The following is a 114,964-nucleotide window of genomic DNA, read 5'->3' as shown; positions in this document are numbered from 1 at the left end:
TCACCATGTCGGTGATCCGGGAGTCCGTGCCGTAGCCGGCGCCGAACTCGCGCAGCAGGTAGAGCGCCATCTCGACGGTGAGGTGCTCGCGGGCGTGCTGGTGGTGGGTGAAGAGGACCTCGGGCTCGTTCTCGTCGGTGGCGACGTTGTCGCTGACCTTGATGGCGACGATGTCCCGGCCCTGGTACGTCTTTCCGATGACCTGCTTGCGCATGATGTTCGGGTAGGCGGCCAGGCGCTGGTCGATCTCCGTGTTCATCTCCGCGTAGTTGTGGTACTTCGCGTCGGCGGAGGGGAAGTCGGCCGGGCCGGACGTCTTGTCGGCATCGGTGCTGCGGTTCGGCGGGCCCGGGAGGGCGACCGGCCGGTAGCCGAGGGCCTTGAGCCGGGCGAGCTGTTCGGTGTTGGCGCTGACGACGACCGAGCGGGCGTCGACCTCGTCGATCGAGACGCCGGTGGCGGTCAGCGCGGTGCGGGCGGCCGGGGTGGACGGTCCGGCGATCTCGTACTGCCGGATCACCTCCTCGGCTCCGGAGGCGATGCGGGCGGAGGCCGGCGCCGGGTCGGCCCCGGCGGGCGTGGTGAGCGCGGAGAGGGGCGCCGCGAGGGCGAGCGCCACGAGGGCCGCGAGGGTTGCGGACCTTCTGCCGCGTGTGGGACGTCGCATGCTGGCTCCTGGATGGGGAGTGTGGGGGAGTGCGACCAAGTCGTGCGGGTGTCCGGGCACATGGTCCGGCTATGTCATGGACCGGTCAAGATGGGGAGTTCGGCCATACTGTCCCGCGTGGGGACCCTCATCGGCAGATACGTCATCGAGCACAAACTAGGCGAAGGCGGCATGGGCACCGTCTATCTCGCCCGTTCGCGCGGCGGGCGCGCCGTCGCCGTCAAGGTCGCACGGCCGGAACTCGCCGCCGACCCGTCCTTCCGCGCCCGCTTCCGCGCCGAGGTCGCCGCGGCCCGGCAGGTCGGCGGCTTCCACACCGCGCAGGTCGTCGATGCCGACCCCGAGGCGGAGGCCCCCTGGCTCGCCACCGCCTACATCTCCGGGCCCACCCTCTCCGGACTCGTCACCGCCCAGGGCCCCATGGACGAGAAGCGGCTCCGATCGCTCGGGGCCGCGCTCGCCGAGGCCCTGGAGGCGATCCACGCCTGCGGGCTCGTCCACCGCGACCTCAAGCCCGGCAACATCGTCATGGCCTCCGACGGGCCCCGCGTCCTCGACTTCGGGATCGCCCGCGCCCTGGAGTCGACCCGCCTCACCGCCACCGGCAGCGCCTTCGGCACCCCCGGTTACCTCGCCCCCGAACAGGCCCTCGGCGAGGAGGTGACCGGCGCCGCCGACGTGTTCGCCCTCGGCGCCGTCCTCGTCGCCGCGGCCGGCGGGCGCCCCTTCGGGGAGGGGACGCCGATGGGGCTCATGTACCGGTCGGTGCACGAGGCCCCCGACCTCCGCTCCGTACCGGAGGCACTGCGCCCGCTCGTCGCCCGCTGCCTCGCCAAGGACCCGGCCGAACGGCCCACACCGGACGCCATCATGGACGAGCTGATGGAGGGGGCGGGGGCGGCGGAGACGCCGGGGACGCCGGAGGTGTCGGAGGTGTCGGAGGTGTCGGAGGCGTCCGTGGTGCCGGACCCCCGGGTGCCCACGGAGCCCTCTGTCGGCGTGCAGGACGCGATCCCCGCGCCGGTGGAGGTCCAGGACGCCGTCCCCGCCCCCGCCGACGCGGTACCGGACCCCGCGCCCGCCCCCGCCGGATGGCAACCCGCCCCCGTGCCGTATCCCCCCACCCTCTACGTACCGCCGCCGCCCCTCATGGCCCCCGCCCCCGCGCCGGAGTTCACCGCCGCCGACCGGAACTCCGGGGTCTCCGTCGACGGGAGCGGGGTGTCCCTGCACTTCTTCGGCGAGGAGGCCGACTTCCTCTGGAGCGAGATCGGGGCCGTACGGTACGACCGCATCCGCCGCGACCGGGTGCTGCGCGTCGCCGTCACCCTCTACGACGGCTCGGTGTACGACTGCGAGGTCGACGGCCGCCGCGCCTCCCGGGTCGACGAGTGGATCCGACTCCTCGACCCGGTGTTGCGCCATTACCTGCCCGCGTGAGCGGACGACGCAGCGCCGCCGGGGGAGCGGCGGCGCTGCGCTGTCACCCGGGAACCGGGTCCGCTACGGCAGACCGTGCACCTTCGGGCCCACCGCGTTCGACCAGGCGTTGCCGGCCGTCGCGTCCCAGTTGGTCGACCAGGTCATGGCGCCGCGCAGCGACGGCCAGGTCTGGGCCGGCTTGAAGGTGCCGCAGCCGGTGCCCTTGGCCAGGCAGTCGAGCGCGTTGTTCACGATCTGCGGGTCGACGTAGCCGCTGCCCGCGCCGCGCGCGGAGGCGGGGACGCCCAGGCCGACCTGGGAGGCGTCGAGGCCGCCCTGGAGCTGGATGCAGGCGAGCGCGGTGAGGAAGTCCACCGAGCCCTGGCTGTAGACCTTGCCGTCGCAGCCGAGCATCGAACCGCTGTTGTAGTACTGGGTGTTGACGACCGTGAGGATGTCCTTCACGGCGAGCGCGGTCTTGAAGTACTCGGAGCTCGTGTTCTGCATGTCGATGGTCTGCGGGGCCATCGTCAGGACCATCGAGGAGCCCGCCTTGGCGGAGAGCTGGCGCAGCGCCTTGGTGAGGTACGTGGCGTTGACGCCGTGCTCCAGGTCGATGTCGACGCCGTTGAAGCCGTACTCCTGCATCAGGGCGTACGCGCTGTCGGCGAAGGCGGTCGCGGTGGCGTCACTGTTGATGGTGACGTTGCCCTTCTCGCCGCCGACGGAGAGGATCACGGACTTGCCGGCCGCCTTCTTGGCCGCGATGTCGGCCTTGAAGTCGGCGGCCGAGGCGTAGCCGACGGCCGGGTCGAGGTTGAAGGTGATCTGGCCGGGCGTGGTGGTGGAGTCCGCGAAGGAGACGGCGATGATGTCGTACGCCGCCTGGACGTCCCGCAGCTTCTGCTTGGTGGCGCCGTTGTCGAAGTTCTGCCAGTAGCCGGTGACGGCGTGCTTGGGCACGGCCGGGCCGGGGCCCGGGTCGGTGGGCTTGGCGGTGCGGGCCGTCACGGCGGTGGACTTCGCGGACTCGCCCGCGGAGTTCGTCGCGGAGACCTGGAACTGGTACGCGGTGTCGGCGGTGAGTCCGGTGATCGTGGTCGACGTGCCGCTGACCGTCTGCGGGTTGGCGCCGTCCCGGTACACCTTGTAGCCCGTGGCGCCGGAGACCGCGCCCCAGCTCAGGGCGACGGAGCTGGTGGTGACCGTGCCGGCGGCGAGACCGGCCGGGGTGGCCGGGGCGGTCGGGTCGGGGTCCTGGCCGCCGCCCCCGTCGGGCCCGAAGACGCTCACGTCGTCGACGGAGTAGGGGGAGGTGCCGTACCAGCCGTGGGTGTAGATCTGCACGGACGTGGTGGAGGCGCCGGTGGTGAAGGTGGTGGTGAGCTGCTTCCAGGAGGCGCTGTCGGGCGCCCAGGTGCTGACGTCGGTGGTGCCGGTGCCGGTCACGCCGAGGTAGGCGTAGCCGCCCTGGACCCAGGCGCTCAGGGTGTACGTCGAGCCGGGCTTCACGGCCACGGTCTGCACGCACTTGGCGTTGTCGAGGCCGGCCGGGGTGGCTCGGAGGGCGCCGGTGCCGGTGCGGACGGGCGAGGAGACGGCGGCGCCGCTCCCGGCGGAACAGGACCAGTTGGTCAGGCCGTTCTCGAACCCGGCGTTCTTGGCGACGTTGACGTCGGCCGCCTGCGCGGTGCCGGCTCCGCCGACGAGGACGAGCCCGGAGCCGACGGCGAGCGCGAGGGCTCCGCCGAGCGTGCGGCGTCCGTGCGGACGGGTGGTGGTGCGGTCCACGTGCATCCTCCGGTGGGGGAGTTGGGGAGGTGGAGGTGCCGTACGTCGTCGTACGGAGGGAGGTGCGGGTACGGGGGTACCGGCGGTGGCCACCGCTGTCGGAACAAGTTGGTCCAGACCAATCGCAATGTCAATACCTCGCGCGGCGAACGGCGTTCGCCCGCCGGCAGGGCCCCGAGGTCAGGGCCCGGTCCCAAGGGCGAGGTCAGGGCGCAAATTAGTGGGGGCAGCTTGGCGGATTGTGTGTTCACCACCCCGGGGGACGTGGATAAGGTGCAGAGACGGCGGCACCCTGCGGTGACGCCGCGAACGCGGTAAGTGATCCGCGGCCCCCGGGGCACCGGAGGCCGGAGGGGACGGGGGGTCCGACGTGCCGACAGCGATCGCCGTCACCAGCGCCGACCTGGTGCTGCCCGCGGCCGACCCCGGGACCCCGCAGGCCGCCGTGCTCCCGCCCCCCGAGGGCCGCTCGCTCGACGCCTCCCTCGCCGACGTGCAGCAGCTCCTCGCCCGGTACGGACACGTGGTCGTCGTCTGCCCCACCGCCGCGCCGGCCGCCGTAGAACACCGTCTGCACGCCGTCCGCGCCCTCCTGGAGAGCGACCGGATCGCCCTGGTCAGGACCGACCTGCCACCGCTCGGCGCGGCCGTCCTGGTCCGCCAGCTCCGGCAGCTCGCCGGCTGCGACTTCAGCCCCGGAGTCCTGGCCTCCGCCGCCCGGCTGCTCGCCCACTACATCTACGCCGGAGCCGTCCTCGGCTCCGTCTCCCGGCTCGACCGCGTCCCCGTGAGCCTCGGCTCGCACCTCAAGGGCTGGCTCCCCGGCGCCCACTTCGCCGTCCTCGCCGGACCGACGCCGCAGATCGTGCGGGTGGGGACCTCGGAAGAACCGCTCGCCGGACCCGAGTTCGCCACCGAGCTCCTCCTCGCCCGCGGCCAGCTCCAGACCGACTGGCCGGCCACCACCCTCGTACCCCGGTGGCGGATCCCCGGCCCCGTGCACGAGGTGCCGCTGCCCGCGTCCTCGCCGGGCTGGTGGGGCACCGGCAAGCTCGTCGAGTTCGCCGCGTACCTGCCCGACCTGCCCGTCCTCTACCAGCTCGTCTCCTCCGTGCGCCGCGAGACCTGCCACTGGTGCGGGATGGAACTCATCGGCGACCGCTGCGGCTTCTGCGCGGCGCCGCTGGCACCGCCGCCGGACCCCGGCGGGTACGCCCTCGGGCCGGGGGCCCAGGCGCAGGCCCAGGCACAGGCCCGCGCCCTCGGACCCGGCGCCCGTACCGCCCGCGCCGCCCTGCCATGAGCCGTCCCGCGCGTCAGGCCCCACCCCGACCCACGCCCCCGATCGAGGAAGTACGGCCATGAACTCCCGCCAGCGCCGCGGCGTGATCCTGCTGCTGCTCTCCGTCCTGTGCGCCCTCGGCGCGTTCGCCGGTGTCCTCGCCGTCATCAGCGACGTGAACTCCAAGGTCGGCCCGGAGACCACGGCGTACCGGGTCAAGGCCGACGTGGCTCCCTACAAGGCCCTGAAGGCGGACGACTTCGAGAAGATCTCCATGCCCAAACGCTGGCTCTCCTCGACCGCCGTCACCGACCTCCGCCAGATCGAGGGGAAGATCGCCGTCGCCGGGCTCAGGGAAGGCTCCCTCCTCCAGACCGACATGATCGTCCAGCGTCCCGAACTCCAGCCGGGGCAGCAGGAGATCGCGATCATGATCGATGCCGCCACCGGTGTCGCCGGCAAGATCAACCCGGGCTCCACCGTCAACATCTATGCGACCTTCGCCGGAGAGAAGAAGGGCGACCCCGACCAGTCCCGGCTGATCGTCGCCGGAGCCCGCGTCCTCGACGTCGGCAAGCTCACCCGGGCCTCCGACAGCTCCGACCGCGGCGACCGGGCCACCTCCACCGTCCCCATCACCTTCGCGCTCTCCGCCCTCGACACCCAGCGCGTCGCATACGCCGATTCCTTCGCCGAGCGCGTACGCCTCGCCCTCGTCGCCCCGTCCACGGCCGGCTCCCCGGCCGACCCGGGCGGCGACCGCACCTACACGCTCGACAAGGACAAGTGAGGCCGGTATGACCACCAGGATCCTGCCGGCCGTCGGCGACCCCGACGCGGCCCGGTCCGTCAGTACGCTGCTCAGCCAGCTCCCCGACGCCGAACCGTCCCAGCCGGTCGTCGACTCCACCCAGCTCGTCGACACCCTCGCGCGCCTCGCCGCCGCCTCCCTCGACGAACTCCCCGAGGTCGTCCTCGTCCACGAGCGCATCGGGCCCGTGCCCGCGCTCGAACTCGTCCGCGAGGTCGCCCTCCGCTTCCCCGCCGTCGGAGTCGTCCTCATCACCGCCGACGCCAGCCCCGTCCTCTTCTCCGCCGCCATGGACTCCGGCGCCCGAGGCCTCGTCACGCTCCCCCTCGGTTACGAGGAACTCGCCAGCCGCGTCCAGGCCGCAGCCCAGTGGTCCGCCGGCGTCCGCCGCCACCTCGGCGCGGGGGCCGACCAGTTCACCGGCCCGGGCGGCACCGTCGTCACCGTCAGCGGCGCCAAGGGCGGCGTCGGCACCACGGTCACCGCCGTCCACCTCGCCCTCGCCGCCCGCGCCTCCGGACGCAGCGTCGCGCTCGTCGACATGGACCTCCAGAGCGGCGACATCGCCTCGTACCTGGACGTGCAGTTCCGCCGTTCCGTCGCCGACCTCGCGTCGATCGCCGACATCTCGCCGCGCGTCCTCCAGGACGCCGTGTACGTCCACGAGACCGGGCTCTCGCTGCTCCTCGCCCCGGCGGAGGGCGAGCGCGGCGAGGAGGTCACCGACCGCGCCGCCCGCCAGGTCGTCAGCGCCCTGCGCGGCCGGCACGAGGTCGTCGTCCTCGACTGCGGCTCCCGGCTCGACAGCGCCAACGCCGCCGCGATCGAGATGGCCGACACCGCGCTGCTCGTCACCACCCCGGACGTGGTCGCCGTCCGGGCCGCCAAGCGGACCGTACGGATGTGGGAACGGCTCCAGGTCCGCAAGGCCGAGGAGACCGTCACCCTCGTCAACCGCCACCACCGCTCCACCGAGATCCAGCCACCCCTCGTCCAGAAGATCACCGGCACCCGCATCGCGGGCGTCGCCGTCCCGGCCAACTTCAAGGAACTCTCGGCCGTCGTCGACGCGGGCCGCCTCCACGAACTCGACGCCAAGTCGACGGTCAAGCAGGCGCTGTGGGGCCTGGCGGGGGAACTGGGCCTGGTGCAGGCGTCGGGACAGCCCGGCAGGGAACTCGCCCGCGCGGGCGACCGGGGCTCCCTGGGCCTGCGGCGCCGCACCGGAGGCCGCTGACCGATGCGGACGCACCGGGACGAGGACAGGGGGCAGGTGGCGGTGGAGTTCGTGGGCATGGTCCCGCTGATCCTGCTGACCCTTGCCCTGCTGTGGCAGGTCGTCCTGGTGGGCTACACGTACACGCTGGCGGGGAACGCGGCGGACGAGGCGGCGCGGGCCGGTGCCGTCGGCGACGACTGCGGAGAGGCCGCGAGGCGGCACCTGGACGGGGCTTGGCTGGACGGGGCCGAGGCGGACTGCCCGTCGGGCGGCGGGATGGTGACCGCGGTGGTCACGCTTCACGTGCCGGTCCTGTTTCCCGGTGTGGGAGGCATCTTCCCGATCAAGGCCAAGGCGGCCGCCGTGGACGAAAGGAGCCCCACGCCATGAGCGGCGACCAGCGGAGGAGCCGGCGGGACCGGGGGCAGGCCGCCATCGAGTACCTCGGGTTCCTGCCGATCCTGCTCATCGTCGGGCTCGCGGGTCTGCAACTCGGCGTCGCCGCGTACGCGGCGCAGCAGGCGGGGACGGCGGCGCGGGCGGCGGCGCGGGCGGCGAGCAGCGACGCGGAGGACGCGCCCGACCCCACGGCGGCCGGCTATGCGGCCGCCGGCTGGGCCACCGCCGTCGACGTCGAACCCCGGGGCGGAGAAGTCGTCGCCACCGTCACCGTACGCGTCCCCCAGGTCGTTCCGTTCTGGAGCTTCGACCCCGTCAAGAAGACCGCCACCATGCCGCTGCCCGACGAGGAGGACCTGCCATGAGCCTGCGTGCGCGGATCAACGCCCCCGAAGAGAAGGCCGCGGGCGGGGGCCGGGAGGACGGGCACCTCGTCGCCGCCTTCCGGGCCAAGCTCCTGGAGGAGATCGACCTCACCGAGATGTCCGCGCTCGCGGCGGCCGAGCGGCGCGCCCGCCTGGAGCGCGTCCTCGGGCACATCATCAGCCGCGAGGGCCCGGTCCTCTCGACCGCCGAGCGGGCCCAGCTGATCCGCCGGGTCGTGGACGAGGCCCTCGGGCTCGGCGTACTCGAACCGCTCCTCGAAGACGCGTCGATCACGGAGATCATGGTCAACGGTCCCGACCAGATCTTCATCGAGCGCGGCGGCCGCGTCGAGCTGCTCCCGCTCCGCTTCGCCTCGCACGAGCAGCTGATGCAGACCATCGAGCGGATCGTCTCGACGGTCAACCGGCGGGTCGACGAGTCGAACCCGATGGTCGACGCCCGGCTCCCCTCCGGCGAGCGCGTCAACGTGATCATCCCGCCGCTGTCCCTCACGGGGGCCACGCTCACCATCCGCCGCTTCCCCCGCGCGTACACGCTGCACGAGATGATCGGCCTCGGCTCGCTCGACGAGCAGATGCTGCTCCTGCTCTCGGGGCTGGTTCAGGCCAAGTTCAACCTGATCGTCTCCGGGGCCACCGGCACCGGGAAGACGACCCTCCTCAACGCGCTCTCCGGACTCGTCCCCGACGGCGAGCGGATCATCACCATCGAGGACTCGGCCGAGCTCCAGCTCCAGCAGTCCCACGTGATCCGCCTGGAGGCCCGGCCGCCGAACATCGAGGGCCGCGGGGCCATCTCCATCCGCGACCTCGTCCGCAACTCCCTGCGCATGCGCCCCGACCGGATCATCGTGGGAGAGGTACGCGGCGGCGAGACGCTCGACATGCTCCAGGCGATGTCCACCGGCCACGACGGCTCGCTCGCGACCGTCCACGCGAACTCGGCCGAGGACGCCCTGATGCGTCTCCAGACCCTCGCCTCCATGTCGGAGGTGAAGGTGCCGTTCGAGGCGCTGCGGGACCAGATCAACAGCGCGGTCGACGTCCTGGTCCAGCTGACCCGGCACCCGGACGGCACCCGCCGCATCACCGAGATCTCCGTCCTCGCCTCGCACGGCCGGGAACGCTTCCTGCTGGCCACGGTCTGCCGCTTCGAGGCGCAGCCGGTCGCGCCCGACGGGCGGGTGTACGGGAGGTTCACGTACCACCCGCTGCCCAGGCGCGTCGCCGAACGGCTGTACCTGGCGGGGCAGCCGATTCCGCAGGCCTTCGGGGTGGCGGCGACGGACGCGTACCTGACGACCAGGGAGGCGGAGTGAAGACGACGTGGGGAGCGACGATGACGACGGACCCGTGGACGACGGACACGGACCCGACCTGGCGACCCGGGGAGCAGGGATGACCACGACCGACCCCACCTGGCGGCCGGGGGACCAGCGCTTTGAGGCGCGGCCATGCTGACCGACCCCTTCTGGCTGACGGTGGGCGTGGCGCTGATCGCCTGCGTGCTGGGCGTCGTCGGCGTCCAGACGTACGCGAGCGGGGCGCGCCGCCATGCCGCGCTCGTCGCCCGGCTCGACGAGAGCGGCGGGCCCGAGACCGCGACCGGCCGGCGCAGGCGCCGTTTCCGGGGTGTCGACCGGCGGGTACGGAAGACGGCGCTCGGCCGGAAGCTGGAACTGCGGATCGCGGCGACGGGCCTCGACGTCACGCCCGGAGAGTTCACGGTGGCGCTCGCGGCGACCGTGGCGGTCCTGTGGGTGGTGGGGCAGGCGGCGCTGTCGCCGTTCTTCGGCCCGATCTGCGGGATCCTCGGGATCTGGGTGGCGCTCGGCTACCTCAACTGGCAGCGCCAGAAGCGCATCGAGCGCTTCATCAACCAACTCCCGGAACTGTCCCGCATCCTGGCGAACGCGACCCAGGCGGGCCTCGCCCTCCGCATGGCGTTGAGCCTCGCGGCGGACGAACTGGAGGCGCCGGCGGGCGACGAACTGGAGAAGGTGGCCCAGCAGCTGGCCGTCGGCACTTCCCTGGACGACGCCCTGGGGGAGCTGGCGGAACGCCTCCCGTCCCGGGAACTGGTCGTCCTGGTCACCACCCTCGTCCTGGCCAACCGGGCGGGCGGCACCGTCGTGTCGTCCCTCCGGAACCTCACGGAGACGCTGGAGGAGCGCAAGGAGACGAGGCGCGAGGTCCGCACCCAACTGTCGCAGGTGAGCATGACGGCGTACTCGGTCCCGGTGATCGGCATCGGCTCGCTCCTCCTCATCGACAACATGCAGCCGGGAGCGCTGGACCGCATGACCGCCTCCGGCATGGGGCAGGCCGCCGTGATCGCCGCATTCGCCCTGTACGTGGTCGGCTTCGCCGCGATCCGCCGCTTCTCGAAGATCGACGTATAGGGGCCGGTGCGTGATGGACCTCCTCCTGGCTCTCCTGGCGGCGCTGGCCGTGGCGGGCATGGCCTACGGCCTACGCCTCTACCGAGCGGACGCCCGGCTGCCCGACGACCTCAAGCTGGCCCTGGAGGTCGGTGCGACGCGTACGGGAGCGGTCGACTCGGCCGTGGACCGCCTGGGCATGCGCTGGTCGCCGGCCGTGCTCCGGCTGATGGGCCCGAAGCGCGTCAACGCCGTGCGCCGGCGCATCGACCTGGCGGGCAACCCCGGTGGCCTGACGATCGACCGGTACGGGGCGAGGCGGGCGGTGTACGGCTTCCTGGGCGGTGTCGGCGCCCTGGTGATGCTGAGCAAGGGCTCGTACCTGACCGCCCTCCTCCTCCTGGCCTTCGGCGCGCTCTGGACGGAGGTCGGGATCTGGTCGGCGGTCCGCATCCGCAAGGACCAGATCGAACGCACCCTGCCGGACTTCCTGGACGTCCTGGCGGTGGTGGTCTCGGCGGGCCTGGGCTTCCGCCAGGCGCTGGAACGGGTGGCGGAGAAGTACGAGGGCCCGTGGTCGGACGAACTCCGCATCACCCTGCGGCAGATGGACATGGGCGTCAGCCGCCGCCAGGCCTTCGACGAACTGCGCCGGCGCAACGACTCGGAGCAGGTGGCGCAGTTCGTGACGGCGCTGCAGCAGGGGGAGGAGCTGGGGGCGCCGATCGTGGACACCCTGATCCAGATCGCGAACGACATGCGGCGCACGGACGCGCAGAACGCCCGCCGGAAGGCCGCGAAGGCCGTTCCGAAGGCCACGATGGTGATCACGACCCTGATGGTCCCGGCCACCATGATCCTCCTGGGCGCGGGCCTGTTCCTGGGCACGGGAACGGACTTCGGCTCGGTGACGGGCAAGTGAGCGCGGTGACATATTCGCGGCAAAGGGCTTCGGCGAGGCAACCCGATGTGCCAGAGTGCGGACTGAGTGTGAGGGGGGTGGGCTGATGGACCTGCGCCATGAGTCCCGCCCGATGACGGGGCCCTACCCGCCGACCCGCCCGTCGGCGCACGGTCCCCGAAAGCAGGCGTCCGAATGCGGAGGGGACCACGATGAACGACGCAATGCTGAGGCTTTTCACCAGGGTGAAGGTAGGAGCGACCAGCCGACTGCTGCGGGGGGACCGCGGCCAGACGGCGGTGGAGTACCTGGGGATCATTGTGGTGGTGGTGGCGATCGTGGTCGCGATCACCGGCACGGACATCGGCACGTCAATCATGAATGCGATTCGCCAGAAGATCTCCGATCTTACCGGCGACTAGGACGCACCGGGCTTCGCCACGATGAGGGGCAGGCGTTTCCTGTCTATATCGCGGTCATTGCAGGGCTTCTTTTTCTGGCGTTCGCCTACTTTTTGGTGGGGCAGGCTGCCTTGACGAGGAACAGCGCCCAGACCGCGGCAGATGCGGCGGCCCTCGCGGCGGCCCAGAATGCCCGCGATCAACTGCGCGATGGCTGGGGTGAAGTGATCCTCGACCCTGGGCAATGGGACAGATTCCTTAGGGGTGTTGAGTACTCCGAAAAAACAGCATGTCATCAGGCAGAGGAGTTCGCCGCTCGAAACGAGGCGGCGCTCGATGGCAGCGAATGTGTGCCTCTCGACACAGGGGAACGTGGCTTCAAGGTGACGGTACGGACGACGGGATCGGAGCCGCATCACGCAACGGCGTCGGCTGAAGCTGTACTCGAACCGCGCTGTACCTTCGATGCGCCAGAACCTCCTCCAGACCCGCCAGAGGGCACCCCAGGCCCGACGCCAACGAGCCCTGGTGATGGGGATGGAGACCCTGATGGCGAGGACCCCGTGACCGGTCTCGTCTGCGATGGCGAGCCGTGGGTGATCGATCCTGAAAGTCCACGCCTCCCTGATGCCGCTGATCTCTTCAGAGTCCGACTCTCGGACTGACTCGCGACGAGCAAAGGAAGCACGCTTCATGAACGCGCGCTACGCAAGGAAGACCCGCCTGGGGACGGTCGCTGTCGCGATCACGTCCGTGGCACTCTTCGCGGCCGGGTGCGGCGCCGAGGAGAAGCCCAGCGAGAACAAGCCCGCCGCTACGAGTGCCTCGCCTGTGCAGGGATCATCAGCCACCCAGGGTTCCCAAGGGGCCGAGGAGCCTAGGGAGACACTGGCGCTCCTCAAGGGGCAAAAGGGGGTGGAACTCGCCATCAATTCCGCCGAGCGCGATGCGGGCGGCTTCCTCACGATCAAGGGGCAGCTGAAGAACTCCTCTGGGTCATCCGTCCTCCTGCCTGTGGAGATGAGAGGGGATGAGACGGAAGTCATCAAGCACGGCTTGACGTTGGGTGGCGCCACTCTCGTCGACTCTGTCGGAAAGAAGCGCTACTACGTCCTGCGTGACACGGACGGGCGGCCTCTGACCACTACCGGGCTCGACAGCATCGGGCCCGGGAAGTCGACCGACGTCTTCCTCCAGTTCCCCGCACCCCCCGCCTCCACCACCGAAGTCAGCTTCCAGCTCCCCACCTTCGAACCCGCCACCCTCAAGCTCTCCTGAGGCGACGCCATGACGACGACGACAAACCGCCGCCTCGCCGCGATCGTGCTCACCTGCGTGGCCCTCGCCCCGCTCGCCGGGCCGCCCGCCTACGCCGACGACGCCCCCGGCCCCGCCGGTACCTCCTCGCCCGCGCCCGTCATCGATCCGAACTCCCCCGGTCTGATGCTCCCCGACGGCGCCACCCTCGCCCCCGCCAAGGTCCTCGACATCAAGCAGATCGTCGAGGAGGAGGGCGGGCAGGAGCGTCGGCAGGACACCAACGTGGACGTGACGTTCGCGCTGCAGGCCGAGGTGCTGTTCCCCAAGAACAGCGCCAAGCTCTCGCCCGACGCCACCGCCCGTATCGCCGCCATCGCCGCCGAGATCAAGAAGATGGGCTCCGGACGGGTCCGGGTCTTCGGGTTCACCGACAACCTGGGGACGTACGAGCACGGGCTGAAGCTCTCCAAGGAACGCGCCGTCGCCGTGCAGCAGGTCCTCGCCCGCGCCCTCGACCCCGGTACGGCCTTCGACATCCGCGGTTACAGCGAGGACTACCCGATCGCCGACAACCGCACCGAGGAGGGCCGGAAGAAGAACCGGCGTGTCGAGATCTCCTTCCCCCGGACCTCGGGCGGGTGAGGGAGGGATCGGGGCGCACGCGCGGCTGCGGGGTCTTGTGAGACATCGCCGCGGGACGATGCCGGGCTGTGGATCCGAGAGGCCGAGCAATCCACGATCGGACCTCTTCGGTCGTTCGGCAGGTCCCTTCGGCAGGACTTCGACCCGGTCCTACAGCTCAGGCGTCGTCGAAGCGGCTGAAAGTCGAACCCCTCGTGGAAGCGGTCCCAGGCGCGGCGCTCCTCAGCTTCTGACAGCGAGACGTCACGTCCAGGGTGAGAGCCCGGTGCCGGTGCCGGTACGGCGGGAAAAGACCAGGCAGCCGGATTCCGGGCTGCGGCATGATGTCGGCATGGAAGATCAGGCTTTCGCATGGGTCACCCTCTTCTGCTACGAGAACGTTGCCGGTTGTCCGCGGCCGGGTCGGCTGACCGCGGTCTGACTGCGGGACCGGGGCATCGACTGGCACCCGTTCGCCGACGACGAGGTCCGGGTCGACCTGATGTGCGGTCCGCGCTCGGACGGGCGCTGGCACGGCACGATCGCCGTCCGCTTCCGCGCTGACGCTCTTCAGCGGCTCGGTCTGCACCCTGACCAGCCGACGTCGGCGCCGGCGGACCCGCTGCCACCGAAGTGGTGGGGACCGTGGGCCCGGTGAGCTCCGGTTGCCCCGCAAGAGGGTTCGGGTCCGCGCCGGAGCTCCGTTCCCCGTCCCGCGCCCCCGGGACAGGGGTTTCACAGGCTCAGCGCCGCCCGGATCGTCGCCGTCATCCGGTCCGGGTGGCGGAACACCTCCCTCGCCGTGAAGCGCAGCACGCGGCGGATCTCCGGGCAGGACTGGAGCGCGTTGAAGCGGGCGACGTCCCGTTCGTGGGCTCGGCGGGTGCCGTGGAAGGCGTGGCCCTCGATCTCCACCGCCAGGCCCGCCGCCCGGAAGAGGAAGTCCGGGCGCAGGGGCCGGCCCGCGGCGGTGAGGAGGGTGGGCTGGGACTCGGGGAGCCAGCCCGCGTCCCGCATCCGCAGCCTCGCCACCGTCTCCGCCGGTGAGCCCGACGCCGGTTCCGTCAGGCGCAGCCAGGTCCTCGCGCGGGCCGCTCCCCGGCGGGGCGCGGCGAGTTCGGCGGCGAGGTCCTCGTACCGGACGAGCGCCTCGCGCCGTACCCCCTCGACCGCCCGCCGGGCGAGCGCCGAGTCCGCGGCGACCACCGCCTCCTCGCGGGTGCCCGACGCCCGTATCAGGTCGCCGACCGTCCGCGCCGGGGTCGTCGTCCGCAGCCCCCGCCGGTTCGACCAGTCCCGGGGCGTGAGGAACGTCGTGCCGTGGACGCGTATGTCCTCGCCGCGCGCCGAGCGGGTCGGGGGCGGAGCCGTGAACTCCAGGGGGTCGCCCGCGTCCGCTCCCAGCCGTTCGATGCGGTGCAGCCGCGCCGCCGTCCCGTGGCTGCACACCAGTTCCGGGCGCAGGAACTGGAGGGCCGTCGCCCTCAGCCGCCAGTCCACCTCCCTCCCCGGGGCCGCCCAGGCGCCCCGGCAGATCCGCTGCCAGCCGTCACGGCGCAGCCGTCCGGCCAGCCGGCCCGGCGGCCGGCCCGCCGCGACCGCCCAGGCCGTCAGGAGGACCCCGCCCCTGGCGAGGATCGCCAACTCGTACATACGCCCAACGATCCACGGAAGAGGGACACTTCGCACCCCCTGTGGAAAACCAGGCGAAAGACGTCGCCAGGAAAGCGTAAATCCGGCGGGATCCGGTGGGACAACCCCGTTCAGCAGGAGCATTCTGGACAGATGACGGCGACCGTGAGCGTGCAGTTGGTCAGTGACCTCGTCACCCGGATTCCCGAGTTCCGGGGCGTGTACGAGACCCATGTCTTCCATCAGGGCGGTGTCCAGCCGCACGTGTTCTTCTGGGACGTCGTCCAGGACACCGTCCGCTCCTTCCTCGGAGAGGCCCCCGGCGCCGCCGACTGGCGGCGGACGCTCGACTTCCTGGAGGAGCAGAGCGCGCGTGGCGTGCTCGGGATCGACGAGGTCATCGTGACGTCGTTCCTCGGCGACCTGCCCTCGCCGCACGAGCCCGGGCACGCCATCGTCGAGCAGCTCGGTCCCGTCATGGCCGCGAAGTTCGTCCGTATAAGGCCCCTCGGGTGAGCCCCGTACAAGACCCTCGGCCGATCCGGACGGACGCCCCCGGATAATCGGGTGCATGCCCCTGACCAGGCCCGACCGCTCCACCCTCGCCGCCCTCGGCGGCTATGCCGCCACTCGTGTCGTCGGTCTCGTCGTCCTCGCCGTCGCCGCCGCCGCGACCGGCGAGGACGGCCTGCACCGGCTCAAGGGGCGCTGGGACTCCGTCTGGTACGTGCGGATCGCCGAGCACGGGTACGGGTACCAGGTCACCCTGCCGAACGGCGACGTCCACTCCGACCTCGCCTTCTTCCCGCTCCTCCCCGCCCTGGAGCGCGGCCTGTCCGCCGTCCTGCCGGTCGACGCGGCCACCGCCGGACTCCTCGTCTCCTGGACGGCCGGGCTCGCCGCCGCCTGGGGCATCTTCAGGTGCGGTGACCACGTCGCCGGGAGGAGGGCCGGCGTCCTCCTCGCCGTGCTCTGGGGCGTGTACCCGACCGCGTTCGTCCAGTCCATGGCGTACACGGAGACCCTGTTCACCGCCTTCGCCGCCTGGTCGCTGTACGCCGTGCTGCGCGGGCGCTGGATCCTCGCCGGTGTCCTGTGCTCGGCCGCGGGCCTCACCCGGCCGACGGCCGCCGCGCTGATCGCCGCCCTCGGCATCACGGCCCTCGTGACCCTCGTACGGGACAGAAGGCTGCCCTGGTCCACCCTCGCGGGAGTGCTCATCGCGCCGCTGGGCTGGCTCGCGTACGTCGCCTACGTCGGCGTCCGCCAGGGCAGCCCGACCGCCTACTTCGACGTCCAGGCCGCCTGGGGCAACTCCATCGACTTCGGTGTCGCCCTCGCCGCGTTCATCGCGGGCCTGCCGTGGCCCGCCGCCCTCGGCCTGTGCGCGGCGCTCGCGCTGCTCGGCTGGCTGGTCGCGCTGTGCGTGCGGCAGCGGCAGCCGCTGCCGCTGCTCGTCTACACGATCGGCGTCGTGTTCGTCTCCCTCGTCGGCGCCGCCTACTTCGGCTCCCGGCCGCGCCTGATGATGCCCGCCTTCGGGCTCCTCCTCCCGCCCGCCGTGGCCCTCGCGCGCGTGCGGACGCGCATCGCCGTGCCCGTCCTCGCCGGGCTCGCGCTCGCCTCCGGTGCCTACGGGGCGTTCACACTGCTCGGTTCGGGTCCTCCGTGACCTGTTCCCCTGACACGCGCACGCGTACCCCCGGTTCCAGTCCCCACCCCGCCATCGCGCCCGCCTCCGCCTCCAGGACGTGCCGGCCGCGCGGCCGGATCATCCCGAGCCGCCCCGGCACCATCGTCACCACCGACCGGACCGTGAACGAGCCGTCCAGATAGGCCACGTCGATCGGGAAGCGCATGCCGAAGGTGTGCACGCTGTTCGTCCGGACGATGAGCAGCGCCCCCGCGATCCCGTCCCGGCCGAGCAGTCCCCGCCGCCGCGCCCGGTACGAGGCCGCCACCTCCAGCGGGATCTCCCCGGCGGCCACCGCCAACGTCCCCGTCCCGTCCACCCATTTCCCCATGCGGCAGACCGTAGCGGCCCCGGCGCCTAGGGTCTCGTCCGTGTACGTCACGCTGATCACCGTCGCCGCCCTGTGGGGGGCCGCCGTCGGGCTGCTCGTGCCCCGGGCCGCGTACCGGCTCTCCGTGGAGCCGGAGGAGCCGTGGCGGGACCGCTGCCCCGCCGGACACGTCCTGGCCGGGCCCGGGCGCGGCTGGCTCGGCGGCCCCGGACGGCAGGCCTGCGCGACCACCCCGAGCCCGTACGTCGCACCCCTGCTCACCGCCCTCGCCTGCGCCGCGCTCGCCGCCGCCACCGGCGGGCCCCGGCCCGAGCTGGCGGTCTGGCTGCTCGGCGCGCCCTTCGCCGTCCTCCTCGCCTGCGTGGACGCGCGCGTGCACCGGCTTCCGGACGGGCTCACCCTGCCGCTCGCCGCCGCCGTCCCGCTGCTCCTCGGCGGCGCCGAACTCCTCCCGTACGAGGCCGGTTCCTGGATCCACGCGGTACTCGGCGGGCTCGCCCTCGGCGGGGCCTATCTGGTGCTGTTCTGGATCAACCCCAGCGGGCTCGGCTTCGGCGACGTGAAACTGGCGGTCCCGCTGGGCGCCGCCCTCGGCTGGTACGGCTGGGGCGTGCTCTTCGCCGGGGCCTTCGCGGGCTTCCTCCTCGGCGCGGTGTACGGCCTCGGGCTGATGCTGCTGCGCCGCGCCGGCCGCTCCTCGGCGATCCCCTTCGGCCCCTTCATGCTCGGGGGCGCCCTGCTCGGCCTCCTCTTCGGCGCGTTCACCGCCGTGCCGTGAGGACCCGCCTCGGCGCGTTCACCGCCGTGCCCGGAAGGACCGCCCCTAGCATCGCCGCACATGCGGACAATTGCGAATGAAACCCCCGTAACGGGCGCGGCTCCCGCACCGGCCCCGACTCCCTGGTACCGCCGCCCCCGGCCCATCCCCTGGATCTGGGCCGCCGCCCTCTTCCTCCTCTACGCCACCGTCGCCGTGCGCCGGCACCAGCTCCTGCGCACCACCGGCTACGACCTCGGCATCTTCGAGCAGGCCGTCCGCGCCTACGCCGAACTCAGGGCACCCGTCGCCCCCTTGCGCGGCGAGGGGTTCAACCTCCTCGGCGACCACTTCCACCCCCTGCTCGCCGCCCTCGCCCCCCTCTACCGGCTCTGGCCCTCCCCGCTCTGCCTGCTGCTCGCCCAGTCCGCGCTGCTCGCCCTCGCCGTCGTCCCCCTCGCCCGTCGCGCCGAGGCCGTCCTCGGGCCCGCGGCCGCGCACACCGTCGCCGTCGGGTACGGGCTGAGCTGGGGCGTCGCCTCCGCCGCCGCCTTCGACTTCCACGAGGTCGCGCTCGCCGTCCCGCTGCTCTCGTTCTCCCTCGAAGCGCTCGCCACGCGGAGGTGGCGGCAGGCCGTCGCCTGGGCGGCGCCCCTGCTGCTGGTCAAGGAGGACCTGGGGTTCACGCTCGCCGCCGTCGGCGCGTACACCGCCCTCAAGGGGCCCCGCCGCCTCGGGCTCGTCACCGCCGCCGTCGGCGTCCTCGGTTCGGTCCTGGAGGTCGAGGTCCTGCTGCCGGCCTTCAACCCCGGCGGCGGCTACGCCCACGGCGGCAACCTCGCCGACGCGCAGGGCTCCCTGCTCTCCACTCTCGCGCACGCCCCGCTCGACGTGCTCCGCCCCGAGGTCAAGGCGGTCACCCTGATCCTGGTCTTCGCGCCGTCCGCGCTGCTCGCGCTCCGCTCACCGCTCGCGCTGATCGCCGTCCCCACGCTCGGCTGGCGGCTGCTCTCCGAGAACGGCTTCCACTGGGGCACGGCCTTCCACTACAGCGCGATCCTGATGCCGGTCGTCTTCGCCGGCCTCGTCGACGTGCTCGGGGGCAAGTCCCGGCGCGAGCTGCGGGCCGTCCTCGCGACCGTCCTCGCCGTGACCGTCGTCCTGCTGCCGTCGTTCCCGCTGGCCCAGCTCGCCCAGCGGGCCACCTGGCGCACCACCCCGCACATCGAGGCGGCCCGCGCGCTGCTCGCCCGCATCCCCGACGGGGCCACCGTCGCCGCCTCCAACCGGCTCGCGCCGCAGCTCACCGCGCGCTGCACGGTCGTCCTCTTCCCGACGTTCCCGGTGGGCGGCGAGCTCTACCGGTACGACGTCCCGCACATCCCGGCGCCGACGGCCGCGTGGATCGTCCACGACGAGCGGGCGCCCGAAGCCTGGCCGTACCCCTCGGGCCACTGGCCCTACTCGCTGGAGCGGCAGAAGGCGGAGCTGGAGGCCGCGACCCGGACGTACGGCTACGAGGTCGTCGCCCGGCGGGACGGGATCACGCTCCTGCACCGCCGAACCGGCCGCTGACCTGCCGAAAGCCGCCCGCCGAACCGGCGGCCGACCTGCCGGAAAGCCACCAGCCCGAGCCTGGCCGACCTGCCGGAGATCCACCAGCCGGAGCCTGTCCGACCTGCCGGAGATCCACCAGCCGGAGCCCGTCCGACCTGCCGGACCTCCGCCCGTCCGCGCCCGTCCGACCCACCGCGAAGCCGCCCGCCCCGTGGCCCCACCGCGTCCCCTCGCGTCAACGCCGTGAGGTCCCTCTTCGGAGGGACGGAACCCCGCCGCCACGCCGGGGCGCAAACCCGCCACGGGGCCTCGGAGCCCTTGTGCCGCTTGGGTTCCGGGGAATTGGAGGCCGTTCGTTCGGCGCGCGTGGCGCGCAAGACGACTATCGAAGGGTTATGGTGGAAACCCCCCCTCGGGCCGGTCCGTATCCCCCCCACGGACCGGCCCGTTTTCTTGCCCGGGGGCCGACGGGACCGTCGGCCCGGACCGGCCCGCCGGGGCCTCAGCCCCGGCCCGCCCAGATGTTCGTGCCGGCGGTGTCCACGGCGAACGAGTCGATCTCCTTGAGCTCCTCGTCCGTCAGCGGCGCGCCCGCGAGCGCGGCCACGTTCTCCTCCAGCTGGGCGACGCTGGACGCGCCGATCAGCGCCGAGGTCATCCGCTCGTCCCGCAGCACCCACGACAGCGCCAGCTGGGCGAGGGTCTGCCCGCGCCGCTGGGCGATGTCGGCGAGGCCGCGCAGCCGCCGCAGCACCTCGTCGGAGAGCAGGTTCGGGTCGAGGGACTTGCCCTGGGTGGCCCGCGAGCCCGCCGGGATGCCCTTCAGGTACTTGTTGGTGAGCAGGCCCTGCGCGAGCGGGACGAAGGAGATGCAGCCCATGCCGGCCGCCTCCAGGGTGTCGAGGAGGGCGTCCTCCTCGGTCCACCGGTTGATCATGGAGTACGAGGGCTGGTGGATGAGCGGCCGGACGCCCATGTCCTGGAGGATCCGCGCGGCCTCGGCGGTCTGCTCGCTGTTGTACGAGGAGACGCCGACGTACAGCGCCTTGCCCTGCTGGACGGCGGAGGCGAGGGCCCCCATCGTCTCCTCCAGCGGGGTGTGCGGGTCGAAGCGGTGCGAGTAGAAGATGTCGACGTAGTCGAGGCCCATCCGCTTCAGGGAGGCGTCGAGCGAGGACATCAGGTACTTGCGGGAGCCCCACTCGCCGTAGGGGCCGGGGTGCATCTCGTAGCCGGCCTTGGTCGAGATGATCAGCTCGTCGCGGTAGGGCGCGAAGTCCTGGGCGAAGATCTTGCCGAAGTTCAGCTCGGCGGAGCCGGGCGGCGGCCCGTAGTTGTTCGCCAGGTCGAAGTGGGTGACGCCGAGGTCGAAGGCGCGGCGCAGGATCGCGCGCTGCGTGCCGAGGGCCTTGTCGTCGCCGAAGTTGTGCCAGAGGCCGAGGGAGATCGCCGGGAGCTTGAGGCCGGAGCGGCCCGTGCGGCGGTACTCCATGGCGTCGTAGCGGTCCGCGGAGGCGCGGTAGAGGGGGGAATCAGTCACGTATCTCTGCTTATCACGGACTTGTGACAGTCCCGGCCTGTGAGCTCGCTGCCCGTCCGCAGTAATGTGGCGGCCTCGGGGGGCCGACACTGCATGGAGGGGTAAAGAACAGTGAACCTGCGCGACCTGGTGTACGGGCTCTACGCACGCCGGGTGGAAGGCCGCCTCGACCACACCCAGGTGCCCAAGCACATCGGGGTCATCCTCGACGGGAACCGTCGCTGGGCCAAGGCGTCCGGCGGGACCCCCGAGCAGGGACACAAGGCCGGCGCGGACAAGATCCAGGAGCTGCTCGGCTGGTGTTCCGAGACGGACGTCGAGGTCGTCACGCTCTGGATGCTCTCCACGGACAACCTGAACCGCCCCGAGGAGCAGCTCGTCCCGCTGCTCGGCATCATCGAGAACGCCGTGCGCGCGCTGGCCGCCGACGGCCGCTGGCGGGTGCACCACGTCGGCACGATGGACCTGCTGCCCTCCCGTACGCAGTCGGTGCTGAAGGAGGCCGAGGAGGCCACCCGCACCAACACCGGGATACTCGTGAACGTCGCCGTGGGCTACGGCGGCCGGCAGGAGATCGCGGACGCCGTCCGCTCGCTGCTCCTGGAGCACGCGGAGCGGGGGACGAGCTTCGAGGAGCTCGCCGAGATCGTCGACGTCGAGCACATCTCGGAGCACCTCTACACGCGCGGTCAGCCCGACCCGGACCTGGTGATCCGCACCAGCGGCGAGCAGCGGCTGTCCGGATTCATGCTGTGGCAGAGCGCCCACTCCGAGTACTACTTCTGCGAGGTCCACTGGCCGGCCTTCCGGAAGGTCGACTTCCTGCGCGCGCTGCGCGACTACGCGGCCCGGCACCGGCGCTACGGAACCTGAGCGCCGTCACGGAACCCGGGCGCCACGGGACCCGGGCACCACGGAACCCGGGCGCCACGGGACCTGACCTCGCAGTCGGCCATCCCCGGTCGGAACCGATCATCTCGTGTTCATGAACACGTCGTCATATGCCATGGCATGGCAGTGGGTGTTCGAGGGCATATCCCCAGTGAAGTGAGCGGCACGGAGACCGCCACCCGGGAGGCCCCTTGCACCAGGACGACCGTGCGGGACACGTACGGGAGAAGCGGAGGGCCGTGGTTCGGCCCGCGCATCGCGGCCTGAGCCCGGTCCCATTCCGCAGCGACACCGGTTCCGTCGCACCCCGACCTCACAGGGGTCTTCAGAGGGGGTCTGTCCTTCCGTGGTGACCAGCACGAAGCGCCGCCTTTCCGACCGGCGCACCTATGTTCTCGACACCAGCGTCCTGCTGGCCGACCCCAACGCCGTCTCGCGCTTCGAGGAGCACGAGGTGGTGCTCCCGATCGTCGTGGTGACGGAGCTGGAGGCCAAGCGGCACCATCCCGAACTCGGCTACTTCGCCCGGCAGGCGCTGCGCCTGCTCGACGACTTCCGGGTCCGGTACGGACGCCTCGACGCCCCCCTCCCCGTCGGGGAGCTGGGCGGCACCCTGCGTGTCGAACTCAACCATTCCGACCCCGGCGTCCTGCCCGCCGGCTACAGGTTGGGGGACAACGACTCACGGATCCTCGCGGTCGCGCGCAACCTCCAGGCGGAGGGGTACGACGTCACGGTCGTCTCCAAGGACCTGCCGCTGCGCATCAAGGCCTCGTCGGTCGGGCTCCTCGCCGAGGAGTACCGCGCCGAGCTCGCCATCACGGACGCCAACGGCTGGACCGGGATGTCCGAGCTCGCCCTCTCCGGCGAGCAGGTGGACCTGCTCTTCGAGCAGCACACGCTGTACGTGCCGGAGGCCGCCGAGCTCCCGGTCCACACGGGACTGGTGCTCCAGTCCGAGCGCGGCAAGGCGCTCGGCCGGGTCACCGCCGAGGGCAACGTGCGGCTCGTCCGCGGCGACCGGGAGGCCTTCGGGCTGCACGGCCGCAGCGCCGAGCAGCGGATCGCGCTCGACCTGCTCCTCGACCCGGACGTCGGCATCATCTCCATGGGCGGCCGGGCCGGCACCGGCAAGTCCGCGCTCGCGCTCTGCGCGGGCCTGGAGGCGGTCCTGGAGCGCCGTCAGCACCAGAAGGTGATGGTCTTCCGCCCGCTGTACGCGGTCGGCGGCCAGGAGCTCGGATACCTGCCGGGCAGCGAGTCCGAGAAGATGAGCCCGTGGGCCCAGGCGGTCTTCGACACGCTGTCCTCGGTCGCGAGCCGCGAGGTCATCGAGGAGGTGCTCGGCCGCGGGATGCTGGAGGTCCTGCCGCTCACCCACATCCGGGGCCGCTCCCTCCACGACGCGTTCGTCATCGTGGACGAGGCCCAGTCCCTGGAGCGGAACGTCCTGTTGACCGTTCTGTCCCGCATCGGGGCGAATTCGCGGGTCGTGCTGACCCATGACGTCGCCCAGCGCGACAACCTCCGGGTCGGCCGGTACGACGGAGTCGTCGCCGTGGTCGAGAAGCTGAAGGGGCATCCGCTCTTCGCCCACGTCACCCTCACCCGCTCCGAGCGCTCCCAGATCGCCGCGCTCGTGACGGAGATGCTGGAGGACGTGTCGATCTGACCGGTTCGTACCCTTCTGTAGGGGTACGGGAGTTGGCGCCGCCCGGCAAAGCGCAGGAGCTTAGCCGGGCGGCGCCCTGCTGTCGCCGGTATCCGCCAAATCCCTTGCGTCCACCCAGGTGTGAGCTTTCACACGCAACACGGAATTGCCTTGCGGCGTCGCCGTCCGGCAGAGTCTTGCTTCCGTCAGGCCCCGCATACGGCACACGTGCACCCTCAAGGGTGCGCACCGCACCACACAACTCCACAGCCGTCGCCGTATGCCGCCCACAGCACCACGGGCCCGTGTCTTCTGTGACCCCGTACGTCGGAGACCAGTGCCAGGGGCAAGATTTCGCCCGCGTGGTCACCTGTGCGGGCGTGCTGGAAGGAAACCGTGTGAGCCGGATCTCGGTCCGGGGATTCGCGGTGGCTTCGGCCACTGCGGTCACCACTGTCGGCGCCATCGCCGGTGTTGCCACGGGCAACACCGCCCAGGCCTCGGACGACAACTTCGAAGCCACCGCGGCCGACACCACGCTGCTCGCGGACATCCCCGCGGGGGAGCAGGCCCAGGTACAGGTCTCCTCCCTCTCGGAGCAGGCCGACGCCCAGGCCGCCGCGGCCGACGCCTCCCTGAAGAAGTCCGCGGAGGAAGCGGCCCGCATCCGCGCCGCCAAGGACGCCGAGGCGAAGAAGGAGGCCGCCGACAAGGCCGCCGCCGAGGCCAAGGCCGAGAAGGAGCGCAAGGAGGCCGAGGAGCGCGCCAACCGTTCCTCCATCCGCAGCGCCAGCTCCTTCGCCGCGCAGGGCTCCTACAGCATCGCCGAGGTCAAGGCGATGGCCCGGCAGATGATGCCGTCCGACCAGTTCTCGTGCTTCAGCAACATCGTGGAACACGAGTCCGGCTGGAACTACCGCGCGACCAACGCCTCTTCGGGCGCCTACGGTCTCGTGCAGGCCCTCCCCGGCTACAAGATGGCCTCCGCCGGCGCCGACTGGCAGACCAACCCCGCCACCCAGATCAAGTGGGGCCTCAACTACATGGACGGCCGCTACGGCAGCCCGTGTGGCGCCTGGTCCTTCTGGCAGGCCAACCGCTGGTACTAGTACCGCGCTCAACCTCCGAGAGCCCCTCGCCGTCCTACGGTGGGGGGCTTCTTGCGTGTAGGTTCCCGAAGAGGAACGGGCGGGGTGGGACCTGCGGGGGAAGGAGAAAGAGATGTCCAGAGTGCCAGGGTTGCTGGGTCGGCTCGGCGAGAGCCTGAGCCGCATGGGTGAACGCCTCGACGAGCGCCGGGCCGAGGCGGAACGGGACGATCCGCTCGACCCCCCGTACGCGACCCCGCACGAGGTCCCGCACGAGGCTCCGGCTGCCCCCGCACCGCCGGACGTCACCCCCGAGAGCGCCGCGCCCCTCCCGGAGGCCGAGACCGCCACGACCGCCGAGCCCGGCCGCTCCGTCCCCGCGCCCCCCTCCTACGCACCGGCCGTCGCCGCCCGCCCCGACCCCGCCGCCGCCATCCCCTGGGGCCTGCGCGTGGCCGCCGAGGCGGGCGTACGGCTGCTCGTCCTCGCCGGCACCGTCTGGGTGCTGATGAAGGTGATCAGCTCCGTCCAGCTGGTCGTCCTCGCCTTCGTCGCCGCGCTCCTCATCACCGCCCTGCTCCAGCCCACCGTCGCCATGCTGCGCCGCAAGGGTCTGCCCCGCGGCCTCGCCACCGCCGTCACCGCCGTCTCCGGCTTCGTCGTCATGGGCCTGGTCGGCTGGTTCGTGGTCTGGCAGGTCATGGACAACGTCGACAACCTCTCCGACCGCGTCAAGGACGGCATCGAGGAGCTCAAGCACTGGCTGCTCGACAGCCCCTTCCACGTCACCGAGCAGCAGATCAACGAGATCGCCAAGAACCTCAGCGAGGCCATCGGCGCCAACGCCGAGCAGATCACCTCCGTCGGGCTCCAGGGCGTCACCGTCATCGTGGAGGCCATGACCGGCATCCTGCTCGCCATGTTCTGCACCCTCTTCCTGCTCTACGACGGGAAGAAGGTCTGGGAGTGGACGCTCAAGCTGGTGCCCGCCCAGGCCCGGCCCGGCGTCGCCGGCGCGGGGCCGCGCGCCTGGCGCACCCTCACCGCCTACGTGCGCGGCACGGTCCTCGTCGCCCTCATCGACGCCGTCTTCATCGGCCTCGGACTCTGGTTCCTCGACGTGCCGATGGCCGTCCCGCTCGCCGTCTTCATCTTCCTCTTCGCCTTCATCCCGCTCGTCGGCGCCGTCATCTCCGGCGCCCTCGCCTGCGTGGTCGCCCTCGTCACCAACGGCGTGTTCACCGCCCTCATGGTGCTCGTCGTCGTCCTCGCCGTGCAGCAGATCGAAGGCCACATCCTCCAGCCCTTCATCCTCGGCCGGGCCGTCCGCGTCCATCCGCTCGCCGTCGTCCTCGCCGTCGCCGCCGGCGGCCTCACCGCCGGCATCGGCGGCGCCGTCGTCGCCGTGCCCCTGGTCGCCGTCCTCAACACGGTCGTCGGCTACCTGCGCGCGTACACCACCGAACAGGCCCTCCGCAGCACCCCCGAACCGCGCGGCGCGACGGCCTTCGCCGTGGCGCCGGTCCCCGCGCCGGGCGCGATCGAGGCGGAGGCCAAGTGATATCCGAGCCGGAGCTCGAGGGCGGCGAGGAGTTCGACGCCCCGGAGGTGCTCACCGAGGCACCGCCGCCGCGCCGGCCCCGGCCCCGCAGCCCCTGGCTGTGGGCGCTCGGCGGCGCGGTGCTCGCCTCGGCGGTGTGGGGCGGGGGACTGTACGCGTACGGGCAGAGGAAGGAACCGGGCGTCGACCTCGGCGGCTACCCGCAGGAGGTGAAGCTCTGCGAGGTGGCGAAGCTGAAGGCGCTCGGCGGGATCCTCGGGAAGCGGAGCCAGGACGGCGTCGGGCCCGAGCTGGACGATCCGGCGGTGTACGAGTCGTCCTGCGAGACCACCTTCGGCCCGCCGGAGTCGGGGTACAGCGCCTCCCTCACGTACACCCTGCACAAGGCGACGGACCCGGGGCCGGAGTTCGCGGCACGGTCGAAGTACTACGACCTCACCACGCCGATAGGCGGCCTCGGGGAGGCGGCCTTCTTCGACGGCCGCGGGGGCGAGGGCGGGGAGATGCGGGTCCTCGACGGCCAGGTCGAGATCGCGCTGAACGTCTACCGGCAGTACAGCACGGACGCGGACGGGAACCCGCTCGGCGATTCCAAGCCGCTCGACCTCACGGGGATCGACGTCCCGATGACCCAGGACGTGCTGGCCGTCATGGCGGCGCTCAAGAAGTGACGGAACGACGGAAGGGCCCCGGGGCGCGAAGCCCCGGGGCCCTTCTCGTACGGACGTGTCCTACTCGGCGAGGACCGCTTCCGCGTCGAGCGTGACGCCGACCGCCTGGATCACCGCGGCGATCTTGACGGCCTCCTGGATCGTGGCGCGGTCGACACCGGCCTGGCGCAGGACCTGCTCGTGCGAGTCCAGGCACTGGCCGCAGCCGTTGATCGCGGAGACGGCCAGCGACCACAGCTCGAAGTCGACCTTCTCGACGCCCGGGTTGCCGATGACGTTCATCCGCAGGCCGGCGCGCATCGTCCCGTACTCGGGGTCCGACAGCAGGTGCCGGGTCCGGTAGAAGACGTTGTTCATCGCCATGATCGCGGCGGCGGACTTGGCGGCCTGGTACGCCTCGGGCTTCAGGTTCGCCTGGGCCTCGGGCTCCAGCTCCTTGAGCACCTTCGGCGAGCGCGAGGCGATCGCGCAGGCGAGGACGGTGCCCCACAGCTGCTGCTGCGGGAGGTCGCTGTTGCCGATGACCGAACCGAGGTTCAGCTTCAGGTCCTTGGCGAAGTCCGGTATGGCGGACTTCAGTTCGTCGAGAGCCATGTCAGGTCCGCCCTTACTCGCCGGCGAGGAGGGCGGCGGCGTCGAGGGTGCCCTCGCCCTTGTTCCAGTTGCACGGGCAGAGCTCGTCGGTCTGCAGGGCGTCGAGGACCCGCAGGACCTCCTTGGGGTTACGGCCGACGGAGCCGGCGGTCACCATCGTGAACTGGATCTCGTTGTTCGGGTCGACGATGAAGACGGCGCGCTGGGCGAAGCCGTCCTCGCCCTCGACGCCGCAGTCGCGCATGAGCTCGTGCTTCGAGTCGGCCAGCATCGGGAAGGGCAGGTCACGCAGGTCGGCGTGGTCCTTGCGCCAGGCGTGGTGCACGAACTCCGAGTCACCGGAGACACCGAGGATCTGGGCGTCACGGTCGGCGAACTCGTCGTTCAGCTTGCCGAACGCGGCGATCTCGGTCGGGCAGACGAAGGTGAAGTCCTTCGGCCAGAAGAACACCACGCGCCACTTGCCCTCGTAGGCCTTGTGGTCGATCTGCTCGAACTCCTTGCCGCTCTCCAGCGACACGCAGGCGGTCAGGTCGTAGGTGGGGAACTTGTCACCGACAGTGAGCACGCGCTCTCCTTGCAGACAGGAAGGGTCCCTTTTGGGGTCTTCCGTGGGGGTTGGACGTCTCACATACTGGCACGGGGTGCATTGATCAGTGAAATAGCTAGACTCGGTCATGTTGATCGAAGGTGGTTATCAGTGGTTTCCGTCCGGCGCACGAAGCAGCCCAGCATCTCCCAGCTCAGGGCCTTCGTGGCCGTCGCCGAGCATCTGCACTTCCGTGATGCGGCGGCCGCCATCGGCATGAGTCAGCCCGCGCTCTCGGGCGCTGTTTCGGCTCTCGAAGAGGCACTCGGTGTCCAGCTTCTCGAGCGTACGACGCGGAAGGTGCTGCTCTCGCCCGCGGGGGAGCGGCTCGCCGTGCGGGCGCGGACCGTCCTCGACGCGGTGGCGGAGCTGATGGAGGAGGCGGAGGCCGCCCAGGCGCCGTTCACGGGGGTGCTGCGGCTCGGGGTGATCCCGACCGTGGCGCCGTACCTGCTGCCCACCGTCCTGCGGCTCGTCCATCGCCGCTATCCCGAGCTCGACCTCCAGGTCCACGAGGAGCAGACCTCCTCGCTCCTGGAGGGGCTCGCCGCCGGGCGGCTCGACCTGCTGCTGCTCGCCGTGCCGCTCGGGGTGCCCGGAGTCACCGAACTTCCCCTCTTCGACGAGGACTTCGTGCTCGTCACCCCGGAGGGGCACCCGCTCGCCGGGCGGGACGACATCCCGCGCGAGGCCCTCAAGGAGCTCCGGCTGCTGCTCCTCGACGAGGGGCACTGCCTGCGCGACCAGGCCCTCGACATCTGCCGGGAGGCCGGTCGCACCGACGGCGCCGAGGTCACCACCACCGCCGCCGGGCTCGCCACGCTGGTGCAGCTCGTCGCCGGCGGCCTCGGGGTGACCCTGCTGCCCCGCACCGCCGTGACCGTCGAGACCGCCCGTAACACCGCCCTGTGGACCGGGGGGTTCGCCGAACCCGCGCCCTCGCGGCGGATCGCCCTCGCGATGCGGACGGGCGCGGCCCGGCACGCCGAGTTCGAGGAGCTGGCGGAGGCGCTGAGGGAGGCGATGGGAGGGCTTCCGGTGCGGGTGGTGGGAGCGGGCGCCTGACGCGTACGAGGGAAACGGGTGAAGGGCGGGGGTCCTGACACCCCCCGGTGCCAGGCGCCCCCGCCCCTTCTCGTACGCGCGAACGACGGGTTACTCCGTCCTCAGTCCGTCCGCCCGCATCAGCCGCCACAGCACCGGCATGCTCAGCAGCGTCACGGTCGCGATCAGACCGAGGCCGATCCCGACGACGGGCAGGAAGCCCCACCAGTCCTGGACCTGCTGGCCGCCCATCTTCAGCAGGACGACGCCCAGGCCGAGGCCGCCCGCCACGGCGAGGACGAGGCCGAGGACGATCGGCACCGCCGTCTGCCACAGCACCGACCAGCTCAGGGTCGAGCGCCGGGTGCCGAAGGCGACGAGCGAGGAGAGCAGCCGCTTGCGGTCCCTGAGCTGTTCCAGGGTCGCGACCAGGAGCGAGGCCGCCACCAGGAGCATCGTCAGGGTGGAGCCGACCAGGATGCCGGTGCGGACGCTGGAGAAGGCCGCGTCGCGCTCGGTGTCCTTGAGGGTGCGCACCCAGGCCGTCGGGTCGATGGCGTCCGCCGTGTTCCGTACGAGGTCGGCGGCGTCGGGCACGGCCGGGTCGAGGCGGACCATGACCTGGGCGCGGGGATCGTCGAGGACGGCTCCGGCGAGCGCCTTCGGGGTGGCGAGGACGCCGTACTCGTACATGCCCGTCGGATCCGGGCGGGAGTCGACGGTCCTGGCGTCGGCGGGGACGCGCCACTGTGCCGGGGCGCCCTTCGCGCCCTTCGGGGAGCTCGGGTGCGGGTGCGGGTCGCTCAGGGCCACCATGGCGCCGGGCCGGACGGCCTTGGTGACGAAGGCGTCGTCCGGGTTGCCCTGCTTGCCGTGCGCGAGGAACACGAAGACGTCGCCGTCGGTGCAGGAGGGCAGCGTGGCGAACTCCCCGAGGGAGGCGCAGTCGCCGACCCGCAGCGCGACCATCGGCGAGAACTCCTCGCCCTGCTTGAGGGGACCGGGCCGCCACACGTGCGACTCGACGACGCCGATCACGCCGCTGACGCCCTCGGTCCGCCGGACGCGGTCGATCTTCCCGCGGGCGTCGTCCGCGTTCCCGGCGTCGAAGCCGAGCGCGATCTGGGCGCGGGAGGTGTCCTCGCCGCTGTACTGGGTGAACTGGGTCTCCATCGCCTGGAAGAGCATCTGGAGGGCGATCGCGCCGGTCGCCGCGACGACGATGCCGCTGACCGCGCGGGCGGCCGTGCCGCTGCTCAACTGGAGCCTGCGGACGGCGAGCTGCCAGGCCACGGGGCCGCCGCGCAGTCGCTTGACGCCCGCTTCGACGAGCCACGGCAGGAGCGTGGTGAGGCCGACGAGGACGAGCGTCGTGCCGGCGGCGACGCTCAGGCTGTCGATGCTGGTCTGGCTTATCTGTACGTCGCCGATGAGCGGGACGAGGAAGGCGGTGCCGGCCGCGAGGAGCAGCAGTCGCCACCACAGCCGGCGGCGGCGCGGGGTGGAGGTCCTTACGACGCCGAGGGGCTCGATCACCACCCCGCGCAGGGCGAAGAGGGTGACCACGACCGAGGCGACCGGGACGACGGCGAGGACGAGCACGGCGAGGCCGGTCATCGGTACGACGTCGGCGGGGTAGGCGTTGACGTCCCAGATGGTGAAGGTGCCCGCGAACTGCCGGGCCGCCGCGAAGAGTCCGAGGCCCACGAGGAGGCCGAGGAGCGCGCTCGCGAGGGACTCGCCGGCGGCGATCCGCCGGGTCATGGCGGTGTCCGCGCCGATGAGGCGGAGCGCGGCGAGGCGCCGGTCGCGCTGCTCGCCGCCGAAGCGGACGGCGGTCGCGACGAAGACCAGTACGGGCAGGAGCAGGACGACGCAGGCGACGACGACGAGGAGGATCAGGAACGCGTTCATCGGTTCCTCGGGCACGGACCAGCCGTAGCGGGTGCCGCGTCCGTCGAGGTTGTCGGCGTTCAGGAAGTCGACGTGGGCGACGTACCGGAGTTCGGCGGGGCCGATGAGTCCGGCGGGGCCGATCGTGCCGACGACCTCGTAGGGGAGCCGCTTCTTGAGCAGGGCGCCCTCGGGGGAGTCGAGCAGTTCGCCGAGCGCGGGGGAGACCAGCATCCCGCCGGTCTCGGGGAACGAGGACGCGCCCGGCGGGACCGGGGGTGCGTCGCCCTCGGGCTGCAGCAGCAGACCGCTGATGGCCTGGTCCCGGTAGACCGTGGGTCGGCCGAGGTGGAGAAAGGAGTCGGGGCGGGGCGAGGTGACCTGCTCGCTGCCGTCGACGGCGCGGACCGCCTCGCGCACCTCCCGCTGGAAGAGCATGTTCGGGAAGGAGGCGGCGAGCAGCAGCAGGGCCACGCCGAAGCCGACGCCGGTGGCGGTGAGCAGGGTGCGGAGCAGGCCGGAGCGGCCGCCGGTGACCGCGAACCGGGCGCCGAGCGTCAGGTCGCGGGCCCAGGTGCCGAGGCTCATGCGGCCCACTCCGTGTCCCGTACCGAACCGTCCCGGACGACGACCTCGCGGTCGGAGTACGCGGCGACCCGGGCCTCGTGGGTGACGAGGACGACGGCGGCGCCGGTGTCCCGGGAGGCGTCGGTGAGGAGCCGCATGACCCGCTCGCCGTTGAGGGAGTCGAGGGCGCCGGTCGGCTCGTCGGCGAAGATCACGCGCGGGGCGGTGACGAGGGCGCGGGCGACGGCGACGCGCTGGCCCTGGCCGCCGGATATCTCGCCGGGGCGCTTGCCCGCGAGGTCGTCGACCTCCAGGCGGGCGAGCCACTCGACGGCCCTGGCCTCGGCGGCCTTGCGCTTCTCGCCGTTGAGGCGGAGGGGGAGGGCGACGTTCTCGACGCAGGTCAGCTCGGGGACGAGCTGGCCGAACTGGAAGACGAAGCCGAAGTCGGTGCGGCGCAGGGCGCTGCGCGCGCCGTCGGAGAGCGCGGTGAGTTCGCGTCCGTCGTAGGTGATGGTGCCGGCGTCGGGGCGCACGATTCCGGCCAGGCAGTGGAGGAGCGTCGACTTGCCGGAGCCGGAGGGGCCCATGACGGCGACGACCTCGCCGGCCCGGAGGGCGAAGTCGGCGCCGGCGAGCGCCGGGGTCGGGCCGTAGGCCTTGTCCAGGCCGGTCGCGCTCAGGAGCGGGGCGGAGGTCATCGGCGAATCTCCTCGGCGAGCGCGTCGAGGCGGGCGGCGGTCAGTTCCAGCCAGCGCAGGTCCGCCTCCAGGTGGAAGAGGGCGTGGTCGCAGATGAGCTGGTCGGCGAGGTCGCCGTCGCGCTTGCGCCGGGTGAGCTCGCGCATCAGGCGCAGGTGCTCGGCGCGCTGGGTGTCGAGGATCTCGGCGGCGCCGCGGCCGGTGAGCAGGGCCAGGACGACCTTGGTGTAGAGCGTGGACTGGAGGTACGGCTCGGGCTTCTCGGGGGTGGCGAGCCACTGGGCGACATCGGTGATGCCGGCCTCGGTGATCGCGTACCGCTTCCGCTCCGGGCCGCCGCCGGCCTCGATGCCGTCGACGACCACGAGGCCGTTCTTCAGGAGCCGGGACATGGTCGAGTAGACCTGGCCGTAGTGGAGCGGCCGGTCCTGGCCGAACTTCTCGTCGAAGGCGCGCTTGAGGTCGTAGCCGTGGCGCGGTCCGGACTCCAGGAGCCCGAGGAGGGTGTGACCGATGGACATGGAAGCAACTATACATGGCGTGTATACGTGTGATGTATAGCTGGCGATGCGACCGGGTGTGACTAAGTGGAATCAGCCCCTCACGCAACCATCCGGCCCGTGTGAGCGTCGGTTCCTCTGGACGTGGGTGCTGATTCTCACGTCCGGAAAAGACGTGATCGGTTGTCCTTTGTCCGCCTCGTCGGTGTTAGCTGACTTGCTGAGCTGATCCGGCGTGGACGGGCTCAGCGCCGAGGGCGCCGGACACAAGACGAGCGGAGCGACTGGACACATGGGCCGACCGGACAAGGGAAAGGCGAAGAAGCGCGGCATACGGCGCCTCTTCACCTGGAAGAAGATCCTGGGCACCTTCATCGTGTTCTGCATGCTCGGCATGGGTGCCCTCTACGTCGTCTACCTGCTGGTCCCGGTGCCGTCGGCCAACGCCGAGGCGACGATGCAGAGCAACATCTACAAGTACTCCGACGGCAAGATCCTCGCCCGCACCGGCAAGATCAACCGTGAGATCGTCGGCCTCGACAAGATCCCGCTGCCGGTCCAGCGCGCCTTCGTCGCCGCCGAGAACAAGACCTTCTACAAGGACAACGGCGTCGACATCAAGGGCACCACCCGCGCCGCCTGGAACACGATCACCGGCAAGGGCAAGCAGGGCGGCTCGACGATCACCCAGCAGTACGTCAAGAACTACTTCCTGAGCCAGGACCAGACGGCGACCCGCAAGCTCAAGGAAATGGTCATCGCCCTCAAGGTCGACCAGAAGATGAGCAAGAGCGACATCCTCGCCGGCTACATGAACACGAGCTACTACGGCCGCTCCGCCTACGGCATCCAGGCCGCCGCCCGCTCGTACTACGGCGTCGACGCCACCAAGCTCACCACCGCCCAGGGCGCCTACCTCGCCTCGCTGCTCCAGGCGCCCAACCAGTACGACTGGACCTCCGCGAGCACCACCGGCCGCAAGCTCGTCGAGGACCGCTGGAACTACGTCCTCGACAACATGGTCGGCGAGGGCTGGCTCAGCCCCTCCGAGCGCGCCGGCATGAAGTTCCCCGTCCCGCAGAAGCCCAAGCCCGCCCCCGGCATGGAGGGCCAGACCGGCTACATCGTCGAGGCCGCCAACCAGGAGCTGATGCGCCAGGGCGTCAGCGAGGAGGACATCAAGGCCGGCGGCTGGACGATCACCCTCAACGTCGACGAGAAGAAGCAGAAGGACCTCGTCAAGGCGGTCGACAAGCAGCTGGAGGCCAAGCTCGACCGCAAGGGCGACAAGAAGCAGGCCACCGTCCAGGCCGGCGCCACCTCCGTCGACCCGAAGACCGGCGCGGTCGTCGCGCTGTACGGCGGCGTCGGTGCCACCGAGCACTGGATGTCGAACGCCACCCGCCGCGACTACCAGCCCGCCTCCACCTTCAAGCCGATCGTCCTCGCCTCCGCCGTCGACAACCACGCGACCACCCAGGACGGGCGCCGGATCGGCCTCGGCACCGTCTACGACGGCACCAGCAAGCGGCCGGTCGTCGGCAGCCCCATCGACTTCGCGCCGGAGAACGAGGACGACGAGAGCTACGGCCCCGTCACCGTCCAGAAGGCCACCAACAGCTCGATCAACTCGGTCTACGCCCAGATGATCGTCGACGTCAGCCCGGCCAAGGCCAAGAAGACCGCCCTCGCGATCGGCATGAAGGACGGCGCGGGCTTCCCCGAGACCCCCGCCATCTCGCTCGGCACCATGGGCGCCTCGACCATGGACATGGCCGGCGCCTACGCGACGCTCGACAACCACGGCAAGAAGGTCACCCCGACCCTGGTGAAGACCGCCGAGCACAAGGACCGCACGGTCAAGGGCGCCCAGCCGATCGGCGGCCAGGTCATCAGCCGCGAGGCCGCCGACACCGCCACCCAGGCCATGACGGGCGTCGTGCGGAGCGGCTCCGGCTTCCGCGCCGCCGGCGACTACGAGGCCGCCGGCAAGACCGGCACCTCGGAGAACAACCGCTCCGCCTGGTTCGTCGGCTACACGCCCGAGCTCGTCACCGCCGTCGGCCTCTTCGGCGAGGACGAGAAGGGCAACCAGGTCACCCTCACCGACACCATCAACCCCGGCCGCGCCAACGGTGGCCGCACGCCCGCCCAGATCTGGGGCGACTACACCGAGCGCGCGCTGAACGGCGGCTCGGACGCCAGCTTCGACCTGGAGACCGAAGGCGGCTCCTCGGACGGCACGGCGCCGGACCCGACGGCGACCACCGAGGCCCCGACGGAGGAGCCCAGCGACGAGCCGACGGAGACCCGGGAGCCGACGGCCCCGCCGACCACGACGGCCACCACGCCGCCGCCGACGGCGACGACCGACCCCGCCACCACGCCGCCGCCCACCCAGGAGCCGACGGCGACCCAGGAGCCGACGGCCCCGCCGACGTCGATCCAGCCGCCGGACGCCGGCGGCGACCCCGGGCTCAACGGCACCACCCGTCCGCCCCGCTGACGACACGACCGAAGGCCGGACCCCGAGAGGGGGTCCGGCCTTCGGTCGTACGGGAGCAGGCTCGTACGGACGGGCTCAGGTACGGGTGGACAGCTCGAACCAGACCACCTTGCCGCCCGAGAGGCGCGTCGCCCCCCACCGCCGGGCCAGCCGGTTCACCAGGAAGAGTCCGCGCCCGCCCTCGTCCGTGTCCCGCGCCCGTCGCTGCCGGGGCAGCTGCGGGGAGTCGTCGCCGACCTCGCAGCGCAGCACGTCCGTCCGGAGCAGCCGCAGGGTCACCGGACGCTCCGCGTACCGCACGGCGTTCGTCACGACCTCGCTGATCAGCAGCTCGACCGAGTCCGTCAGCTCCTCCAGGTCCCAGCGGGCCAGCGCCCGCCGGGCGAGCCGCCGGGCCCGCCCCGGTGCCGCGTCCTCCGGCTCCAGGAACCAGTACGCCACGTCGCTCGGCGCGATCCCGTCGAACCGGGCCGCGAGCAGCGCGATGTCGTCGTCCCGGTCGCCGGGGCCCAGCATGTCGAGGACGTCGTCGCAGAGCGCCTCCAGGGGCGGCGAGTGGTCCGGGCCCGTCAGCTGCGCGGTCGCCGCCAGGCGCTCCCGCAGCTGCTCGATGCCCGTCCACACGTCCCGCAGCCGCGACTCGACGAGACCGTCCGTGTAGAGCAGCAGCGTGGCGCCGGCCGGGGCGTCCAGCTCGACCGCCTCGAAGTCCACCCCGCCGACCCCGATGGGGGCGCCGGGCGGCACCCGCAGGACCTCGGCGCGGCCGCCCAGGTGGAGCAGTATCGGCGGCGGATGGCCGGCGTTGGCGACGGTGATCCGGTGCGAGACCGGGTCGTACACCGCGTACATGCAGGTCGCCATGCGGTTCTCGCCGAGGCGCTGCGCCTGCTCGTCCAGGTGGTGCAGGACCTCCTGCGGGGGCAGGTCGAGCCCGGCCAGGGTCTGCGCGGTCGTGCGCAGCTGGCCCATGATCGCCGCCGAGGTCATGGAGTGGCCCATGACGTCGCCGACGACCAGGGCGACCCTGCTGCCGGGCAGCGGGATCGCGTCGTACCAGTCGCCGCCGACGCGGGCCGTCTCGGCCGCCGGGAGGTAGCGCGAGGCCAGCTTGACGCCGGTCGGCTGCGGCAGCGAGTCCGGCAGCATCGTCCGCTGGAGCTCGTCCGCGATGTACGCCTCGCGGCCGTACAGCACGGCCTTGTCGATGCCGAGAGCGGTGTGCGTGGCCAGCTGGGCCGCGACGAGCAGGTCGTTCGGCTCGAAGCCGGCCCGCTCGGGGCGGCGCAGGAACACGGCGGCGCCGATCACCCGGCGCCGGCCGCGCAGCGGCGCGAGGACCGCCCGCAGCCCGCCGGGCAGCGGGTGCTCGGGGCCCAGCAGCTCGGCCAGCGCCGTCTTCGCGGCCGCGGAGTCGCCGAAGACCGGCCGCACCCCGCGCAGCACCTCGGCCAGCGCCCCGCCGGACCGCACCTCGCAGAGTTCGGCCGCGGGGGTCGGATCCGGATCGGGTACGAGGACGAGCTCCTCGCCCTCCAGATCGCTTAACCGCAGCCGGTCGGTGCGGCGCAGCCGCAGCACGAACGGCGCCACCGGGCGCTCGTCGCCCACCGGGAGCGGGTCGCGGAGGTAGACCAGGATCTCGTCGGAGAAGGTCGGCACGGTGGCCCGGCACAGGCCGAGGACGATCTCGTCCAGGTCGATGCCGCGCGCGATGCGCCGGGTCGCGGCGCCGACGAACCGCAGCCGGTCGCCCTCGCGCCGGGCGGATCCGTCCCCGCCGCGGGCCTCGCCGCCCGGACGCTGCGGGGAGACGGCGACCGCGACGGCACCGGGGTGACCCGTGCCGGCGGAGGATCCGGGCGCGTCGGGGTGGCCCGCACCGCCGGGCGCGCCGGGGTGACCCGTGACGTCCGCGGTGCTCGGGTGGTCCGTGCCGCCCGCCGTGTCGGGGTGGCCCGTGCCGCCGGGGGCGCCCGTGCCCGCGGGGGCCGGTCCCGTGGGCTGCGCGGGAACGTCGGGGCCCGGGGTCGCGGGGGCCGCCGGGCCGCCCGGCACGTCGGAGGGCAGGCCGGCCGCCGCCTCCTGGCGAGGGCGCGCGCGTTCCTGCGACCGGGCAGCCAGGGGCTGCCGGCCTTCGTGGGAGGTGGGATGCTCCGTCACGCGTGGGATTCCGTCCGTCCGGGCCGGTGGTGCGATGCACTCGCTCTTCTCGCCGATGCCGCGCCTTCGCGGGGGATAAACCCCTCGTACGCAGCGGATCTGGACGTTCCGCGAGCTGCGGCAACGGCAGGGGGCGCAACACCCGGGCACACGTCCGGCACTGCTCTCCCCCTCTGGATGACTTCTGGTCAGGTCCTGTGCTGTGCTGAGTCGTTGACGTGCTGGTCGGTCGGTCTGACGTGGTGTCCGGTCGGTCTCTGCCGTGCGGAGGACGATCCTACGTTTGAACCCCTGGGGCGCATCAAGGGTCTCACGGCGCCGTGTGCGCCGGAGTGCGATCCCAGTCCGCCGGAAGTTCCGGAACCGGCCATCCCGGATCGGGCCGCCAGTCCTCCCAGCGGTCCGCGAACGGCGTCCCCCACGCCTTGATCCGCTCCACCGCGCGCTCCCCGGCCGCCCGCACCCCGGCGGCCTGCGCCGCGCTCATCAGGCCGGACCGCTGGGCCTGCGCGAACTCGTCCTCGTCCCGCCAGAGCCAGCTGCGGTCGGGGTAGACGGAGATGTCGAGGAAGTGGTCCTCGGAGTCGAGGCCGCCGGACCAGCGGGTCCGCGGCTCCTCCAGGTTCACGTACCAGCTGCGGAAGCGCCAGCCGCGCTCCCAGAACAGCCACACCGACCACGGCTCGCCGGGCCGCGCCAGCTTGAGGACGCCGCTGCCGGCCCAGCGCGCGCGCTCGGTGGTGCGCGGGGCGGTGTAGCGGGTGGCGAGCGGCTCGTCGTGGACGGACGTGCCGTCGGCGAGGACGGGCCGGACGCACTCGGTGCCGGGTGCCATCCAGACCGCGAGCAGCTCGGGCGTGTCCTGCACGACCGTCACCGGCCGGCAGATGTGCACCGCGCCGGTGCCGTTGCCGCGGTAGCGCCAGAGGATGTGGTCCCCCGGCGCCCAGTGCTGTGAGCCGCCCGATCCTGTCATGCGCAGATCTTAGGGGCGCGCTCCCACGACCGCTGCGGCACAGATCACGGAGACGTCGGCTACCGGTCATGGAGGAATCGGCTACCGGCCGGTCGCCACCGGCCGGTCACCGGCGGGTGCGCTCGTCCTACGGGCGCGTCATCCGCAGCACGTCCAGCGCCTCGTCCAGCTGCTCGACGGTGAGGTCGCCCCGCTCGACGTAGCCGGACTCCAGGACCACCTCGCGGATGGTCTTCCGCTCGGCGAGGGACTTCTTGGCGACCTTGGCGGCCTCCTCGTAGCCGATGTACTTGTTCAGCGGGGTGACCACGGACGGCGAGGACTCGGCGTACTCACGGGCGCGCTCCGCGTTCGCGGTGATCCCGTCGACCGTGCGGTCGGCGAGCAGCCGGGAGGCGTTGGCCAGAAGCCGTACGGACTCCAGCAGGTTCTTCGCCATCACCGGCAGCATCACGTTGAGCTCGAAGTTCCCGGCCGCGCCCGCCACCGCCACCGTGGTGTCGTTTCCGGTCACCTGCGCGGCGACCATGAGGACCGCCTCGGGGATCACCGGGTTCACCTTGCCGGGCATGATCGAGGAGCCGGGCTGGAGGTCGGGGAGGTTGATCTCGGCGAGGCCGGTGCGGGGGCCGCTGGCCATCCAGCGCAGATCGTTGGCGATCTTGGTGAGGGAGATCGCGATGGTCCTGAGCTGGCCGGACGTCTCCACCAGGCCGTCGCGGGCGCCCTGGGCCTCGAAGTGGTCGCGGGCCTCCGTCAGCGGCAGCCCGGTCGCGCGGGCGACCGCGGCGATGACGGCCGCGGAGAAGCCGGCCGGGGTGTTGATGCCGGTGCCCACCGCCGTGCCGCCGAGGGGGAGCTCCGCGAGCCGGGGGAGGGCGGCGCGCAGCCGCTCGGCGCCGTACCGGACCTGGGCCGCGTAACCGCCGAACTCCTGGCCCAGGGTGACCGGGGTGGCGTCCATCAGATGCGTACGGCCGGACTTCACCACCGACGCGAATTCGGCTGATTTTCGCTCAAGAGAGGAGGCCAGGTGGTCGAGGGCGGGGATCAGGTCGCGGGTGACGGCGGCGGTGGCCGCGATGTGGATGGAGGAGGGGAAGACGTCGTTCGAGGACTGCGAGGCGTTGACGTGGTCGTTGGGGTGGACCTCGCGGCCCTCGGGGAGCCGCTCGGTGGCGAGGGTGGCGATCACCTCGTTGGTGTTCATGTTGGACGAGGTGCCCGAGCCGGTCTGGAAGACGTCCACCGGGAAGTGCTCGTCCCAGCGCCCCTCGGCGACCTCCCCGGCCGCCGAGACGATCGCCTCGGCGCGGTCCTTGTCGATCACCCCGAGCTCGGCGTTGACCTCGGCGGCGGCCGCCTTGATCCGGGCCAGGGCCTCGATGTGGGCGCGCTCCAGGCGCTGTCCGGAGATCGGGAAGTTCTCCACGGCGCGCTGGGTCTGGGCCCGCCACTTGGCGTGCGCGGGGACCCGTACCTCGCCCATGGAGTCGTGTTCGATCCGGTAGCCGTCGACGTCGTTCATGTTCCTCAGCCTCTCTGAACTCTCCGAAAAAGATGAGCACTTGTCTTGTTCGATGTATTCCCAAGGCGCGTACCGGCCAGTAAAAACCGTGGGTAACCCCACTTCCAGGAGGCGCAGTGAAGCGCACCAGGTCCAGACTCCGCTGGCCCGTCGCGGCCGTCGCCGCCGCCGCGGCGGCCCTCGGCAGCATGACCGCAGCCGCCCCCGCCGGCGCGGTCGACACGAGCACCGCGGCCGGAATCACCTCCGTACCGCTCTCTCCCGAGCTGGAGGCGATCCGGGCCGCCGAGGCGACCAAGATCTACGGCAGCCCCGAGGAGCGCCCGCTCGCCCAGCGCAAGACCGGCCTGATCTCGCTCGGTGACAGCGAGATCTCCGGCGAGGGCGTCGGCACGTACGAGTCGCCGACCAACGGGCCGACCAACTGGTGCCACCGCTCCCCGGACGCCGCCATCCACCGCACCGGGATCCCCGCGGACCTCACGTTCAACGTGGCCTGCTCCGGCGCGTACACCGGCAACATCCGGATCGGCGGCTCCAAGCAGTACGCCGACGAGCTCGTCCAGAGCGACAACCTCGCCGTCAAGGCCCGCAACACCCGGATCAAGATGGTCCTGCTCGTCGCCGGCGCCAACGACGACCTGCAGTTCGGACCGGTCATGACCGACTGCGTCCAGCGCTTCGTCCTCAGCCAGGGCACCTGCGAGCCCAAGTACGCCCCCGGCTGGCAGGCCCGCGTCGACGCGCTCGTCCCCAAGGTCGAGCAGACCGTCCGCGACCTGAAGACCGTCATGCGCGACGCCGGATACGCCGACGGCGACTACAAGCTCGTCGTCATGGGCTACCCCAGCCCGATCGGCCCCGACTTCTACGACAACCCGAACTTCCCGGGCAAGCTCGTCTGCGGCGGCATGGGCTACGACTCCGACACCAAGTGGGGCCGCAACAGCGCCGTCCCCGCCTTCGAGCGCGGCATGCGCACGGTCGCCGCCGACACCGGCGCCGTCTTCCTCGACAACTCGCGGCTCTTCAACGGCCACGAGGTCTGCATGGAGGACACCTGGGCCCGGGGCCTCTACATCGACCTCTCCAAGCCCGGCGGCCTCGACGAGAACTCCGTACGCCAGTCGTTCCACCCCAACAGGAGCGGCCACGGCGCCTTCGCGTCCTGCCTGACCCAGATCTACAACTCGGGTCTGCGCGAGGCGAGCTGCGCCGACGTCAACTCCTCCGGTACCCCGACGCTCTTCCCGGTCGCCTGGGACGACGCGTACAAGCCGCTGAAGAACCAGGCGACCGGCAACTGCCTGGACGTCAACGCGGCCGAGTCCGCCAACGGCACCGGCGTCCTCGGCTGGGACTGCCACGGCGGCCGCAACCAGGGCTGGTGGTACGACTCCGCCCGGCAGACCCTGCACACCCAGCTCACCCAGGACCGCTGCCTGGACGTGCCCGGCGCCGCCTACCAGGCCGGCAAGGCGCTCATCATCTGGAACTGCAGCGGCGCCGCCAACCAGAAGTTCGTCCGGGACGGCGCGACCGTCCGCCCCGCCGCCGCGACCGGCCTCTGCCTCACCCAGAGCGCGGCGAAGGAGCCGATCCGGCTCCAGAACTGCGACGGCTCCGCGAACCAGAAGTTCGTGTAAGGGCCTCCCTGTACGCCGTGGCCCCTCGTCCGGTGCGGGACGGGGGGCCACGGTCACGTCTCACCCTGCTCTCGTCGTGCTCTTCGCCAGCTCGTACGCGGGGAGCATCGCCCGGTGCTCGTCGGTGTCGAGCCCGCCGAGATGGACGATGACCGTCCCCCCGGGGGTGGCGACGGCGAAGGCCCGCTCCTCCTTGTCGCGCACGGAGTACGTCACCTCGGTCGCGGGCAGCGCGCCCGCCCTCGTCTCCCGGAAGGCGACGGCCGAACTCCCCTTCTCCGCCCGTACGAAGCCTTCGAGCGCCGCCCGGGCCGGGCCCTTCGGGGCCGTCCACACCCGCAGGTAGCCGATGTTCCCCGTCGGCTTGGCGTCGACCTCGCAGCGCACGACGGCCGGGCCCTGCCGGGTGAGCGCGGCGAACTCGGGGTTCTCGGGGTCCTTGACCGCCTTCGGTTCCCAGCCCTCCGCGAGCGCGAAGGACACGGGCAGCGCGCAGGCCGACCCGGAGCCGCCGAGCGTGGCCGCGGCCTCGGCGGCGGGGGCCGGGGCGGTGGTCTTCCGCGGGGCGGCGCCGGCCGCCCGGTCGTCGGGCTCCGGGGCGGTGCCGCAGGCGGTCAGCAGCAGCCCGGCCGCCACCAGGGCGGGGACGGCCGTACGCATCGCTCGTGCTCTCTCTGGCATGGCGCCATGATCCCCGACAGGGCGGCCCCGGACTGCTCCGAACGGGCGAGACGGCGGTGATCGCCGCACAATGTGAAGCGTGCCGAGGGGGACCCCATCCCACGGGAGGCAGGACATGACCCGCAGCTTCAGGAGGATCGGCGCGCTCTGCGCCAGCACGGTCGCGGCCGTCTCCTTCGCCGCCGCCGCTGCCCCGGCCCACGCCGCCGCCGGCGACGGGTTCGAGTTCACGCTCTACGCCAAGCAGGTCCCGGCCGCGGGCGCCAGCGCGAGCATGCCGGCGCCCAAGGTCGGGGACGTCCTGACCTTCGCGGACGACCTCTACAAGACCAAGGGCGGCGACAAGGTCGGCCGCGACGGCGTGACCTGCTCCGTCGTGCGCGTCTCCGGGGACCAGGCCGACATGAACTGCGTCGGCACCATCGTCCTGAACGGCGGGCCGGGCGGACAGCTCACCGCCCAGGCCCTCGCCACCGTCGACATCACGAACGAGGCGCCGGCCGCCCTCGACATCGCCGTCACCGGCGGCACGGGTGACTTCAAGCAGGCGCGTGGATACATCCGTTCGACCCCTGACGGGGACTACGACCGGATGGAGTTCCACATCACCACGCGGTGAGCCCGTTACGACAGCTTGCCGCCGTAGTCCGGGAGCTTGAAGGCGCGTTCGGCGTGGCCGCCGACGAGATCGGTCGTGTTGTTGCCGATGTTCGCGATGATCGTGTAGCCCTTGGCCTCGATCTCGGCGCGCTTCTCGGTCTTGTACGCGCTGACCTCGCCGAACAGGTCGGGGAGCGAGCGCACGTAGAGGCCGTCGACCGGGTACCCGGCCTTCTTCAGGTTCCAGTCCGTCAGGGAGTAGATGATCCCCGGCCGGGCGGTGACGAAGAAGACGGCCACCCCGCGCGCGTGGGCGTCGTTGACGAGCGAGCGCACGTCCGCGATCGCCGGGGTCGGCAGCTCCCAGAACGGGTGGAAGTCCGTCTCCAGGGAGCTGTTGTCGATGTCGAGGACGATGGCCTGCTTCTCGCGGCCGGCGTTCTCGGCGCGCGCCTCGATGTACGGGCGGGCCTCGGCGACCACGGCGGCCACGTCGTGGCGCCAGGTCGTGTAGTCGACGTGCGCGAGGGCCGCGGCCGAGGTGAGGTGGGTGTCCGGGTCGGCGGCGGAGGCGGCGGGCGCCGCGCCGACGACGAGGAGGGCCGTCAGGCCGAGGGCGGTGGCGGCCGTGGCGGTGGCCTTGGCGGAGGGCACGGAGGGCATGGGGGGGCTCCCGAGGGGGTCGAACCGGCTCAGTGATTGACATGCTCGCGACCCATACTGGCCAGTAGGTGACGAGAGGGCTACCGGTCGGTAGCCACTTTCTGAGCGAAGATCGACGACGCCCCCCGGCCCGGGAGGGCCGAGGGGCGTCGCGAGGGCCCTGCGGATCAGCCGAGGCCGGGACCGCGCACCGGGATGTGCGTGAACGTCGGCTCGGGCGCCGGGTTCTGGAAGAAGTCGTTGCCCTTGTCGTCGACGACGATGAACGCCGGGAAGTCCTCGACCTCGATCTTCCAGACCGCCTCCATGCCGAGCTCCTCGTACTCGACGACCTCGACCTTCTTGATGCAGTCCTGCGCGAGACGCGCCGCCGGGCCGCCGATCGAGCCGAGGTAGAAGCCGCCGTGCGAGCCGCACGCGTCCGTGACCTGCTTGCTCCGGTTGCCCTTGGCCAGCATGACCTTCGAGCCGCCCGCCGCCTGGAACTGCTCCACGTACGAGTCCATGCGGCCGGCCGTCGTCGGGCCGAAGGAGCCGGAGGCGTAGCCCTCGGGGGTCTTCGCGGGACCCGCGTAGTACACCGGGTGGTCCTTCAGGTACTGCGGCATCTCCTCGCCCGCGTCCAGACGCTCCTTGATCTTGGCGTGCGCGATGTCGCGCGCCACGACCAGCGGGCCGTTGAGGGAGAGGCGGGTCTTGACCGGGTACTTGGTCAGCTCGGCGAGGATGTCGTCCATCGGCTGGTTGAGGTCGATCTTCACGACGTCCTCGTCCGTGGCCAGGTGCTCCTCGGTCGTCTCCGGCAGGAAGCGCGCCGGGTCGGTCTCCAGCTGCTCCAGGAAGACGCCCTCGGCGGTGATCTTCGCGACGGCCTGGCGGTCGGCCGAGCAGGACACGGCGATCGCGACGGGCAGCGAGGCGCCGTGGCGGGGGAGGCGGACGACGCGGACGTCGTGGCAGAAGTACTTGCCGCCGAACTGTGCGCCGATTCCGATCTTCTGCGTCAGCTCGAAGACCTTCTCCTCCAGCTCCTTGTCGCGGAAGCCGTGGCCGGTCTCGGCCGAGCCCTCGGTGGGCAGCTCGTCCAGGTAGTGCGCGGAGGCGTACTTCGCGGTCTTGAGCGCGAACTCGGCGCTGGTGCCGCCGACGACGATCGCCAGGTGGTACGGCGGGCAGGCCGCCGTGCCGAGCGAACGGATCTTCTCCTCCAGGAACTTCATCATGGAGGCCTCGTTCAGGACGGCCTTGGTCTCCTGGTAGAGGAAGGACTTGTTGGCCGAGCCGCCGCCCTTGGCCATGAAGAGGAACTTGTACGCGCCGCCGTCGGTCGCGTACAGCTCGATCTGCGCGGGCAGGTTCGAGCCGGTGTTCTTCTCCTCCCACATGGTCACCGGGGCCATCTGCGAGTAGCGCAGGTTCAGCTTGGTGTACGCGTCGTAGATGCCCTTGGACAGGGCCTCCTCGTCGCGGCCGGAGGTCAGGACGTTCTGGCCGCGCTTGCCCATGACGATCGCGGTGCCGGTGTCCTGGCACATCGGCAGCACGCCGGCGGCGGCGATGTTCGCGTTCTTGAGGAGGTCGAGCGCGACGAACTTGTCGTTGCTCGACGCCTCCGGGTCGTCGATGATCCGGCGCAGCTGGGCCAGGTGGGCCGGGCGCAGGAAGTGCTGGATGTCGTGGATGGCCTCGGCGGCGAGCTTGCGCAGCGCTTCGGGCTCGACCTTGAGGAACGTACGCCCGTCGGCCTCGAAGGTGGAGACACCTTCGGAGGTCACCAGGCGGTAGGGCGTGGTGTCCTCTCTCAGGGGGAGCAGATCGGAGTACGCAAACTCAGGCATGACGGCGGCCATTCCTCACTCGGCAGACAGCAGCGCCGCCTCCGTTGGCGGCGCACCGTCCAGCGTAAGACGCGGGCGCGGCCCGGATCCTGTGAGGTAAGGCTCACTAGGGGCGCGGACCACGCCGGAACGGCGCGATCGGGCGCCTCGCCGGGCGTCCCCCGGGGACATCTCGGGGGCATCCCCCGGCGCGTCCGGCGCGGCTTCCCCTGGGGTATCCCCTAGGGGACGGGACCGGGGTGTTCCCTCTGGTCGCGATCTATCGCGTGTCGCTACGCTGACTCCGTGGACCTCGAAAAGCAGCCCGAACCCGAGAAGCAGCCGCAGCCGCAGCGCCCGGTCGACCCCGCCGCCACCTCCCCCGCCGAGCCGGCCCTCGCCGACCCGCGGGGCTCGCTGCGGGCCTCCGACGCGGACCGGGACCGGATCGCGGACATCCTCAGGGACGCCCTGGCCGAAGGGCGGCTCGACCCCGAGGAGCACTCGGACCGGATCGACGCGGTCTACCGGGCCAAGACCGTGGGCGAGCTGGAGCCGATCGTCCGCGACCTGCCCGGCGCCCGCACCACCCGCGACACCGCACCGGAGGCCGTCGCGTACGGGCCCGACGACGCCGAGGGCCCCGCGGACAACCTCGTCGCGATCTTCTCCAGCACGACCCGCAAGGGCCGCTGGCGGGTCAGTCGCCGGACGAACGCCTTCGCGCTCTTCGGGAACATCGAGATCGACCTGACCGAGTCGATCTTCGCCCAGCGCCTCACCACCATCAACGCCACCTCGATCTTCGGGAACGTCGAGGTGCGCGTCCCGGAGAACATCAGCCTGCGCGGCAGCGGCACCGGCATCTTCGGGAACTTCGAGGTCGTGACCCTGGAAGGCGTCGACCCGCAGGCCCCCGTCGTCGTGATCAACGGCTACTCGGTCTTCGGGAACGTCGAGGCCAGACCCAAGCGCGGCAAGTGGATCACCGACCTCCAGGGCAAGCTGAAGAAGAACCTCGGACACTGACGCTCACGGGACCGCCCGGAGCGAGGCCGGCGCTCCGGGGGGCCGCCGTCCGGACGTGACCGGAATTCGCCCTCGGGTATCCGCAGTGCGGAACGGCGGGGCACGCAGTGCATAGGCACGCGCACAGCGGGTAGGGCTGGTGCATCGCCGCTCGCTCGCGAAGCCGTCGTCAGGAGTAGACCGTGCTGCAACCGCCGCATCAGCCCCTCCAGGTCGCCGCCGTACCCCCTCAGCGCGCCCCTGCCCGGGAGGACGAGGCCGGTCCATGGCACGCGGAGGCGGTGTGCCGCCGGGACGAGGCCGGGCTCTTCTTCGCGCCCTCCAAGGAGCCGACCGCCGCGCGGCTCGCCCGCGAGGAGGCGGCCAAGCGGGTCTGCGCGCGCTGTCCGGTGATGGTCGAGTGCCGGGAGCACGCACTGCTCCAGCCCGAGCCGTACGGGGTGTGGGGCGGGCTCACGGCGGCCGAGCGCCGCGTCGTCCTCGCCCGGCGCCGGCGGCGCGAGGTGGAGCTGCGGAAGGCGGCGGCGACCGAGCGGATCGCCCAGGCGGGCTGACGGGACCGCGGAGACCTCCCCGCGCCCGTACGAGAAGGGGCGCCCCCACCGCACATGGGGGCGCCCCTCTTCGTACCGTCGTGCCGAGGCGTTACTTCGCGCGGTCGAAGTCGATCGCGCTGTACGCGCGCAGCTTCGAGAGCCGGTGCGTCGAGTCGATCTGGCGGATCGTGCCGGACTTCGAGCGCATGACCAGCGACTGGGTGGTCGCCGTCTCGGCGCGGTAGCGCACGCCGCGGAGCAGCTCGCCGTCGGTGATGCCGGTCGCGACGAAGAACACGTTGTCGCCGCTGACCAGGTCGTTCGTGGAGAGCACGCGGTCGAGGTCGTGGCCCGCGTCCAGCGCCTTCTGGCGCTCGGCGTCGTCCTTCGGCCACAGCTTGCCCTGGATCACGCCGCCGAGGCACTTGATGGCGCAGGCGGAGATGATGCCCTCGGGCGTGCCGCCGATGCCCATGAGCATGTCGACGCCGGTGCCCTCGCGGACGGCCATGATCGAGCCGGCGACGTCGCCGTCCGAGATGAACTTGATCCGGGCGCCGGTCTCGCGGATCTCCTTGACGATGCCCTCGTGGCGGGGGCGGTCCAGGATGACGACGGTGATGTCCTCGGGGGAGGAGTTCTTCGCCTTGGCGACCCGGCGGATGTTGACCGAGACGGGGGCGTTGATGTCGACGAAGTCGGCGGCCTCGGGGCCGGTGACCAGCTTGTCCATGTAGAAGACCGCGGACGGGTCGAACATGGTGCCGCGGTCGGCGGCGGCCAGGACGGCGATCGCGTTCGGCATGCCCTTGGCGTTGAGCGTGGTGCCGTCGATCGGGTCGACCGCGATGTCGACCTCGGCGCCGGTGCCGTCGCCGACGTGCTCGCCGTTGAAGAGCATCGGGGCTTCGTCCTTCTCGCCCTCGCCGATGACGACGACGCCGTTCATCGAGACGGTGGAGATCAGGGTCCGCATGGCGTTGACCGCCGCCCCGTCCGCGCCGATCTTGTCGCCGCGACCGACCCAGCGGCCGGCGGCCATGGCGGCGGCCTCGGTGACGCGGACCAGCTCGAGGGCGAGGTTGCGGTCGGGGGCCTCGGGGGAAACGACAAGCTCAGGCGGAAGGTGGTGGTGCTCGGTCATCGGAACGCACCTTTCTGTACGGCGACGGCCGGAAAAAAGAGGGTGCTGCGACTCTATCGGTACGTCGACAAAATGAGCAGAGGGGCCCACGTATGAGCACAGCACCATGATGCGACCATGGTGGGCGTGGCAGGTATGCGAGGCAGGCAGACGGTACGCGGGATGTTCCAGTCCCTCGGGGTGATCATGGTCGCCGCGGGCGTGATGTATCTCTTCATCCCGCACGACGAACACGCGGAGCCGGTCAAGGCGAAGGACTACCGGGTCGAGCTCCTGACGGCCCAGCGGGCGGCGCCGTATCCGGTGCTGGCCCCCGAGGGCCTCGGCGAGGGCTGGAAGGCGACGGTCGTCTCGTACAAGCGCGAGCGGGGCGACGCCTGGCAGCTCGGCTTCATCACCCCGGACACCCAGTACGTGGCGGTCAACCAGTCGACGGCGGAGCCGGGGAAGTTCGTGCCCGAGGTGACCCTGAAGGCGAAGAACACCGGGAAGACCCAGACGGTGGCCGGTCACGTCTGGCAGCGCTGGGAGGGCCCGAAGTACGACGCGCTCGTCCGCACGGACGGCGGCGCGACGACCGTGGTGACCGGCACGGCGTCCTTCGAGCGGCTGGCGGAGATGGCCGGCTCGCTGCAGTCGAAGAAGGTCTGAGCCGGGTTCTCGGGCGTACGGCGTACGGGAAGGGCCCCGCACTCATGGAGTGCGGGGCCCTTCTCGCGTACCGGCTCAGGCTCAGACGGTGGTGACGACCTCGTCGTAGGAGAGGCGCGGGGAGCGCGGGAACCAGGCGTCCTCGCCCGGCTTGCCGATGTTGACGACCATCAGCGGGGTGTGGTCGTCGTCCAGGAACTCCTTCTGGACGCCGGCGAAGTCGAGACCGGTCATCGGGCCGGCGGCCAGGCCGGCGGCGCGGACGCCCACGATGAAGTACGCGGCCTGGAGGGCGGCGTTCAGCAGCGCGGAGCCCTCGCGGACCGGGCGCTCGGCGAAGAACATGTCCTTGGCCTGCGGGAAGTGCGGGAGCAGGGCCGGGAGCTCCTCGTGGAACTCGTTGTCGGCGGAGAGGATCGCGACCAGCGGAGCGGCGGCGGTCTTGGCCGCGTTGCCCTCGGCCATGTGCTTCACGAGGCGCTCGCGGGCCTCGGGGGAGCGGACCAGGGTGATGCGCAGCGGGGTCTGGTTGAAGGCGGTCGGGCCGTACTTCACCAGGTCGTAGATCGCCTGGACCTGCTCGTCGGTCACCGGCTCGTCGGTGAACGTGTTGGCGGTGCGGGCCTCACGGAAGAGGAGGTCCTGGGCGACGGCGTCAAGGGCGAGAGACATGCTGCGTACCTTCCGGACTGCAAGGGGGGTTCGCTCGTTCAACGTTCAAGCGATGTCTCGACAGTACGGCGGGATTGGTGAAACTTCAACTAATCCATCCGGATAGTGATCCGCTTCACTGGGAGTCTACATGCCGGGGCCTGCGGGGCGGGGGCGCGAGGGGGCCCGGGCGCCCCTACTCGTCCCCGCCCTCCTCCGCCTCCGCGGCCGCTTCCGCCGCCAGCGAGGCGTCGAGCCGGGCCCGTGCGCCCTCCAGGCGGCGCCGGCACACCTTCGCCAGCTCCTCGCCGCGCTCCCAGAGCGCCAGGGACTCCTCCAGGGACGTCCCGCCCGCCTCGAGGCGCCGGACGACCTCGATCAGCTCGTCCCGCGCCTGCTCGTAGCCGAGGGCCGCCTCTTCCGCGCCCGTCTCCGTACCCGCTGCCATGTGCTGCTCCATCCTCGTCTCGACTGCTGTGTTTCCCGCTCGGGCCGGCTCAGACTCAGGCCGGGTCCGGCACGCGCCGCACCGTGAACTCGCCCTCGGCGACCCTGGCCCGCAGCTCCTCGCCCTCCCCGACCTCCCCGGGGGACCGGACCACCGCTCCGTCCGCCCGCTGGAGCACCGCGTACCCCCGCTCCAGCGTCGCGGCCGGCGACAGCGCCCGGACCCGCGCGCGCGTGTGGGAGAGCTCCGAGTCCGCCCGGTCCAGGAGGTGCCCGAGGACCCGCCGGCTCCGCGCCAGGAGCGCCGCCACCTCGTCCTCGCGGACCTCGACCATGCGCTGCGGGTGCTCCATGACGGGCCGCGCGAGCGCCTGCGCCAGGCCGCGCTCCTCGCGCTCCAGGAGGCCGCGCACGGTCCGCAGCGCCCGGTCCCGCAGCCCGCGCACCCGGTCCAGCTCCTCGCCGACGTCCGGGACGACCTTCTTGGCCGCGTCCGTGGGCGTCGAGGCGCGCAGGTCGGCCACCAGGTCGAGCAGCGGCGAGTCCGGCTCGTGCCCGATCGCGGACACCACCGGCGTACGGCACTCGGCCACCGTACGGATCAGCTTCTCGTCCGAGAACGGCAGCAGGTCCTCGACGCTGCCGCCGCCCCGGGCCACGATGATCACGTCCACGTCCTCGTGCGCGTCCAGCTCCCTGACCGCCTGGACGACCTGCGGGACCGCCTTCACGCCCTGCACCGCGACGTTCCGCACCTCGAAGCGGACGGCGGGCCAGCGACGGCGCGCGTTCTCCAGGACGTCCCGCTCGGCCGCCGAGGCGCGGCCGCAGACCAGGCCCACGAGGTGCGGCAGGAACGGCAGCGGCTTCTTCCGGTCGAGCGCGAACAGGCCCTCCGAGGCCAGGTTCCGCTTCAGCTGCTCCAGCCGGGCCAGCAGCTCGCCGATCCCGACCGGCTTGATCTCCACCGCCCGCAGCGACAGCTGCCCGCGCGGCGCGTACCACTCGGGCTTGGCGTGCACGACGACCCGGGCGCCCTCGGAGACGACGTCCGCGACGGCGTCGAAGACCTGGCGGAAGCAGGTGACGCCGATGGAGATGTCGTGCGAGGGATCCCGCAGCGTCAGGAAGACGACCCCGGCGCCGGGGCGCCGCGACAGCTGCGTGATCTGCCCCTCGACCCAGATCGCCCCGAGCCGGTCGATCCACCCCCCGATGAGCCGGGAGACCTCACCGACGGGCAGCGGTGCTTCGGCGGACGTAGTCAGACCCATGGACCGAGCGTAACCGCGCGGTACGACAACGTCAGGGGCGCGCGTCGGCGAGGACCGCGCCGGACGGCCACACGCGCGGGGGCGTCCTGCGCGCGGCGGGCCTCATGCCCGGGGACGTCCTGCGCGCGGCGGGGTCCCGCGTACGCGCTCGACGGCCTCACGCGCGCGCGTGGACACGGCCTCCGCGCGCGGCCGACCCTCACGCGCGCGTGGCCCGTCTTCGGCCCGCGGCGGCCTCACGCGCCCGCGGACGTCCGCGTCGCCCCCTGGACCGCGAGGACCACCAGCCCCACCCCCAGCCACACCACGCCCACCACCTGCGCGGCGGCCGAGGCCTCGACGATGACCGCGATCAGGATCGCCGCGCCGACCACCGGCATCACGATGTGCTTGAACCAGTGCGGCGGCCCCTCCGCCCGCCGTACGGCGAACCAGCCCACCACGCTCGCGTGCAGCAGGACGAACGCGGTCAGCGCGCCGACGTCGACCACCGAGACCAGGTGGTCGAGGCCGTCGTCCCGGCGGGCCGCCCACAGCGCCGCGATCATCGTCACGGTCGCCGACACGAGCAGCGCCACGCGCGGGACCCCGCCGTCGGTGCGGGCGAGCAGGTGCGGGAGGCGCCGGTCGCGGCCCATCGCGAACAGCAGACGCCCGCCCGCCGCCTGCCCGGCGAGCGCCGCGAAGGCCGCGCCGATCGCCTTCGACACGGCCACCAGGTCGTGCAGCCAGCCTCCGACCGACGCGTCCACGGCGTCGTAGAACGCCGAGCCCTGCTTGGCCGGGTCGGCGGCGAGCTCTGCCGAGGAGAGCGGTTCGAGGAGCGCGACCAGCCAGGTCTGGGCGACGAACAGGAGGCCGGCGAGCGCCAGGCAGAACAGCACCGCCCGCGCCACCTTCCTCGACCCCCCGGTCACCTCCTCCGCGAAGGAGGCGATCGCGTCGAAGCCCAGGTACGACAGGACGGCCACCGAGACGGCGCCGATCACCGCGGCGAGCGAGAACGACCCGTCCCCGGTGAGCGGCGACCAGCCGTCGCGCAGCCCCCCGTCCCGTACGAGCACCACCACCGCGGACACGACGAAGACCAGGAGGACGACGATCTCCATCGCGAGCACGGCGAAGCCGACGCGGGCGGCGGCCTTCACGCCCCACAGGTTCAGGAGGGTGGTGACCACGACGGCGATCCCGGTCCACACCCACCGGTCCACCTCCGGGACCAGCGCCTCCATCGCGATGCCCGCGAAGAGGTAGGCGACGGCGGGGATCAGCAGGTAGTCGAGCATCGCCATCCACCCGGCGATGAATCCCGGCCCCTCTCCGAGGCCCTTGCGCGCGTACGTGAAGACGGAGCCGGCCTGTGGCGCGACCCGCACCATCTGGGCGTAGCTGAAGGCCGTGAACGCCATGGCGACCGTCGCCACGACGTACACCAGTGCGACGGCCCCGTGCGACTTCGCGTCCAGTGTGCCGAAGACGCCGACCGGCGCCATCGGGGCGATGAACAGCAGCCCGTACACGACAAGGTCGCGGAACCCCAGGTTCCGCCGGAGCTCCTCGTGGTCGGCCGCCTGCGTCTCCTGAGCCATGGCGCCAGTTTCGGCCACGGCGCCGCTCCAACCGCTCACCGACGCGGCCTTACGATGGGACGCATGACTGCAACGCCCGCGCCGACGCCCGATGCCGCCTCCGCGACGAACCGCCCGAAGCGTGTCCTGCTCGCCGCTCCCCGCGGCTACTGCGCGGGCGTGGACCGTGCCGTGATCGCCGTGGAGAAGGCCCTGGAGCAGTACGGGGCGCCGATCTACGTCCGGCACGAGATCGTCCACAACAAGTACGTGGTCCAGACCCTGGAGCGGAAGGGTGCGATCTTCGTCGACCAGGCGACCGAGGTGCCGCCGGGCAACATCGTGATGTTCTCCGCGCACGGCGTCGCCCCCACCGTCCACGAGGAGGCCCGCGTGGGCCGGCTCGCGACCATCGACGCCACCTGCCCGCTGGTCACCAAGGTCCACAAGGAAGCCGTCCGCTTCGCCAAGGACGACTTCGACATCCTCCTCATCGGCCACGAGGGCCACGAGGAGGTCATCGGCACCTCCGGCGAGGCCCCTGACCACATCCAGCTCGTCGACGGCCCCGAGGACGTCGCCAAGGTCGAGGTCCGCGACCCCTCCCGGGTCGTCTGGCTCTCCCAGACCACGCTCTCGGTCGACGAGACGATGGAGACGGTCGACGCGCTGAAGGAGAAGTTCCCGCAGCTGATCTCCCCGCCGTCCGACGACATCTGCTACGCCACGCAGAACCGCCAGACCGCCATCAAGGAGCTCGCCGGCCAGGCCGAGCTGGTGATCGTCGTCGGCTCGAAGAACTCCTCCAACTCGATCCGCATGGTCGAGGTCGCCAAGCAGGCCGGCGTCCCCGCCGCGTACCTCGTCGACTTCGCGAGCGAGATCGACGAGGCCTGGCTGGAGGGCGTGACCAGCGTCGGCCTCTCCTCCGGCGCCTCCGTCCCGGACGTCCTGGTGCAGGAGGTCCTGGAGTGGCTCGCCGAGCGCGGCTACGCGGACGTGGAGATCGTCAAGACGGCGGACGAGTCCCTGACGTTCTCGCTGCCCAAGGAGCTCCGCAACAAGGACCTGCGCGCCGAGGCCGCGGCCCTGCTCGAAAACGAGTGACGCAGAGCTCCTGCCCGTAACGTTGGGTCCATGAACGTCTTCGGAGTGGACATCGGCGGCTCGGGCATCAAGGGCGCCCCCGTGGACCTGGAGCGCGGCGCGCTCGCCGAGGAGCGCCACAAGGTGCTGACCCCGCAGCCCGCCACACCCGACGGTGTGGCGGGCTGCGTCGCGGAGGTCGTGGCGCACTTCGGCTGGACGGGACCGGTGGGGGTGACCTTCCCGGGCGTCGTGACGGGCTCCACCGTCCGCACGGCGGCCAACGTCGACAAGTCCTGGATCGGCGTCGACGCCGGCGCCCTGATCGGCGACCGCATCGGCGGGCTCCCGGTGACCGTCCTGAACGACGCGGACGCGGCCGGGGTCGCGGAGATGACCTTCGGCGCGGGCCGGGGCCGCAAGGGCACGGTGATCCTGCTGACCCTCGGCACCGGCATCGGCTCCGCCGTCTTCGTCGACGGCCGCCTCGTCCCCAACACCGAACTGGGCCACCTGGAGCTCAAGGGCCACGACGCGGAGACCCGCGCCTCGACGAGGGCCAAGGAGGACGAGGACCTCAGCTGGGAGCACTGGGCGAAGAAACGGCTGAACAAGTACCTCGCGCACGTGGAGATGCTCTTCTCGCCGGAGCTCTTCATCATCGGCGGCGGCGTGAGCCGCAAGGCGGACAGGTTCCTGCCGCTGATCGAGGGCATCCGAGCGAAGATCGTCCCGGCGGAGCTGCAGAACAACGCGGGGATCGTGGGCGCGGGGATGGCGGCGGCGCAGACGGTCTGAGAGGGGCGTCGGGCCATGGCCGGAGTCGCGCGGCGGCGCGGACGGTCGGGGCCCGCGTCAGGCTACGGGTCGGTGTCCTCCTGCGGCGGCGCGGGCGGTCCGAGGCCCGCGTCACGTCACCGGCCGGCGTCCCGCCGCGGGAGTGCGGCGGCGCGGACGGTCCGAGGGCGTGCCCTGTCAGGCCACCGGCCGGCGTCCCGCCGCCGGGGCGCGGCCGCCCGGGCCCTCGCCCGGCGTGGCGCCCACCCCGGAGGCCGTACGGCCGGCGGCGGCGCGCTGGTGGCGGCGCCCCATGTCCCGCACCTTGCGGACGCTCGCGATGAGGCCGGCGACGAGGGTCCCGCCGTACAGCCAGCCGGCGTGCACGGCGAGGGCGGTCACGACGGCCATGGCCTGGCCGCCGAAGCCGCCCGTGCCGCCCGCGATGGGGACGACGCCGACGGCGAAGGCGATGGGGACGCCGATCGGGGCGGTGACCAGGTCGGCGGTCCGGACCCAGAGCGCGGTCAGGGCGCTGACCGGCAGGAACAGCAGCCCGTAGACGACGGGGGAGCCGTCGAGGAGCAGCTGGTCGAGGAGGCCGAGGGCCAGCATGACGGCGGAGGCGAAGAGCCCGGCGCCGAGCCCGGTGAGGCGGGGCGAGGGAAGCCGGCGCAGGGCGAGGACGACCGGGGGCACGGGTCGGCGCCCGGCGGGACGCACCGGCGCATCCGCTCCGGCCCGCTCCACGCGGGCGCGTCCGGGCGCGCGCCCGGATCTGCCGGTCACGCGGTAGACGGCCGCGCCCTCCACGAGCGCCCCGGGCGGTGCGACCGGCGGCGTGGCGGGGGTCTGCGGCCTTCGGCGGCCTTGCGGCTGACTTGTCCTGTGCTGCTCCACACGACCAACGTAGGTCGGAAGGGGGCGGGAAGCGGGTCCGGGACACGCCCTTTGGGTGACCTTGCCCCCGAGATCGACCGAAGGTCTCCGTCACTGGCCGGTTCGGCCCGCCCGTAAACTGGGGGATCGGCCCACCATCCACACTCCAGGAAGTCGCCACCGTGTCGCTCACGATCGGAATCGTCGGTCTGCCGAATGTCGGCAAGTCGACCCTGTTCAACGCCCTGACCAAGAACGACGTGCTGGCGGCCAACTACCCGTTCGCCACGATCGAGCCCAACGTCGGCGTCGTCGGCGTCCCGGACCCCCGCCTCCAGCAGCTCGCCGACATCTTCGGCTCGCAGCGCCTCCTCCCGGCGACGGTCGACTTCGTCGACATCGCGGGCATCGTGCGCGGCGCGAGCGAGGGCGAGGGCCTGGGCAACAAGTTCCTCGCGAACATCCGCGAGTCGGACGCGATCTGCCAGGTCATCCGTGCCTTCAAGGACGAGAACGTCGTCCACGTCGACGGCAAGGTCTCGCCGAAGGACGACATCGAGACGATCAACACGGAGCTGATCCTCGCGGACCTCCAGACGATCGAGAAGGTCCTGCCGCGCCTCCAGAAGGAGATGCGGATCAAGAAGGACACGGCGCCCAAGGTCGCCGCCGTCGAGGCCGCCCAGGCGATCCTGGAGAAGGGCGACACCCTCTTCTCGCAGGGCATCGTCCAGGGCTCGGAGAAGGCGGAGCTCCTGCACGACCTCCACCTCCTCACCACCAAGCCGTTCCTGTACGTCTTCAACGTCGACGAGGACGAGCTGACGGACGAGGCCTTCAAGGCCGAGCAGAGCGCCCTGGTCGCCCCGGCCGAGGCGATCTTCCTCAACGCCAAGCTGGAGCAGGACCTCGCCGAGCTCGACGAGGAGGACGCCATGGAGCTCCTCCAGTCCGTCGGCGCCGAGGAGCCCGGCCTGGCCACCCTCGCCCGCGTCGGCTTCGCCACCCTCGGCCTCCAGACCTACCTGACGGCCGGCCCGAAGGAATCCCGCGCCTGGACGATCAAGCAGGGCGCGACGGCCCCCGAGGCGGCCGGTGTCATCCACACCGACTTCCAGAAGGGCTTCATCAAGGCCGAGGTCATCTCCTTCGAAGACCTCGTCGCCACGGGCTCGGTCGCCGAAGCCCGCGCCGCCGGCAAGGCCCGCATGGAGGGCAAGGAGTACGTCATGCAGGACGGCGACGTCGTGGAGTTCCGCTTCAACGTCTAGTCCTACAGAGACGTCCAGTCGTACGGAAACGTCTGGTCGTACAGGCGCGGAAGGGGCCGGAATCGGGAGATTCCGGCCCCTTCCGCGTTCCCGCGTCGACGCGGAGGTCAGGCGTGGGGGACCGCCGTGGCGAGGACCACGTCGAATTCCTCCAGGCTGGTGGTGGTCGCACGGGCCTTCGTCGTCGCCTCTCCGCGGACCGCCGCCACGGCGCCGCGGGATGCCACGAGTGCGTTGCGGTCGCCGTAGAGCGCGCCGACGGCCGCTCTGCCCCGGTCGCGGTCGACGAGGAGGGAGATGCCGTCAAGACCGGGGATCTGCTGGACCTTGGGCAGCGAGGTGTCGCGGAACGTGTTCACCAGCAGGTCGATGTCGGCCGGCTCGACGTTCATGCGGACCAGCCGGAACCCCCCGCCGGGCCCGAGGTCCTGTGCGCGCCGGGCGACCGCCGCCTCCCAGTTGTCGACGGTCACGGTCCGGGCGAAGGGGGCGAGGAGTTCGTCCCGCCGCTTGCCCAGCAGCTCGTTGCTGGCCTGCCGGGAAGCCTCGTCGTCCCACCACGATCCCACCAGGAGCTTGCCGAGCTCGCGGTCGACGAACAGCCCCATCCCGCGGAAGCCGGGCTGCGCCGACAGCAACTCGCGCCCCTCGGTCCGGAGCGCCTCGGCGACGCCGTCGAGCTCGGCCGGATCGCCCGTTGCGTAGATGCTGCGAACGTACATCGCTCCCTCTCCTGCCTTCCGGTGGCCCCGTGCGGGCTCGTATCCCCCGCTCCATGCGACGGCCGAGGCGGACGGGGGGCAACGCGGCGGGGGGTAATCGGGTGATGCCGGGTCCGGCCCTTCCGCGTTCTCGTACCGGCTCTCAGGTGGTGCGCGGCGGTGCGAGCCCGTCGAGGTCCAGGCTGATCTCGAAGGGCACCGGGCGCCGGAGGGTGCCCCGGAAGATGCCGGCGGGTGCGTAGGCGCCGGTCGGTTCGTCGAGCTCGTAGACGTGGACGACGGGGGCGGTGTCCTCGTCCTCGATGCACCAGTAGTGCCGGATTCCCGCCTCGGCGTACTTGCGCAGCTTGACGGTCCGGTCGCGGTGGGCGGATTCGGGGGAGACGACCTCGACGACGAGCTGGACGTCTTCCGGGGCGAACCAGGTGCGGTCGGCGTCGTACGGGGCGGTGGTCAGGAGCAGGTCCGGTTCCGGGCGGTTGCGGGAGTCGAGGCGGATGGTCATCTCCCGCTCGACTTCGACGCCGGCGGGGGCCTGCGCCATGAACGCCATGGTGAGACCGGTGACGAGGCGGCCGTGCCACGACCGCTGGGGCGACATCATGAATACGAGAGCTCCGTCGATCAGCTCGGTGTGACGCGGTGCTTCCGGGAGGTGGTCCAGGTCCTCCGCGAACCAGCCTTCCGCGCGGGGCGGGCGCATCCAGTCGGGCAGTCCGGTCATGGCTTCACGGTAGCCGTTGCGGCAGCGGGGAGCGGGGTGCTCCCCGGAGCCTCGTCTCCGTACTCCGCCACGGCCGCGCGTGCCTACGGCGCGGGGATGATGCCTCCGTTCAGCGCGTCGCGGCGGAGGCGCCGGGTCAGTTCGAGCTGTTCGCGCAGCAGGCGCTCGTGTTCGTCGAGCCGCGCCATCGTGCCGGCGATCGCCCGCTGCGCCGCGAGGCCGGGCAGGACGACGGGCAGATCGCCGAGCACGCCGAGGGAGATGGTCTTCATCTTCATGCTCCCGGTGGAGTGGGCTTCCAGCCACGTTCGCGCCTCCGGACCGCGCAGATACGCGGCGAAGTAGTCGGGGTCGAGCCCGGCAGGGGGGCGCAGCAGGAAACATCCGGTGCCGCACACCCAGCCGTGCTGTTCCTCGCGGACGACCGCGGCTCGTCCCAGTTCTCCGCGGCGTGCGAGGACGACGTCGCCGGGGCGGAGGCGGAAGCGCTCCAGTCCGCCGGCCTGTCGCTCGCTGATGCACCGGACGCCGGCCGTGCTGAAGCCGCTTCCCGTCAGGTCCTTGGGCATGACGACGGGGACGCCGCCGACGTCGACGTAGTGGTCGGCGCGGATCAGGCTTCCGGACGGTCCCGCGAGCAGCAGGGCCGGGGCCCCGGGCAGCCCTTCAGCGGCGTCCTCCAGCACGCGCCGGAGCGGCACGCGCGGGGCTTCGGTCTCGTCGCGGGCCACGCGCTCGCTCCGGTCGAAGCTCTTGCGCAGCCGGCCCGTCGCGGCGGCCGTCGACTCGGCCTGCGCCGTCAGCTCGTCCAGCAGGCGCCGGGTGTCCAGTGCCGCGCGCGGCGGCTCCCGGTCGGGGACCACGTACAGCTTGGGGTCGAGGGGGCAGCCGTCGTTCTCCAGGATCTCTTCGTACGGGACCGTGCGGGAGAATCCGGGTTCGTCGGGGGCCGAGTGGGGAGCCCGCAGCCAGGTGTGGAACCGGTCGCTGATGCGGTCCCTGTCGGACGGGCCGAGCACCCGCGCCTGGCGAGGGGCCCGGGTGCCGAGTCGGCTCGCGTCGATGAAGAGGACGGACTCGGTCTCGCCGACGGGCACGTGGCGGGACTTGTCGCGGGCGAGGATCCACAGGTGTACGGGGACCGCCGTGTGGGAGAACAGGTCGGCCGGGAGCGCGACGACGGCGAGGAGGGCGCCTCCGACCAGCAGCTCCTTGCGGATCTCGGCCTCGCGGCCGGGTGCGGAGGCGGCCCCCGCCGGCATGACCAGGGCCGCCTTGCCCTTCTCGCTGAGCCGGGCCCAGGCGAGTTGGATCCAGGCGAAGTTCGCGTTCGACTCGGGCGGCTGCCCGAAGGGCCAGTCGTGGTGTTCCAGACCCGGGACGCGCTGGTTGAACGGCGGGTTGCACAGCACGAATTCGGCCATGCCGCTGCCCGGACTCCGGAACATCGATCCGGGGTCGGAGGCGCGCACCAAGGGCCGGTCGACCCCGTGCAGGGCCAGGTTCAGCATGGCCAGGTGGGGGTTGCGGTGATCCATCGCGTAGCCCTCGAACGAGGCGCCGCCGTGACCCTGTTCCGCGAGGTACTGCGCGGCGGCGGCGAGGAACCCCCCGGTGCCGCAGGCGGGGTCGAGGACACGATCGCCGGGCTGCGGCGACAGTGACTCCGCGACCAGTCGCGTGACCTCGCGCGGCGTGTAGTACTCGCCCGTCCGGGCGGCACTCTCCGCGACGTACCGTTCCACGAGCAGCTCGCTGACCGCGGTGAGTCCGGCCTCGACGGCGGCGGGGGGGTGCTGGAGCGCGGTGAGGAAGTCCGCCACCCAGGGCAGGTCGTCCGCCCCGCCGTCACCGGCGAAGACCTTCTCCGGATCCCACGACGCGAGTACGGGAAACCGGTCATGTTGCGAGGCGAGGAGGAGCGCGTTGTTCAGGTCCCTCAGCGGCGGATACCCGGTGCGCGCTTCCGCGACGGCTCTGGACCACGGCTTGACGACTTGCTCACCCGGATCGTCCGCCGAGTCGACGAACCCCGCGAGCAGCAGGACGGCGAGCATCGCGGTGAGGTCGCGGTCCGTGCTCCGGCCTCGCTGAAAGGGCGCGTACGCCCGCCACAGCCGATCGACGACCTTTGCGGCGGGGCCGTGTGCGTCCGTGTTCTCCACCGGGAACTCCTCGCTCGGGTGCTTCACTTCAGTAGGGCGAGATCTGCGCAGTGATGCTGCGCACTCTTCTTCTGGCGCCGACAGGACCCGATCCTCCCGCAAGGGCTCCGTGTGGAAGGGTCACGAAAGGGAATCTAGCAACGCGGGGCGGCTGGTGTGAGGTGCCGGCGAAGCCCCGCATCACGCACGCAGGTGACTGCGCAGTGCCACTGCGCAAGGACTCGGTTCGTCTTTTCGCTGCTCGGGGGTTCAGGGGTGAGCCGCGGCGCGGGGGGAGGAAGTCGCGCGGAAGTCTCAAAGAGTGACCCAGGTCACCATGGGCGGTTGCCGGTGCCGGCGCCGGCGCGTCGCCCGCACGATCGGATCCGGCGGGAGTCGGCTCCCGGGCCTCCTGTCGCGAATCGGACAGTAAGGCCGGTCGGGCGACGTCGTGTCGCGGGTGACCCTCCTACCCCACGTATCCTCGACTGCCGGGGGAAATGGGGGAGAGGGATCGCGGAGGTATACAGGTGGAGTTCCGGCTGCTCGGCTCCGTCGCGTTGGTGACGGAGGACAGGGACGTAGCCTTGGGGCCCGCCAAGCGGTCCAGTCTGTTGGCCATGCTCCTGTTGCGGCCCAACAGTGCCGTGAACGTGGGGCAGCTGATCGACGCCCTGTGGGAGGAGGAGCCGCCCACACACGCCAAGACCGTCCTCCAGGGGCACGTCTCGCGGTTGCGGGCGCTGCTCGCCGAGCACGGGGCCGAGGCGTACGGGGTCGAGCTCGCCACGCAGGGGTCCGCCTATGTGCTGCGGATGCCCGAGTCGCTCGTCGACGCCCATCGGTTCGAGGAGCTCGTCGGGCTCGCCGGGGTGCAGCGGCGGCCCGCCGACGCGGTGCGGATGCTGCGGGAGGCCCTGTCCTACTGGCAGGGGCCCGCGCTCACCGGGACCGTGCACAGTCGGCCGCTGGAGGCTGCCGCCGGGGGCTTGGAGGAGATGCGGCTCGCGTCCGTCGAGGCGCTGGCCGAGGCGTACGGGCAGCTCGGCGAGCACGGCAGGGCCGCCGCCGTCCTGCGCACCGAGGCCGTCGCGCACCCGCTGCGGGAGTCGCTCGCCGCCGCGCTGATGCTGGCGCTCGCCCGCTCCGGTCGGCAGTCCGACGCGATCGACTGGTACCACCGGACCCGGCGGCTGCTCGCCGAGGAGCTGGGCGTCGACCCGGGCGAGACCCTCAGCGAGGCGTACGCGACGCTGCTCCGCTCCACCGCGCCCGTCCCCACGCCCCGGCCCGCCGCCGACGTCAAGGCCCCGGCGCCCGAGGGCCTGCCGCGGGCGCCCCGCGGCTTCACCGGGCGCGGCGCCGAGCTGGCCGCGCTCGACCGTGCCGTTCGGGCGGGGGACGGCCCCGTCTGTCTGGTCACCGGGCCCGCCGGTGTCGGCAAGACCGCGTTCGCCGTCCACTGGGCCTACGAGCGGCGCGGCGACTTCCCCGACGGGCGGCTCTTCGCCGACCTGCGCGGCTTCAGCGACACCGCCGAGCCCGAGACCGCCGCCGTCCTGCGGGAGTTCCTGCTCGCCCTCGGCGTCCTCCCGCAGCGGATCCCCGAGACCGTCGACGCGCGCGGCGCGCTGTTCCGCTCCCTCACCGCCGGGCGCCGGCTGCTCGTCGTCCTCGACAACGCCCGCTCCTCCGAACAGGTCCGCCCGCTGCTGCCCGGCGGCGACCACTGCGCGACCCTCGTCACCAGCCGCGACCGGCTCGGCGGCCTCATCGCCTCCGACGCCGCCCGCCCCGTGCCGCTCGGACACCTTCAGCCCGCAGCCTCGGCCGCCCTCCTCACCTCCGTGCTCGGAGCGGAGCGGGTCGCCGCCGAACCGGCCGCCGCCACCCGGCTCGCCCGGCTCTGCGACGGCCTGCCGCTCGCCCTCCGCGTGACGGCGGCCCGCCTGGCCGAGCGGCCGCAGTGGACCCTCGACGCGATGGTCGGGGAACTCGCCGACGAACAGGGGCGGTTGGCCCTGCTGGACGTCGAGGACCGGGGGGTGTCCGCTGCTCTCCGTCTCACCGTGCAGCAGCTGCCCGAGTCCGCCGCCCGGCTGTTCCGCGCGGTCGGCCTGCACACCGGCTCCGACCTGGACCGGTTCGCGGCGGGCGCGCTCGCCGGGACGACGCCCGGGCAGGCCTCCGCCGACCTGGACCGGCTCGCCGCCGCGCACCTGCTCACCGAGGCCGTCCCCGGCCGCTGGACGCCGCACGACCTGGTGCGCCTCTACGCCCGCCATCTCGCCCCGCAGGCCGACCCCGAGGGCCTGCCCCGGCTGCTCGACCACTACCTGTACACGGGCCTCGCGGCCGACGCCGCCGCCGAGCCCGGCTCGCAGCCCTGCTACTCGCTGCCCGCCGACGCCCGACGGCCCGCCGCGACACGGGAGTTCGAGGACCGTACGGCGGCGCTCGACTGGTACGCGGCCGAGCGGACCGCCCTGGAGGGCGCCGTCGCCGCCGCGGCCGCCCTCGGCATGCACGACCGGGCCTGGCGGCTCGCGCTCGTGCAGTGGCCGCTGATGCTCATGCGGATCGGGGACGGCTGGACACCGATCCTGGAGGCCGGGCTCGCCTCGGCCGAGGCGATCGGCGACCTCGACGCCCAGTCACGCACGTGCGCCCTGCTCGGCTGGATCCTGCACGAGGAGGGCCGGGACGCCGAGGCGCTGGTCCACCTGGAGAAGGCGCCCGGCCTGGCCGCCCGGGCCGGAGACCCGATCAGCGAAGCGATCGCGTACGTCAACTTCGCCGCCGTCCTCGACGCGACCGGGGAGCACGAGCGGGCCGGGCTGCTCATGCTGCACGCCGTCGACCTCGCCGACCGCACCGGCCACCCCTCCACCCAGGTGCTGACCCTCCAGCACCTCGCGGGCCACTGCCTGAAGGCGGAGGAGTACGAGGCGGCGCTCGCGCACACCCTTCGCGCCGGGGAACTGGTCGCGCCCGACGCGGTGGTCATCCGGGCCTCGCTGCAGATCACCCTGGGCGAGGCGCTGGCCGGTATCGGCCGTCTCGAAGAGGCCGCCGACCAGCTGGAACGTGCGATCGTCGCGGCCGACGCGGCCGGTTTCAGCGAGGGTTCGGCGCGGGCGGCAGCGCGTCTCCAGCGGCTGTCAGCGGATCGTTAGCGGTACGCAAGCGGGACGGCAGCGCGAGTCGGGAAGCTGGATGCAGCACCGGGGAGAAGCCGACGGTGCCGCGAGGCCGTACGCACTGGGCGTGCGCCTCGACCGACCGCGTCAACGGGGGAGTACCACCATGCGCAACCACCGCAAGAACACCGTCCTGGCCGCCGCCGCCATCGCCGCCCTCTCGCTGGGCCTGACCGCCTGCGGCGGCGGGGACGACGCGGCCGGCGCCAAGGACGCGGGGAGTGCGAGCTCCGCCCAGTCCACCGCCGGTACGGGTGACGGCGCCGCGACCGGCGGCGGCACCGCCGACCAGGCCGCCGCGAAGAGCGGCTCGGGCTCCACGGGCGGCTCGACGGCGAGTGGCTCCACCGGCTCCACCGGCTCCACCGGCGGCGGCTCGAAGGCCGGTTCCACCTCGGGCGGCGGCTCGAAGGCCGGTTCCACCGGCGGCAAGAGCTCCGCCGCGGCCCCCGCCTGCGCCTACGGCGACATCAAGGTCACGGCGGCGAAGGCGGACGAGGTCCCGACCGAGCACATCACCCTCACCGCCACCAACGTCTCCGGCCGCTCCTGCACCCTGCTGGAGTACCCGCTCATCGCCTTCGGCCCGATCCAGACCGCCAAGGACATCCCGGCCGTCGCGAAGAGCAAGCCGGGCGAGCCGATCGTCCTGAAGGCCGGCATGCCCGCGTACGCGAACGTGCGGATCGCGCTCGGCGGCGTCCACGAGGACAACAAGGTCGTGAAGGAGTTCAACGTGAACCTCTTCGCCCCCCAGGGCCCGGCCGAGGGCAGCATCGTCGTCAAGGCCCCCGCCGGCGGCCTGGCCGTCGACGAGGCCGCCGCGAAGACGGGCTACTGGACGTACGAGCTCCGCAACGGCGCCGACGAGTTCTGAGTCGTACGAGGATCGGGGAGTCCTCAGGACGCCAGGCCCGTCTTCGCCCCCGCCCCGCACAGCGGCACCACCGTGAGCCCCGGGCGGGGCGGGGTCGCGCTCACCGCCGCCCAGCAGGCCACGCCCGTCGCCTCGACGAACAGGCCCCGGCCGGCCAGGTCCCGCTGGGCGGTGCGGATCTGTTCCTCCGTCACCGTCAGGAACGTGCCGCCCGTCGCGCGGACCGCCCGCAGGATCTGGCGGGCGCGCGGCGGGGCCGGGATCGCGATGCCCTCGGCGAGGGTGGGGCGCGCCACGGCCGGCCCCGTGAGGTCCTCCGCGCCCGCGTGGAAGGCCTCGGCCAGCGGGGACACGGCCTCCGCCTGGACGGCGACGAGCGCGGGCCGGTGCTCGACGAGCCCGTGGCCGTACAGCTCCTCGACGGCGAGGGCGGCTCCGAGGAGCAGGGTGCCGTTGCCGACGGGGACGACGATCGTGTCGGGGAGGCGGCCGCCGAGCTCCTCCCACAGCTCGTAGACGTACGTCTTGGTGCCGTGCAGGAAGTACGGGTTGTAGACGTGCGAGGCGTAGAAGACGCCCGGCTCGTCGGCGGCCTCGCGCGCCGCCCGGGCCGTCGCCTCGCGGTCGCCGGGCACCTCGACGATCCGGGCCCCGTGCGCCCGGATCTGCTCCAGCTTCTTCGGGGACGTGCCCTCGGGGACGTACACGACGCAGTCGAGCCCGGCCCGCGCGCCGTACGCCGCGATCGCCGTGCCCGCGTTGCCGCTGCTGTCCGCGAGGACCGTGCGGGGCCCCAGGCGCCGGGCGTGCGCGGCGAGCATGACGGCGCCCCGGTCCTTGAAGGACAGGGTGGGCATGAGGAAGTCGAGTTTGGCCGAGACCGAGCCGTCGTCCGAATCGGTGAGGCGGACGAGCGGCGTGCGGCCCTCGCCGAGGCTCACCTCGGGCCCGTACGGCAGCGGAGGCAGCGCCTCCGCGTAACGCCACAAGGAATTCACACGTGAGGCGAGTGACGGGAGGGGAACCGGCGCACTCGTGAACGCGAGGTCCCAGGGGCCCCGGCACTTCGGACAACACCAGGTGAGGGCTTCGACGGGGGACTGGATCCGGCAGCGGGGGCACTCGTAGGCGGTCATGAGGGGCAGCATGTCAGGCCCGTGGCAAGGGTGTTGCGGGTCCGTGAGGGCCCTTGTGGGATTCCTATGGATCAGTCAATCTTTCGCTCGACAGCCGGACGTTCGAGACGGCGCGGGCCTCCCGTGATGTCTTGACATGTTCATGTCGCTATCGATCATGTCGCGATCGACGTCGTGCTCCTGCCTTACCCCCACGAGGAGGACCCCCACATGTCAGTGATGCGCGCACCACGCCGCCGGACGGCCACCGCCGCGGCCATCGCCGTCGTAGCCCTCGCCCTCGGCTCCCTCACCGCCCTCCCGGCGGCCGCCGCGTCGGCCGCCCCCGAAGGCGTCGTCGAGAACGCCGGGGCCGCGGACGCCGTCCCGGGCAGCTACATCGTCACCCTCGACGAGTCCGCCCGGGCGGAGAGCGCCCGGGGCCGGGCCGTGGCCGCCAAGTTCGGCGCGAAGATCAAGCGGACGTTCACCTCGGCGATCAACGGCTACTCCGTCGAGCTCTCCGAGGCGCAGGCCCGGAAGCTCGCGGCCGACCCGGCCGTGACGAAGGTCGTCCAGAACCGCGTCTTCCACATCGACGGCACCCAGCCCTCCCCGCCCTCCTGGGGCCTGGACCGGATCGACCAGAAGGCCCTTCCGCTGAACCAGGGCTACACCTACCCGGACTCCGCGGGCCAGGGCGTCACGGCGTACATCATCGACACCGGCGTCCGCATCACCCACACCGAGTTCGGCGGCCGCGCCTCCGACGGCTACGACGCCATCGACAACGACAACACCGCCCAGGACGGCCACGGCCACGGCACCCACGTCGCCGGCACCGTCGCGGGCTCGTCGTACGGCGTCGCCAAGAAGGCGAAGATCGTCGGCGTCCGCGTGCTCGACAACTCGGGATCCGGCACGACCGAGCAGGTCGTCGCGGGCATCGACTGGGTGACGCAGCACGCCGTGAAGCCGGCCGTCGCCAACATGAGCCTCGGCGGCGGCGTCGACTCCGTCCTCGACGACGCCGTCCGCAACTCGATCGCCTCCGGCGTCACCTACGCGGTCGCCGCCGGCAACGAGACCGACAACGCCGCCAACCACTCGCCCGCGCGCGTGGCCGAGGCCATCACCGTCGGCGCCACCACGTCGAGCGACGCCAAGGCCAGCTACTCCAACTACGGCAGCGGCCTCGACCTGTTCGCCCCCGGCTCCTCCATCACCTCGTCCTGGGGCACCGGCGACACCGCCACCAACACCATCTCCGGTACGTCGATGGCGACCCCGCACGTCGCCGGCGCCGCCGCCCTCTACCTGGCGGACCACCCGACGGCGACCCCGGCGCAGGTCTCCACGGCCCTGACGACCGCCGCCACCCCGAACGTCGTCACCAGCCCCGGCACCGGCTCCCCGAACAAGCTGCTGTACGTCGGCACCGGCGACACCACCCCGCCGCCCACCGGCCCGAAGTTCGAGAACACCACGGACTACGCGATCAACGACAACGCGACCGTCGAGTCCCCGGTCACCGTCAGCGGCGTCACGGGCAACGCCCCGGCCGCCCTCCAGGTGCCGGTGAACATCGTCCACACCTACATCGGTGACCTCCAGGTCCAGCTGATCGCCCCCGACGGCACGGCGTACACGCTGAAGGCCTTCGGCACCGGCGGCAGCGCGGACAACATCAACACCACGTACACCGTGAACGCCTCCTCGGAGGTCGCCAACGGCACGTGGAAGCTTCGGGTCACGGACAACGCGGCCTGGGACACCGGGAAGATCGACTCCTGGGCCCTGCAGTTCTGAGCCCTCGGCGAGCGAGAGGGGCGGTCGCCGGAAGGCGGCCGCCCCTTCCCCCTTCGCCCCCGCGTGGCCGCGGCGTCGGTCTCTCCACGTACGATGCGCGACCGAGCGTTTGTTCGCATCGCCCGCCCGCAACAGGAGCACGTACTCGTGGAGCCGAGCCAGCCGACCCCGCCCGTCCCGCCGCCCGCCGGCGGCCCGCAGCCCATCGGCGGCCCGCAGCCCGGAGGTTGGGCCGCCCCCGGCCCGTACACCTCCCCGGGGATGCCGTACGCGGCGGGCCCCTACAGCGGCCCGCCCGGGGCACCCGGAGCCGTCCCGTACGGGCAGCCGCCCCGGCGCACCACCAACGGCCTCGCCATCGGCTCCCTCGTCACCGGCATCGTCTGCTGCCTCCCGCCCCTCGGCCTGGTCCTCGGCCTCGTCGCCCTCCCGCAGATCAGGAAGCGGGGCCAGGACGGCAAGGGCCTCGCGATCACCGGCATCGCGCTCTCCGCCGTCAGCTCCCTCCTGCTCGTCGTCGGCCTCGCGACCGGCGGCATCAGCTCGGCGTGGCACAGCTTCGAGAAGGGCGTGGACGAGGCCGCCCGCTCCAAGTCGCCGTACTCGCTGCGGACGGGGCAGTGCTTCACCGACAGGAGCAAGGGCGAGAAGTACGCGACGGACGTCAAGGTCGTCGACTGCGCCCGCCCGCACCAGGGCGAGGTCACCGGCGAATTCAAGGTGACCGGCTACGACGAGTGGCCCGGCGACGACCCGCTCGACCAGCTCGCCCAGGAGCGCTGCGAGTCGGTCAACGAGGCCTACGCGATGGACACCTGGAAGATCCCCAGGGAGGTCTGGACCTACTACTACCTGCCCAGCAGTCAGAGCTGGCGCCTCGGCGACCGGACGGTGACCTGCGCGCTCGCCACCGAGAAGAAGCCGTTCAGTGGCTCCCTGCGCTCCGACTCGACCAGCCTGACCGTCGACCAGGAGTACTTCCTGCTGAACGTCAACCCGATCGAGCGGACCAGCTACGAGGAGCCGGAGGACGACGCGGACGAGGACTTCGAGGCCAACCGGAAGTGGGCCGGCGAGCTGCTGGTCGCGATCGACGCCGCACGCGCGGGCATGAAGGCGCACGACTGGCCCGGCACGTCCGAGGCGGCGCTCGCGGCGCTCGGCAAGGACCTCGACACCGCCTCGGAGCGCTGGGGCGAACTGGCCGCGGCGGAGGACCCGGACGCCTACTGGGACGCGTACGACGCCGCCTGGGACGCCCTCCCCGAGGACCTGGGCGCGGCGGCGCGGAACGCGCTCGGCCTGACGGACACCCTGCCGGAGGGCGAGGGCACCCAGGCCTCGGCCTGAGCCGTCCGGCGCGTACGTGGACGGGGCCGGGCTCCCTCGTCGGGGGCCCGGCCCCGTCGTGTGCGGACCGGAACGGTGGACCGGGGACGGCGGTCCGTGACCGACCGCCGTCCCGGGACACCGTGAGCGGCGGGGTGCCGGTCCGCGGCTCTCGGGGTGGGGGCGTCAGCGCCGGGTCAGGCCCCGGTCGATGGCGGTGATCAGCTCGCCGTCCGGGGTGTCCCCGTCGAGGGACCAGACCATCGCGCCGCCGAGCCCGCGCTGCCGGACGTAGGACGCCTTGGTGCGCAGCACGGCCGGGTCGTCGTACGTCCACAGGGTGGTGCCGTCGAAGAGCCAGGCGTGGCCGTTCTTCGGGTCCCGGTGCAGCGTGTACGTCCCCGACTCCGCCAGCTTCTTCAGGTTCTCGTAGTCCTCGGAGCCGGCCGCCCAGGTCGCCGGGGCGGGGCCGGCCGCGGGCTGTCCGAGCCCGTCGCCGCCCCCGGTCACGCCGGTCCAGCCCTGGCCGTAGAAGGGCATGCCGACCACGAGCTTGCGGGCGGGGGCGCCGCGCCGCAGCCAGGCCCGGACGGTCTGGTCGACGCTGAAGTCGTCCTCGGCGTAGAGCGCGGACTGCTGGGCGGTGGTCTTCTCGCCGGAGACGTGGAAGTCGTAGCCCTGGAGGTTCACGAAGTCGAAGTCCCGCATGATCTTCGCGACCTCGAAGCCCGCGTCGATCTTGGCGGGGGCGGTGGGCACGAACGCGCTGAGGTCGTAGTGCCTGCGCTGCGGGAGCGAGCGCCCGTAGGCGTCGAGCTGCGTGCGGAACTCCCGTACGAGCTTGGTGAAGTCGGTCTTGTCCTCCGGACGGACCGCGTTCCCCGGGGCGCCGTCCGAGCCCGGCCACTCCCAGTCCAGGTCGACGCCGTCGAAGACCCCGGCGGCGGCCCCGGCGCCGCCGCGGGCGCCGTCGACGGGCAGGTCGCCCTTGATGTACGTGTCGATGCAGGAGGCGACGAGGGCCTTGCGTCCGGTGTCGGTGCGCACCGCGTCCGAGAAGTGCGCGGAGCCGCTCCAGCCGCCCAGCGAGATCATGACCTTGAGGCCGGGGTGCGCGGCCTTGAGCTCGCGGAGCTCGTTGAAGTTCCCGGCGAGCCGCTGGTCGGCGGTGTCGCCGGCGCCGTCCACGGAGTTCGCGGCGTCGACGGGTCGGACGTAGTCGGCCCACGGGTCCGAGCCCGGGGCGTTGCCCATGACGCACCTGCCGTCCGGACCGACCACGCCGAAGGCGTAGTTGATGTGGGTCAGCTTGGCGGCCGTGCCGCTCGTCTCCAGATCCTTGACTTGGAAGTTCCGGCCGTAGATGCCCCATTGGGTGAAGTAGCCGACGCGCTTGGACGCGGGTGCGTGCGAGGGGTGCCGGTGCGTGTCGGTGTGGGCGTCGGCGGCGGGGGCCAGGGTGGCGAGGAGGCCGAGGGCGGCCGCTGCGGCGGTGCCGAAGGTCAGCGTGGTCAGGGCTCTGGGGCGCATGGGCTCGTTCCTGTGCGAGGCGGGAGGGAGCGTGCGGGCAGGAACTTATTGGTCTGGACCAATAGAGGTCAAGGGGTGCGGCGGCATCTTCCTGGAGTGACCGCGGGTAGCCCTGAACGTCATCACTTCGAGTGAAACTCTGGCCCATACTTGCGGATCGCGACCGTCGGTTGTCACGCTGTAGCTGTCAGTCAACCTGAGGGGAGTGTCCAGTGACGTTCGGTGAGCAGCCCGCCTATCTGCGCGTGGCGAGCGATCTGCGGGAGAAGATCGCCAACGGCTCGCTTCCGCCGCATACCCGTCTCCCCTCGCAGGCACGCATCCGCGAGGAGTACGGGGTGTCGGACACCGTCGCGCTGGAGGCCCGCAAGGTGCTCATGGCCGAGGGGCTGGTGGAGGGGCGCTCGGGGTCCGGGACGTACGTGCGCGAGCGCCCCGTGCCGCGGCGGATCGCCCGCTCCGGCTACCGGCCCGCGACCGGTGCCAGCCCCTTCCGCCAGGAGCAGGCCGCCGAAGGGGCCCGCGGCACCTGGGAGTCGCGCAGCGAGCAGGAGCCGGCGAGCCCGGAGGTGGCCGAGCGGCTCGGCATCGAGCCGGGGGAGCGGGTGATGCGCACGCGGTACGTGTACCGGGACGGGGGCGAGCCCATGATGGTCTCCACCTCCTGGGAGCCCCTCGCCGTCACCGGCCGGACACCCGTCATGCTGCCCGAGGAGGGCCCCCTGGGGGGCTGCGGCGTCGTCGAGCGCATGGCGGCGATCGACGTCGTCGTGGACAACGTGGTGGAGGAGGTCGGGGCCCGGCCCGGCCTCGCCGAGGAACTCGTGGCCCTGGGCGGGGTGCCGGGGCACGTGGTCATGGTCGTGGAGCGCACGTACTACGCCTCGGGCCGCGCCGTCGAGACGGCCGACGTCGTCGTCCCGGCCGACCGCTACCGCCTCACGTACCACTTGCCGGTGCGGTGAGCCGGGGCGGTCGGCGACCGCTCGGCGGGGTTCGGTGTCCGGCGGCGTGACCAGGAGTTAACAGGGCGTCAGTTCGTGTAACCGCCCGGCAATCGCGCGCCGTCGGCCCCCGTCACGCGCGGCTCCTACCTTCCTCGTCCGTACCCGCGCCCCGGTCGGACGACAGGAATCCTCATGACGGACACGGTCACCCCACCCACCCCGGACCAGGGCGCGGCCGCGCCGCCGCCCGCCGGACCCCGCCGCAGCTACGCCAAGCTGGCCGCGGACGAGAGCCGCGAGGACTACTCCCTGCGGTACGCCCCGCACTCCTTCCGGCGCTGGTCGCCCGGGACCGTCGCCGGCACCGCGCTCGGCGGCATCGCCTACCTCGCCGACTTCGCGATCGGCGCCTCGATCGTCTTCACCTACGGCTTCGGCAGCGGACTCGCCTCGATCCTCACCGCCGCCGCCCTCATCTTCCTCACCGGCATCCCCATCGCCCGGGCCTGCGCCACGTACGGCCTGGACATGGACCTCATCACCCGCGGCGCGGGCTTCGGCTACTTCGGCTCCACGCTCACCTCGCTCATCTACGCCTCCTTCACCTTCATCTTCTTCGCCCTCGAAGGCTCGATCATGGCCCAGGCCATGCACCAGGCCGTCGGCCTGCCGGTGGAGATCGGCTACCTCGTCACGACCCTGATCGTCATCCCGATCGTCTTCCGCGGCATGGGCGCCCTCGCCAAGGTGCAGGCCTGGACGCAGCCGATCTGGATCATCGGCCTGGTGCTGCCCTTCGCCGTGCTGGCCTTCGAGGCCCCCGACGCCTGGGGCGCCTTCGCCTCCTTCGGCGGTACGGAGGGCGCCGGCGCGGGCTTCTCGTGGATCGGCTTCGGCCTCGGCACCGGCGTCGCGCTCTCCCTGATCGCCCAGATCGGCGAACAGGCCGACTACCTGCGCTTCATGCCCGCCAAGACCGAGGCGAACAAGCGCCGGTGGAACCTCGCCGTGCTCGCCGCGGGTCCCGGCTGGGTCGTCATCGGCGCGGCCAAGCAGCTCGGCGGCGCCTTCCTCGCCTTCGTCGCCCTGGAGGCCGTCGGCAAGACCCACGCCCTGGAGCCGATCGCCCCGCAGATCGAGGCGCTCAGGCCCTGGCTCGGCACCTTCGCACTGCCCGCCGCCGCGCTCTTCGTGATCGTCTCCCAGATCAAGATCAACGTCACCAACGCCTACAGCGGCTCGCTGTCCTGGTCGAACTTCTTCTCCCGCGTCACCCACCGGCACCCCGGGCGCGTCTGGTACATCTTCCTCAACCTCGCCATCGCGCTGACGCTGATGGAGATGAACATGTTCGCCGCCCTGAACAAGCTGCTCGGGTTCTACTCCAACGTCGGCATCGCCTGGATCGCGGCCGTCGCCGCCGACCTCGTCGTCAACAAGCGGGCCGGCTGGAGCCCTCCGTACATCGAGTTCAAGCGCGCCTATCTGTACGCCGTGAACCCGGCCGGCTTCGGCGCCATGGTCATCGCCTCCGTCGTCTCGATCCTCGCCTTCTTCGGCCTCTTCGGCGCCTACGCCGAGGCGTTCTCCACCTTCATCGCCGCCGGTCTCGCCGTCGTCCTCTGCCCCCTCATCGCCTGGGCCACCAAGGGCCGCTACTACCTGGCCCGTCCCAACACCGTGAACGGCCCCGGCGCCGAGGTCGCCGACGAGCGCGCGACCCACACCTGCGCGGAGTGCGAGACGGCCTACGAACTGCCGGACATCGCCGACTGCCCGGTGCGCTCCGGCCCCGTCTGCTCCCTCTGCTGCTCGCTCGACGCCACCTGCGGGGACGTCTGCCGCAAGGACCCCGAGGCCGCGGGCGGCCCCGTCCTCATGCCGGTACCGGCCGTTCCCGCGGCGGCGCCCGTGGCGTGACCTTCGGCCTCCCTCCGTCGGTTCCCGGCCGATCCGTGCCTCTTTGTGTAAACCCGTATCCGCTGTGTGAAGGTCAGGCGTAAGCTCCGGCATATGCGGATTGCGGTTTCCCGGAGATCCTTAGCGGCACCCGGGCCGGCGGAGGGAGAAGTCTGATGGCCGACAGCAGCCCCGTCCTTTCCTGGCTCGTCATACGGCAGGACGACAACGGCAACCGCTACCGGGTGGGCCGGTACGCGACCAAGGACGAAGCCCAGAAGATCGCGGACAGCCTCGACGACCGCGGTCACAAGCAGCTCTACTGGGTCGAGCGCGTCGGCAGCCCCGCCCTCTGACCCCGGCGGCCCGGACTACGCTCGCGCCCATGACCGAACGCACCACCGGCCCCGCCGTGCCCCACGAGTCCCGTCCCGACACCGTGGTCGTCGTCGCGGGCGCCCTGTACGACGGGGGGCGGCTGCTCGCCGCGCGCCGCAGCGCCCCCGCCGAGCTCGCCGGCCGCTGGGAACTGCCCGGCGGCAAGCTCGAACCGGGCGAGAGCCCGGAAGAGGCCCTGGTCCGCGAGCTCCGGGAGGAACTCGGCGTCGAGGTCGAGCCGGGCGAACGCATCCCCGGCGAGTGGCCGCTGAAGCCCGGGTACGTCCTGCGGGTGTGGACCGCCCGGCTGCTCGCGGGCGAACCGCGCCCCCTGGAGGACCACGACGAACTCCGCTGGCTCTCCCGGCGCGAGCTCGACTCGGTCGACTGGCTCGACCAGGACCGCCCCGCCGTCGCCGAGGCCGCGCTGAGGCTGCCGGCGGACCCCTCCGGCGGAGCGCGCGGCTGAGTCCCTACGCCGTTCGTGCCACCGTGCGCCCGCTGACGCCCCGGCGGGATATCCCGTCCCAAATAGCGGGTATGTCCAGAATGACCCCTTGGGAGGGGGCATGGACCTTCCTGCGGACGCACGGCTGGGGAAGTGATCGGGTGTGATCGACACCGACGGCGAGCGCGCGGAGTGGAACTTCCCGGCGGAGGCGAACGCCGTGCGCACGGCACGCCACGCGGTGCGCGAGACCCTGCGCGCCTGGGACCTCGACAAGACACTCGGTGACGTGACCGTCCTGCTGGTCAGCGAGCTGGTGACCAACTCCCTGCGCTACGCCTCCGGCCCCATCGGGGTCCGGCTCGTCCGTCCCCACCACGACGGCGCCGACCCGGCGCATCCGCCGGCGCTCCTGGTGGAGGTCTCCGATCCGCTTCCGGATCCGCCGACCGAACGGATCCCGGGACCCGAGGACGAAGGGGGCCGCGGACTCGCGCTCGTGGCCTGTTCCGCTCGCCGCTGGGGAACCCGTAGAGGAAGGACGGGCAAAACCGTATGGTTCGAGCTGGCTCTCCCTGGTGAGTAAACAGGGTGGGACAACGATCACCGGTACTCGGCGAGGGACGAACGAGACCACCCTGTGATCGTGAACGTCGTGCCGTCGGGGCCTGCCGTATTGAATACTGCGGGCATGGCCGGTCCGGTGCGGTGAGCTGGAGGGGACGGTCGCGTGAGCGAGATACCTGAGACGGCGAGCGGCGGCGTCGTGTGGCAGAGCAGCCCGCCCGGCTCGATCTATGACTACATCCGGGTGGCGTCCTTCTCGATCGGGCCCGACGGCCTCGTCGAGCAGTGGAGCCGACGTGCCGTGGACCTCTTCGGGGTCACCGCCGAGGAGGCCAGGGGCAAGGACCCCGTCGAGGCCTTCATGCCCGCCGACCTGCGCGAGCGCGGCCACCGAAGGGTCAAGGAGATCCTCGACGGCAAGGAGTGGACGGGCCTTGTCCCGTTCCGCATGCCGGGCGAGGACCGGCCCCGGGGCATCGCCGAGATGTACGTCATGCCGAGCGAGACCCAGACCGGGGAGCGGGCCGCGCTGTGCATCGTCGTCGACGTGCGCGCCCTGCGTCGTATCGAGACCGACCTCGCCGCCTCCCAGGCGATATTCGGCCAATCTCCCTTCGGGTTCCTCCTCTTCGGCACGGACCTCACCGTGAAGCGGGCCAACCGGCGCTTCGCCACCGTCTTCGGCGGCGAGGCCGACGACCACCGGGGCCGGACCGTCCACGACTACCTGGGCCGCGCCGAGGCCGACCGGATGACCACCGCCCTCCGGCGGGTCCTGGAGACCGGGGAGTCCGTCACCGACTTCCAGATCGTCGGCGCCGCCCCCGGCGCCAGGGACCGCCGCCACTGGTCCATCAACCTGTACCGCGTGCACAGCGGCTCCGGCCGCCCGATCGGCGTCGCCGGGCTCGGCATCGACGTCACCCGCCGCCACAACGCCGCGAGGGAAGCCGCCAGCGCCCGCCGCAACCTCGCCCTCCTGAACGAGGCCGGCTCGCGCATCGGCAACTCCCTCGACCTGGAGGCCACCGCCCGCGAGCTCCTCGACGTCGCCGTCCCCGGCTTCTGCGACCTCGCCTCCGTCGACCTCTACCAGGGCCTCCTCACCGGCGACGAGGCACCGCCGGGCCGTTGGGGGCACTCCCACGACGTCGGATACGGGGCGGGCAGCGCCGAACTCCGCAGGGTCGCCTTCGCCAGCGCCGTCTCCGACACCCCCCTCAGGACCGACGAGGGCCACGCCCCCGGCAGCGGCTGTTGCGGGCCCGTACCCATCGAGGTGGGCGCCGTCCACCGCTACCCCTTCAACTCGCCCTGCGCCGGAGCCCTGCGCACCGGACGCGTCCGCACGGTCCCCGGCTCCGACGGCGACCTCGTCCAGTCCACCCTGGTCGTCCCGATGGTCGCCCACGACACCGTCGTCGGCCTCGTCCAGTTCTCCCGCACCAAGGGCAGCGAGCCCTTCGGGGAGCGCGACCGGGCCCTCGCCGTCGAACTCGCCGCCCGCGCCGCCGTCTGCATCGACAACGCGCGCCTCTACCGCCGCGAGCACGAGCGCGCCCTCATCCTCCAGCGCAGCCTGCTCCCGCCCGGCGACCCCGAGGCCGCCGGACTCGACATCGCCTGCCGCTACCTCCCCGGCACCGCCGCCACCGAGGTCGGCGGCGACTGGTTCGACGTCATCGAGCTCCCCGGCCACCGCACCGCCCTCGTCATCGGCGACGTCATGGGCCGGGGCCTGCGCGCCGCCGTCGCCATGGGCGAACTCCGCACCGCCGTCCGCACCCTCGCCCAGCTCGACCTGGAGCCCGCCGAAGTCCTCTCCCACCTCGACGAGATCGCCCGCGGCCTCGGCGCCCCCATCGGCGCCCAGCAGTCCCGCGCCCACAAGAACCGGGGCCCCGAACTCTCCGAGGTCTACCTCGCCACCTGCGTCTACGCCGTCTACGACCCGGTCACCCGCCGCTGCACCTTCGCCAACGCCGGGCACCTCCCGCCGGTGCTCGTCGCACCCGGCGAGGAGGCGACGCTCCTCGACGTGCCCCCCGGGATGCCGCTCGGCGTCGGCGGGGAACCCTTCGAGGAGGTCGAGGTCGAACTGCCCGAAGGCGCCCTCCTCGCCCTCTACACCGACGGGCTCGTCGAGTCCCGCGACCACCCCCTGGACGAAGGCCTGCAGGCCTTCCGGCGCGCCCTCACCGATCAGGACCGCCCCCTGGAGGACGTCTGCGACCGTGTCCTGACCAGCCTGAACACCGGTCACGGCGAGGACGACATCGCCCTCCTCATGGCCAGGATCCAGGGCCTGCCCAGCGAGGCGGTCGGCGACTGGCGGCTGCCCAGGGAACCCCGCTCGGTCGGCCGGGCCCGCGAACTCGCCCGCGCCCAGCTCGCGGCCTGGGACCTCGAACCGCTCGTCGACACCGTCGAACTCCTCGTCAGCGAACTCGTCACCAACGCCCTGCGCTACGGCGAGGGGGAGATCCGGCTGCGCCTCCTCCGCGACCGCACCCTCGTCTGCGAGGTCTGGGACTCCGGCCTGGTCCAGCCGCGGCGCCGGCGGGCCCGGGACACCGACGAGGGCGGCCGCGGCCTCCAGCTCGTCGGACTGCTCTCCGCGTCCTGGGGCTCGCGCCGCACCCCGCGCGGCAAGACCGTCTGGTTCGAACTGGCCCTGCCGGACGGGGAGGGGACGGCGGAGCCCACGGTGGAGCAGCTCCTGAGCATGTTCTGATGCCTGCCCGCGTACGGGATCAGGCCCGCGTACGAGACCAGGTCCGCGTACGGGATCAGGCCTTGAGCGCGGCCAGCCGGGCCTCGATCTCGGCGCTGTCGCCGAGCGCGTCCAGCTGCTCGAACTGGGCGTCGAGCGAGGAGGCGGCGAGCTCCTGCTTGCCCAGGGCCTTCGCCTCCTCCCGGCGCACCTTGTCCTCGAAGCGGCTCAGCTCACTCGTCGGATCGAGGACGTCGATGCTCTGCACGGCGTCCATCATCCGGTTCTGCGCCTGGGCCGACCTGGCCCGCGCGACCAGCTCGTCGCGTTTCGCCTTGAGCTCGCCGAGCTTGGCCTTCATCTGGTCGAGGCCGGTCCTGAGCTTCGCCACCACCTCGGTCTGCGCGGCGATCGTCGGCTCGGCGGTCTTCGCCTCCTTCTCCGACTGCAGCTGGCGGCCGAGGGCCACCTTCGCCAGGTTGTCGAAGCGGTCCGCCTCCGCCGTCTGCCCGCCGGCCCGCAGTTCGTCCGCCTTCCGGCTCGCGGCCAGCGCCTTGCCGCCCCACTCCTTCGCCGCGTCCACGTCCTCCTGATGGTCCTGCTCCATCAGCCGGAGGTTGCCGATGGTCGCCGCCACCGCCTCCTCCGCCTCCGCGATGTTGTTCGCGTAGTCGCGGATCAGCTGGTCCAGCATCTTCTGCGGATCCTCCGCCTGGTCGAGGAGGGCGTTGATGTTCGCCTTCGCCAGTTGGGTGACCCGGCCGAGAACGGTCTGTTTGCTGCTCATGCACTGCTCCTTGGGGATCCGGTGGAACTCAGAAACGGCCTCCGCCGCCCAGCCGGCCGCGCGTGCCGCTGCCGCCGAAGCTGCCGGGCCCGCCGCCGAAACCTCCGCCCCCGAACCCGCCCCCGCCGCCTCCGAACCCGCCCCCGCCTCTGCCGGACCCGCCGCCTCCGCCGAACAGGCCGCCGAGGATGATGCCGCCGAGTACCGCGCCGCCGAGCCCGCCGCCGCCTCCGCCCACCCCCGTCGCACCGCCCAGGCCGTTCGGGTTCCCGTACGTGCGGACGTCCTGCTCGGCGAGGTCCTGGGCGCGCCGGGCCAGCGCGTCCGCCTGCTGGGCCTCCGTCAGGGCCGCCTGAGGGTCGCCGTCGGCGGCGAGCGCACGCGCCTTCTCCCAGCGTCGCCCGGCCTCGGCCAGCCGCGTACGGGCCTCGCTGCCCACCGCGCCCCGGTGCGTGGTGATGTAGTCGGAGGCCGCTCCGATCGTCGAACGGGCCGTCAGCATCACCTGGTCGAGGAGCGTGCGGGCGCGCCGCGTCCCCGACTCGCGCTCCCGCGCGCCTTCGAGGGTCTCGTCGAGCACCGCGTCGGCCTCCTCGACCCGGCGCAGCGCGTCGATCGGGTCGTACCGCCCGGCGTCCACCCCGCGCCGCACCTCGGCGGTCACCGACTCGGCGCGGGCGATCCGGCCCTGGAGGTCGGCCGTCGACACCCCCTCGGCCGTCCCCTTCAGCAGCCCCCGCGCCTCCGCCAGGTCCGCGTCCGTCTCCGCGAGCGCGCCCGTCAGCTTCCCCACGGCCTCGGCCAGGTCCTTCGCCCGCCGGTCCACCGCCTCGATCAGCCGGGCCGCCTGGTCCACGGCACCCTCGGCGGCCCGGATGTGCACGGCGGCCCCGCCGTTGTCACCGGCGTCGATCTGCCGGCGGGCCCGGTCGACATGGGCCGTCGCGAACACGAGCCGGTCCTTCGCCTGCTCGACGTCGCCGGCGACGGGCGCGGCCGCCGACTCGGCGTACCGCTCGCGCATCGCGGTCAGCGCCGCCTCGGCCGTCCCGATCCGCCCGGTCTGCTCCCGGAAGGCCGCCTCCACGACGGCCAGCGCCTCCGGGGCCGTGCGCTCCAGGGCCCGGAGCCGGTCGAAGTCCTCCGTCTCGGCGTCGAGGCGGGCGTTCGCCTCGGCGCAGCGGCGGAGGATCTCGTCCAGCATGCTCCGGCGGGTCGAGTCGTCCTCGGGGAAGGAGTCGTCGAGCTTCTGCCGCAGCCGGAACGAGGCCGTCAGCTGCTCCTCGGCGAAGTCGACGGCCTCCGTGAAGGGACGCACCGCCTCCTCGCCGAACTGGGCGGACGCGAAGCCGAGTTCCTCCTTGCTGGTGCGGACGGCGTCGTCGGTGGCGACCAGCGTCCGCCGGGCCTGTCCGTCGAGCTCCTCCAGGGACGGCGGTGCGGTCTCCTTCGGCGGGCCCCACCCCTGGGGGTTCCGCGGCGTGGTGCGGGTCTCGGCGCGGCGCCGCCGTTTGGTGTACGCGTAGGCCGCCACGGCCCCCGCGCCGCCGACGAGGACCAGGGGCAGGACGAGGTCGGTCGCCGAGGTGCCGCCGTCGGCCGCGCCGCCGGGGTCGGCGGGGCCGGGGGTGAGCGTCGGGGTGGGGACGGGCTGCCCGGCGAGGACGGCGGCGTAGCCGTTCGCCGCGCCGATGGCGGCACCGGCCCAGTCGTTCTGTCGCAGGGCCGGTTCGATCGCGGTGCGCGCGACCTCGTCGAGCTGGGGCTGGGTGAAGCGGGAGGCGGGGTCGGCCGAGTAGCCGTACAGCCGCTCGTGGGTGGCGACCGCGAGCAGGACGTCGTCGGCGCCGAGCCCGTTGCGCTCGGCGGTGGCGTCGGCCCAGCTGTTGCCCGAGCGCCCGGAGAAGTCCCGTACGTAGACGACGAAGAGCTGGACGCGCCGGTCGTCGTAGAGCCGGTCGAGGGCCCGGACCACCTCGGCGCGGCGGTCGCCGAGGGCGTCCACCCGGTCGGTGATCTGTCCGTCCCGGGACAGGGCGACGGGGTCGTCGGCGTGGGCACCGTGTACGGCGGGCACGAGGAGCCACCACGCCGCCACCAGCACCGCGAGAAGGGCTCGGGTGGCTATTCGCGTCACAAAGGGGAGGCTATGTCCACGTATGCCCGCTCGCGACTGGACCCGTGGCGTCCGGAAACCGCTCCGGGCGCCCGGGCGTCACTGTCAGTAGTCACCGCTACGGTGGTTTCCAGTGACGCGACGGCTCTTGGGGGGTTCGGGTGGACGGACGGCTGAGGCGTGTGTGGAGGCGGGGGCGCTGGTTCGTCCTCGGTGTCGTCCTGCTGCTCGTGGTGCCCCCGCTCTTCGGCGCCCTCGCCCTGCGCGTCAGCTACACGGGCGACCTCGGGGACGACGCCCGGACCCGCGGCAAGGACGCCTTCTGGGTCGGGCACGCCTGGGTCGACGGACGGAAGAAGGACGCCGACCTGAAGGCCCTCGCCGCGCGGCTCAAGGGCGGCGGCATACGCGACCTGTACGTGCACGCGGGGCCCCTGGAGCACGACGGGACCCTGCCGGCGGCGAAGTACCCCCGCGCCCGCTGGCTGATCGACGGGATGCACCGCGTGCTGCCGGGGATACGGGTGCAGGCGTGGCTGGGCGACGTCCTGGCCACCGAAGGGCCCGTGGGGCTGCGCCTGGCGGACGCCGGATCGCGCCGCGCCGTGGTGGGCTCGGCCCGGCAGGTCCTCGACGCCGGCTTCGACGGGGTCCACTTCGACCTGGAGCCGCTGCACTCCGACGACCGGGACTACCTCTCCCTCCTCGACGACCTCGGGAGGCTGACCCGGGCCCGCAAGGCCCCGCTCTCGGTCGCCGCCCACCAGATCGACCCGCTGCCGGGCGCCCACACGGTCCTGGGCGCGGTCAGTTCCAACGGCAGCGAGAAGTGGTGGTCGCAGGAGTTCTTCGGCGAGGTCGCCCGGCGCGTCGACCAGATCGCCGTCATGTCGTACGACACCTGGATGCCGCTGGAGAGCCTCTACGGCGGGTACGTCGCCCGGCAGACGGTCCTCGCCCTCGAAGCGACCCCCGAGACCACCGACCTGCTCATCGGCCTGCCCTTCTTCCACGAGGACGACCTCGGCCACCACGAGGACGCGGAGACGGTCGCCGCGGCCGTCAGGGGCGCGAGACTCGGCCTCGGCCGCACCGACCCCGGCCGCGAGCGGTTCGGCCTCGCGCTCTACGTCGACTTCGCGGCGGAGGAGGGGGACTGGGCGGCCTACCGTGAGGGCTGGCTCTGACGGGGGCGCCCCCGGGGCCGCGGGAGGTCACGCCTTCCGGCGCCTGATCGTCTTCCCGAGCCAGACCAGCGGGTCGTACTTCCGGTCCACGACCCGCTCCTTCAGCGGGATCAGGGCGTTGTCGGTGATCCGGATGGACTCCGGGCAGACCTCGGTGCAGCACTTGGTGATGTTGCAGTAGCCGAGGCCGTGCTCCTCCTGCGCGGTCCGCCGCCGGTCGAGTCCGGCCTCCTCCGCCGCGTCCAGAGGATGCATGTCGAGCTCCGCGACCCGCATGAGGAAGCGGGGCCCGGCGAAGGCCTCCTTGTTCTCCTCGTGGTCGCGCACCACATGACAGGTGTCCTGGCACAGGAAGCACTCGATGCACTTCCTGAACTCCTGCGAGCGGTCCACGTCCTCCTGCCGCATCCGGTACTCGCCGGGGCCGAGACCGGCGGGCGGCACGAAGGCCGGGATCTCCCGGGCCTTCACGTAGTTGAAGGAGACGTCCGTGACCAGGTCGCGGACGACGGGGAACGCCCGCATCGGGGTGACGGTGACCACCTCGTCCCGCGCGAAGACCGACATCCGGGTCATGCACATCAGCCGGGGCCGTCCGTTGATCTCGGCCGAGCACGACCCGCACTTGCCGGCCTTGCAGTTCCACCGCACGGCCAGGTCGGGGGCCTGGGTGGCCTGGAGGCGGTGCACGATGTCGAGGACCACCTCGCCGTCGTGCACCTCGACGGTGTAGTCGGTCAGCTCCCCGCCGCCGGGGTCGCCGCGCCAGATCCGGAAGTGGGCCTGATACGTGCTCATGCGTCCAGCTCCTCCTCCGCCAGGTACTTCGCCAGCTCCTCCTTGTCGAAGAGGGCGAGCAGATCGGCCCTGATGGGCTCGGTGCGCACCCGTTCGAGCGTGATGCCGCCGTCCCCGGCCCGGCAGAGCAGGTTCACCGGGCGCCAGGACCGCTCCATCGCCGGCCGGTCCTCGCGGGTGTGCCCGCCCCGGGACTCGGTGCGCTCCAGGGCGGCCCGGGCGACGCACTCGCTCACCAGGAGCATGTTCCGCAGGTCGAGGGCGAGGTGCCAGCCGGGGTTGAACTGCCGGTGCCCCTCGACCGCGATCCGCCGGGCCCGCTCCCGCAGCGCGGCGATCCGCTCCAGGGCCTCGGCCATCTCGCCCTCCCGTCGGATGATCCCGACGAGGTCGTTCATCGTCTGCTGGAGCTCCTGGTGGAGCGTGTACGGGTTCTCCCCGCCGCCCTCCGAGGAGCCGTCGAACGGGGCCAGCGCCTCCGCCCGCGCCGCCGCCACCGCCTCCTCGCCGACCTCGGCGGTCGCCGCGCCCGCCGCGTACCGGGCCGCGTGCAGCCCGGCCCGGCGTCCGAAGACCAGCAGGTCGGAGAGCGAGTTCCCGCCGAGCCGGTTGGAGCCGTGCATGCCGCCCGCCACCTCGCCCGCCGCGAAGAGACCGGGCACCCCGACCGTGGCGGTCGTCTCCGACTCGACGGCGACACCGCCCATCACGTAGTGGCAGGTCGGTCCGACCTCCATCGCCTCGGCCGTGATGTCGACGTCCGCCAGCTCTTTGAACTGGTGGTACATCGACGGCAGCCGCCGCTTGATGGTCTCCGCCGGCATCCGGGTCGACACGTCCAGGAACACCCCGCCGTGCGGGGAGCCGCGCCCCGCCTTCACCTCGGCGTTGATGGCCCGCGCCACCTCGTCGCGCGGCAGCAGCTCGGGCGGGCGCCGGTTGTTCTCCGGGTCCTCGTACCAGCGGTCGCCCTCCTCCTCCGACTCGGCGTACTTCTCCTTGAAGACGTCGGGGACGTAGTCGAACATGAAGCGCCGGCCCTCGGAGTTCCGCAGCACGCCGCCGTCGCCGCGTACGGACTCGGTGACCAGGATCCCCTTCACCGACGGCGGCCAGACCATGCCGGTCGGGTGGAACTGCACGAACTCCATGTTCACCAGGGGCGCCCCGGCGAGCAGGGCGAGCGCCTGGCCGTCGCCCGTGTACTCCCAGGAGTTCGAGGTCACCTTGAAGGACTTGCCGATGCCGCCGGTCGCGAGGACGACCGCGGGCGCCTCCAGGACGAGGAAGCGCCCGCTCTCCCGCTCGTAGCAGAAGACCCCGGCGACGTTCCCCGACCCGTCCTTGAGGACGCGGGTGACGGTGAACTCCTGGAAGACCTTCAGGCGCGCCTCGTGGTCGCCGGTCTCCCGGTGGTCCTCCTGCTGGAGTCCGACCACCTTCTGCTGGAGGGTCCGCAGGAGTTCCAGACCGGTGCGGTCGCCGACGTGCGCGAGCCGCGGGTACTCGTGGCCGCCGAAGTTGCGCTGCGAGATCCGGCCGTCCGGCGTCCGGTCGAAGAGCGCGCCCCAGGTCTCCAGCTCCCAGACCCGCTCGGGCGCCTCCTGGGCGTGCAGCTCGGCCATCCGCCACTGGTTGAGGAACTTCCCGCCGCGCATGGTGTCCCGGAAGTGCGTCTTCCAGTCGTCGTGCTCGTTGGCGTTCGCCATGGAGGCGGCGATCCCGCCCTCGGCCATCACCGTGTGCGCCTTGCCGAAGAGGGACTTGCAGATGACGGCGGTGCGCGCGCCGGCCCGGCGCGCCTCGATCGCGGCCCGCAGCCCGGCGCCGCCCGCGCCGACCACCACCACGTCCCACCGCTGCCGTTCCACGGAGCTCACAGGACTCATGTCAGAAGAACCTCGGGTCGTCGAAGGCGCCGGTGGCGAGCAGATACACGTACAGGTCACAGACGGCGACGCTGATCAGCGACGCCCAGGCGAGTTGCATGTGACGCCGGTTCAGGCGCCCGACCCAGGTCCACAGCCGGTAGCGGACGGGATGCTTCGAGAAGTGCCTCAGGCGGCCGCCGACGATGTGCCGGCAGGAGTGGCAGGAGAGGGTGTACGCCCAGATGAGGACGATGTTGACGAGGAAGACCAGCGTCCCGAGCCCGGCGTGGCCCCACGCGTAGTGGGAGTCCCGGAAGGTCAGCGCGGTGTCGTACGTGAGGATCCCGGCGACCGGCAGCGCCGCGTAGAAGAAGTACCGGTGGAGGTTCTGCAGGAGCAGCGGGAAGCGGGTCTCGCCGGTGTACGCGCGGTGGGGTTCGGCGACCGCGCAGGCCGGGGGAGCGGCCCAGAAGCTCCGGTAGTACGCCTTGCGGTAGTAGTAGCAGGTCAGCCGGAAGCCCAGCGGGAAGACCAGGATCAGCAGGGCGGGGGAGAGCCCCCACCAGCTGCCGAAGAGCGCCCAGTTCGGCCCGCCGCGCATGGGGACGCAGTTGTCCGCGAGGCAGGGCGAGTAGAACGGGGAGACGTAGGGCGCGGCGTAGTAGTGGGCGTTGGCGAACGCCCGCCACGTCGAGTACGCGACGAAGGCGAGCAGTCCGGCGGCGGTGGCGGCGGGCGAGAGCCACCAGCGGTCGGTGCGCAGATGGCGGGCGGCGATGGAGGCGCGCCCCGGGGAGCGCACCCCCGTCGCCGCTCGGTGACTCGTCGGGGGTTGAGTACCTGTGGCCAACTAGGGCCTCCTCGGCTCTACGGCGCGTGGTGGTCGCGTGCTCCCAGGCCTTCGTCGTCGACGTCGGTCCACTTCCCGGCGTCGTACGGGGCGTCGGGGATGGTCACCATGCTCTCCGCACGGCCGGAGGCGGGTGCGGAAGGCGCGCCCCGCTCCGTCCCGACGCGGCGCTCCAGTTCCTCGACCGTGTGTTCCAGGTCCTGCAAGCGGCGCTTGACGGCCGCCAGATCGTCCTGAACGGACATGGTTGCCCTCACCTTCGTGAGTGTCGCGCGTCACATCCCGCTTGGGAAGTCGTGTGCACGGGCGGTTGGGCCGCACGAGTGGGGTTTGCCGACCGTGCGGCCGTGTCGCCGTGGCCGGATCCGATCCGTCCTTTTCAGTGTATGAGCAATAGGTCTGATCATCTCCAAATGGAATAAATCTGGACGAAGGGGTACAAGTCATGTCCCAGATCGGCGCCCCTCGCGGGAGGACATGCTCACGGAGCCCCCGCTCCCGCACGCTCCGCTCCGTCGCCACCCTCACCAGCGCGGTCCTCGCGGTCACCGTCCTCGCCGGCTGCAGCTCCGGCGACGAGTCCGACGAGGCCTCCGCCGCGGCCCAGGACAACGCGCCCGCGGCGCGCGACCGGGTCGCCGACGGCGGCACCCTGCGCTGGGCGGTCGACGCGCTGCCCACCACGCTCAACACCTTCCAGGCCGACGCCGACGGCACCACCTCGCGCATCGCGGGAGCCGTGCTCCCCGCCCTCTACACGCTCGACGAGCGGGGCAGGCCGCGGCTCAACCCCGACTACCTGGAGTCCGCGCAGGTCGTCGAGACCGAACCCAAGCAGGTCGTCCTCTACAAGCTCAACCAGCAGGCGGTGTGGAGCGACGGACGCGAGATCGGGGCCGCCGACTTCGTGGCCCAGTGGCGCGCGCTGAGCGGCCGGGACACCGCGTACTGGACCGCCCGCAACTCCGGCTACGAGCGGATCGAGAAGATCGAGCGGGGCAAGAACGACCTGGAGGTGCGGGTCACCTTCGCCAAGCCCTACGCCGACTGGCAGTCCCTCTTCACGCCCCTCTACCCCAAGCAGGTGATGGGCTCCCCGAACGACTTCAACGACGGGGCGCGCACCAGCCTCAAGGCCACCGCAGGACCGTTCCTGCTGAAGACCATCGACCGCAAGGGCGGCGACGTCACCCTCACCCGCAACCCCCGCTGGTGGGGCCAGCAGGCCAAGCTGGACAGCCTCGTCCTCAAGGCCGTCCCCCGGGCCGACCGGACCGCCGCGCTCGCCGCCGGCAGCATCGACCTGGCCGAGATCGACCGGTCCACCGCCGAGCGGATCGCCCTCGCCCTCCGGGACGCCCGGGCCGGCCGGAACGGCGCCCAGGCCGCCCTCGCCCACGGCCCCGGCTCCGCGATCACCCCCTCCAAGGCCCTCCGGTCCTGGGCCCTCGCCCACGGCTCCGACGACGAGAAGGCGGCGGAGGTCAAGGCCGCCCGCAAGAAGAACCAGGAGGCGATCGAGCGGTACGCGAACGCTCAGGACGCCCTGGCGAAGTTCGTGGTCCGCAAGTCCCTGGAGCCCGCCTACACCCAGCTCTCGCTGAACGGCGAGTCCGGCCCGCTGGCCGACGAGCGGGTCCGGCGCGCGGTGGCCCGCGCCATCAACCGCCAGGAGCTCGCCGAGTCCGTGCTCAAGCCGCTCGGCCTCCCCGCCAAGCCCCCCGGCAGCCACCTCGCCCTCGCGGGCCAGGCGGCGTACGCGGACAGCAGCGACGCGCTCGGCGGCCAGGACACCAAGGAGGCGCAGGCGCTCCTCGCCGACGCGGGCTGGGTCCCGGGCGGCGCGCTCCGCAAGCCCGCCGGCACGAAGGCGGGCAGCGAGTCGGAGAAGAAGGAGGCCGAGAAGAAGGAGGCCGAGAAGAAGAAGGAGGCCGAGAAGAAGGAGGAGGGCTCGACCGACGCCAAGAAGCAGGCGAGCGACACCGCCTCCGACGAGGGCCTCTACATCGTCGGCGACGACAAGCCCGGAGACTCCGGCGACGACAGGCCCGGCGACAGCCCCGCTGCCCCCGCCGTCGGCGCGAACGGCCCCGGGAACGGCGGCACCGTCCTCGCCCCGGCCCCCGACGCCGCCGGTCAGAGCGCCGCGCTCCTCGCCCGCGCCGAGGCCCTCGACACCGGGACCGGCTCCGCCGCCCGCGCCGCGCAGTCGGTCGCCAAGCCGGACAAGGGCGTGGCCGGGGCCTACGCCCCGCGCGGCACCGCCGCCCCCGTGACGGTTCCCGACGCCGGGCAGGCCAAGACGCTCGGCAAGGACGGCAAGGCGCTCAGCCTCCGCTTCGTCCTGCCGTCCGGGCCGGGCTCCGAGTCGCTGCGGGCGGTCGGGGACCGGATCGTCCGGATGCTCGACGCGGTCGGGATCCGCACCGAGGTCACCAAGGTCTCCGACGACAGCTTCTTCAAGGACCACGTGGCCTCGGGCGACTACGACCTGGCCCTCTACTCCTGGCCCGCCTCCGCCTTCCCGGCGACCGACGCCCGGCCGATCTTCGCCAAGCCCGAGCCGGCCTCGGACGGCTCGCTGCTGGTCGAGCAGAACTACTCCCGGGTCGGCACCGACCGGATCGACCAGCTGTTCGACCAGGCGGCCGGGACGCTCGACGAGGACGAGGCCCGCGAGCTCGTCCGCCAGGCCGACGCCCGGATCTGGGCCGCGGCCGGCTCCATCCCCCTCTACCAGCGCCCCCAGCTCGTCGCCGCCAGGGCCGACCTCGTGAACGCCGGAGCCTGGGGCCTCGCCGCCCCCCGCTACCAGGACATCGGGTTCAAGAAGCCCGAAACGACCAAGGGTACCGAGCGCAACCGCTGAAAGTGCAGGTCACAACCTCAGAAGCAGCTCAAGTTCCTTGCCCGCCGGTGACCCCGGCGGGCAGGATCGCGTCGGCCCTTTGACCCGGTCGCACGACCCCCTGCACGGCCCCCCACACCCTTGAAAACCCTCAGGATTACCACTCGGATCTTGGCCGGGGAAGCCCCTTGCGCGGCAGCCCCGTACCATAGGACATAGCCGTGGCGCGTCCGCCCGGCGGGCGTACGAGGAACTGACGCCGCATCCCACGATCCGAGAGAAGCGCAAGCACCCATGCCCACGCGCCACGACATCCGTAACGTCGCCATCGTCGCCCACGTCGACCATGGCAAGACGACCATCGTCGACGCCATGCTCAAGCAGGCCGGTGCCTTCGCCGCCCACCAGCAGCTCGACGACCGCATGATGGACTCGAACGACCTGGAGCGTGAGAAGGGCATCACGATCCTCGCCAAGAACACGGCGGTGAAGTACCACCCCAAGGACGGCGGGGCCCCGATCACGATCAACATCATCGACACCCCCGGCCACGCCGACTTCGGTGGCGAGGTCGAGCGCGGTCTGTCGATGGTGGACGCGGTCGTCCTCCTCGTGGACGCCTCCGAGGGTCCGCTCCCGCAGACCCGCTTCGTGCTGCGCAAGGCCCTCCAGCAGCGCAAGCCCGTCATCCTCTGCATCAACAAGACGGACCGCCCGGACTCCCGGATCGACGAGGTCGTCAACGAGACCTACGACCTCTTCCTTGACCTGGACGCCGACGAGGACCAGATCGAGTTCCCGATCGTCTACGCCTGCGGCCGCGACGGCATCGCCTCGCTGACCAAGCCGGCGGACGGCACGGTCCCGCAGGACTCCGAGAACCTGGAGCCGTTCTTCTCCACGATCCTGGAGCACGTCCCGGCCCCGTCGTACGACGAGGAGGCGCCGCTCCAGGCCCACGTCACCAACCTCGACGCCGACAACTTCCTCGGCCGCATCGCGCTGCTCCGCGTCGAGCAGGGCGAGCTGCGCAAGGGCCAGACGGTCGCGTGGATCAAGCGGGACGGCACGATCTCCAACGTCCGCATCACCGAGCTGATGATGACCGAGGCGCTCACCCGCAAGCCGGCCGAGGTCGCCGGCCCCGGTGACATCTGCGCCGTCGCCGGTATCCCCGACATCATGATCGGCGAGACCCTGGCCGACCCGGAGAACCCGATCGCGCTGCCGCTGATCACGGTCGACCAGCCGGCCATCTCCATGACCATCGGCACCAACACCTCGCCGCTCGTCGGCCGCGGCGGCACCGGCAAGGGCGCCGACGCGAAGACGGCCGTGAAGGACCGCAAGGTCACCGCCCGCCAGGTGAAGGACCGCCTGGACCGCGAGCTCATCGGTAACGTCTCGCTCCGCGTCCTCGACACCGAGCGCCCGGACGCCTGGGAGGTCCAGGGCCGTGGTGAGCTCGCGCTCGCCATCCTGGTCGAGCAGATGCGCCGCGAGGGCTTCGAGCTCACCATCGGCAAGCCGCAGGTCGTCACCAAGGAGGTCGACGGCAAGATCCACGAGCCCGTCGAGCGCCTCACGGTCGACGTCCCCGAGGAGCACATGGGCGCGGTCACGCAGCTCATGGGTGTCCGCAAGGGCCGCATGGACAACATGTCGAACCACGGCTCCGGCTGGGTCCGCATGGAGTTCGTCGTTCCGTCCCGTGGCCTCATCGGCTTCCGTACGGAGTTCCTCACCAACACCCGCGGTACGGGCATCGCCCACTCGATCCACGAGGGCCACGAGCCGTGGTTCGGCCAGCTGACGACCCGTAACAACGGCTCGCTGGTCGCCGACCGCGCCGGTGCGGTCACCGCCTTCGCGATGACCAACCTCCAGGAGCGCGGCGTCCTGTTCACCGACCCCGGCACCGAGGTGTACGAGGGCATGATCGTCGGCGAGAACTCCCGCTCCGACGACATGGACGTGAACATCACCAAGGAGAAGAAGCTCACCAACATGCGCTCCTCCTCCGCCGACTCCTTCGAGGCGATCGTCCCGCCGCGGAAGCTCTCCCTGGAGCAGTCCCTGGAGTTCTGCCGCGACGACGAGTGCGTCGAGGTCACCCCGGAGGCCGTGCGCATCCGCAAGGTCGTCCTGGACCAGAAGGAGCGCGGTCGTTCCGCTTCCCGCGCCAAGAACGGCTGAGTAAGGTCGCATACGGCCGAGCACGGCGGGGTAGATCATGGTTCTGTGATCTTCGCCGCTCTCGGTTGACATGACGTCGGCACCGGAGCCCGGGCCCCCACAGGCACTGTGGGGGCCCGGGCTTTTCGTCAACCCGGGTCAACGTTCAGTCAAGTCCATTTCGGAGTCGAGGTGTCCGCATATCGGCGATCGCTCTCCGGTACGTGTGTTAACAGTCCGTTTCGGGCGTGTCTGTCTGTGCTCAGTTTGTCCGGATTTCGGTCTCCGGGGGCATCGCGATGTTGTCAAAACGAGACCGCTTAAGTGTGGTTTACAGCCCGGACGTACTTAATAGTTGGCTCCATTGAGCTCGGGTCAATGGGTCACGCACTGTGGGGAGTGCCGACTCACGAGCACACTCGGGGCACTTGAGTCCAAAGCCGTCAGGGGTGTCGGCGAAACTCGAAGTGCCCCTCTTGTAGTGACAAAGTGGACTCATGAGGAGGAACCCATGCGCGGTGCCAAGAGCGCCAAGTGGGTAACGGGCGCGATCATCGTCGCCCTTGCTGCGACCGCCTGTGGCGGGGGTAAGAGCGACGGCGGCAGCGACGCCAAGGGCGCTGTTGACCCGAACGGAATCTTCTCCATCGAGCTGGGCGAGCCTGAGAAGCCCCTGCTCACCGGTGACACGATGGAGTCCAACGGCTCCGCCGTCATGGCCGGCCTGTTCTCGACCCTGGTCGACTACAAGGCCGACGGCTCCCTGGAGATGATCAACGCCGAGTCGGTCACCACGACGGACTCGAAGACGTGGACCGTCAAGCTCAAGCCGGGCTGGACCTTCCACGACGGCACCCCGGTGACCTCCAAGTCCTACGTGGACGCGTGGAACTGGAACGCCAGCCTGAAGAACGCCCAGGGCCTCGCGTCCTGGTTCGCGGACATCAAGGGCTTCGACAAGGTCCACCCGGACGCCGAGGGTGCGAAGCAGACCGCCGACAAGCTCGAGGGTCTGAAGGTCGTCGACGAGAACACCTTCACGATCGAGCTCTCGAAGGCCGTCCCGTACTTCGGTCACAAGCTGGCCTACATCGTCTTCGCCCCGCTGCCGGAGTCCTTCTACAAGCTCTCCCCGGCCCAGCGCGGCGCGGCCCCGGTCGGCAACGGTCCCTACAAGTTCAAGAGCTGGGACCACAAGAAGAAGATCGAGATCACCCGGTACGACGGCTACAAGGGCCCGAACAAGGCGAAGAACGGCGGTGTGGTCTTCAAGAACTACACCACCCTCGAGGCCGCGTACGAGGACCTGAAGTCCGGCAACGTCGACGTCCTGCGTCAGCTTGCCCCGAAGGACCTCCCGGTCTACCGCCAGGACCTCGGCGACCGCGCCGTGGACCAGCCGTACTCCGCGATCCAGACCATCGCCGTCGCCTTCTACGCCGACCAGTGGAAGAAGCCGAAGCAGGTCGACCCGCGCGTCATCCAGGGTCTGTCCATGGCGATCGACCGCGCCACCATCACCAAGACGGTGCTGAACGGCACGCGTGAGCCCGCGACCGGCTGGGTCGCGAAGGGCGTCCTGGGCTTCCAGGAGGACGGCGGCAACGGCGTCACCAAGTACGACCCCGCCAAGGCCAAGGAGCTCATCAAGGCCGGCGGCGGCGTCCCGGGCAACAAGATCTCGATCCAGTACAACGCCGACGGTGGCCACAAGGAGTGGGTGGAGGCCGTCTGCAACTCCATCCAGCAGGCCACCAGCGTCCAGTGCGTCGGCGACGGCAAGCCGGACTTCCAGGCCGACCTGACCGCTCGTAAGACGAAGCAGGTCAAGTCGCTCTACCGCTCCGGCTGGGTGCTCGACTACCCGGTGAACGCCAACTTCATCTCGGACCTGTTCCGCACGGGTGCCGGCGGCAACCAGGGCGACTTCTCCAACAAGGAGCTGGACGCCAAGATCGCGAAGGCCGACTCCGCCACGACCCTTGACGAGTCCGTCAAGGCGTACCAGGCGATCGAGAAGGACCTCAAGAACTACATGCCGTCCATCCCGCTCTGGTACTACAAGGTCAACGCGGGCTTCTCCGAGAAGGTCTCGGGTGTCGCCTACGGCCAGGACGGCGACCCGATCCTGACCGGCGTCGAGGTCAAGAAGTAATCACCCAAGCGTAGTCCGCACACCGTCACGGGACTTGACGGATCGTCAAGTCCCGTCTCGGTGCCTTACGCAGCGGCTGGGGGGCCCTTCCACGACATCAGCGTGCCCGGATCCGGGCATGCTGTCGGGGGAGGGCCCGTCGGTTGCGCTGTCACATCTCAACGGAGGCATGATGGGGCGTTATGTCGCACGACGACTGCTCCAGATGATCCCGGTTTTCCTCGGGACAACCCTGCTGATCTTCCTCATGGTGCACAGCCTGCCCGGTGACCCCGTGCTGGCGATGTTCGGCGACAAGGGCGCCGACCCGGCGACGCTCGCCGCGAAGCGCCACGAGCTGGGTCTCGACAGGTCCTTGCCGGTGCAGTACGTCACGTACATGCGGGACATGATCCTTCACCTGGACTTCGGTACCCAGATCCGCAACGGTCTGCCGGTCACCGATGTGCTGGGCGGCGCGTTCCCCATCACGCTCCAGCTGGCCGCCCTCGCGTTCGCGATCGAGCTCGTCTTCGGTATCGGACTGGGCATCATCGGCGGTCTGCGCGCCGGCCGCCTGGCCGACAACCTGATCCTGATCTTCACCCTGCTGATCATCTCGATCCCGGTCTTCGTCCTCGGCTACATCATCAAGATGGTGTTCGCCTTCAACCTGGGCTGGATCGCGCCGAACGTCAGCACCGAGCCCGTGCTCAGCGAGATGATCGCTCCGGCCATTGTGCTCGGCGGTCTCTCCCTCGCCTATGTGGCGCGGCTCACCCGTACCTCCATGGCGGAGAACCTGCGCGCCGACTACATGCGCACGGCCGTCGCCAAGGGCCTGCCGCGGCGCCGCGTCATCGGCGTCCACCTCATGCGCAACTCGATGATCCCCGTGGTCACCTTCCTCGGCACCGACATCGGCGCCCTCATGGGCGGCGCGGTCGTCACCGAGGCGATCTTCAACATCCACGGCGTCGGCGGTGTCATCGCCGACTCGATCTCCCGGCGCGAAGGCGCGACCCTGGTGGGCCTCGTCACCATCCTGGTGATCGTCTACCTCGTCACCAGCCTGCTCATCGACCTGCTGTACGCGGTCCTGGACCCGAGGATCCGGTATGCCTGACGTGACCAAGACCGCCACGGCCGTCGAGGACGCCGTCGCCACCCCCTCGGTGGACGCGTCCGCTCCGGCCGCGAAGCAGGAGAAGGCCCGCAGCCTCTGGGGCGACGCCTGGGCCGACCTGCGCCGCAACCCGTACTTCATCGTCTCGTCGATCCTGATCGCGCTGCTGCTGCTCGTCTCGGCGTGGCCGACCCTGTTCACCAGCGCGTCCCCGACCGCCGGTGACCTGGTCCACCACTTCCTGAGCAAGCCCGAGCTGAGCAAGGTCGGTTCGCCCGAGTGGCTCGGTTACGACCAGCAGGGCCGCTCCGTCTACGCCCGACTGATCCACGGCACCCGCGCCTCGGTCACCGTCGGCGTCGCCGTCACCGCGATCGTCACCATCCTCGGCGGCGTCCTGGGCATGATCGCCGGCTACTTCGGCGGCTGGGTCGACGCGCTGCTCTCCCGGCTCACCGACGTCTTCTTCGGCATCCCGTTCCTGCTCGGCTCCATGGTCGTCCTCCAGGCCTTCGTCGAGCGGACCGTCTGGGTCGTCGTCTTCGCCCTCGCGTTCCTCGGCTGGACCCAGATCACCCGCGTCATGCGCGGTGCCGTGATCACGGTCAAGCAGGCCGACTACGTCCACGCGGCCAAGGCCCTGGGCGCCGGCACCGTCCGGATCCTCTTCCGGCACATCCTGCCGAACGCCATGGCCCCCGTGATCGTCGTCGCGACCATCGCGCTCGGCGGCTACATCTCGGCCGAGGCGACCCTGTCCTTCCTGGGTCTGGGCCTCGCCGCCCCGACCGTCTCGTGGGGTGTCGACATCTCCGCGGGTGTCGCCCAGATCCGAGTGGCCCCGCACGTCCTGCTCTGGCCCTCGATCATGCTGAGCCTCACCGTTCTGGCGTTCATCATGCTCGGCGAAGCCGTCCGCAACGCCCTCGACCCCAAGCTGCGCTGAGGAGGGCGTAACAGATGAGCATCACCGACAAGACCGCGGCCGTCCCCGCGCCGCGCGGCGGCGACCACACCGGTCCGCTGCTCGAAGTCAAGGACCTGCACGTCGAGTTCCACACCCGTGACGGTGTGGCCAAGGCCGTCAACGGCGTCAACTACTCGGTGAACGCCGGCGAGACCCTCGCCGTCCTCGGCGAGTCCGGCTCCGGCAAGTCCGTCACCGCCCAGGCCGTCATGGGCATCCTCGACATGCCGCCCGGCAAGATCCCGCAGGGCGAGATCCTGTTCCGCGGCGAGGACATGCTGAAGATGTCCGAGGAGGAGCGCCGGAAGATCCGCGGCCGGAAGATCGCCATGATCTTCCAGGACGCGCTGTCCTCCCTCAACCCGGTCCTCAACGTCGGCTACCAGCTCGGCGAGATGTTCCGGGTGCACCACGGCATGTCCAAGAAGGACGCCAAGGTCAAGGCCATCGAGCTGATGGACAAGGTCAAGATCCCCGCCGCCAAGGCGCGGGTCAACGACTACCCCCACCAGTTCTCCGGCGGCATGCGCCAGCGCATCATGATCGCCATGGCGCTCGCCCTGGAGCCGGACCTGATCATCGCCGACGAGCCCACCACGGCTCTCGACGTGACCGTCCAGGCCCAGGTCATGGACCTCCTCGCGGAGCTCCAGCAGGAATACAACATGGGCCTGATCCTGATCACCCACGACCTCGGCGTCGTCGCCGACGTCGCGGACAAGATCGCCGTGATGTACGCCGGCCGGATCGTCGAGCAGGCGCCGGTGCACGAGCTGTACAAGCGCCCGGCCCACCCGTACACCCGGGGTCTGCTCGACTCGATCCCGCGCCTGGACCAGAAGGGCCAGGAGCTCTACGCGATCAAGGGTCTGCCGCCCAACCTGCTCAAGGTGCCCACCGGCTGCGCCTTCAACCCGCGCTGCCCCAAGGCCGACGACATCTGCCGCACGGAGATCCCGGCGCTCGTGCCCGTCACCGAGCAGGACGGCGCGGATCTCCCGGGCCGCAAGAGCGCCTGCCACTTCTGGAAGGAGACGATCCATGGCTGACCTCAGCACGAACGACGAGGCCGTGGCCGCCGCCCTCGACGCCCCTGTGGGCCGCGGCGAACCGATCCTCCAGGTGCGGGGCCTGAAGAAGCACTTCCCGCTGACGCAGGGCATCCTCTTCAAGAAGCAGGTCGGCGCGGTCAAGGCCGTGGACGGGGTCTCCTTCGACCTCTACCAGGGCGAGACCCTCGGCATCGTGGGCGAGTCCGGCTGTGGCAAGTCCACGGTCGCCAAGCTCCTGATGAACCTGGAGCGGGCCACCGCCGGCGAGGTCTTCTACAAGGGCCAGGACATCACCAAGCTGTCCGGGCGCGCGCTGAAGGCCGTCCGCCGCAACATCCAGATGGTGTTCCAGGACCCGTACACCTCGCTGAACCCGCGCATGACGGTCGGCGACATCATCGGCGAGCCCTTCGACATCCACCCCGAGGTGGCCCCGAAGGGCGACCGGCGCCGCAAGGTGCAGGAGCTGCTGGACGTCGTCGGTCTGAACCCGGAGTACATCAACCGGTACCCGCACCAGTTCTCCGGCGGTCAGCGCCAGCGCATCGGCATCGCCCGAGGCCTCGCGCTCAACCCGGAGATCATCATCTGCGACGAGCCGGTCTCGGCCCTGGACGTCTCCGTCCAGGCGCAGGTCATCAACCTGATGGAGAAGCTCCAGGACGAGTTCAACCTGTCCTACGTCTTCATCGCGCACGACCTGTCGATCGTCCGGCACATCTCCGACCGCGTCGGCGTCATGTACCTCGGCAAGATGGCCGAGATCGGTACGGACGAGCAGATCTACGAGCACCCGACGCACCCGTACACCCAGGCGCTGCTCTCCGCGGTGCCGGTGCCGGACCCGGAGGCCCGCGCGCACCGGGAGCGGATCATCCTCACCGGTGACGTCCCCTCGCCGGCCAACCCGCCGTCGGGCTGCAGCTTCCGCACCCGCTGCTGGAAGGCGCAGGACAAGTGCGCGACGGAGGTGCCGGTCCTCGCGGTGCCGCAGCGCTTCCAGGGCGAGGACACCCCGGCGGCCCACTTCTCGGCGTGCCACTTCGCCGAGGAGAAGCAGGTCGTCCCGGCGGGCTGATCCACCCCCGGAGCCCGTAGGGGCCCCGAAGCCCGAGAGGCCCCCGGCCACCCGCAAGGGTGCCGGGGGCCTTTGGCGTTCCTGGAGGCGTGTCCCGTACGACGGCGACGGCGCCGGGAGCGTCCCACGGGACGGGCGCACGGGTGTCCCGTTCCCGTCCCGCGTCCCCCGGCCCGTCCCGTGACCCCTGCGGGACGCGGCCGCCCGCCCGTACCCCTGGCCTCGGCCGTCGACGGCGCCCCGTCCCACCGGGCCCGCGCACGGGACGACCCGGTCCGTCGGGACGGTCCGGACGACCGGCGGGACTGGCAGCGTGTGCCGCGGCGCAGTCCAACTGCCGTCCGCAGCCCACCACTTCAGGATCAGGGGTCACCGTGAACGCACTCACCCGCAAGTTCGCCACCGTCGGCTCGGCCCTCGCCATGGCGGGGTCGAGCCTCCTGCTCGCCTCGTCGCCGGCGTCGGCGGCGACGTCCTGCTACGCGTCGTCCTGCGCCGGCCTGGACCCGTCCACGACCATCTGCCAGAACGACGCACGTACCGTCGCCGACACGGACTACCCCGGCGTGGAGCTCCGTTACAGCCCCACCTGTCGTGCGGCCTGGGCGCGTTACAACCGTGGCGCCGGGTTCTCCTTCGACGTCTCGATCGAGCGCTGGAACGGCAGCTACGGCACGGCGGTCTACTCGACGCACTACAGCGGCAACGGCTCGACCGTCTGGACGCGGATGATCAACGACGCCGGCCTTCTGGCGCGGGCCTGCGGCCGCGTCAGCGCCAACGACTACGGCTGCTCGGCCGCGTACTAGGCCGAAGCGCCAGGAAGGAGAGGCATCCTCGTGAACACGCTCACCCGCAAGCTCGCCACCGCCGGTTCGGCTCTCGCCCTCGCCGCGTCCGGTCTGATCCTCGCCTCGTCGCCGGCCTCCGCCGCGACCTCCTGCTACGGGCCGTCCTGCACGGGCCTCGACCCGTCCACGTCCATCTGCCAGAACGACGCCCGCACCGTCGCCACGTCGAGCTGGGGCGCCGAACTGCGCTACAGCCCCACCTGCCGTGCCGCCTGGGCACGGCAGAGCGGCGGCCTGCCGACGACCATCTGGGTGGAGAGCAACACCGGCTTGGAGCGGGCCACTTCCGCCGGCGGCGGCACCGTCTGGACCGCCATGATCGACGACAAGGGCATCTACGACCGGGCCTGCGGTCACATCATCGAGGGCGGGGAATCGTGCACGTCGTGGTACTAGATCCCCGGAAGGAGCTCCGCTCGTGAACACGCTCACCCGCAAGCTCGCGACGGCCGGTTCGGCCCTCGCGGTCGCCGCTACCAGCCTGCTGCTCGCCTCCTCCCCGGCCTCGGCCGCCACCTCCTGCTACGGGTCCTCCTGCAACGGCCTCGACCCGGCCACCACGATCTGCCAGAACGACGCGCAGACGGTGATGTACGGGGAGTACGTCGGTCTCGAACTCCGCTACAGCCCGACCTGTCGCGCCGCTTGGGCGCGGTTCAAGTACGGCGACGAGGGCGACATCTGGGTCCAGAACTCGCTGGGCAACAAGTACGCGGTGCACTATCCGGGTTCGGGGACGGTGTGGACCCGGATGGTCAACGACAAGGACATCCTCGCCAGGGCCTGCGGCACCTTCGCCAAGGGCACCGCGTGCACCCCCGAGTACTGAGCGAGGCCGTCATGAGAACGAACCCCCTCGCCCGCAAGCTCGCCACCGCCGCCTCCGCCCTCGCGCTCGCCGCGTCCGGGCTGCTGCTCTCGTCGTCCCCGGCGTCCGCGGCCACCTCCTGCTACGCGTCGTCCTGCACCGGCCTGGACCCGTCCACGACCGTCTGCCAGAGCGACGCCCGCACCGTGCGGACCAGCGACTGGGGGGTGGAGCTGCGCTACAGCCCCACCTGCCGGGCCGCGTGGGCGCGCAAGACCTCCGGGGCGTCCGCCGACACCGTCATCCGGGTCTCCAACACCAACGGCGAGTCCCGGAGCGTCTACTACGGCGGCTACGGAACCGTGTACACCGCCATGGTGAACGACAAGGACATCTACGCCTGGGCGTGCGAGACGCGCGCCTACGCGACCCTCGAAACCCACTGCACCGACTCGTACTGAGCGACGTGGTCCACCAGTTGAGGAACCCCCCATCATGACCTCGGTCAACGAACCGACCCCCAGCCGCCGCTCCCTGCTCACCGGCGGCCTCGCGCTCGGCGCCGCGGCCGCGCTGCCCCTGTGGGCGACCGGCCAGGCGCAGGCCGCGACCGGACCCTCCATCGCGGACACCACGGCGTGGGGCGCCCGCCCGGCGAGCAGCCCGGTGCGGGTCCTGTCGACCCCGCCGCAGAAGATCATCGTGCACCACACGGACACGCCCAACACGACCGACTACTCGCAGGCCCAGGCATTCGGGCTCGCCCGCTCCATGCAGAACTGGGCGATGGACGAGCGCCATTGGATCGACACGGGCCAGCACTTCACCGTCTCCCGCGGCGCGTACGTCCTGGAGGGCCGGCACAGCAGCCTGGTCGCCCTCCAGGGCGGCACCCCGAGCGTGGAGTCGGCGCACTGCACCGGGCAGAACACCGTCGCCATCGGCATCGAGAACGAGGGCACGTACTCCACGGTCGACCCGCGCAGCGAGCAGTACGCGAAGCTGGTCGAACTGTGCACGTACATCTGCCGTCAGTACGGGCTGCGCGCCTACCAGATCTACGGACACCGGGACTTCAACGCCACCGAGTGCCCCGGCGACCGCCTGTACGCGATGCTCCCGCAGCTGCGGCGGGACGTCGCCGCCCGCATCGGCGGGGACCCGACGGCGCCCGTGTGGCCGCTGCTGCACAACGGCGACTCCGGCGACCGCGTCCGCGCGCTCCAGTACCTGCTCGTCCGGCGCGGCGCCACGATCACCGCGGACGGTAGCTTCGGCCCGGCCACCGAGCAGGCCGTACGGGACTTCCAGACGCTCGTCACCGCGACGTCCGACGGCTACGCCGGCAACCAGACCTGGCACCAACTCGCCGTGCCCGTACGGCAGGGCGACACCGGGGAGGCCGTGAAGGCCGTCCAGCTGCTGCTCACCGCCAAGGGCGTCCCGACCGGCGTCGACGGCGTCTTCGGCGCCGGCACCCTGGCCTCGGTCGCCACCTTCCAGAACACGGCCGGGCTGCCCGCCGACGGCCTCGCCGACGCCCGCACCTTCAGCCGCCTCCTCGCCTGAGGGCCCCACCCCACCCGACAAGGAGAAGCACACCGCCATGTCGTCGACCATCCGGTCGTTCCGCCCCGCGCTCGGGGCCGTCCCCCTCGCGGCCGTCGCCGCCCTCGCCGCGCTCCTCGTGCTCATCGGCCTCGGCACGCCCGCGCACGCCTTCTCCGGCGCGTTCGTCCCCACCCAGAGCAAGGGCAACCGGGGCTCGGACGTCGTCGCCCTCCAGTACCTGCTCAACGGGCAGGGCGCGCAGCTCACCGCCGACGGCGTCTTCGGCGCCGGCACCGACACCGCCGTCCGCTCCTTCCAGTCCTCCCACGGCCTCGGCGCGGACGGCATCGTCGGCCCGAACACCTGGCGGGCGCTGACCGTCACCGTCCGCGAGGGCAGCCAGGGCGAGGCCGTGAAGGCCGTCCAGTACCTGCTCAACGCCAAGCGGAGCGCCGGGCTCGCCGTCGACGGCGCCTTCGGCCCCGGCACGGCCTCGGCCGTCCGCACCTTCCAGAGCCACGCCGGTCTCGGCGCGGACGGCGTCGTCGGCCCGGACACCTGGACCAACCTGCTCTGGCACTACGAGTACGCCGACTACAACGCCGGCACCCTGTGCAACCAGAACCCGGACGGCAACGCGTCCGCCGACTGGGGGACCGGCGCCGCCATCGGCCAGTTCGAGGCCGGTGCCCGCACCTTCTCCGCCCTCGGCCGGGGCAAGGTCCCGGTCGGCGACATCGCCTTCGAGCACGGCGGCACCATCTACGGCCACGCCACCCACCAGGTCGGCATGGACGTCGACTTCTGGCCCGTGCGCACCGACTCCGCGCAGTGCGCCGGCACCCGGATCACCTGGGAGTCCGCCGCCTACGACCGGGCCGCGACCCGCGAGCTGGTCAAGGCCCTGCGCGCGGCCGCGCCCGGACACGTGCAGCTCGTGTACTTCAACGACCCGCAGCTGATCGCGGAGGGGCTGACCGTCCAGTACCCCAACCACGACAACCACCTGCACATCCGCTACTGCGAGCCGGTCCACCCGGACGCGACGTACCAGTGCTGACCCGAGAGTCCGAGGAACCGACCATGCCACTCGTGAGAAGACTGCCCGGCCTCGCGGCCGCGCTGCTCGCCGCCCTCGTCACCACGCTGGTGGCGGGCGTGCTCCAGGCCGCCCCGGCCTTCGCCGCCGACTGGCCGCTGGTCAAGAACGGCAGCACCGGCGCGCAGGTGACCACCGTCCAGCACCTGCTGACCGCCCGCGGCTACGCCACCTCCGCCGACGGCGTCTTCGGCGACGGCACCGAGGCCAAGGTCCGCAGCTTCCAGAGCGCCAGCAGCCTGTCCTCGGACGGCGTCGTCGGCGGGGACACCTGGTCCAGGCTGATCATCACCGTCCGCAAGGGCGACAACGGCTCCGCGGTGAAGGCCGCCCAGACGCAGCTCAACCGGTACGGTGCCGGGCTCGCCGTCGACGGCGCCTTCGGCGACGGCACCGACGCCAAGGTCCGCTCCTTCCAGTCCTCCCACAGCCTCGACGCGGACGGCATCGTCGGCCCCGACACCTGGCGCGCCCTGGTCACCGGCTCCTCCGGCGGCAGCGGCGGCAGCAGCGGTCTGCTGACCCACTCCCAGGCGGCCGCCCTCTTCACCTCGGCCGGCATCAGCTGGACCTCCTCCGGCAACTGCTCCGACCGCAACAGCACCAGCTGCACCTCCTTCGACGGCCTGCGCCAGGCCTCCGCGGACGGCGCCGTGACGCTGAAGCGCGCGAGCGGCTGCGCCCTGACCATCACCGGCGGCACCGAGACGGGCCACGCCAGCGGCACGTACTCGCACTGGAACGGCTACAAGCTGGACTTCAGCCCGACCACCTGCCTGAGCAACTACATCACCGGCACCTTCACCTACTCGGGCACCCGGGGCGACGGCGCCGCCATGTACACCGCTCCCTCGGGCAACATCTACGCCCGCGAGAGCAGCCACTGGGACGTGACCTTCCTCAACTGATACCGACCGGCATGACGCCCGCAACCCGGACAGCTGTCGCCAAGATGCGGCTCTGTCCGGGTTGCGGTGATATGGGGGCCTAAGTCTCGGCAAGAGTTACGGGAGGCACTCCATGCGCGGAGCCACGCACGCGAAGTGGGCCGCACTGGCCACCGCCGTCGCCCTCGCGGCCACGGCCTGTGGCGGCGGCGACAGCGGTGGTGGCGGGGGCGGGGCCGACGGCATCGTGAGTTCCTCGTGGGGCGACCCGCAGAACCCGCTGGAGCCCGCCAACACCAACGAGGTCCAGGGCGGCAAGGTCCTCTCCATGATCTTCCGCGGGCTCAAGCAGTACGACCCGAAGACCGGCGAGGCCAAGAACATGCTCGCCCAGAACATCGAGACCACCGACTCGCAGAACTTCACCATCACGGTCAAGGACGGCTGGACCTTCTCCAACGGCGAGAAGGTCACCGCGAAGTCCTTCGTCGACGCCTGGAACTACGGCGCCGGCCTGAAGAACAACCAGAAGAACGCGTACTTCTTCGGGCAGATCGAGGGCTACGACCAGGTCCACCCCGAGAAGGGCGCGCCCACCGCCGAGACCATGTCCGGCCTCAAGGTGACCGGCCCCCAGACCTTCACGGTCAAGCTCACCCAGAAGTTCTCCACATGGCCCATCACCCTCGGCTACGCGGCCTTCGCGCCGCTGCCCCAGGCCTTCTACAGCGACCACGCCGGCTGGCTCTCGAAGCCCATCGGCAACGGCCCGTACACCGTCGACTCGTACTCCAAGGGCTCCCAGATGTCCCTCAGGCGCTGGGACTCCTACCCCGGCCCCGACAAGGCCCAGAACGGCGGCATCGACCTCAAGGTCTACACCGACAACAACACCGCCTACACGGACCTGACGGCCGGCAACCTCGACCTCGTCGACGACGTGCCCGCCTCCCAGCTCAAGAACGTCCAGGCCGACCTCGGCGGCCGGTACATCAACGTCCCCGCCGGCATCATCCAGACCCTCTCCTTCCCGTTCTACGACCCCGCGTGGAACAAGCCGGGCCAGGAGAAGCTCCGGCAGGGCCTCTCCATGGCGATCAACCGCCCGCAGATCACCGAGACGATCTTCCAGAAGACCCGCACCCCCGCCGTCGACTGGACCTCCCCGGTGCTCGGCGAAGAGGGCGGCTTCAAGGACGTCTGCGGCGACTTCTGCAAGTACGACGCGGCCCAGGCCAAGAAGCTCGTCGCCGAGGGCGGCGGCATCCCCGGCGGCACGATGAAGATCTCGTACAACGCCGACACCGGCTCCCACAAGGAGTGGGTGGACGCCGTCTGCAACTCCATCAACAACGCCCTCGGCAACAACAAGGCCTGCGTCGGCAACCCGATCGGCACCTTCGCCGACTTCCGCAGCCAGGCCAGCACCCAGAAGCTGCCGGGCCCCTTCCGCGCCGGCTGGCAGATGGACTACCCGCTCATCCAGAACTTCCTCCAGCCGCTGTACTACACCAACGCCTCCTCCAACGACGGCAAGTACTCCAACCCGGAGTTCGACAAGCTGGTCAACCAGGCCAACGCCGAGTCCGACACCGCCAAGGCCATCGGGCTCTTCCAGCAGGCCGAGGGAGTCCTCCGCGACGACATGGGAGCCATCCCGCTCTGGTACCAGAACGGCAGCGCCGGCTACTCGGACAAGATCGAGAACGTGAGCCTGAACCCCTTCAGCGTCCCGGTGTACGACCAGATCAAGGTCAAGTGACGACGTAGCAGTACGGCGGTGTACGGCCCGGGCCGCGGATCCCCGCGCCGGGCCGTACGCCGTCCCTCAACCCACCCTTCCTGGAGGCCTCCGTGGGTCGATACGTGATCCGGCGGCTGCTGCAGATGATCCCGGTCTTCTTCGGCGCCACGCTGTTGATCTTCCTGATGGTGAACGTGATGGGCGACCCCATCGCCGGCCTCTGCGGCGACCGGGCCTGCGACCCGGCGACCACCGCCCAGCTGCAGAAGGAGTACGGCCTCGACAAGCCGGTCTGGCAGCAATACCTGACCTACATGGGCAACGTCTTCACCGGGGACTTCGGCACCGCCTTCAACGGCCAGCCCGTCACCGAGCTGATGGCCAACGCCTTCCCGGTCACCATCCGGCTCACCATCGTCGCGATCCTCTTCGAGATCGTCATCGGCATCACCCTGGGCGTCGTCACCGGCCTCAAGCGCGGCCACCCCGTCGACACCTCGGTGCTGCTGCTGACCCTGGTCGTCCTCTCCGTCCCGACCTTCGTCACCGGTCTGCTGCTCCAGCTGCTCCTCGGCGTCGAATGGGGCTGGATCTCACCGGCCGTCTCGCCCGACGCACCCTTCAACGAACTGATCGTCCCCGGCCTCGTCCTCGCGTCCGTCTCGCTCGCGTACGTCACCCGGCTCACCCGGACCTCCATCGCCGAGAACAAGCGCGCCGACTACGTCCGCACCGCCGTCGCCAAGGGCCTGCCCCGCCGCCGGGTCGTCACCCGCCACCTGCTGCGCAACAGCCTCATCCCCGTGGTGACCTTCATCGGCGCCGACATCGGCGCCCTCATGGGCGGCGCCATCGTCACCGAACGGATCTTCAACATCCACGGCGTCGGCTACCAGCTCTACCAGGGCATCGTCCGCCAGAACACCCAGACCGTCGTCGGCTTCGTGACCATCCTCGTCCTGGTGTTCCTGCTGGCCAACCTCCTGGTCGACCTCCTGTACGCCGTCCTTGACCCGAGGATTCGCTATGCCTGAGCCCCTTGAGCCCTTCGAGCCCCTCGAGTCCTACGGAGAAGAGGGGCGGGCGATCGCCTCGACCGGCGCGGGGGGCGCGGCCGACCTCGGCACGCAGGAGGCCGAGACCCTGGAGAAGAACCTCGAGAACGGCCCCGACACCGGCCCCGACGCCGGCGCCGACAAGAAGCCCCGCTCCCTCTGGTCCGACGCCTGGCACGACCTGCGCCGCAACCCGATCTTCATCATCTCCGCGCTCGTCATCCTCTTCCTGGTGATCATCTCGATCTGGCCCCAGCTGATCGCCTCCGGAGACCCGCTCGACTGCGACCTCTCCAAGGCGCAGGAAGGCTCCCAGCCCGGCCACCCCTTCGGCTTCAACGGCCAGGGCTGCGACGTCTACACCCGCACCGTCTACGGCGCCCGGACGTCCGTGACCGTCGGCGTCCTCGCCACCCTCGGCGTCGCCCTCCTCGGCGGCTTCCTCGGTGGCCTCGCCGGCTTCTTCGGCGGCACCTGGGACGGCATCCTCTCCCGGCTCACCGACGTCTTCTTCGCCATCCCCGTCGTCCTCGGCGGCCTCGTGCTCCTGTCCGTCGTCACCAGCACCACCGTCTGGCCCGTCATCGGCTTCATGGTGCTGCTCGGCTGGCCGCAGATCTCCCGCATCGCACGCGGCTCGGTCATCACCGCCAAACAGAACGACTACGTCCAGGCCGCCCGCGCGCTCGGCGCCTCCAGCTCCCGGATGATGCTCCGGCACATCACGCCGAACGCCATCGCCCCGGTGATCGTCGTCGCCACCATCGCCCTCGGCACGTACATCTCGCTCGAAGCGACCCTGTCGTACCTCGGCGTCGGCCTGAAGCCGCCGACCGTCTCCTGGGGCATCGACATCTCCTCGGCGTCGCCGTACATCCGCAACGCGCCCCACATGCTGCTCTGGCCGGCCGGCGCGCTCGCCATCACCGTGCTCGCGTTCATCATGCTCGGCGACGCGGTGCGCGACGCCCTCGACCCGAAGCTGAGGTAGGGACCCATGCTGCTCGAAGTGCGCGACCTGCACGTGGAGTTCCACACCCGGGACGGGGTGGCCAAGGCGGTCAACGGCGTCAACTACTCCGTCGACGCGGGGGAGACCCTCGCCGTCCTCGGCGAGTCCGGCTCCGGCAAGTCCGTCACCGCCCAGGCCGTCATGGGCATCCTCGACATCCCGCCCGGCAAGATCAGCGCCGGCGAGATCCTCTTCCAGGGCCAGGACCTCCTGAAGCTCAAGGAGGAGGAGCGGCGCAAGGTCCGCGGCGCCAAGATGGCGATGATCTTCCAGGACGCGCTGTCCTCCCTCAACCCCGTCATCAGCGTCGGCGACCAGCTCGGCGAGATGTTCCAGGTCCACAAGGGGATGTCGCGCAAGGACTCCAGGGCCAAGGCCGTCGAGCTGATGGACCGGGTCCGCATCCCCGCCGCCAAGGAACGCGTCGGCCAGTACCCCCACCAGTTCTCCGGCGGCATGCGCCAGCGCATCATGATCGCGATGGCGCTCGCCCTCGAACCCGAACTGATCATCGCCGACGAGCCCACCACCGCCCTCGACGTCACCGTCCAGGCCCAGGTCATGGACCTCCTCGCCGAGCTCCAGCGCGAGCTCAACATGGGCCTCATCCTCATCACCCACGACCTCGGCGTCGTCGCCGACGTCGCCGACAAGATCGCCGTCATGTACGCCGGGAAGATCGTCGAACAGGCCCCCGTCCACGAGATCTACAAGGCCCCCGCCCACCCCTACACCCGGGGTCTGCTCGACTCCATCCCGCGCCTCGACCAGAAGGGCCAGGAGCTCTACGCGATCAAGGGCCTCCCGCCCAACCTGCTCGCCATCCCGCCCGGCTGCTCCTTCAACCCGCGCTGCCCCATGGCCCAGGACGTCTGCCGGACCGACGAGCCCCCGCTGTACGACGTGACCGAGTCCCCGGTGCCGCGCGCCAGCGCCTGCCACTTCTGGAAGGAGTGCCTCCATGGCTGAGGCGATTCTCGAAGTCCGGGACCTCCACAAGCACTACCCACTGACCAAGGGCATCCTCTTCAAGAAGCAGGTCGGCTCCGTCAGGGCCGTCGACGGCGTCGACTTCGACCTCGCGGCCGGCGAGACCCTCGGCATCGTCGGCGAGTCCGGCTGCGGCAAGTCCACCGTCGCCAAGATGCTGGTCAACCTGGAACGGCCCACCTCCGGAACCATCCGGTACAAGGGCGAGGACATCACCAAGCTCTCCCCGCGGGCCCTCAAGTCCGTCCGCCGCAACATCCAGATGGTCTTCCAGGACCCGTACACCTCGCTCAACCCCCGCATGACCGTCGGCGACATCATCGGCGAGCCGTACGAGATCCACCCCGAGGTCGCCCCCAAGGGCGACCGGCGCCGCAAGGTCCAGGACCTCCTGGACGTCGTCGGCCTCAACCCCGAGTACATCAACCGCTATCCGCACCAGTTCTCCGGCGGCCAGCGCCAGCGCATCGGCATCGCCCGCGGCCTCGCCCTCCAGCCCGAGATCATCGTCGCGGACGAGCCGGTCTCCGCGCTCGACGTCTCCGTCCAGGCCCAGGTCGTCAACCTCCTCGACACCCTCCAGACCGAGTTCTCCCTCTCGTACGTCTTCATCGCCCACGACCTGTCGATCGTCCGGCACATCTCCGACCGCGTCGGCGTCATGTACCTCGGCCGGATCGTCGAGATCGGCACCGACGCCCAGATCTACGACCACCCCACCCACCCCTACACCCAGGCGCTGCTCTCCGCCGTGCCCGTCCCCGACCCCGAGGCGCGCGCCCACCGCGAGCGGATCCTCCTCTCCGGAGACGTCCCCTCCCCGGCCAACATCCCCTCCGGCTGCCGCTTCCGCACCCGCTGCTGGAAGGCCCAGGAACGCTGCACCCTGGAGGTCCCGCTCCTCGCCGTCCCGGCCGTCTTCCGCCTCACGGACACCCCGGCCAAGCACGACTCCGCCTGCCACTTCGCGGAGGAGAAGCAGGTCGTCCCACCGGAGGAGCCCGAGGAGCCGGTGGGGCCGGTGGGGCCGGAGAAGCCGGAGGGGCCGGCCGTGCCGGAGGAGCCTCAGGAGCCGTAACGCGCGGGCAACTCAACGGACTTGGATCCGATATACGGATATTGGATGTTGGATCCCGTACGGCCGTGCGGGTGCCGTGAAACCGGCCGGGGCGCACACATCGCCCCGGCCGGCCGCATTCCACTGTTCATGCGGAACCGCTTGTTTCGGTCGTTCGCGACCGTGAGTATCGGGCCCGTGACTGTGACACGCCCGGCACGTCTCACGGGCGCCGCGCTCTGCGCCGCGCTCGCCCTCATCGCCGCCGTGTGGATCCTCCAGGACCTCGCCTCGCTCGGCTCGCCCGCCGACCTCGCCTGGTACTGGGCCGGGGACCACCACTTCCTGATACGGGGGCGGTCCACCACCTCCCTGCTCGACCCCGCGCTCCTCGCGGCCTACGCCGCCACCGCCCTCGCCGCCCTCCGCTCCCGGCACGCGGCCTCCGCCCTCGCCGCCGCCGGCGCCGCCACCCTCGCCCTGCGCCTCCCCGGGCTCTGGGCGGCCGGCAGCGGAGCCCTCGTCACCGCCCTCCTCGAACTGGCCCTCGCCACCGGACTCGTCCTCACCGCGGCCGTCGGCCGCCGCCCGGCGGACGCCCCGTACGAGCAGCGGCCCACCCGCCCCCGCACCGGCCCCGCCGTCGCCGCCGGGATCCTCCTCGCGGCCGCCGCCCTCTTCCTGACCCTCTGGGAGCTGTACTGGGCCGGTGAACTGCCCCTGGAGACCACCTTCGACCGCTTCACCGGCGGCCGCTCCGTCGTCAAGCCCGCCCTCGCGCCCCCGCCCGGCTGGCTGTCCCTGATCGCCGCCGCCCTGTACGGCACAGCCGCCGTGTCCTGCTTCGCCCGGGCCCGCCACTCCCGGGCCTTCGGGCTCCTCGCCGCCGTGCTCCTGACGGCCGGCGGCCTCGGCGGGGTCGCCCGAGCCGCCCGCTACGGGACCCTCGTCCGGCTCGGCGACCTCACCACCCTGGACGCGACGGACGTCCTCACCTCCGTCTTCGAACTGCTCGCAGGACTCGCGGTCCTCGTGCTCCTGGCCGGGCGCGGCGCCCCCGACGCCGCGCCCGCACCCCACCCGGCGGCCGGGGCGCGGTCCCCGGCCCCGCCCCACCCGACACCGCCCGGCTGGTGACTCAGCTCATGACGCCGAGGGACCGCTTCAGGAACTCCACCTGGAGCAGCAGCAGGTTCTCCGCCACCTGCTCCTGAGGCGTCATGTGCGTCACCCCGGACAGCGGCAGCACCTCGTGCGGCCGGCCCGCCGCGAGCAGCGCCGACGAGAGCCGCAGCGCGTGCCCCACCACCACGTTGTCGTCGGCGAGACCGTGCACGACCATCATCGGCCGGGCCGGCTCCTCCGGCGCCGACAGGCCGTCGTCGGTCAGCAGCGACTGCGCCGCGTACACCTCCGGATCGTCCTGCGGGGTGCCCAGGTACCGCTCCGTGTAGTGCGTGTCGTACAGCCGCCAGTCCGTCACCGGCGCCCCGACCACGGCCGCCCGGAACACGTCGGGCCGCTGCAGCACCGCCCGCGCCGCCAGATAACCGCCGTACGACCAGCCCCGGATCGCCACCCGCTCCAGATCGAACGGGAAGCTCCCGGCGAGCCCCAGGAGCGCGTCCACCTGGTCGTCGAGCGTCACCCCGAAGTCCCGCGCGACCGACTTCTCCCAGGCCGGGGAGCGGCCCGGCATGCCCCGCCCGTCCGCCACGACCACCGCGAAGCCCTGGTCGGCGAACCACTGCGAGGTCAGATGCGGATTGTGCGCGGCGAGCACCCGCTGCCCGTGCGGACCGCCGTACGGATCCATCAGGACCGGCAGCGGCCCGTCCCCCTCCTCGTACCCCGAGGGCAGCAGCACCGCGCACGGGATCCGCCGCGCCCCCGCCTCCGTCAGCCGCACCCGAGCGGAGATCACCGGCCGCTGGGCGTACGAGGCCACCACCGCGACCTGCTCGCCGTCCCGCAGCACCCGCGCCACGCTCCCCGGCGCCTCCGGCCGCGCCGACACCAGGACGGTCACCGCCCCCGAGCGCACCGCGCCGTGCACACCGGCGCCCTCCGAAAGCCGCGTCAGCCCCTCCGCGCCCCCGCCGGCCACCCGGTACACGTGGATCTCGCCGGTCTCCGGCTCCGCCGCCGCCTCACCCGCCGACGCCGACACCAGGACGTCGTCCGCCCCGACGTCGAGCACCGACCGGACGTGCAGCCCCGCGTCCGTCCACGCCTCCTCGCCGACCGCGAGGACCCGCGCCCCGCCCTCGTCCGTGACCCGGACGAGCCCGCCGCCCGGCCCCCACGCCGGAGCCCCCTGGGGCAGCTCCAGCCACACCGGGTCCGCCTCCGTCCGCACCCCGGCCGTCTTCCCCGACTCCGGGTCCACCGTCAGGAACAGCTGCTCCCGCTGGTCCCGCGCCTGCACGAGCAGCAGCGGCGCCCCCGCCGCCGACCAGTGCACCCGCGCCAGGTACGGATACCGCTCCCGGTCCCACACCACCTCCGTACGGGACCCGTCGAGGCCGAGGACGAACAGCCGCACCTCCGCGTTGGCCGTCCCCGCCGCCGGGTACGCCACCCGCTGCGGCTCCCGCTCCGGGTGCGCCGGGTCCGCGATCCACCAGCGCCCCACCGCCCGGTCGTCCGCCCGCGCCACGAGCAGCCGGTCCGAGTCGGGCGACCACCAGTACCCGCGCTCCCGACCCATCTCCTCCGAGGCGATGAATTCGGCCAATCCGTAGGACACGTGCTCGTCCTCCGGGACGGCCAGCGCGCGGTCGCCCGAACCGTCCGCGCCCACCACCCGCAGGGCGCCCTCCGCCACGTACGCCACGGACCGCCCGTCCGGCGACGGACGCGGGTCGATCACCGGCCCCGGCACCGCAAGCTCCCGCGCCGTCCCCGCCCGCAGCTCCGCCGCGAACAGCCGCCCCGACAGCGCGAACGCCGCCAACTCCACGGCCCCGTCCACCGCGTACGCCACGATCCCCGCCGAGCCCTCCCGGCTCCGCTCCCGGCGCGCCCGCTCCTGCGGCGACAACTCCTCCTCCGCGCCCGCGAGCAGCGCCACCGGATCGGCGGCCACGCGCTCCCCGGGCTCACCGTCCCGGGGCAGGTCGAGCACCCAGAGCCGATGGGAACGGTCCGTCCCGGAACCGGATCTGACGAACACCACGCGCTCCCCGTCCGGCGAGACCGAGAAACCGCGCGGGACCCCCAGGGTGAACCGCTGGGTCCGGGCGTGCTGGCGGGGGAAGGAGAGCCCGGCCGAGGGTGTGGCCGACTGCTGCGAAGACAAGGTCATACGGCTGAAACTAGCGCCGTGCGCCCCCCTCGTGCCTCCGTCCGCCGATCGATGCGGCCGCACGGATAGTTATGATCCGTAGCGCTAGGTGGGTATGCATCGGACTGGCATGCCCTCTGGCACATGCTGATCGACCGAACCGCTCGAATATCCGACCGAAGGTGGAGGTGAACCGCCGTGGCACTCTCGATCTCCGTGGTGGTGCTGCTGGCGATCGTCGTCTTCCTGCTGATCCGGAAATCCGGGCTGAAGGCTGGACATGCGGCGGTCTGCGCGCTCCTGGGCTTCTACCTGGCGAGCTCCTCCATCGCCCCGTCCATCAGCACCCTCACCACGAACGTGGCGGGCATGATCGGCGGCCTCAAGTTCTGACCTGGGGGCCTGCCTGACCTCGTAGGGTGGGGGGCATGTCCGATCTCCCCGCCCGCCGTCTGCTGCTCGTGCACGCGCACCCGGACGACGAGTCGATCAACAACGGCGCCACCATGGCCAGGTACGCGGCCGAGGGCGCCCTCGTCACCCTCGTCACCTGCACCCTCGGCGAGGAGGGCGAGGTCATCCCGCCCGACCTCGCCCACCTGGCCCCCGACCGGGAGGACCGGCTCGGCCCCCACCGCGTCGGCGAACTCGCCGCCGCGATGACCGAGCTGGGCGTCACCGACCACCGCTTCCTCGGCGGCCCCGGACGCTTCCGCGACTCCGGGATGATGGGCGCCGAACAGAACAAGCGCCCGGGCGCCTTCTGGAGCACCGACGTCGACACCGCCGCGCCCCACCTCGTCGAGGTGATCCGCGAGACCCGCCCGCAGGTCCTGATCACCTACGACCCCGACGGCGGTTACGGCCACCCCGACCACATCCAGGCCCACCGGGTCGCCACCCGCGCCGCCGAACTCGCGGCGGACGCCTCGTACCGCCCCGACCTCGGCCCGGCCCACACGATCGCCAAGATCTACTGGAACCGCGTCCCGCGCCCCGTCGCCGAGGCCGCCTTCGCCCGGCTCCACGCCGAGGGCTCCGCCTTCCCGGCCGTCGCCGCGATCGACGACGTCCCCGGCGTCGTCGACGAGGACCGGATCACCGCCGAGATCGCCGCCGACCCCGCGTACACGGCCCGCAAGACCGCCGCGATGGCCGCGCACGCCACCCAAGTCGCCGTCGACGGTCCCTTCTTCGCCCTCTCCAACGACCTCGGCCAGCCGATCTTCACCACCGAGTACTACGAACTGGTCCACGGCACCTCCGGCGCCCCCGAGGGCGAGCGCGAGACGGACCTCTTCGCGGGGGTGACGGAATGAGCGCGGTGAAGCAGACCCCGGCCCCGGCCCCGTCCCCGATGCCCTCCCCGGCCGCTCGATACGTCTGGTACGGCGCCCTGTTCGTCCTCGGCGTCCTCGTCGGCCTCGCCGGATCCCTCGTCCAAGCCGCCTGGTTCCCCGGCGGCTTGCTCCTCGCGCTCCTCGCCACCACCGGCCTCTTCTACGGAGGGCTGCGCGCCACCGGCACCCAGATCGGCGTCGCCTCCGCCGCCGGCGGCTGGCTCGTCGCCGTCATCCTGCTCAGCGTGGGACGCCCCGAGGGCGACGGGGTGTTCGGCGGAGGCACCGGCGAGCTGATCTTCCTCTTCGGAGGCATGGCGATCGCTGTGATGTGCGCCACTATGCCCCGGCTGCCGCGACCGACCCCGTGAACAGGACGACTTGACGCCGGGGACGCCCTGACTTCGGCCGGATTGCCCGTCGTCCCGTGCCCGGGGGTCGGGTATGAGTCGGCGGCGTTCAGTATGGTGGTGCGCGCCGCCGAACCGCCCGGGTCAACACGAGCATCAGCAAGAGCGGGCGGTGGAGCCAACCGGGAGATCCTGCTTTGAGTCGTGAAACTGGTCGAGAGACTGACAGTTCGTCCTCCGGCGCCCAGGGGCGCGGGGGAGCCGCGTACCCCTCGGGTACACCGCCGTACGGATCCCGCCAGTATCCGTCGCTCCACCCCACGCAGGACGCGCCGGAGGCCGCCGCCGCGCCCGCACCGCCCGAGGAGCCCAAGACCGAGACGACGCTGACGACCCGGATCCGGATCAACATCCCGGGTTCGCGTCCGATTCCGCCGGTCGTGGTCCGCAAGCCGGTCAGCGAGACGACCGCCCCGGACCCGGAGCCCGTCGCGGAGCCCGAGCCGGAGCCGGTGGCCGTCGCCGCCCCCGAGCCTCCGCGCGCGGCCGAGGAGGCCGCCCCGGAGCCGCCGAAGGCGAAGGAGACGAGCGACTGGTTCGCCCCGCGCAAGGCGTCCCCCGCACCGGCCCCCGCGCCCACGCCGGCCCCCGCGCCCACGCCGACGGCCAAGCCCGCCCCGGCGCCCGCCGGAGCGGACGCCCAGGGCACGGGCTTCGCGGGCTCGGCGACCTCGGGCGTCCCGACGGTCGGCACGACCCCGTCGAGCCGCCCGGTCACGGCGACCACCCAGACCCCGCCGGCCAACCCGCTCTACGAGAACGGCACGCCGGCCGCGGGCACCCCGATGTACGACGGCACGCCGGCCGCGGGCACCCCGATGTACGACGGCACGCCTGCGGGCGGTACCCCGGCCTACGACGGGACCCCGGCCGCGGGCACCCCGATGTACGACGGCACGCCCGCCGCCGGTACGCCCCGGCACCCCGGCACCCCGGCCGCGGGCACGCCCGCGTTCCGCGGTCCGGGCGGTCCGGGCGGTCCGGCGGGCCGACGCGGCCAGGGCGGCCCCGCTGGGCAGCGCGGCCCGGGTGCTCCGGGAACAGTCGGTGGTTCCCCGACCGGTTCCCCGGCGGCTCCGACCGGCCCCACCACGGGCCCGGTCACCGGCACCGCCTCCCTCGGCGGCGGCCCCGCCACCGCCCCCCGCCCCTTCGGCGGAGGTCAGGGCGCGGGCTCCCCGTTCGCGGGCGGCGGCGCACCCCGCATGTCCGACGACACCGCGATCCTGACGCCGCAGGCGCCCGCACCGGCGCCGAGGCCCGGGCAGGGCGACGACGGACAGGGCGCCCACGTCTCCGGCGACACGCTCACCAGCGGCATCCCGGTGGTCCCGCCGACGGCGGCCCGCCCGAACCTGACCCCGCGCATCGAGGAGCGCGCGACCCCGGCCCCCGCGCCGGCGCCGCGCCAGACGCCCGCGGCCGACCGCGCGCCGGCGAAGAAGGGCCGGTCGAAGCTGGTCCTCGCCGCCGTCGGCGTCCTGGGCCTCGCCGGAGTCGCGTACGGCGCCGGACTGCTCCTCAACCACTCCGAGGTCCCGAAGGGCACGACGGTGCTCGGGGTGGACATCGGCGGCGGTACGAAGGAGGAGGCCGTCGAGAAGCTGGACGCGGTGCTCGGCAAGCGGGCCACGACCCCGCTGCAGCTCGGCGTCGGCGGCAAGCAGGTCCAGCTGGCCCCGGACAAGGCGGGCCTGGCGCTCGACAGCCAGGAGACCGTCCGTGCGGCGGCGGGCAGCGACTACAACCCGGTCTCGGTGATCGGCTCCCTCTTCGGCGGCGAGCGGGTCGCGAAGCCGGTGTTCCCGGTCGACAAGGAGAAGCTCGCGGTCGCGCTGACCGACCTGGCGGGCACGTCCGCGTCGGCGACGGAGGGCACGATCCTGTTCGCCCCGAACAAGGTGACGCCGGTCGAGGGCAAGCCGGGGAAGAGCCTGGACGTCCAGCGCTCGATGATCTCCGTCCAGGACGCCTTCCGCGCCCAGGTGGAGACCGGCCAGAACAAGCTGGTCGAGCTGCCGGTCACCACCCGCCGTCCGACGGTCACGAAGGCCGAGCTGGACCGGGCGATGGAGGAGTTCGCGACGCCCGCGATGTCGGGTCTGATCAGGATCCAGGCGGGCGGCAGGCACATCGACTTCGGCCCGGCGCGCTCGCTGCCGCAGATCCTCTCCATGAAGGCCGTCGACGGCCGGCTGGTCGAGGTCTACGACAAGAAGGCGATCGAACGGCTCCTCGACGGCGCCTTCGACGGCGTCATGATCACCAAGGGCGACGGCACGAAGCACCAGGTCTCCGCCGACGACGTGGCCTTCGTGATGCGCGACGCCCTGATGGGCAAGACCCTGGCGGAACGCACGAAGACGATCAACCTCACGGGCGAGGGCTGACAGCCCCCGCTCCGGCCCGCGAGCCCCCGTCCCACCCCGGGACGGGGGCTCGCGCGCAGGGGGAGGTACGTTCTGCGCGAGGAGGCAGGGTGGAGAACGGAACGGAGCACGACCACTCCGACCGGGAGGAGGTCGTACGCGCGGCACGCGAGCGGGCCCGCTCGCGACAGGCCCTCATGATCGAACACCACGGCCTGTCGGGCGACGTCCAGCTGCACTCCACGATCCACGACCTGAAGCCGACGGTGGCGGGAGGCTGCTAGGGGCGCGGGTGGGGTTCTCGGGGTGGGGGTGCTTCGTGGGTTTCTGGTGGGACCGCCCTCTTTCCGAGAGTCGCTCCTTCCGGCGGCGCGTCAAGGGCGCCTACGGCGTCGCTGCGCGATGGCCTTCGGCCACCCT

Annotated in this window: 102 protein-coding genes and 1 pseudogene (1 of these 103 cut by a window edge); 69 read left to right on the top strand and 34 right to left on the bottom strand. The window is 71.8% G+C overall.

Annotated features, from left to right (window positions below; translation table 11 throughout):
• On the bottom strand, positions 1–667 hold the 5' portion of the coding sequence (locus GGE06_RS21075; protein WP_116159106.1) for a M14 family metallopeptidase. 686 nt of this gene lie to the left of the window's left edge; the window shows 667 of its 1,353 coding nt (coding positions 1–667); its start codon is at positions 665–667; its stop codon lies off the left edge, out of view.
• 171 nt (positions 668–838) lie between these two features.
• Between GGE06_RS21075 and GGE06_RS21070 the strand changes: the two genes are divergently transcribed.
• Positions 839–2,107 (top strand): serine/threonine-protein kinase, encoded by a 1,269-nt coding sequence (locus tag GGE06_RS21070; protein ID WP_246532678.1) that lies wholly within the window; start codon positions 839–841, stop codon positions 2,105–2,107.
• Between the two features lie 63 nt (positions 2,108–2,170).
• Here GGE06_RS21070 and GGE06_RS21065 read toward each other — a convergent pair whose 3' ends face one another.
• On the bottom strand, positions 2,171–3,886 hold the full coding sequence (locus GGE06_RS21065; RefSeq protein WP_184931456.1) for a chitinase: 1,716 nt from the start codon (positions 3,884–3,886) through the stop codon (positions 2,171–2,173).
• 364 nt (positions 3,887–4,250) lie between these two features.
• Here GGE06_RS21065 and GGE06_RS21060 point away from each other — a divergent pair, with 364 nt between their 5' ends.
• From GGE06_RS21060 to GGE06_RS21005, 12 genes are all read left to right on the top strand, one after another.
• Complete coding sequence (locus GGE06_RS21060) at positions 4,251–5,183, top strand: hypothetical protein (protein ID WP_184931455.1); 933 nt, start codon at positions 4,251–4,253, stop codon at positions 5,181–5,183.
• Positions 5,184–5,241: 58 nt separating this feature from the next.
• A complete protein-coding gene (cpaB, locus tag GGE06_RS21055; protein WP_116159102.1) occupies positions 5,242–5,952 on the top strand; it encodes a Flp pilus assembly protein CpaB in 711 nt (236 codons plus the stop codon).
• A 7-nt stretch (positions 5,953–5,959) separates the two neighbouring features.
• Complete coding sequence (locus GGE06_RS21050) at positions 5,960–7,210, top strand: CpaE/TadZ family protein (protein WP_184931454.1); 1,251 nt, start codon at positions 5,960–5,962, stop codon at positions 7,208–7,210.
• 3 nt (positions 7,211–7,213) lie between these two features.
• On the top strand, positions 7,214–7,582 hold the full coding sequence (locus tag GGE06_RS21045; protein WP_116159100.1) for a TadE/TadG family type IV pilus assembly protein: 369 nt from the start codon (positions 7,214–7,216) through the stop codon (positions 7,580–7,582).
• Positions 7,579–7,956, top strand: a complete 378-nt coding sequence (locus GGE06_RS21040; protein ID WP_116159099.1) for a TadE/TadG family type IV pilus assembly protein — start codon at positions 7,579–7,581, stop codon at positions 7,954–7,956. The genes GGE06_RS21045 and GGE06_RS21040 overlap by 4 nt, the downstream gene beginning before the upstream one ends.
• Positions 7,953–9,296, top strand: coding sequence for a TadA family conjugal transfer-associated ATPase (locus GGE06_RS21035; protein ID WP_184931453.1), 1,344 nt, complete (start codon positions 7,953–7,955; stop codon positions 9,294–9,296). Before GGE06_RS21040 ends, GGE06_RS21035 begins: the two co-directional genes overlap by 4 nt.
• Positions 9,297–9,431: 135 nt before the next feature.
• The gene (locus GGE06_RS21030) at positions 9,432–10,379 is read left to right on the top strand and encodes a type II secretion system F family protein (RefSeq protein ID WP_184931452.1); all 948 of its coding nucleotides are present in this window, start codon (positions 9,432–9,434) and stop codon (positions 10,377–10,379) included.
• 13 nt (positions 10,380–10,392) lie between these two features.
• The gene (locus tag GGE06_RS21025) at positions 10,393–11,280 is read left to right on the top strand and encodes a DUF5936 domain-containing protein (RefSeq protein WP_116159096.1); all 888 of its coding nucleotides are present in this window, start codon (positions 10,393–10,395) and stop codon (positions 11,278–11,280) included.
• Positions 11,281–11,471: 191 nt separating this feature from the next.
• The gene (locus GGE06_RS21020) at positions 11,472–11,681 is read left to right on the top strand and encodes a Flp family type IVb pilin (RefSeq protein ID WP_246532677.1); all 210 of its coding nucleotides are present in this window, start codon (positions 11,472–11,474) and stop codon (positions 11,679–11,681) included.
• 47 nt (positions 11,682–11,728) lie between these two features.
• The gene (locus GGE06_RS21015) at positions 11,729–12,325 is read left to right on the top strand and encodes a pilus assembly protein TadG-related protein (RefSeq protein WP_184931604.1); all 597 of its coding nucleotides are present in this window, start codon (positions 11,729–11,731) and stop codon (positions 12,323–12,325) included.
• Between the two features lie 28 nt (positions 12,326–12,353).
• Positions 12,354–12,938 carry a hypothetical protein gene (locus GGE06_RS21010; protein ID WP_184931451.1) on the top strand — a complete coding sequence of 195 codons (585 nt, stop codon included), beginning with the start codon at positions 12,354–12,356 and terminating at the stop codon, positions 12,936–12,938.
• A gap of 9 nt (positions 12,939–12,947) precedes the next feature.
• Entirely contained in the window at positions 12,948–13,562 is a 615-nt protein-coding gene (locus GGE06_RS21005; protein ID WP_116159094.1) for an OmpA family protein, read from the top strand.
• 714 nt (positions 13,563–14,276) lie between these two features.
• On the opposite strand, the gene GGE06_RS21000 is transcribed toward GGE06_RS21005, so the two are convergent.
• Positions 14,277–15,194: a hypothetical protein gene (locus GGE06_RS21000; protein WP_184931450.1), complete on the bottom strand. Its 918-nt coding sequence runs from the start codon at positions 15,192–15,194 to the stop codon at positions 14,277–14,279.
• A gap of 132 nt (positions 15,195–15,326) precedes the next feature.
• Between GGE06_RS21000 and GGE06_RS20995 the strand changes: the two genes are divergently transcribed.
• Positions 15,327–15,689: a hypothetical protein gene (locus tag GGE06_RS20995; RefSeq protein WP_116159092.1), complete on the top strand. Its 363-nt coding sequence runs from the start codon at positions 15,327–15,329 to the stop codon at positions 15,687–15,689.
• 55 nt (positions 15,690–15,744) lie between these two features.
• Positions 15,745–16,845 carry a putative hexosyltransferase gene (locus GGE06_RS20990; RefSeq protein ID WP_184931449.1) on the top strand — a complete coding sequence of 367 codons (1,101 nt, stop codon included), beginning with the start codon at positions 15,745–15,747 and terminating at the stop codon, positions 16,843–16,845.
• Here the strand turns inward: GGE06_RS20990 and GGE06_RS20985 are convergent.
• Positions 16,817–17,197 (bottom strand): DUF192 domain-containing protein, encoded by a 381-nt coding sequence (locus GGE06_RS20985; RefSeq protein ID WP_116165340.1) that lies wholly within the window; start codon positions 17,195–17,197, stop codon positions 16,817–16,819. The two genes, GGE06_RS20990 and GGE06_RS20985, sit on opposite strands and share 29 nt — an antisense overlap.
• A 40-nt stretch (positions 17,198–17,237) precedes the next feature.
• Between GGE06_RS20985 and GGE06_RS20980 the strand changes: the two genes are divergently transcribed.
• Both GGE06_RS20980 and GGE06_RS20975 read left to right on the top strand, forming a co-directional pair.
• Positions 17,238–17,975: a prepilin peptidase gene (locus GGE06_RS20980; RefSeq protein ID WP_116159090.1), complete on the top strand. Its 738-nt coding sequence runs from the start codon at positions 17,238–17,240 to the stop codon at positions 17,973–17,975.
• Between the two features lie 60 nt (positions 17,976–18,035).
• On the top strand, positions 18,036–19,529 hold the full coding sequence (locus GGE06_RS20975) for a DUF2079 domain-containing protein (protein WP_116159089.1): 1,494 nt from the start codon (positions 18,036–18,038) through the stop codon (positions 19,527–19,529).
• Positions 19,530–20,013: 484 nt separating this feature from the next.
• Here GGE06_RS20975 and mgrA read toward each other — a convergent pair whose 3' ends face one another.
• Positions 20,014–21,051 carry an L-glyceraldehyde 3-phosphate reductase gene (mgrA, locus tag GGE06_RS20970; protein WP_184931448.1) on the bottom strand — a complete coding sequence of 346 codons (1,038 nt, stop codon included), beginning with the start codon at positions 21,049–21,051 and terminating at the stop codon, positions 20,014–20,016.
• A 111-nt stretch (positions 21,052–21,162) separates the two neighbouring features.
• On the opposite strand from mgrA, the gene GGE06_RS20965 reads away from it, so the two are divergent.
• The 5 genes from GGE06_RS20965 to GGE06_RS20945 all read left to right on the top strand — a co-directional run bounded on the left by GGE06_RS20965 (position 21,163) and on the right by GGE06_RS20945 (position 26,913).
• Positions 21,163–21,924, top strand: a complete 762-nt coding sequence (locus GGE06_RS20965) for an isoprenyl transferase (protein ID WP_116159087.1) — start codon at positions 21,163–21,165, stop codon at positions 21,922–21,924.
• 364 nt (positions 21,925–22,288) lie between these two features.
• Positions 22,289–23,614 (top strand): RNA 5'-3' helicase PhoH2, encoded by a 1,326-nt coding sequence (gene phoH2 / locus GGE06_RS20960; RefSeq protein WP_116159086.1) that lies wholly within the window; start codon positions 22,289–22,291, stop codon positions 23,612–23,614.
• A 377-nt stretch (positions 23,615–23,991) separates the two neighbouring features.
• Entirely contained in the window at positions 23,992–24,702 is a 711-nt protein-coding gene (locus tag GGE06_RS20955) for an aggregation-promoting factor C-terminal-like domain-containing protein (protein ID WP_116159085.1), read from the top strand.
• Positions 24,703–24,814: 112 nt separating this feature from the next.
• Positions 24,815–26,242: an AI-2E family transporter gene (locus GGE06_RS20950; protein ID WP_116159084.1), complete on the top strand. Its 1,428-nt coding sequence runs from the start codon at positions 24,815–24,817 to the stop codon at positions 26,240–26,242.
• Positions 26,239–26,913 (top strand): hypothetical protein, encoded by a 675-nt coding sequence (locus GGE06_RS20945; protein WP_116159083.1) that lies wholly within the window; start codon positions 26,239–26,241, stop codon positions 26,911–26,913. The genes GGE06_RS20950 and GGE06_RS20945 overlap by 4 nt, the downstream gene beginning before the upstream one ends.
• Before the next feature lie 60 nt (positions 26,914–26,973).
• On the opposite strand, the gene GGE06_RS20940 is transcribed toward GGE06_RS20945, so the two are convergent.
• A complete protein-coding gene (locus GGE06_RS20940) occupies positions 26,974–27,507 on the bottom strand; it encodes an alkyl hydroperoxide reductase (protein ID WP_030222466.1) in 534 nt (177 codons plus the stop codon).
• A gap of 13 nt (positions 27,508–27,520) precedes the next feature.
• On the bottom strand, positions 27,521–28,075 hold the full coding sequence (locus GGE06_RS20935; RefSeq protein ID WP_116159082.1) for a peroxiredoxin: 555 nt from the start codon (positions 28,073–28,075) through the stop codon (positions 27,521–27,523).
• A 132-nt stretch (positions 28,076–28,207) separates the two neighbouring features.
• Here GGE06_RS20935 and GGE06_RS20930 point away from each other — a divergent pair, with 132 nt between their 5' ends.
• Entirely contained in the window at positions 28,208–29,161 is a 954-nt protein-coding gene (locus GGE06_RS20930) for a LysR substrate-binding domain-containing protein (RefSeq protein WP_116159081.1), read from the top strand.
• A gap of 90 nt (positions 29,162–29,251) precedes the next feature.
• On the opposite strand, the gene GGE06_RS20925 is transcribed toward GGE06_RS20930, so the two are convergent.
• The 3 genes from GGE06_RS20925 to GGE06_RS20915 are packed head-to-tail and all read right to left on the bottom strand — an operon-like array spanning position 29,252 to position 32,822.
• A complete protein-coding gene (locus tag GGE06_RS20925) occupies positions 29,252–31,621 on the bottom strand; it encodes an FtsX-like permease family protein (protein ID WP_184931447.1) in 2,370 nt (789 codons plus the stop codon).
• Entirely contained in the window at positions 31,618–32,301 is a 684-nt protein-coding gene (locus GGE06_RS20920; protein ID WP_116159079.1) for an ABC transporter ATP-binding protein, read from the bottom strand. Before GGE06_RS20920 ends, GGE06_RS20925 begins: the two co-directional genes overlap by 4 nt.
• The gene (locus GGE06_RS20915; protein WP_030692793.1) at positions 32,298–32,822 is read right to left on the bottom strand and encodes a PadR family transcriptional regulator; all 525 of its coding nucleotides are present in this window, start codon (positions 32,820–32,822) and stop codon (positions 32,298–32,300) included. The genes GGE06_RS20920 and GGE06_RS20915 overlap by 4 nt, the downstream gene beginning before the upstream one ends.
• 271 nt (positions 32,823–33,093) lie before the next feature.
• Between GGE06_RS20915 and GGE06_RS20910 the strand changes: the two genes are divergently transcribed.
• Positions 33,094–35,307 carry a transglycosylase domain-containing protein gene (locus GGE06_RS20910; protein WP_184931446.1) on the top strand — a complete coding sequence of 738 codons (2,214 nt, stop codon included), beginning with the start codon at positions 33,094–33,096 and terminating at the stop codon, positions 35,305–35,307.
• Between the two features lie 75 nt (positions 35,308–35,382).
• Here the strand turns inward: GGE06_RS20910 and GGE06_RS20905 are convergent, their stop codons facing one another.
• The 3 genes from GGE06_RS20905 to GGE06_RS20895 all read right to left on the bottom strand — a co-directional run bounded on the left by GGE06_RS20905 (position 35,383) and on the right by GGE06_RS20895 (position 39,974).
• Positions 35,383–37,470, bottom strand: a complete 2,088-nt coding sequence (locus GGE06_RS20905; protein ID WP_184931445.1) for an ATP-binding SpoIIE family protein phosphatase — start codon at positions 37,468–37,470, stop codon at positions 35,383–35,385.
• Positions 37,471–37,780: 310 nt separating this feature from the next.
• Complete coding sequence (gene fomD / locus GGE06_RS20900) at positions 37,781–38,446, bottom strand: cytidylyl-2-hydroxypropylphosphonate hydrolase (protein ID WP_116159076.1); 666 nt, start codon at positions 38,444–38,446, stop codon at positions 37,781–37,783.
• Positions 38,447–38,573: 127 nt separating this feature from the next.
• Complete coding sequence (locus GGE06_RS20895; protein ID WP_116159075.1) at positions 38,574–39,974, bottom strand: class II fumarate hydratase; 1,401 nt, start codon at positions 39,972–39,974, stop codon at positions 38,574–38,576.
• Between the two features lie 116 nt (positions 39,975–40,090).
• On the opposite strand from GGE06_RS20895, the gene GGE06_RS20890 reads away from it, so the two are divergent.
• Positions 40,091–41,620 carry a ricin-type beta-trefoil lectin domain protein gene (locus GGE06_RS20890; protein WP_116159074.1) on the top strand — a complete coding sequence of 510 codons (1,530 nt, stop codon included), beginning with the start codon at positions 40,091–40,093 and terminating at the stop codon, positions 41,618–41,620.
• 60 nt (positions 41,621–41,680) lie between these two features.
• On the opposite strand, the gene GGE06_RS20885 is transcribed toward GGE06_RS20890, so the two are convergent.
• Positions 41,681–42,301, bottom strand: a complete 621-nt coding sequence (locus GGE06_RS20885; protein WP_184931444.1) for a lipoprotein — start codon at positions 42,299–42,301, stop codon at positions 41,681–41,683.
• Positions 42,302–42,416: 115 nt separating this feature from the next.
• On the opposite strand from GGE06_RS20885, the gene GGE06_RS20880 reads away from it, so the two are divergent.
• Positions 42,417–42,920 (top strand): allene oxide cyclase barrel-like domain-containing protein, encoded by a 504-nt coding sequence (locus tag GGE06_RS20880; RefSeq protein ID WP_116159072.1) that lies wholly within the window; start codon positions 42,417–42,419, stop codon positions 42,918–42,920.
• A gap of 5 nt (positions 42,921–42,925) precedes the next feature.
• Here the strand turns inward: GGE06_RS20880 and GGE06_RS20875 are convergent, their stop codons facing one another.
• Positions 42,926–43,564, bottom strand: coding sequence for an HAD family acid phosphatase (locus GGE06_RS20875; RefSeq protein ID WP_116159071.1), 639 nt, complete (start codon positions 43,562–43,564; stop codon positions 42,926–42,928).
• A gap of 167 nt (positions 43,565–43,731) precedes the next feature.
• Complete coding sequence (locus tag GGE06_RS20870; RefSeq protein ID WP_184931443.1) at positions 43,732–45,402, bottom strand: fumarate hydratase; 1,671 nt, start codon at positions 45,400–45,402, stop codon at positions 43,732–43,734.
• 285 nt (positions 45,403–45,687) lie between these two features.
• Here GGE06_RS20870 and GGE06_RS20865 point away from each other — a divergent pair, with 285 nt between their 5' ends.
• Together GGE06_RS20865 and GGE06_RS20860 are read left to right on the top strand one after the other, a co-directional pair.
• Positions 45,688–46,410, top strand: a complete 723-nt coding sequence (locus GGE06_RS20865) for a DUF1707 SHOCT-like domain-containing protein (RefSeq protein WP_184931442.1) — start codon at positions 45,688–45,690, stop codon at positions 46,408–46,410.
• 182 nt (positions 46,411–46,592) lie between these two features.
• Positions 46,593–46,964 (top strand): WhiB family transcriptional regulator, encoded by a 372-nt coding sequence (locus GGE06_RS20860; protein ID WP_116159069.1) that lies wholly within the window; start codon positions 46,593–46,595, stop codon positions 46,962–46,964.
• Positions 46,965–47,055: 91 nt separating this feature from the next.
• On the opposite strand, the gene glpX is transcribed toward GGE06_RS20860, so the two are convergent.
• A complete protein-coding gene (gene glpX / locus GGE06_RS20855; RefSeq protein ID WP_116159068.1) occupies positions 47,056–48,090 on the bottom strand; it encodes a class II fructose-bisphosphatase in 1,035 nt (344 codons plus the stop codon).
• Positions 48,091–48,207: 117 nt separating this feature from the next.
• Here glpX and GGE06_RS20850 point away from each other — a divergent pair, with 117 nt between their 5' ends.
• On the top strand, positions 48,208–48,741 hold the full coding sequence (locus GGE06_RS20850; RefSeq protein WP_181924522.1) for a DUF4245 domain-containing protein: 534 nt from the start codon (positions 48,208–48,210) through the stop codon (positions 48,739–48,741).
• A gap of 81 nt (positions 48,742–48,822) precedes the next feature.
• Here the strand turns inward: GGE06_RS20850 and GGE06_RS20845 are convergent, their stop codons facing one another.
• The 4 genes from GGE06_RS20845 to GGE06_RS20830 all read right to left on the bottom strand — a co-directional run bounded on the left by GGE06_RS20845 (position 48,823) and on the right by GGE06_RS20830 (position 52,702).
• Complete coding sequence (locus tag GGE06_RS20845; protein ID WP_116159067.1) at positions 48,823–49,413, bottom strand: malonic semialdehyde reductase; 591 nt, start codon at positions 49,411–49,413, stop codon at positions 48,823–48,825.
• A 175-nt stretch (positions 49,414–49,588) separates the two neighbouring features.
• Positions 49,589–49,840 (bottom strand): exodeoxyribonuclease VII small subunit, encoded by a 252-nt coding sequence (locus tag GGE06_RS20840; protein WP_116159066.1) that lies wholly within the window; start codon positions 49,838–49,840, stop codon positions 49,589–49,591.
• A gap of 55 nt (positions 49,841–49,895) precedes the next feature.
• Positions 49,896–51,113, bottom strand: a complete 1,218-nt coding sequence (gene xseA / locus GGE06_RS20835) for an exodeoxyribonuclease VII large subunit (RefSeq protein ID WP_116159065.1) — start codon at positions 51,111–51,113, stop codon at positions 49,896–49,898.
• A 236-nt stretch (positions 51,114–51,349) separates the two neighbouring features.
• Positions 51,350–52,702, bottom strand: coding sequence for an APC family permease (locus GGE06_RS20830; protein ID WP_116159064.1), 1,353 nt, complete (start codon positions 52,700–52,702; stop codon positions 51,350–51,352).
• A gap of 54 nt (positions 52,703–52,756) precedes the next feature.
• On the opposite strand from GGE06_RS20830, the gene GGE06_RS20825 reads away from it, so the two are divergent.
• Both GGE06_RS20825 and ppgK read left to right on the top strand, forming a co-directional pair.
• On the top strand, positions 52,757–53,788 hold the full coding sequence (locus GGE06_RS20825) for a 4-hydroxy-3-methylbut-2-enyl diphosphate reductase (protein ID WP_116159063.1): 1,032 nt from the start codon (positions 52,757–52,759) through the stop codon (positions 53,786–53,788).
• 30 nt (positions 53,789–53,818) lie between these two features.
• Positions 53,819–54,565: a polyphosphate--glucose phosphotransferase gene (gene ppgK / locus GGE06_RS20820; RefSeq protein WP_116159062.1), complete on the top strand. Its 747-nt coding sequence runs from the start codon at positions 53,819–53,821 to the stop codon at positions 54,563–54,565.
• Between the two features lie 177 nt (positions 54,566–54,742).
• Here the strand turns inward: ppgK and GGE06_RS20815 are convergent, their stop codons facing one another.
• Entirely contained in the window at positions 54,743–55,444 is a 702-nt protein-coding gene (locus GGE06_RS20815; protein ID WP_312883217.1) for a DUF6542 domain-containing protein, read from the bottom strand.
• A 161-nt stretch (positions 55,445–55,605) separates the two neighbouring features.
• Here GGE06_RS20815 and ychF point away from each other — a divergent pair, with 161 nt between their 5' ends.
• Positions 55,606–56,694 carry a redox-regulated ATPase YchF gene (ychF, locus tag GGE06_RS20810; protein ID WP_116159061.1) on the top strand — a complete coding sequence of 363 codons (1,089 nt, stop codon included), beginning with the start codon at positions 55,606–55,608 and terminating at the stop codon, positions 56,692–56,694.
• A 107-nt stretch (positions 56,695–56,801) separates the two neighbouring features.
• On the opposite strand, the gene GGE06_RS20805 is transcribed toward ychF, so the two are convergent.
• From GGE06_RS20805 to GGE06_RS20795, 3 genes are all read right to left on the bottom strand, one after another.
• Positions 56,802–57,416 carry an antibiotic biosynthesis monooxygenase gene (locus GGE06_RS20805; RefSeq protein WP_116159060.1) on the bottom strand — a complete coding sequence of 205 codons (615 nt, stop codon included), beginning with the start codon at positions 57,414–57,416 and terminating at the stop codon, positions 56,802–56,804.
• A 142-nt stretch (positions 57,417–57,558) separates the two neighbouring features.
• Entirely contained in the window at positions 57,559–58,140 is a 582-nt protein-coding gene (locus tag GGE06_RS20800) for a Uma2 family endonuclease (RefSeq protein WP_116159059.1), read from the bottom strand.
• 83 nt (positions 58,141–58,223) lie between these two features.
• Positions 58,224–60,305 carry a type I restriction-modification system subunit M/S gene (locus tag GGE06_RS20795; protein WP_312883216.1) on the bottom strand — a complete coding sequence of 694 codons (2,082 nt, stop codon included), beginning with the start codon at positions 60,303–60,305 and terminating at the stop codon, positions 58,224–58,226.
• Between the two features lie 509 nt (positions 60,306–60,814).
• On the opposite strand from GGE06_RS20795, the gene GGE06_RS20790 reads away from it, so the two are divergent.
• Both GGE06_RS20790 and GGE06_RS20785 read left to right on the top strand, forming a co-directional pair.
• On the top strand, positions 60,815–63,460 hold the full coding sequence (locus GGE06_RS20790; RefSeq protein ID WP_116159058.1) for an AfsR/SARP family transcriptional regulator: 2,646 nt from the start codon (positions 60,815–60,817) through the stop codon (positions 63,458–63,460).
• Positions 63,461–63,590: 130 nt separating this feature from the next.
• A complete protein-coding gene (locus GGE06_RS20785; RefSeq protein WP_184931441.1) occupies positions 63,591–64,361 on the top strand; it encodes a DUF4232 domain-containing protein in 771 nt (256 codons plus the stop codon).
• Between the two features lie 23 nt (positions 64,362–64,384).
• Here GGE06_RS20785 and GGE06_RS20780 read toward each other — a convergent pair whose 3' ends face one another.
• Entirely contained in the window at positions 64,385–65,509 is a 1,125-nt protein-coding gene (locus tag GGE06_RS20780; protein ID WP_116159056.1) for a threonine synthase, read from the bottom strand.
• 198 nt (positions 65,510–65,707) lie between these two features.
• On the opposite strand from GGE06_RS20780, the gene GGE06_RS20775 reads away from it, so the two are divergent.
• Positions 65,708–67,285 carry a S8 family peptidase gene (locus tag GGE06_RS20775; RefSeq protein WP_116159055.1) on the top strand — a complete coding sequence of 526 codons (1,578 nt, stop codon included), beginning with the start codon at positions 65,708–65,710 and terminating at the stop codon, positions 67,283–67,285.
• 147 nt (positions 67,286–67,432) lie between these two features.
• Positions 67,433–68,635: a DUF4190 domain-containing protein gene (locus GGE06_RS20770; RefSeq protein ID WP_116159054.1), complete on the top strand. Its 1,203-nt coding sequence runs from the start codon at positions 67,433–67,435 to the stop codon at positions 68,633–68,635.
• A 165-nt stretch (positions 68,636–68,800) separates the two neighbouring features.
• Here GGE06_RS20770 and GGE06_RS20765 read toward each other — a convergent pair whose 3' ends face one another.
• On the bottom strand, positions 68,801–70,144 hold the full coding sequence (locus tag GGE06_RS20765) for a glycoside hydrolase family 18 protein (protein WP_116159053.1): 1,344 nt from the start codon (positions 70,142–70,144) through the stop codon (positions 68,801–68,803).
• 212 nt (positions 70,145–70,356) lie between these two features.
• On the opposite strand from GGE06_RS20765, the gene GGE06_RS20760 reads away from it, so the two are divergent.
• The 6 genes from GGE06_RS20760 (at position 70,357) to GGE06_RS20735 (ending at position 77,117) form a co-directional block, all read left to right on the top strand.
• Positions 70,357–71,109 (top strand): GntR family transcriptional regulator, encoded by a 753-nt coding sequence (locus GGE06_RS20760; protein WP_116159052.1) that lies wholly within the window; start codon positions 70,357–70,359, stop codon positions 71,107–71,109.
• Between the two features lie 174 nt (positions 71,110–71,283).
• Entirely contained in the window at positions 71,284–73,011 is a 1,728-nt protein-coding gene (locus GGE06_RS20755) for a purine-cytosine permease family protein (protein ID WP_116159051.1), read from the top strand.
• Positions 73,012–73,166: 155 nt separating this feature from the next.
• Complete coding sequence (locus GGE06_RS20750; protein WP_041131060.1) at positions 73,167–73,346, top strand: SPOR domain-containing protein; 180 nt, start codon at positions 73,167–73,169, stop codon at positions 73,344–73,346.
• A gap of 29 nt (positions 73,347–73,375) precedes the next feature.
• Entirely contained in the window at positions 73,376–73,837 is a 462-nt protein-coding gene (locus tag GGE06_RS20745; RefSeq protein ID WP_116159050.1) for a (deoxy)nucleoside triphosphate pyrophosphohydrolase, read from the top strand.
• 142 nt (positions 73,838–73,979) lie between these two features.
• Positions 73,980–74,402 (top strand): ATP-binding protein, encoded by a 423-nt coding sequence (locus tag GGE06_RS20740; protein ID WP_116159049.1) that lies wholly within the window; start codon positions 73,980–73,982, stop codon positions 74,400–74,402.
• 144 nt (positions 74,403–74,546) lie between these two features.
• Positions 74,547–77,117, top strand: coding sequence for a SpoIIE family protein phosphatase (locus GGE06_RS20735; protein ID WP_116159048.1), 2,571 nt, complete (start codon positions 74,547–74,549; stop codon positions 77,115–77,117).
• Positions 77,118–77,172: 55 nt separating this feature from the next.
• On the opposite strand, the gene GGE06_RS20730 is transcribed toward GGE06_RS20735, so the two are convergent.
• The gene (locus tag GGE06_RS20730; RefSeq protein ID WP_116159047.1) at positions 77,173–77,883 is read right to left on the bottom strand and encodes a PspA/IM30 family protein; all 711 of its coding nucleotides are present in this window, start codon (positions 77,881–77,883) and stop codon (positions 77,173–77,175) included.
• A gap of 28 nt (positions 77,884–77,911) precedes the next feature.
• Positions 77,912–80,020, bottom strand: coding sequence for a TPM domain-containing protein (locus GGE06_RS20725; protein ID WP_116159046.1), 2,109 nt, complete (start codon positions 80,018–80,020; stop codon positions 77,912–77,914).
• A 140-nt stretch (positions 80,021–80,160) separates the two neighbouring features.
• On the opposite strand from GGE06_RS20725, the gene GGE06_RS20720 reads away from it, so the two are divergent.
• Entirely contained in the window at positions 80,161–81,186 is a 1,026-nt protein-coding gene (locus GGE06_RS20720) for a glycoside hydrolase family 18 protein (RefSeq protein ID WP_376773569.1), read from the top strand.
• A 27-nt stretch (positions 81,187–81,213) separates the two neighbouring features.
• Here the strand turns inward: GGE06_RS20720 and GGE06_RS20715 are convergent, their stop codons facing one another.
• From GGE06_RS20715 to GGE06_RS20700, 4 genes are read right to left on the bottom strand one after another with little or no spacing between them, the layout of a single operon-like run.
• Positions 81,214–81,984, bottom strand: a complete 771-nt coding sequence (locus tag GGE06_RS20715; RefSeq protein ID WP_116159045.1) for a succinate dehydrogenase/fumarate reductase iron-sulfur subunit — start codon at positions 81,982–81,984, stop codon at positions 81,214–81,216.
• Positions 81,981–83,864 carry a fumarate reductase/succinate dehydrogenase flavoprotein subunit gene (locus tag GGE06_RS20710; RefSeq protein WP_184931601.1) on the bottom strand — a complete coding sequence of 628 codons (1,884 nt, stop codon included), beginning with the start codon at positions 83,862–83,864 and terminating at the stop codon, positions 81,981–81,983. Before GGE06_RS20710 ends, GGE06_RS20715 begins: the two co-directional genes overlap by 4 nt.
• A 10-nt stretch (positions 83,865–83,874) precedes the next feature.
• Positions 83,875–84,705 (bottom strand): succinate dehydrogenase subunit SdhC, encoded by an 831-nt coding sequence (sdhC, locus tag GGE06_RS20705; protein WP_184931440.1) that lies wholly within the window; start codon positions 84,703–84,705, stop codon positions 83,875–83,877.
• A gap of 17 nt (positions 84,706–84,722) precedes the next feature.
• The gene (locus tag GGE06_RS20700) at positions 84,723–84,950 is read right to left on the bottom strand and encodes an Rv0250c family protein (protein WP_116159042.1); all 228 of its coding nucleotides are present in this window, start codon (positions 84,948–84,950) and stop codon (positions 84,723–84,725) included.
• Positions 84,951–85,150: 200 nt separating this feature from the next.
• On the opposite strand from GGE06_RS20700, the gene GGE06_RS20695 reads away from it, so the two are divergent.
• From GGE06_RS20695 to GGE06_RS20600, 21 genes and pseudogenes are all read left to right on the top strand, one after another.
• On the top strand, positions 85,151–87,574 hold the full coding sequence (locus GGE06_RS20695; protein WP_184931439.1) for an ABC transporter family substrate-binding protein: 2,424 nt from the start codon (positions 85,151–85,153) through the stop codon (positions 87,572–87,574).
• A 273-nt stretch (positions 87,575–87,847) separates the two neighbouring features.
• Positions 87,848–89,749 (top strand): translational GTPase TypA, encoded by a 1,902-nt coding sequence (gene typA, locus GGE06_RS20690; protein ID WP_116159040.1) that lies wholly within the window; start codon positions 87,848–87,850, stop codon positions 89,747–89,749.
• Positions 89,750–90,239: 490 nt separating this feature from the next.
• The gene (locus tag GGE06_RS20685; RefSeq protein WP_116159039.1) at positions 90,240–91,883 is read left to right on the top strand and encodes a peptide ABC transporter substrate-binding protein; all 1,644 of its coding nucleotides are present in this window, start codon (positions 90,240–90,242) and stop codon (positions 91,881–91,883) included.
• 172 nt (positions 91,884–92,055) lie between these two features.
• Positions 92,056–92,988, top strand: a complete 933-nt coding sequence (locus GGE06_RS20680; protein WP_181924858.1) for an ABC transporter permease — start codon at positions 92,056–92,058, stop codon at positions 92,986–92,988.
• Entirely contained in the window at positions 92,981–93,934 is a 954-nt protein-coding gene (locus GGE06_RS20675; RefSeq protein ID WP_116159037.1) for an ABC transporter permease, read from the top strand. The genes GGE06_RS20680 and GGE06_RS20675 overlap by 8 nt, the downstream gene beginning before the upstream one ends.
• Before the next feature lie 14 nt (positions 93,935–93,948).
• Entirely contained in the window at positions 93,949–95,004 is a 1,056-nt protein-coding gene (locus GGE06_RS20670; RefSeq protein WP_116159036.1) for an ABC transporter ATP-binding protein, read from the top strand.
• Positions 94,997–96,085: an ABC transporter ATP-binding protein gene (locus GGE06_RS20665; RefSeq protein ID WP_116159035.1), complete on the top strand. Its 1,089-nt coding sequence runs from the start codon at positions 94,997–94,999 to the stop codon at positions 96,083–96,085. The genes GGE06_RS20670 and GGE06_RS20665 overlap by 8 nt, the downstream gene beginning before the upstream one ends.
• 374 nt (positions 96,086–96,459) lie before the next feature.
• Entirely contained in the window at positions 96,460–96,894 is a 435-nt protein-coding gene (locus GGE06_RS20660) for a DUF2690 domain-containing protein (RefSeq protein ID WP_116159034.1), read from the top strand.
• Between the two features lie 30 nt (positions 96,895–96,924).
• A complete protein-coding gene (locus GGE06_RS20655) occupies positions 96,925–97,332 on the top strand; it encodes a DUF2690 domain-containing protein (protein ID WP_312883215.1) in 408 nt (135 codons plus the stop codon).
• 22 nt (positions 97,333–97,354) lie between these two features.
• Positions 97,355–97,765 (top strand): DUF2690 domain-containing protein, encoded by a 411-nt coding sequence (locus tag GGE06_RS20650; protein WP_181924521.1) that lies wholly within the window; start codon positions 97,355–97,357, stop codon positions 97,763–97,765.
• Positions 97,766–97,776: 11 nt separating this feature from the next.
• Entirely contained in the window at positions 97,777–98,205 is a 429-nt protein-coding gene (locus GGE06_RS20645) for a DUF2690 domain-containing protein (RefSeq protein WP_116159033.1), read from the top strand.
• Between the two features lie 34 nt (positions 98,206–98,239).
• A complete protein-coding gene (locus GGE06_RS20640; RefSeq protein ID WP_116159032.1) occupies positions 98,240–99,313 on the top strand; it encodes a peptidoglycan recognition protein family protein in 1,074 nt (357 codons plus the stop codon).
• A gap of 37 nt (positions 99,314–99,350) precedes the next feature.
• On the top strand, positions 99,351–100,355 hold the full coding sequence (locus GGE06_RS20635; protein WP_116159031.1) for a peptidoglycan-binding domain-containing protein: 1,005 nt from the start codon (positions 99,351–99,353) through the stop codon (positions 100,353–100,355).
• A 23-nt stretch (positions 100,356–100,378) separates the two neighbouring features.
• Positions 100,379–100,666: pseudogene (locus GGE06_RS43775) on the top strand (peptidoglycan-binding domain-containing protein); the annotation flags it as partial.
• 48 nt (positions 100,667–100,714) lie between these two features.
• A complete protein-coding gene (locus tag GGE06_RS43770) occupies positions 100,715–101,302 on the top strand; it encodes a peptidoglycan-binding domain-containing protein (RefSeq protein ID WP_312883241.1) in 588 nt (195 codons plus the stop codon).
• Between the two features lie 112 nt (positions 101,303–101,414).
• Positions 101,415–103,043, top strand: a complete 1,629-nt coding sequence (locus tag GGE06_RS20625) for a peptide ABC transporter substrate-binding protein (RefSeq protein ID WP_184931438.1) — start codon at positions 101,415–101,417, stop codon at positions 103,041–103,043.
• Positions 103,044–103,135: 92 nt separating this feature from the next.
• Positions 103,136–104,059, top strand: coding sequence for an ABC transporter permease (locus GGE06_RS20620; RefSeq protein WP_116159028.1), 924 nt, complete (start codon positions 103,136–103,138; stop codon positions 104,057–104,059).
• Positions 104,052–105,071 carry an ABC transporter permease gene (locus GGE06_RS20615; RefSeq protein WP_116159027.1) on the top strand — a complete coding sequence of 340 codons (1,020 nt, stop codon included), beginning with the start codon at positions 104,052–104,054 and terminating at the stop codon, positions 105,069–105,071. The genes GGE06_RS20620 and GGE06_RS20615 overlap by 8 nt, the downstream gene beginning before the upstream one ends.
• A gap of 6 nt (positions 105,072–105,077) precedes the next feature.
• Positions 105,078–106,061, top strand: coding sequence for an ABC transporter ATP-binding protein (locus GGE06_RS20610; RefSeq protein WP_116159026.1), 984 nt, complete (start codon positions 105,078–105,080; stop codon positions 106,059–106,061).
• A complete protein-coding gene (locus tag GGE06_RS20605) occupies positions 106,054–107,160 on the top strand; it encodes an ABC transporter ATP-binding protein (protein ID WP_184931437.1) in 1,107 nt (368 codons plus the stop codon). The genes GGE06_RS20610 and GGE06_RS20605 overlap by 8 nt, the downstream gene beginning before the upstream one ends.
• Before the next feature lie 177 nt (positions 107,161–107,337).
• Positions 107,338–108,276: a hypothetical protein gene (locus GGE06_RS20600; RefSeq protein ID WP_246532675.1), complete on the top strand. Its 939-nt coding sequence runs from the start codon at positions 107,338–107,340 to the stop codon at positions 108,274–108,276.
• A 1-nt stretch (position 108,277) separates the two neighbouring features.
• Here the strand turns inward: GGE06_RS20600 and GGE06_RS20595 are convergent, their stop codons facing one another.
• Positions 108,278–110,446, bottom strand: a complete 2,169-nt coding sequence (locus GGE06_RS20595; RefSeq protein ID WP_116159023.1) for a S9 family peptidase — start codon at positions 110,444–110,446, stop codon at positions 108,278–108,280.
• A gap of 177 nt (positions 110,447–110,623) precedes the next feature.
• Between GGE06_RS20595 and GGE06_RS20590 the strand changes: the two genes are divergently transcribed.
• From GGE06_RS20590 to GGE06_RS20570, 5 genes are all read left to right on the top strand, one after another.
• A complete protein-coding gene (locus GGE06_RS20590; protein ID WP_015035959.1) occupies positions 110,624–110,818 on the top strand; it encodes a hypothetical protein in 195 nt (64 codons plus the stop codon).
• A gap of 35 nt (positions 110,819–110,853) precedes the next feature.
• Positions 110,854–111,744, top strand: coding sequence for an N-acetyl-1-D-myo-inositol-2-amino-2-deoxy-alpha-D-glucopyranoside deacetylase (gene mshB, locus GGE06_RS20585; RefSeq protein WP_116159022.1), 891 nt, complete (start codon positions 110,854–110,856; stop codon positions 111,742–111,744).
• Complete coding sequence (locus tag GGE06_RS20580) at positions 111,741–112,136, top strand: DUF6113 family protein (protein ID WP_376773568.1); 396 nt, start codon at positions 111,741–111,743, stop codon at positions 112,134–112,136. The genes mshB and GGE06_RS20580 overlap by 4 nt, the downstream gene beginning before the upstream one ends.
• 176 nt (positions 112,137–112,312) lie before the next feature.
• Complete coding sequence (locus GGE06_RS20575) at positions 112,313–114,565, top strand: hypothetical protein (RefSeq protein ID WP_184931436.1); 2,253 nt, start codon at positions 112,313–112,315, stop codon at positions 114,563–114,565.
• Between the two features lie 89 nt (positions 114,566–114,654).
• Entirely contained in the window at positions 114,655–114,828 is a 174-nt protein-coding gene (locus GGE06_RS20570; protein WP_181924519.1) for a hypothetical protein, read from the top strand.
• Positions 114,829–114,964: the final 136 nt, after the last annotated feature.

It is taken from the genome of Streptomyces nymphaeiformis (assembly GCF_014203895.1).
Classification (GTDB): domain Bacteria; phylum Actinomycetota; class Actinomycetes; order Streptomycetales; family Streptomycetaceae; genus Streptomyces; species Streptomyces nymphaeiformis.
This window is presented reverse-complemented; position numbering and strand designations above follow the sequence as displayed.

Bases quoted from the DNA above. Each gene is read 5' to 3' on its own strand.
- GGE06_RS21070 (WP_246532678.1), top strand. From the start codon at position 839: ATGGGCACCGTCTATCTCGCCCGTTCGCGCGGCGGGCGCGCCGTCGCC.
- GGE06_RS21065 (WP_184931456.1), bottom strand. From the start codon at position 3,886: ATGCACGTGGACCGCACCACCACCCGTCCGCACGGACGCCGCACGCTC.
- cpaB (WP_116159102.1), top strand. From the start codon at position 5,242: ATGAACTCCCGCCAGCGCCGCGGCGTGATCCTGCTGCTGCTCTCCGTC.
- GGE06_RS21050 (WP_184931454.1), top strand. From the start codon at position 5,960: ATGACCACCAGGATCCTGCCGGCCGTCGGCGACCCCGACGCGGCCCGG.
- GGE06_RS21045 (WP_116159100.1), top strand. From the start codon at position 7,214: ATGCGGACGCACCGGGACGAGGACAGGGGGCAGGTGGCGGTGGAGTTC.
- GGE06_RS21040 (WP_116159099.1), top strand. From the start codon at position 7,579: ATGAGCGGCGACCAGCGGAGGAGCCGGCGGGACCGGGGGCAGGCCGCC.
- GGE06_RS21035 (WP_184931453.1), top strand. From the start codon at position 7,953: ATGAGCCTGCGTGCGCGGATCAACGCCCCCGAAGAGAAGGCCGCGGGC.
- GGE06_RS21030 (WP_184931452.1), top strand. From the start codon at position 9,432: ATGCTGACCGACCCCTTCTGGCTGACGGTGGGCGTGGCGCTGATCGCC.
- GGE06_RS21025 (WP_116159096.1), top strand. From the start codon at position 10,393: ATGGACCTCCTCCTGGCTCTCCTGGCGGCGCTGGCCGTGGCGGGCATG.
- GGE06_RS21020 (WP_246532677.1), top strand. From the start codon at position 11,472: ATGAACGACGCAATGCTGAGGCTTTTCACCAGGGTGAAGGTAGGAGCG.
- GGE06_RS21010 (WP_184931451.1), top strand. From the start codon at position 12,354: ATGAACGCGCGCTACGCAAGGAAGACCCGCCTGGGGACGGTCGCTGTC.
- GGE06_RS21005 (WP_116159094.1), top strand. From the start codon at position 12,948: ATGACGACGACGACAAACCGCCGCCTCGCCGCGATCGTGCTCACCTGC.
- GGE06_RS21000 (WP_184931450.1), bottom strand. From the start codon at position 15,194: ATGTACGAGTTGGCGATCCTCGCCAGGGGCGGGGTCCTCCTGACGGCC.
- GGE06_RS20995 (WP_116159092.1), top strand. From the start codon at position 15,327: ATGACGGCGACCGTGAGCGTGCAGTTGGTCAGTGACCTCGTCACCCGG.
- GGE06_RS20990 (WP_184931449.1), top strand. From the start codon at position 15,745: ATGCCCCTGACCAGGCCCGACCGCTCCACCCTCGCCGCCCTCGGCGGC.
- GGE06_RS20985 (WP_116165340.1), bottom strand. From the start codon at position 17,197: ATGGGGAAATGGGTGGACGGGACGGGGACGTTGGCGGTGGCCGCCGGG.
- GGE06_RS20975 (WP_116159089.1), top strand. From the start codon at position 18,036: ATGCGGACAATTGCGAATGAAACCCCCGTAACGGGCGCGGCTCCCGCA.
- GGE06_RS20950 (WP_116159084.1), top strand. From the start codon at position 24,815: ATGTCCAGAGTGCCAGGGTTGCTGGGTCGGCTCGGCGAGAGCCTGAGC.
- GGE06_RS20940 (WP_030222466.1), bottom strand. From the start codon at position 27,507: ATGGCTCTCGACGAACTGAAGTCCGCCATACCGGACTTCGCCAAGGAC.
- GGE06_RS20925 (WP_184931447.1), bottom strand. From the start codon at position 31,621: ATGAGCCTCGGCACCTGGGCCCGCGACCTGACGCTCGGCGCCCGGTTC.
- GGE06_RS20920 (WP_116159079.1), bottom strand. From the start codon at position 32,301: ATGACCTCCGCCCCGCTCCTGAGCGCGACCGGCCTGGACAAGGCCTAC.
- GGE06_RS20915 (WP_030692793.1), bottom strand. From the start codon at position 32,822: ATGTCCATCGGTCACACCCTCCTCGGGCTCCTGGAGTCCGGACCGCGC.
- GGE06_RS20910 (WP_184931446.1), top strand. From the start codon at position 33,094: ATGGGCCGACCGGACAAGGGAAAGGCGAAGAAGCGCGGCATACGGCGC.
- fomD (WP_116159076.1), bottom strand. From the start codon at position 38,446: ATGACAGGATCGGGCGGCTCACAGCACTGGGCGCCGGGGGACCACATC.
- GGE06_RS20895 (WP_116159075.1), bottom strand. From the start codon at position 39,974: ATGAACGACGTCGACGGCTACCGGATCGAACACGACTCCATGGGCGAG.
- GGE06_RS20885 (WP_184931444.1), bottom strand. From the start codon at position 42,301: ATGCCAGAGAGAGCACGAGCGATGCGTACGGCCGTCCCCGCCCTGGTG.
- GGE06_RS20880 (WP_116159072.1), top strand. From the start codon at position 42,417: ATGACCCGCAGCTTCAGGAGGATCGGCGCGCTCTGCGCCAGCACGGTC.
- GGE06_RS20875 (WP_116159071.1), bottom strand. From the start codon at position 43,564: ATGCCCTCCGTGCCCTCCGCCAAGGCCACCGCCACGGCCGCCACCGCC.
- GGE06_RS20870 (WP_184931443.1), bottom strand. From the start codon at position 45,402: ATGCCTGAGTTTGCGTACTCCGATCTGCTCCCCCTGAGAGAGGACACC.
- glpX (WP_116159068.1), bottom strand. From the start codon at position 48,090: ATGACCGAGCACCACCACCTTCCGCCTGAGCTTGTCGTTTCCCCCGAG.
- GGE06_RS20850 (WP_181924522.1), top strand. From the start codon at position 48,208: ATGGTGGGCGTGGCAGGTATGCGAGGCAGGCAGACGGTACGCGGGATG.
- GGE06_RS20845 (WP_116159067.1), bottom strand. From the start codon at position 49,413: ATGTCTCTCGCCCTTGACGCCGTCGCCCAGGACCTCCTCTTCCGTGAG.
- GGE06_RS20840 (WP_116159066.1), bottom strand. From the start codon at position 49,840: ATGGCAGCGGGTACGGAGACGGGCGCGGAAGAGGCGGCCCTCGGCTAC.
- xseA (WP_116159065.1), bottom strand. From the start codon at position 51,113: ATGGGTCTGACTACGTCCGCCGAAGCACCGCTGCCCGTCGGTGAGGTC.
- GGE06_RS20830 (WP_116159064.1), bottom strand. From the start codon at position 52,702: ATGGCTCAGGAGACGCAGGCGGCCGACCACGAGGAGCTCCGGCGGAAC.
- GGE06_RS20825 (WP_116159063.1), top strand. From the start codon at position 52,757: ATGGGACGCATGACTGCAACGCCCGCGCCGACGCCCGATGCCGCCTCC.
- ppgK (WP_116159062.1), top strand. From the start codon at position 53,819: ATGAACGTCTTCGGAGTGGACATCGGCGGCTCGGGCATCAAGGGCGCC.
- GGE06_RS20805 (WP_116159060.1), bottom strand. From the start codon at position 57,416: ATGTACGTTCGCAGCATCTACGCAACGGGCGATCCGGCCGAGCTCGAC.
- GGE06_RS20800 (WP_116159059.1), bottom strand. From the start codon at position 58,140: ATGACCGGACTGCCCGACTGGATGCGCCCGCCCCGCGCGGAAGGCTGG.
- GGE06_RS20785 (WP_184931441.1), top strand. From the start codon at position 63,591: ATGCGCAACCACCGCAAGAACACCGTCCTGGCCGCCGCCGCCATCGCC.
- GGE06_RS20780 (WP_116159056.1), bottom strand. From the start codon at position 65,509: ATGCTGCCCCTCATGACCGCCTACGAGTGCCCCCGCTGCCGGATCCAG.
- GGE06_RS20775 (WP_116159055.1), top strand. From the start codon at position 65,708: ATGTCAGTGATGCGCGCACCACGCCGCCGGACGGCCACCGCCGCGGCC.
- GGE06_RS20765 (WP_116159053.1), bottom strand. From the start codon at position 70,144: ATGCGCCCCAGAGCCCTGACCACGCTGACCTTCGGCACCGCCGCAGCG.
- GGE06_RS20755 (WP_116159051.1), top strand. From the start codon at position 71,284: ATGACGGACACGGTCACCCCACCCACCCCGGACCAGGGCGCGGCCGCG.
- GGE06_RS20750 (WP_041131060.1), top strand. From the start codon at position 73,167: ATGGCCGACAGCAGCCCCGTCCTTTCCTGGCTCGTCATACGGCAGGAC.
- GGE06_RS20745 (WP_116159050.1), top strand. From the start codon at position 73,376: ATGACCGAACGCACCACCGGCCCCGCCGTGCCCCACGAGTCCCGTCCC.
- GGE06_RS20730 (WP_116159047.1), bottom strand. From the start codon at position 77,883: ATGAGCAGCAAACAGACCGTTCTCGGCCGGGTCACCCAACTGGCGAAG.
- GGE06_RS20715 (WP_116159045.1), bottom strand. From the start codon at position 81,984: ATGAGCACGTATCAGGCCCACTTCCGGATCTGGCGCGGCGACCCCGGC.
- GGE06_RS20700 (WP_116159042.1), bottom strand. From the start codon at position 84,950: ATGTCCGTTCAGGACGATCTGGCGGCCGTCAAGCGCCGCTTGCAGGAC.
- GGE06_RS20695 (WP_184931439.1), top strand. From the start codon at position 85,151: ATGTCCCAGATCGGCGCCCCTCGCGGGAGGACATGCTCACGGAGCCCC.
- typA (WP_116159040.1), top strand. From the start codon at position 87,848: ATGCCCACGCGCCACGACATCCGTAACGTCGCCATCGTCGCCCACGTC.
- GGE06_RS20685 (WP_116159039.1), top strand. From the start codon at position 90,240: ATGCGCGGTGCCAAGAGCGCCAAGTGGGTAACGGGCGCGATCATCGTC.
- GGE06_RS20680 (WP_181924858.1), top strand. From the start codon at position 92,056: ATGGGGCGTTATGTCGCACGACGACTGCTCCAGATGATCCCGGTTTTC.
- GGE06_RS20675 (WP_116159037.1), top strand. From the start codon at position 92,981: ATGCCTGACGTGACCAAGACCGCCACGGCCGTCGAGGACGCCGTCGCC.
- GGE06_RS20670 (WP_116159036.1), top strand. From the start codon at position 93,949: ATGAGCATCACCGACAAGACCGCGGCCGTCCCCGCGCCGCGCGGCGGC.
- GGE06_RS20665 (WP_116159035.1), top strand. From the start codon at position 94,997: ATGGCTGACCTCAGCACGAACGACGAGGCCGTGGCCGCCGCCCTCGAC.
- GGE06_RS20645 (WP_116159033.1), top strand. From the start codon at position 97,777: ATGAGAACGAACCCCCTCGCCCGCAAGCTCGCCACCGCCGCCTCCGCC.
- GGE06_RS20640 (WP_116159032.1), top strand. From the start codon at position 98,240: ATGACCTCGGTCAACGAACCGACCCCCAGCCGCCGCTCCCTGCTCACC.
- GGE06_RS20635 (WP_116159031.1), top strand. From the start codon at position 99,351: ATGTCGTCGACCATCCGGTCGTTCCGCCCCGCGCTCGGGGCCGTCCCC.
- GGE06_RS20625 (WP_184931438.1), top strand. From the start codon at position 101,415: ATGCGCGGAGCCACGCACGCGAAGTGGGCCGCACTGGCCACCGCCGTC.
- GGE06_RS20615 (WP_116159027.1), top strand. From the start codon at position 104,052: ATGCCTGAGCCCCTTGAGCCCTTCGAGCCCCTCGAGTCCTACGGAGAA.
- GGE06_RS20610 (WP_116159026.1), top strand. From the start codon at position 105,078: ATGCTGCTCGAAGTGCGCGACCTGCACGTGGAGTTCCACACCCGGGAC.
- GGE06_RS20605 (WP_184931437.1), top strand. From the start codon at position 106,054: ATGGCTGAGGCGATTCTCGAAGTCCGGGACCTCCACAAGCACTACCCA.
- GGE06_RS20595 (WP_116159023.1), bottom strand. From the start codon at position 110,446: ATGACCTTGTCTTCGCAGCAGTCGGCCACACCCTCGGCCGGGCTCTCC.
- mshB (WP_116159022.1), top strand. From the start codon at position 110,854: ATGTCCGATCTCCCCGCCCGCCGTCTGCTGCTCGTGCACGCGCACCCG.
- GGE06_RS20580 (WP_376773568.1), top strand. From the start codon at position 111,741: ATGAGCGCGGTGAAGCAGACCCCGGCCCCGGCCCCGTCCCCGATGCCC.